General features: G+C 68.9%; 98 protein-coding genes and 1 tRNA gene (1 of these 99 only partly in view). 49 read left to right on the forward strand and 50 right to left on the reverse strand.

The genetic code is table 11. The features are described from left to right. Both ABTY62_RS36045 and ABTY62_RS36050 read right to left on the reverse strand, forming a co-directional pair. On the reverse strand, positions 1 to 51 hold the beginning of the coding sequence (locus ABTY62_RS36045; protein ID WP_352133625.1) for a hypothetical protein. 486 nt of this gene lie to the left of the window's left edge; only the first 51 of its 537 coding nucleotides appear in the window; it begins with the start codon at positions 49 to 51; the stop codon falls past the left edge of the window. Positions 52 to 72: 21 nt separating this feature from the next. Further along, positions 73 to 531: a DUF2000 family protein gene (locus ABTY62_RS36050; RefSeq protein WP_502997586.1), complete on the reverse strand. Its 459-nt coding sequence runs from the start codon at positions 529 to 531 to the stop codon at positions 73 to 75. Positions 532 to 580: 49 nt separating this feature from the next. On the opposite strand from ABTY62_RS36050, the gene ABTY62_RS36055 reads away from it, so the two are divergent. Further along, positions 581 to 1,438, forward strand: a complete 858-nt coding sequence (locus ABTY62_RS36055; protein ID WP_352133626.1) for an AraC family transcriptional regulator — start codon at positions 581 to 583, stop codon at positions 1,436 to 1,438. A 19-nt stretch (positions 1,439 to 1,457) separates the two neighbouring features. On the opposite strand, the gene xynA is transcribed toward ABTY62_RS36055, so the two are convergent. From xynA to ABTY62_RS36070, 3 genes are all read right to left on the reverse strand, one after another. Then, positions 1,458 to 2,147 (reverse strand): endo-1,4-beta-xylanase XynA, encoded by a 690-nt coding sequence (xynA, locus tag ABTY62_RS36060; protein ID WP_352133627.1) that lies wholly within the window; start codon positions 2,145 to 2,147, stop codon positions 1,458 to 1,460. 257 nt (positions 2,148 to 2,404) lie between these two features. Further along, a complete protein-coding gene (locus ABTY62_RS36065; protein ID WP_352133628.1) occupies positions 2,405 to 3,259 on the reverse strand; it encodes a class I SAM-dependent methyltransferase in 855 nt (284 codons plus the stop codon). After that, complete coding sequence (locus ABTY62_RS36070; protein ID WP_352133629.1) at positions 3,259 to 4,398, reverse strand: phosphotransferase family protein; 1,140 nt, start codon at positions 4,396 to 4,398, stop codon at positions 3,259 to 3,261. The genes ABTY62_RS36065 and ABTY62_RS36070 overlap by 1 nt, the downstream gene beginning before the upstream one ends. Before the next feature lie 147 nt (positions 4,399 to 4,545). Here ABTY62_RS36070 and ABTY62_RS36075 point away from each other — a divergent pair, with 147 nt between their 5' ends. Then, entirely contained in the window at positions 4,546 to 4,707 is a 162-nt protein-coding gene (locus ABTY62_RS36075; protein ID WP_352133630.1) for a hypothetical protein, read from the forward strand. A 96-nt stretch (positions 4,708 to 4,803) separates the two neighbouring features. Then, positions 4,804 to 5,436: a DJ-1/PfpI family protein gene (locus tag ABTY62_RS36080; RefSeq protein WP_352133631.1), complete on the forward strand. Its 633-nt coding sequence runs from the start codon at positions 4,804 to 4,806 to the stop codon at positions 5,434 to 5,436. 7 nt (positions 5,437 to 5,443) lie between these two features. Here the strand turns inward: ABTY62_RS36080 and ABTY62_RS36085 are convergent, their stop codons facing one another. Together ABTY62_RS36085 and ABTY62_RS36090 are read right to left on the reverse strand one after the other, a co-directional pair. After that, complete coding sequence (locus ABTY62_RS36085) at positions 5,444 to 6,145, reverse strand: DUF4232 domain-containing protein (protein WP_352133632.1); 702 nt, start codon at positions 6,143 to 6,145, stop codon at positions 5,444 to 5,446. A gap of 190 nt (positions 6,146 to 6,335) precedes the next feature. Next, positions 6,336 to 7,496 carry an alpha-hydroxy-acid oxidizing protein gene (locus tag ABTY62_RS36090; protein ID WP_352133717.1) on the reverse strand — a complete coding sequence of 387 codons (1,161 nt, stop codon included), beginning with the start codon at positions 7,494 to 7,496 and terminating at the stop codon, positions 6,336 to 6,338. 166 nt (positions 7,497 to 7,662) lie between these two features. Between ABTY62_RS36090 and ABTY62_RS36095 the strand changes: the two genes are divergently transcribed. Next, positions 7,663 to 8,988 carry a hypothetical protein gene (locus ABTY62_RS36095; RefSeq protein WP_352133633.1) on the forward strand — a complete coding sequence of 442 codons (1,326 nt, stop codon included), beginning with the start codon at positions 7,663 to 7,665 and terminating at the stop codon, positions 8,986 to 8,988. Positions 8,989 to 9,044: 56 nt separating this feature from the next. Here the strand turns inward: ABTY62_RS36095 and ABTY62_RS36100 are convergent, their stop codons facing one another. Continuing rightward, positions 9,045 to 9,794 (reverse strand): FG-GAP repeat domain-containing protein, encoded by a 750-nt coding sequence (locus tag ABTY62_RS36100; RefSeq protein WP_352133634.1) that lies wholly within the window; start codon positions 9,792 to 9,794, stop codon positions 9,045 to 9,047. Positions 9,795 to 9,894: 100 nt separating this feature from the next. Continuing rightward, positions 9,895 to 10,572, reverse strand: coding sequence for a DUF4232 domain-containing protein (locus tag ABTY62_RS36105; protein ID WP_352133635.1), 678 nt, complete (start codon positions 10,570 to 10,572; stop codon positions 9,895 to 9,897). Between the two features lie 440 nt (positions 10,573 to 11,012). On the opposite strand from ABTY62_RS36105, the gene ABTY62_RS36110 reads away from it, so the two are divergent. The 3 genes from ABTY62_RS36110 (at position 11,013) to ABTY62_RS36120 (ending at position 13,923) form a co-directional block, all read left to right on the forward strand. Next, on the forward strand, positions 11,013 to 11,945 hold the full coding sequence (locus ABTY62_RS36110) for a helix-turn-helix transcriptional regulator (protein WP_352133636.1): 933 nt from the start codon (positions 11,013 to 11,015) through the stop codon (positions 11,943 to 11,945). Positions 11,946 to 12,205: 260 nt separating this feature from the next. Beyond that, positions 12,206 to 12,772, forward strand: coding sequence for a TIGR03086 family metal-binding protein (locus tag ABTY62_RS36115; protein WP_352133637.1), 567 nt, complete (start codon positions 12,206 to 12,208; stop codon positions 12,770 to 12,772). 71 nt (positions 12,773 to 12,843) lie between these two features. Continuing rightward, positions 12,844 to 13,923 carry a hypothetical protein gene (locus ABTY62_RS36120; protein ID WP_352133638.1) on the forward strand — a complete coding sequence of 360 codons (1,080 nt, stop codon included), beginning with the start codon at positions 12,844 to 12,846 and terminating at the stop codon, positions 13,921 to 13,923. Between the two features lie 337 nt (positions 13,924 to 14,260). Here ABTY62_RS36120 and ABTY62_RS36125 read toward each other — a convergent pair whose 3' ends face one another. The 3 genes from ABTY62_RS36125 to ABTY62_RS36135 all read right to left on the reverse strand — a co-directional run bounded on the left by ABTY62_RS36125 (position 14,261) and on the right by ABTY62_RS36135 (position 16,309). Next, a complete protein-coding gene (locus ABTY62_RS36125; protein WP_352133639.1) occupies positions 14,261 to 14,584 on the reverse strand; it encodes a hypothetical protein in 324 nt (107 codons plus the stop codon). 764 nt (positions 14,585 to 15,348) lie between these two features. Next, positions 15,349 to 15,750, reverse strand: coding sequence for a DUF6247 family protein (locus ABTY62_RS36130; protein ID WP_352133640.1), 402 nt, complete (start codon positions 15,748 to 15,750; stop codon positions 15,349 to 15,351). A gap of 199 nt (positions 15,751 to 15,949) precedes the next feature. After that, positions 15,950 to 16,309, reverse strand: a complete 360-nt coding sequence (locus tag ABTY62_RS36135; RefSeq protein ID WP_352133641.1) for a hypothetical protein — start codon at positions 16,307 to 16,309, stop codon at positions 15,950 to 15,952. A 414-nt stretch (positions 16,310 to 16,723) separates the two neighbouring features. Here ABTY62_RS36135 and ABTY62_RS36140 point away from each other — a divergent pair, with 414 nt between their 5' ends. Together ABTY62_RS36140 and ABTY62_RS36145 are read left to right on the forward strand one after the other, a co-directional pair. Further along, positions 16,724 to 17,110 (forward strand): type II toxin-antitoxin system RelE/ParE family toxin, encoded by a 387-nt coding sequence (locus tag ABTY62_RS36140; protein ID WP_352133718.1) that lies wholly within the window; start codon positions 16,724 to 16,726, stop codon positions 17,108 to 17,110. Next, complete coding sequence (locus ABTY62_RS36145; protein WP_352133642.1) at positions 17,107 to 17,445, forward strand: XRE family transcriptional regulator; 339 nt, start codon at positions 17,107 to 17,109, stop codon at positions 17,443 to 17,445. The genes ABTY62_RS36140 and ABTY62_RS36145 overlap by 4 nt, the downstream gene beginning before the upstream one ends. 401 nt (positions 17,446 to 17,846) lie before the next feature. On the opposite strand, the gene ABTY62_RS36150 is transcribed toward ABTY62_RS36145, so the two are convergent. The 3 genes from ABTY62_RS36150 to ABTY62_RS36160 all read right to left on the reverse strand — a co-directional run bounded on the left by ABTY62_RS36150 (position 17,847) and on the right by ABTY62_RS36160 (position 19,975). After that, complete coding sequence (locus ABTY62_RS36150) at positions 17,847 to 18,110, reverse strand: hypothetical protein (protein WP_352133643.1); 264 nt, start codon at positions 18,108 to 18,110, stop codon at positions 17,847 to 17,849. Further along, entirely contained in the window at positions 18,107 to 18,460 is a 354-nt protein-coding gene (locus ABTY62_RS36155) for a DUF6247 family protein (RefSeq protein WP_352133644.1), read from the reverse strand. The genes ABTY62_RS36150 and ABTY62_RS36155 overlap by 4 nt, the downstream gene beginning before the upstream one ends. A 1,254-nt stretch (positions 18,461 to 19,714) precedes the next feature. Further along, positions 19,715 to 19,975 (reverse strand): DUF7660 family protein, encoded by a 261-nt coding sequence (locus tag ABTY62_RS36160; protein WP_352133645.1) that lies wholly within the window; start codon positions 19,973 to 19,975, stop codon positions 19,715 to 19,717. 670 nt (positions 19,976 to 20,645) lie between these two features. Between ABTY62_RS36160 and ABTY62_RS36165 the strand changes: the two genes are divergently transcribed. Further along, positions 20,646 to 21,251, forward strand: coding sequence for a hypothetical protein (locus tag ABTY62_RS36165; protein ID WP_352133646.1), 606 nt, complete (start codon positions 20,646 to 20,648; stop codon positions 21,249 to 21,251). 218 nt (positions 21,252 to 21,469) lie between these two features. Here ABTY62_RS36165 and ABTY62_RS36170 read toward each other — a convergent pair whose 3' ends face one another. Together ABTY62_RS36170 and ABTY62_RS36175 are read right to left on the reverse strand one after the other, a co-directional pair. Continuing rightward, complete coding sequence (locus tag ABTY62_RS36170) at positions 21,470 to 21,778, reverse strand: hypothetical protein (RefSeq protein WP_352133647.1); 309 nt, start codon at positions 21,776 to 21,778, stop codon at positions 21,470 to 21,472. A gap of 30 nt (positions 21,779 to 21,808) precedes the next feature. Beyond that, positions 21,809 to 22,627 (reverse strand): hypothetical protein, encoded by an 819-nt coding sequence (locus tag ABTY62_RS36175; RefSeq protein WP_352133648.1) that lies wholly within the window; start codon positions 22,625 to 22,627, stop codon positions 21,809 to 21,811. 699 nt (positions 22,628 to 23,326) lie between these two features. Here ABTY62_RS36175 and ABTY62_RS36180 point away from each other — a divergent pair. Genes ABTY62_RS36180 through ABTY62_RS36190 form a run of 3 tightly spaced genes read left to right on the forward strand, consistent with a single transcriptional unit; the run spans position 23,327 to position 24,306 of the window. After that, positions 23,327 to 23,704, forward strand: coding sequence for a type II toxin-antitoxin system RelE/ParE family toxin (locus ABTY62_RS36180; protein ID WP_352133649.1), 378 nt, complete (start codon positions 23,327 to 23,329; stop codon positions 23,702 to 23,704). Then, positions 23,701 to 24,039, forward strand: a complete 339-nt coding sequence (locus ABTY62_RS36185; RefSeq protein ID WP_352133650.1) for a helix-turn-helix domain-containing protein — start codon at positions 23,701 to 23,703, stop codon at positions 24,037 to 24,039. The genes ABTY62_RS36180 and ABTY62_RS36185 overlap by 4 nt, the downstream gene beginning before the upstream one ends. A gap of 9 nt (positions 24,040 to 24,048) precedes the next feature. Beyond that, positions 24,049 to 24,306 (forward strand): helix-turn-helix domain-containing protein, encoded by a 258-nt coding sequence (locus ABTY62_RS36190; protein WP_352133651.1) that lies wholly within the window; start codon positions 24,049 to 24,051, stop codon positions 24,304 to 24,306. 611 nt (positions 24,307 to 24,917) lie between these two features. Here the strand turns inward: ABTY62_RS36190 and ABTY62_RS36195 are convergent. Then, positions 24,918 to 25,625 carry a hypothetical protein gene (locus ABTY62_RS36195; protein WP_352133652.1) on the reverse strand — a complete coding sequence of 236 codons (708 nt, stop codon included), beginning with the start codon at positions 25,623 to 25,625 and terminating at the stop codon, positions 24,918 to 24,920. On the opposite strand from ABTY62_RS36195, the gene ABTY62_RS36200 reads away from it, so the two are divergent. Beyond that, a complete protein-coding gene (locus tag ABTY62_RS36200) occupies positions 25,614 to 26,003 on the forward strand; it encodes a hypothetical protein (protein ID WP_352133653.1) in 390 nt (129 codons plus the stop codon). The two genes, ABTY62_RS36195 and ABTY62_RS36200, sit on opposite strands and share 12 nt — an antisense overlap. A gap of 199 nt (positions 26,004 to 26,202) precedes the next feature. On the opposite strand, the gene ABTY62_RS36205 is transcribed toward ABTY62_RS36200, so the two are convergent. Beyond that, positions 26,203 to 27,051 carry a hypothetical protein gene (locus ABTY62_RS36205; protein WP_352133654.1) on the reverse strand — a complete coding sequence of 283 codons (849 nt, stop codon included), beginning with the start codon at positions 27,049 to 27,051 and terminating at the stop codon, positions 26,203 to 26,205. A 122-nt stretch (positions 27,052 to 27,173) separates the two neighbouring features. Further along, the gene (locus ABTY62_RS36210) at positions 27,174 to 28,043 is read right to left on the reverse strand and encodes a GntR family transcriptional regulator (protein WP_352133655.1); all 870 of its coding nucleotides are present in this window, start codon (positions 28,041 to 28,043) and stop codon (positions 27,174 to 27,176) included. Positions 28,044 to 28,160: 117 nt separating this feature from the next. Between ABTY62_RS36210 and ABTY62_RS36215 the strand changes: the two genes are divergently transcribed. Both ABTY62_RS36215 and dapF read left to right on the forward strand, forming a co-directional pair. Further along, entirely contained in the window at positions 28,161 to 28,415 is a 255-nt protein-coding gene (locus ABTY62_RS36215) for a hypothetical protein (RefSeq protein WP_352133656.1), read from the forward strand. After that, entirely contained in the window at positions 28,412 to 29,284 is an 873-nt protein-coding gene (gene dapF, locus ABTY62_RS36220) for a diaminopimelate epimerase (RefSeq protein ID WP_352133657.1), read from the forward strand. The genes ABTY62_RS36215 and dapF overlap by 4 nt, the downstream gene beginning before the upstream one ends. 602 nt (positions 29,285 to 29,886) lie before the next feature. On the opposite strand, the gene ABTY62_RS36225 is transcribed toward dapF, so the two are convergent. The 10 genes from ABTY62_RS36225 to ABTY62_RS36270 form a co-directional block, all read right to left on the reverse strand. Further along, positions 29,887 to 30,012, reverse strand: coding sequence for a hypothetical protein (locus ABTY62_RS36225; protein WP_352133658.1), 126 nt, complete (start codon positions 30,010 to 30,012; stop codon positions 29,887 to 29,889). A 209-nt stretch (positions 30,013 to 30,221) separates the two neighbouring features. Beyond that, a complete protein-coding gene (locus ABTY62_RS36230) occupies positions 30,222 to 30,608 on the reverse strand; it encodes a DUF6192 family protein (protein WP_352133659.1) in 387 nt (128 codons plus the stop codon). 113 nt (positions 30,609 to 30,721) lie between these two features. Beyond that, positions 30,722 to 31,213, reverse strand: coding sequence for a BTB/POZ domain-containing protein (locus tag ABTY62_RS36235; protein WP_352133660.1), 492 nt, complete (start codon positions 31,211 to 31,213; stop codon positions 30,722 to 30,724). A gap of 2 nt (positions 31,214 to 31,215) precedes the next feature. Further along, the gene (locus ABTY62_RS36240) at positions 31,216 to 32,130 is read right to left on the reverse strand and encodes a DUF6192 family protein (RefSeq protein WP_352133719.1); all 915 of its coding nucleotides are present in this window, start codon (positions 32,128 to 32,130) and stop codon (positions 31,216 to 31,218) included. 372 nt (positions 32,131 to 32,502) lie between these two features. Then, complete coding sequence (locus tag ABTY62_RS36245) at positions 32,503 to 33,480, reverse strand: thiopeptide-type bacteriocin biosynthesis protein (RefSeq protein ID WP_352133661.1); 978 nt, start codon at positions 33,478 to 33,480, stop codon at positions 32,503 to 32,505. Positions 33,481 to 33,526: 46 nt separating this feature from the next. Beyond that, the gene (locus ABTY62_RS36250) at positions 33,527 to 34,669 is read right to left on the reverse strand and encodes a lanthionine synthetase C family protein (protein WP_352133662.1); all 1,143 of its coding nucleotides are present in this window, start codon (positions 34,667 to 34,669) and stop codon (positions 33,527 to 33,529) included. Then, a complete protein-coding gene (locus ABTY62_RS36255; protein WP_352133663.1) occupies positions 34,666 to 37,713 on the reverse strand; it encodes a lantibiotic dehydratase in 3,048 nt (1,015 codons plus the stop codon). The genes ABTY62_RS36250 and ABTY62_RS36255 overlap by 4 nt, the downstream gene beginning before the upstream one ends. A gap of 79 nt (positions 37,714 to 37,792) precedes the next feature. Then, positions 37,793 to 37,987 carry an FxLD family lanthipeptide gene (locus tag ABTY62_RS36260; RefSeq protein ID WP_352133664.1) on the reverse strand — a complete coding sequence of 65 codons (195 nt, stop codon included), beginning with the start codon at positions 37,985 to 37,987 and terminating at the stop codon, positions 37,793 to 37,795. Positions 37,988 to 38,053: 66 nt separating this feature from the next. Beyond that, the gene (fxlM, locus tag ABTY62_RS36265; RefSeq protein WP_352133665.1) at positions 38,054 to 39,301 is read right to left on the reverse strand and encodes a methyltransferase, FxLD system; all 1,248 of its coding nucleotides are present in this window, start codon (positions 39,299 to 39,301) and stop codon (positions 38,054 to 38,056) included. 240 nt (positions 39,302 to 39,541) lie between these two features. Further along, complete coding sequence (locus ABTY62_RS36270) at positions 39,542 to 40,060, reverse strand: hypothetical protein (protein WP_352133666.1); 519 nt, start codon at positions 40,058 to 40,060, stop codon at positions 39,542 to 39,544. 41 nt (positions 40,061 to 40,101) lie between these two features. On the opposite strand from ABTY62_RS36270, the gene ABTY62_RS36275 reads away from it, so the two are divergent. From ABTY62_RS36275 to ABTY62_RS36300, 6 genes are all read left to right on the forward strand, one after another. Beyond that, on the forward strand, positions 40,102 to 40,509 hold the full coding sequence (locus ABTY62_RS36275) for a hypothetical protein (RefSeq protein WP_352133667.1): 408 nt from the start codon (positions 40,102 to 40,104) through the stop codon (positions 40,507 to 40,509). Next, complete coding sequence (locus ABTY62_RS36280; protein ID WP_352133668.1) at positions 40,481 to 41,005, forward strand: DUF6879 family protein; 525 nt, start codon at positions 40,481 to 40,483, stop codon at positions 41,003 to 41,005. The genes ABTY62_RS36275 and ABTY62_RS36280 overlap by 29 nt, the downstream gene beginning before the upstream one ends. A 7-nt stretch (positions 41,006 to 41,012) precedes the next feature. Then, entirely contained in the window at positions 41,013 to 41,867 is an 855-nt protein-coding gene (locus ABTY62_RS36285) for a helix-turn-helix domain-containing protein (protein WP_352133669.1), read from the forward strand. Positions 41,868 to 41,939: 72 nt separating this feature from the next. Continuing rightward, positions 41,940 to 42,083: a hypothetical protein gene (locus ABTY62_RS36290; protein WP_502997589.1), complete on the forward strand. Its 144-nt coding sequence runs from the start codon at positions 41,940 to 41,942 to the stop codon at positions 42,081 to 42,083. Positions 42,084 to 42,290: 207 nt separating this feature from the next. Further along, positions 42,291 to 42,758, forward strand: a complete 468-nt coding sequence (locus tag ABTY62_RS36295) for an NUDIX hydrolase (protein WP_352133671.1) — start codon at positions 42,291 to 42,293, stop codon at positions 42,756 to 42,758. Positions 42,759 to 42,795: 37 nt separating this feature from the next. Next, a complete protein-coding gene (locus tag ABTY62_RS36300) occupies positions 42,796 to 43,185 on the forward strand; it encodes a hypothetical protein (protein ID WP_352133672.1) in 390 nt (129 codons plus the stop codon). A gap of 50 nt (positions 43,186 to 43,235) precedes the next feature. Here ABTY62_RS36300 and ABTY62_RS36305 read toward each other — a convergent pair whose 3' ends face one another. From ABTY62_RS36305 to ABTY62_RS36320, 4 genes are all read right to left on the reverse strand, one after another. After that, the gene (locus ABTY62_RS36305) at positions 43,236 to 44,939 is read right to left on the reverse strand and encodes a relaxase/mobilization nuclease domain-containing protein (protein ID WP_352133673.1); all 1,704 of its coding nucleotides are present in this window, start codon (positions 44,937 to 44,939) and stop codon (positions 43,236 to 43,238) included. After that, positions 44,936 to 45,457 carry a plasmid mobilization relaxosome protein MobC gene (gene mobC / locus ABTY62_RS36310; RefSeq protein WP_352133674.1) on the reverse strand — a complete coding sequence of 174 codons (522 nt, stop codon included), beginning with the start codon at positions 45,455 to 45,457 and terminating at the stop codon, positions 44,936 to 44,938. Before mobC ends, ABTY62_RS36305 begins: the two co-directional genes overlap by 4 nt. A 327-nt stretch (positions 45,458 to 45,784) precedes the next feature. Further along, positions 45,785 to 46,639, reverse strand: coding sequence for a DUF2637 domain-containing protein (locus ABTY62_RS36315; protein ID WP_352133675.1), 855 nt, complete (start codon positions 46,637 to 46,639; stop codon positions 45,785 to 45,787). A 212-nt stretch (positions 46,640 to 46,851) separates the two neighbouring features. Beyond that, positions 46,852 to 48,219 carry a DUF3631 domain-containing protein gene (locus ABTY62_RS36320; protein WP_502997587.1) on the reverse strand — a complete coding sequence of 456 codons (1,368 nt, stop codon included), beginning with the start codon at positions 48,217 to 48,219 and terminating at the stop codon, positions 46,852 to 46,854. 277 nt (positions 48,220 to 48,496) lie between these two features. Here ABTY62_RS36320 and ABTY62_RS36325 point away from each other — a divergent pair, with 277 nt between their 5' ends. The 5 genes from ABTY62_RS36325 (at position 48,497) to ABTY62_RS36345 (ending at position 53,381) form a co-directional block, all read left to right on the forward strand. After that, positions 48,497 to 49,018: a helix-turn-helix domain-containing protein gene (locus ABTY62_RS36325; RefSeq protein ID WP_352133677.1), complete on the forward strand. Its 522-nt coding sequence runs from the start codon at positions 48,497 to 48,499 to the stop codon at positions 49,016 to 49,018. Between the two features lie 193 nt (positions 49,019 to 49,211). Next, positions 49,212 to 49,424 (forward strand): helix-turn-helix domain-containing protein, encoded by a 213-nt coding sequence (locus ABTY62_RS36330; RefSeq protein WP_352133678.1) that lies wholly within the window; start codon positions 49,212 to 49,214, stop codon positions 49,422 to 49,424. Then, entirely contained in the window at positions 49,424 to 50,575 is a 1,152-nt protein-coding gene (locus ABTY62_RS36335; RefSeq protein ID WP_352133679.1) for a tyrosine-type recombinase/integrase, read from the forward strand. Before ABTY62_RS36330 ends, ABTY62_RS36335 begins: the two co-directional genes overlap by 1 nt. Before the next feature lie 275 nt (positions 50,576 to 50,850). Continuing rightward, on the forward strand, positions 50,851 to 52,905 hold the full coding sequence (locus tag ABTY62_RS36340; RefSeq protein WP_352133680.1) for a GNAT family N-acetyltransferase: 2,055 nt from the start codon (positions 50,851 to 50,853) through the stop codon (positions 52,903 to 52,905). Next, a complete protein-coding gene (locus tag ABTY62_RS36345; RefSeq protein ID WP_352133681.1) occupies positions 52,902 to 53,381 on the forward strand; it encodes an ASCH domain-containing protein in 480 nt (159 codons plus the stop codon). The genes ABTY62_RS36340 and ABTY62_RS36345 overlap by 4 nt, the downstream gene beginning before the upstream one ends. 94 nt (positions 53,382 to 53,475) lie before the next feature. Here ABTY62_RS36345 and ABTY62_RS36350 read toward each other — a convergent pair whose 3' ends face one another. Both ABTY62_RS36350 and ABTY62_RS36355 read right to left on the reverse strand, forming a co-directional pair. Continuing rightward, positions 53,476 to 54,231 carry a hypothetical protein gene (locus ABTY62_RS36350; RefSeq protein ID WP_352133682.1) on the reverse strand — a complete coding sequence of 252 codons (756 nt, stop codon included), beginning with the start codon at positions 54,229 to 54,231 and terminating at the stop codon, positions 53,476 to 53,478. Positions 54,232 to 54,556: 325 nt separating this feature from the next. Further along, positions 54,557 to 54,630 (reverse strand) — tRNA-Gly (locus ABTY62_RS36355). Between the two features lie 512 nt (positions 54,631 to 55,142). Between ABTY62_RS36355 and dcd the strand changes: the two genes are divergently transcribed. Beyond that, positions 55,143 to 55,718: a dCTP deaminase gene (dcd, locus tag ABTY62_RS36360; RefSeq protein ID WP_311729185.1), complete on the forward strand. Its 576-nt coding sequence runs from the start codon at positions 55,143 to 55,145 to the stop codon at positions 55,716 to 55,718. Between the two features lie 6 nt (positions 55,719 to 55,724). Next, positions 55,725 to 56,222 (forward strand): phosphoribosyltransferase, encoded by a 498-nt coding sequence (locus ABTY62_RS36365; protein ID WP_352133683.1) that lies wholly within the window; start codon positions 55,725 to 55,727, stop codon positions 56,220 to 56,222. Positions 56,223 to 56,288: 66 nt separating this feature from the next. Here the strand turns inward: ABTY62_RS36365 and ABTY62_RS36370 are convergent, their stop codons facing one another. The 3 genes from ABTY62_RS36370 to ABTY62_RS36380 form a co-directional block, all read right to left on the reverse strand. Continuing rightward, positions 56,289 to 57,230 (reverse strand): Yip1 family protein, encoded by a 942-nt coding sequence (locus ABTY62_RS36370; protein ID WP_352133684.1) that lies wholly within the window; start codon positions 57,228 to 57,230, stop codon positions 56,289 to 56,291. A gap of 134 nt (positions 57,231 to 57,364) precedes the next feature. After that, positions 57,365 to 58,888: an FG-GAP repeat domain-containing protein gene (locus tag ABTY62_RS36375; protein ID WP_352133685.1), complete on the reverse strand. Its 1,524-nt coding sequence runs from the start codon at positions 58,886 to 58,888 to the stop codon at positions 57,365 to 57,367. Between the two features lie 83 nt (positions 58,889 to 58,971). Next, a complete protein-coding gene (locus ABTY62_RS36380) occupies positions 58,972 to 60,468 on the reverse strand; it encodes an FG-GAP and VCBS repeat-containing protein (RefSeq protein WP_352133686.1) in 1,497 nt (498 codons plus the stop codon). Positions 60,469 to 60,957: 489 nt separating this feature from the next. Here ABTY62_RS36380 and ABTY62_RS36385 point away from each other — a divergent pair, with 489 nt between their 5' ends. Beyond that, positions 60,958 to 64,062 (forward strand): SpoIIE family protein phosphatase, encoded by a 3,105-nt coding sequence (locus tag ABTY62_RS36385; RefSeq protein ID WP_352133687.1) that lies wholly within the window; start codon positions 60,958 to 60,960, stop codon positions 64,060 to 64,062. 146 nt (positions 64,063 to 64,208) lie between these two features. On the opposite strand, the gene ABTY62_RS36390 is transcribed toward ABTY62_RS36385, so the two are convergent. Then, positions 64,209 to 66,473 carry a (Fe-S)-binding protein gene (locus ABTY62_RS36390; protein ID WP_352133688.1) on the reverse strand — a complete coding sequence of 755 codons (2,265 nt, stop codon included), beginning with the start codon at positions 66,471 to 66,473 and terminating at the stop codon, positions 64,209 to 64,211. Positions 66,474 to 66,804: 331 nt separating this feature from the next. Between ABTY62_RS36390 and dnaK the strand changes: the two genes are divergently transcribed. The 7 genes from dnaK to ABTY62_RS36425 all read left to right on the forward strand — a co-directional run bounded on the left by dnaK (position 66,805) and on the right by ABTY62_RS36425 (position 72,879). Beyond that, positions 66,805 to 68,673 carry a molecular chaperone DnaK gene (dnaK, locus tag ABTY62_RS36395; protein ID WP_352133689.1) on the forward strand — a complete coding sequence of 623 codons (1,869 nt, stop codon included), beginning with the start codon at positions 66,805 to 66,807 and terminating at the stop codon, positions 68,671 to 68,673. Further along, positions 68,670 to 69,317, forward strand: a complete 648-nt coding sequence (grpE, locus tag ABTY62_RS36400; protein WP_352133690.1) for a nucleotide exchange factor GrpE — start codon at positions 68,670 to 68,672, stop codon at positions 69,315 to 69,317. The genes dnaK and grpE overlap by 4 nt, the downstream gene beginning before the upstream one ends. 54 nt (positions 69,318 to 69,371) lie before the next feature. After that, the gene (gene dnaJ / locus ABTY62_RS36405; protein WP_311729176.1) at positions 69,372 to 70,553 is read left to right on the forward strand and encodes a molecular chaperone DnaJ; all 1,182 of its coding nucleotides are present in this window, start codon (positions 69,372 to 69,374) and stop codon (positions 70,551 to 70,553) included. Positions 70,554 to 70,557: 4 nt separating this feature from the next. After that, complete coding sequence (locus tag ABTY62_RS36410) at positions 70,558 to 71,022, forward strand: heat shock protein transcriptional repressor HspR (protein WP_311729175.1); 465 nt, start codon at positions 70,558 to 70,560, stop codon at positions 71,020 to 71,022. A gap of 156 nt (positions 71,023 to 71,178) precedes the next feature. Further along, positions 71,179 to 71,820, forward strand: coding sequence for a Uma2 family endonuclease (locus tag ABTY62_RS36415; protein WP_352133691.1), 642 nt, complete (start codon positions 71,179 to 71,181; stop codon positions 71,818 to 71,820). Between the two features lie 107 nt (positions 71,821 to 71,927). Continuing rightward, the gene (locus tag ABTY62_RS36420; protein WP_352133692.1) at positions 71,928 to 72,671 is read left to right on the forward strand and encodes a DUF5753 domain-containing protein; all 744 of its coding nucleotides are present in this window, start codon (positions 71,928 to 71,930) and stop codon (positions 72,669 to 72,671) included. A gap of 10 nt (positions 72,672 to 72,681) precedes the next feature. Continuing rightward, on the forward strand, positions 72,682 to 72,879 hold the full coding sequence (locus ABTY62_RS36425) for a DUF397 domain-containing protein (RefSeq protein WP_352133693.1): 198 nt from the start codon (positions 72,682 to 72,684) through the stop codon (positions 72,877 to 72,879). Between the two features lie 90 nt (positions 72,880 to 72,969). Here ABTY62_RS36425 and ABTY62_RS36430 read toward each other — a convergent pair whose 3' ends face one another. From ABTY62_RS36430 to ABTY62_RS36445, 4 genes are all read right to left on the reverse strand, one after another. Beyond that, positions 72,970 to 73,758, reverse strand: coding sequence for an ABC transporter permease (locus ABTY62_RS36430; protein WP_352133694.1), 789 nt, complete (start codon positions 73,756 to 73,758; stop codon positions 72,970 to 72,972). Further along, positions 73,755 to 74,756 carry an ATP-binding cassette domain-containing protein gene (locus ABTY62_RS36435; RefSeq protein ID WP_352133695.1) on the reverse strand — a complete coding sequence of 334 codons (1,002 nt, stop codon included), beginning with the start codon at positions 74,754 to 74,756 and terminating at the stop codon, positions 73,755 to 73,757. Before ABTY62_RS36435 ends, ABTY62_RS36430 begins: the two co-directional genes overlap by 4 nt. A 62-nt stretch (positions 74,757 to 74,818) precedes the next feature. Next, entirely contained in the window at positions 74,819 to 75,664 is an 846-nt protein-coding gene (locus ABTY62_RS36440; RefSeq protein WP_352133696.1) for a DUF4097 family beta strand repeat-containing protein, read from the reverse strand. Positions 75,665 to 75,753: 89 nt separating this feature from the next. Then, a complete protein-coding gene (locus tag ABTY62_RS36445; RefSeq protein WP_352133697.1) occupies positions 75,754 to 76,272 on the reverse strand; it encodes a hypothetical protein in 519 nt (172 codons plus the stop codon). Positions 76,273 to 76,541: 269 nt separating this feature from the next. Between ABTY62_RS36445 and ABTY62_RS36450 the strand changes: the two genes are divergently transcribed. After that, on the forward strand, positions 76,542 to 76,664 hold the full coding sequence (locus tag ABTY62_RS36450; protein ID WP_352133698.1) for a hypothetical protein: 123 nt from the start codon (positions 76,542 to 76,544) through the stop codon (positions 76,662 to 76,664). A gap of 49 nt (positions 76,665 to 76,713) precedes the next feature. On the opposite strand, the gene ABTY62_RS36455 is transcribed toward ABTY62_RS36450, so the two are convergent. Continuing rightward, positions 76,714 to 77,520: an SDR family oxidoreductase gene (locus tag ABTY62_RS36455; protein WP_352133699.1), complete on the reverse strand. Its 807-nt coding sequence runs from the start codon at positions 77,518 to 77,520 to the stop codon at positions 76,714 to 76,716. A gap of 104 nt (positions 77,521 to 77,624) precedes the next feature. On the opposite strand from ABTY62_RS36455, the gene ABTY62_RS36460 reads away from it, so the two are divergent. Then, the gene (locus ABTY62_RS36460) at positions 77,625 to 78,245 is read left to right on the forward strand and encodes a TetR/AcrR family transcriptional regulator (protein WP_352133700.1); all 621 of its coding nucleotides are present in this window, start codon (positions 77,625 to 77,627) and stop codon (positions 78,243 to 78,245) included. Positions 78,246 to 78,290: 45 nt separating this feature from the next. Here the strand turns inward: ABTY62_RS36460 and ABTY62_RS36465 are convergent, their stop codons facing one another. Together ABTY62_RS36465 and ABTY62_RS36470 are read right to left on the reverse strand one after the other, a co-directional pair. Then, entirely contained in the window at positions 78,291 to 79,556 is a 1,266-nt protein-coding gene (locus ABTY62_RS36465) for an RNA polymerase sigma factor (RefSeq protein WP_352133701.1), read from the reverse strand. A gap of 47 nt (positions 79,557 to 79,603) precedes the next feature. Next, positions 79,604 to 79,960, reverse strand: coding sequence for a YciI family protein (locus ABTY62_RS36470; RefSeq protein ID WP_311729162.1), 357 nt, complete (start codon positions 79,958 to 79,960; stop codon positions 79,604 to 79,606). A 244-nt stretch (positions 79,961 to 80,204) separates the two neighbouring features. Here ABTY62_RS36470 and proP point away from each other — a divergent pair, with 244 nt between their 5' ends. Both proP and ABTY62_RS36480 read left to right on the forward strand, forming a co-directional pair. Beyond that, a complete protein-coding gene (gene proP / locus ABTY62_RS36475) occupies positions 80,205 to 81,740 on the forward strand; it encodes a glycine betaine/L-proline transporter ProP (RefSeq protein WP_352133720.1) in 1,536 nt (511 codons plus the stop codon). Between the two features lie 74 nt (positions 81,741 to 81,814). Continuing rightward, the gene (locus tag ABTY62_RS36480; RefSeq protein WP_352133702.1) at positions 81,815 to 82,183 is read left to right on the forward strand and encodes a cupin domain-containing protein; all 369 of its coding nucleotides are present in this window, start codon (positions 81,815 to 81,817) and stop codon (positions 82,181 to 82,183) included. 55 nt (positions 82,184 to 82,238) lie between these two features. On the opposite strand, the gene ABTY62_RS36485 is transcribed toward ABTY62_RS36480, so the two are convergent. Further along, entirely contained in the window at positions 82,239 to 82,643 is a 405-nt protein-coding gene (locus tag ABTY62_RS36485; RefSeq protein WP_352133703.1) for a pyridoxamine 5'-phosphate oxidase family protein, read from the reverse strand. A 132-nt stretch (positions 82,644 to 82,775) separates the two neighbouring features. Here ABTY62_RS36485 and clpB point away from each other — a divergent pair, with 132 nt between their 5' ends. Then, positions 82,776 to 85,367, forward strand: a complete 2,592-nt coding sequence (clpB, locus tag ABTY62_RS36490; protein ID WP_352133704.1) for an ATP-dependent chaperone ClpB — start codon at positions 82,776 to 82,778, stop codon at positions 85,365 to 85,367. A gap of 168 nt (positions 85,368 to 85,535) precedes the next feature. Further along, on the forward strand, positions 85,536 to 86,072 hold the full coding sequence (locus tag ABTY62_RS36495) for a YbjN domain-containing protein (RefSeq protein ID WP_311729158.1): 537 nt from the start codon (positions 85,536 to 85,538) through the stop codon (positions 86,070 to 86,072). A gap of 45 nt (positions 86,073 to 86,117) precedes the next feature. Here ABTY62_RS36495 and ABTY62_RS36500 read toward each other — a convergent pair whose 3' ends face one another. Then, the gene (locus ABTY62_RS36500) at positions 86,118 to 87,353 is read right to left on the reverse strand and encodes a putative hexosyltransferase (protein WP_352133705.1); all 1,236 of its coding nucleotides are present in this window, start codon (positions 87,351 to 87,353) and stop codon (positions 86,118 to 86,120) included. 133 nt (positions 87,354 to 87,486) lie between these two features. Beyond that, entirely contained in the window at positions 87,487 to 88,677 is a 1,191-nt protein-coding gene (locus ABTY62_RS36505; RefSeq protein ID WP_352133706.1) for a pyridoxal phosphate-dependent aminotransferase, read from the reverse strand. Between the two features lie 177 nt (positions 88,678 to 88,854). On the opposite strand from ABTY62_RS36505, the gene ABTY62_RS36510 reads away from it, so the two are divergent. From ABTY62_RS36510 to pyrE, 6 genes are all read left to right on the forward strand, one after another. Continuing rightward, positions 88,855 to 89,154 (forward strand): hypothetical protein, encoded by a 300-nt coding sequence (locus ABTY62_RS36510; RefSeq protein ID WP_352133707.1) that lies wholly within the window; start codon positions 88,855 to 88,857, stop codon positions 89,152 to 89,154. Between the two features lie 295 nt (positions 89,155 to 89,449). Further along, complete coding sequence (locus ABTY62_RS36515; protein ID WP_352133708.1) at positions 89,450 to 89,968, forward strand: DUF2617 family protein; 519 nt, start codon at positions 89,450 to 89,452, stop codon at positions 89,966 to 89,968. Between the two features lie 132 nt (positions 89,969 to 90,100). Then, positions 90,101 to 91,741: a polyamine aminopropyltransferase gene (locus tag ABTY62_RS36520; RefSeq protein ID WP_352133709.1), complete on the forward strand. Its 1,641-nt coding sequence runs from the start codon at positions 90,101 to 90,103 to the stop codon at positions 91,739 to 91,741. A gap of 88 nt (positions 91,742 to 91,829) precedes the next feature. After that, the gene (locus ABTY62_RS36525; protein ID WP_352133710.1) at positions 91,830 to 92,645 is read left to right on the forward strand and encodes an SRPBCC domain-containing protein; all 816 of its coding nucleotides are present in this window, start codon (positions 91,830 to 91,832) and stop codon (positions 92,643 to 92,645) included. Between the two features lie 93 nt (positions 92,646 to 92,738). Further along, entirely contained in the window at positions 92,739 to 93,551 is an 813-nt protein-coding gene (locus ABTY62_RS36530) for an aldose epimerase family protein (RefSeq protein WP_352133711.1), read from the forward strand. A gap of 34 nt (positions 93,552 to 93,585) precedes the next feature. Further along, positions 93,586 to 94,125, forward strand: a complete 540-nt coding sequence (gene pyrE / locus ABTY62_RS36535; RefSeq protein ID WP_311729150.1) for an orotate phosphoribosyltransferase — start codon at positions 93,586 to 93,588, stop codon at positions 94,123 to 94,125. The last annotated feature ends 95 nt before the right edge of the window (positions 94,126 to 94,220 follow it).

Here is a 94,220-nt window from a genome sequence, read left to right on the forward strand (position 1 = left end):
CAGCGAGAGACCGCCACTGCCGCCCCCGAACCCCCCGAACACATTTCCCACCCGCGCCACGGTACGCGGCGCTCAGGGGTGCATACGGGCACCCTTGAGCACCTTGTCGACCGCGTTGCGCGGCCCGTAGAGGGCGAGCCCCACCAGATCCAGCTGGTCCTTCGGCACGGCCCGCACCGCCGCGCGGTTGTCCCGGTCGTTGCCGGTGGCGAAGAGGTCGGAGGTGAACACGGCCCGGGGGAGCGCGCGGGACAGGGCGCGGGTGTGCGCCGCGGTCAGCGTCTCCTTCGTCCCCTCGAAGACCAGCACGGGCTGGCGGAACATCGGCAGGTAGGCGGTGCCGTCGGCGTCGGCGTACGGCTCGCCGATCACTTCGGGCAGCTCCGAGCCGAGGCCGCTGACCAGGAACGCGGTCACGTTCAGCCGCCGCCAGGTCGGCAGGTCCTCCCGCAGCACCACGGCGATCTTGGTGTCGAAACGTACGGGCGCGGTCTCAGTCGTCGTGCTCGTCATGCTTGTCGTGCTCGTCATGCTCCGAGGCTGCAGGGCACCCCGCCGTACCGTCTTGTACGTTTCTTGCATGGTGTCCCGGCACGAGGTGTCCGCGTGGCGCCCGCGGGTGCCGGGCGTCGTGGAGGTCTTCCACGCCCACTTCACCGAGCACGCGTACCCGATGCACGTCCACGACGTGTGGACGCTGCTGATCGTCGACAACGGCGCGGTCCGCTACGACCTGAACCGCCGCGAGTGCGGCACCCCGCACGACACGGTGTCCCTGCTGCCCCCGCAGGTCCCGCACAACGGCTCGCCCGCCACCCCGCAGGGTTTCCGCAAACGCGTCCTCTACCTGGACCTGTCCCAGCTGGACGAGGGCCTCATCGGCCCGGCGGTGGACCACCCCGACATCGTCGACCCGCTCCTGCGCCGCCGCGTCGGGCAGCTGCACGCGGTGTTGACGCGGCCCGGCGACGAACTGGAGGCGGCCAGCCGCCTCGCCCTGATCGGCGAGCGGCTGCGCGGACACCTGCTGCCCCGGCTCGCCGCCGCCCCGCCCGACTCCGACCCGGGCGTGGCCCACAGCCTGCGGGAACTCCTCGACGAGCGGCTGTTCCACGGCATGACCCTGGACGAGGCGGCCAAGCTGGTGCCCGCCCACCCCACCCATCTGATCCGGGCGTTCAGCACGGCCTTCGGGATCGCCCCGCACCAGTACCTGATGTCCCGGCGCGTCGACCACGCCCGCCGGCTGCTCCTCGACGGCCGACCGCCCGCGGAGGTGGCCACCGCGGTTGGCTTCTACGACCAGTCGCATCTGACCAGGCACTTCAAGCGTTTTGTGGGCGTCACCCCGGGCCGCTACGCCCGGAAAGCCCTCCACCCGGCTGGTGTTTCCGAACACGCGCCACCGCCACGGTTAGGCCGCCGCCGCCCCGGCTAGGACGCCGCCGCCACGACGGTTATCCGCTGACCGTCAGGCTCGAGTTCCCACTGCTCTGATAGCCCTCCGTCGCGAGGATCATGTAGTACTTGAACGTGCCGAGGCCCATTCCGGAACGGGCCCATGCGTCGAAATGGTTGCCCGTGGTGATGGTGCCGCCCGTGCGCTTCGACTGCCGGACGCTCCAGTACTGGTTGAAGGTCCGAGTGCCCTCGACGGACGGCGCGTTGTAGCGCGTCGTCTGATAGATGTCGTACGTACCGCCGTCACTGGTGACCGCGCCCTTGTACGTGCCCGTGGGCCGATAAGTGCCCCAGCTGTCGACGACGTAATACTCCACGAGCGGATTCGACGTCCACCCGTAGAGCGCTAAATATCCATTGCCGGACGGATTGAAGCTGCCCGAGTAGCTCACGTTCCTGCGTCCGCCGGTGCTCCAGCCCTTACCGCAGACGAAATTGCCGCAGTTGGTCCACGAGGTCCGGTAACTTCCGCCGGAGGCCAGGGTCATGGAGACCGAGCCACCGCCGTCGGTCCAGAACGAATAGTAGAAGCCGTTGTTGGTGCCGGTCTGGTTGGTGGTGATCGTCGTGTCGGCGCGCGCGGTGCCCGGGACCATCAACCCGGAGGTGACCAGTGCCAGGGCGCCGGCACGGCCGATGAAGCCTCTGCGGCTGGTCGGGCGGGCGGGGGCGTCGTCCTCGTGCATGATGCTCCTCCTCATGAAGCTGACGGGCCGTTGATGCCGACAGTGTTGGACCGGCTCCATGGGGTGTCAACAGTTTCCGCAAGGATTCCGGAAGGCCCGCCTTGATCATGGATCTCATGAAAATACATCTCACCTGGTAGCGGGTGCCGAGACGTTGATCGATTCAAGACGAACAACAAAGGCTCCGGTTCCGTGAGCCAAGATTCGAGCCGATATACCGAAAACTTTTCGGAGATATTCCGGATCACGCTGTCCGATCACAACGGGGCGGAGTCCCTGCGCCAGACGAAGACCTCGGTGCTCGGCTGACGTTCGGAGAACCGGTCCGCCGGGGAGGCCGCCCCCAGCAGTCCGCGCAGCTCCGCCTCGAACGCGTCACGGCGCGTGCCGAACAGGTGCGGAGCCGAGAAGGACATCGAGAACACGCCCGCGACGACATCGTCCGGCGTGCGCTCCAGCGCCTGCCCACCGGGAACGACCACGCGCCGGGGACCGCGGAACCCCGCCCGTGCGAGCACCGCCGCCTCGCCACCCGGAGTCCCTTGCGGCAGCACCCCCCGGCCGGCCCGTCGGACCGGCCCCAGATAGCGCCTGACCAGTTCGTCGATCGCCGCATAGGGCACCGCGGGATACGGGAGACCGTCCACGCTGGGGGTCTCCGTCTTCACGTCCGAGACATGCACCAGCGCCCCGCCCGGCCGGAGCATGCCCCTGACGGTCGCCGCCACCAGGTCGCGATCCATCCAGTGGAAGGACTGGGCGAAGGTGGCCACGGTGAAGGAGCCGAGATCCGCGGGCAGATCCTCGGCCCGGATCCGCACCCACCGCGCCTTCCCGGCCACCCCCGCCTCGGCGGCCCCGCGCCCGGCTTCGTCGATCATCCCGCGGTCCGGGTCCACCCCGACGACCTCATGGAACACCTGCGCCAGACTCAGGGCGAGCGTGCCCGGCCCGCATCCCACGTCGAGGAGGCGCCCCCGCCCGTCGAGCCGCAACACCTCGGCGAGCACGTCCGCCAGCCCGGGGGCGTACGGGAGCCTCCCGCGCCGGTAGTAGGCCGCCGTGCCCGAGAACAAGGTGTCGTCCCACTCCCAGCCGTCCATCACGTCCATCACATCGAAGGGGCGTGCCGAGCCTGGTAGGCCGGAAATCGCACGGGGTCGGTGAAGTCCTGGTCGGCGTCGGGCCAACGGCCGCGCAGCAGGACGGCGATGCGCTGGAGCCAGGCGGTGAGGCGGGGCAGGCCGCGGTGGCTCCGGGCGGTGTGCGCGGCGGCTTCGAGGGTGGCGACGAGCTGGGGGCGGCTGCGGTCGCCCGGTGGGCGGGTGTCCAGCAGCGCGAACCGCTCCAGGCGGATCAGCGCCCAGGAGACGCAGGCGGCGGCGAGGCCGAATCCGTACCGCCGGTCGTCCTCGGCCTCCGGAACGCCGCGGGCCAGGGCGCGGCGGTAGTGACCGGCCAGGTCCGGGCCCTCGGCCGGGTCGCCCACCGTCATCCAGGCGGGGCCGGGAACATGCAGGCACACGGCGTCGGTGAGCGCGTGCGCGTAGCCGGCGAACTCGAAGTCGATAAGGCGGGCGTCGGCCGGGCCTGCGGCATGCAGAAGGACGTTGTTGGCCTCCGCGTCCCCATTGCTGAGGGCGAGGAACGGCCCCGGGGCGGCCAGCTCATCCACCACCGCGCCGATCTCGGTGGCGGCCCCGGCCTCCAGCGGCACCCCGAGCCCCACGGCGTGCTCGATCCCCCTGTCGCGGTACGGGGCGAGCCGCCCCGCTCGGTCGGCCGCGGGGTCGACCGGCCCCAGCCCGGCCCGGCGCGCGTAGTAGCCCTCGGCCCGCCCGGCGGTGGCCGCGCCCAGCTCACCGAGGGCACGGGCGAAGGCGGCCAGCCGGTCGCCGTGGGCCGCCGCTCCGTCGCGCCGCAGCAGCCGGTCCAGGGCGGTGCGCGGCGCGAGGTCTTCCAGGACCACGAACCCGGCCGCTGTGTCGGCGGCGATGACGCGAGGGGCGAGGCCGATCCCGACGTCGTCCCGGAGAAACCGGAGCGCGGCCACCTCGGTACGCAGCCGCCACCCGGCGCCACGCCCTTGGACGGGTCCGCCCTCGGCCCACTTGACGACAACGGACGGCGCCACATCCGCACCTCGAACCCGCACCCGGGCCACGGCCCAGGGCTCCAGCCGCTCCCAGCGCTCGACGTCCAGCAGCTCCCTCAGGGCTGCGGCGCGGGCGCTGTCGCTGGGCTCGGGCATCCGCTCAACCTATGCACCGGCATCACCGAACGCGACCGAATTAGCGGCGCGTTAGCCGGGCGGCAGTAGATCGCCAGCGCTGCCGAACAGGCTTGTTGTCACGGCCCCTGAAGGACGGGGATGAAGCCCGCGACAACAGGGGGACACATGTCATACCACGCCGAACTCCGCCACCTCCGTAAGGTCGCCGCCGCCGCGGTGGTCGCCACCGTGGCGGCGTTCGCGCTGGCGGCCTGCCAGGACGACGCGACCGCCAACGACGCGGCGCCGTCCGCCATCACGGTCGACGCCGTCGGCGGGGGCAAGTAGCGGGCGCGGTGGCCACCGATGAGAATCTGGCCCGCGACCTGGACACGGCGCCCCCGGCAGACTGCTTCCAGTGCTGCCGTTCTTTGAGGAGTTGCCATGCAGGTCGCCGTGGTCACCTTTGACGGGTTCAACGAGCTCGACAGCTTCATCGCCTCCGCGTTGATCAACCGCTGCCGGAAGGACGGCCTGGAGGCCTTCATCACGACGCCGACGCCCGTGGTCGCGTCCATGAACGGCGTCGAGGTCACCGGGCAGCGTCCCCTGGAGTTCGTGACCGAAGCGGACGTCGTGCTCATCGGCAGCGGGGTGAAGGCGCGAGAGGTGGTCGCGGACGACCGGTTGCTCTCCAGGCTGCCGCTCGACCCTTCGCGACAGCTGATCGGCGCGCAGTGCTCGGGCGCGCTGGTGCTCGCCCGGCTCGGGTTGCTGGACACCATGCCCGCCTGCACGGACATCAAGAGCCGGCCCTATGTCGAGGCCTGCGACGTCACCGTGCTGGACGCGCCGTTTCACGCCGAGGGGAACATCGCCACGGCGGGCGGCTGCCTGTCGTCCCAGTATCTCGCCGCGTGGGTGATCACCCGCACGCTCGGGGAGGCCGCAGCGCGCGAGGTCATCGACTACGTCGCTCCGGTCGGCGAAAACCGGGAGACCGTCGAGCGCGCCATGCGGGCCCTGTCCGGCGGGCTCGTCACCGCCGGACAGGGCCGCATCCGCTCAACGCTCTGATCGCGGGTTACTGGTCGGTTCCGCCGTCGAAGGGGACGGCGTCTGCCGCGTCGGTGTGCCAGTTGGTGACGATGGGCTTGTCGACGGTGATGGTGTCGACGGGCAGGGAGACGGGGTTGGGGTCCTTGGCGCCGATGGCGACGATGATGCTGTTGAGTTCCTTGCCGCCGTTTTCGTTGGTGGTCTTGGGGTTGACCCCGGCGTAGGCGGTGGTTCCCTTGCCCAGGGTGACCGCCGGGCCTACGGCCTGTTCGGCGGGGCCGGCTTCGGTGCCGTCCGATCCGAAGGCGACGGTGGGGAGCGCGGCGGGCAGGACACAGGTGATCCCGGGCTTGGCCTTCGCGATGATCAGGATGTATCCGCCGGCCTGCGTCTCGGACCTGGTGCTCCAGGAGATGTCATTGGCCCCGCACTCCTGCCCGACTGCGGCCTTCTCGCCGTTGCCGACGTCGGCGCCGGAGCCGTCGCCCTTCGTACCGGAGGACTTGCCGTTGCTGCCGCTGTCGCTGTTGCCCGCGGTCGATGAGCCGGAGGCGGTGTCCTTGCCGGCCCCGGCCCCGGCCCCGGCCTCGGCCTTGGCGGAGGAAGACGAGTCACCCGACTGACCACTCGCGTCGTCCGAGTTCTGACAAGCGGTGGCGAGCATCGCGGCAGCCACCAGCAGACTGGCACCGGCGAACGTACGGACTCGGGTGCGCGTGGTACGCATGGGAAGACTTCCTTGTCATGAGTGGAACGGTGCGCCCGGCGACGTTTCGCTCGGTCTGGTAGTCAGCTTGCCAACGGCCGCTATCGTTTCGTTGGCGTGCCGCTAACGCAGCGCTGCCGCGGCGGCAACGGGCGTACCTTCATGATCATAAGGCGGAGCGATGGTGCTCTGAGCGGGGCTGCCGCGCTGGTCAGGTGAGGCGGCGGAGCGCGTCGGGGGTGAGGTCGGCGAGGCTGGGGTAGCCGTCGACGGCCATGAGCAGGTCGGCCTCGGCGAGCAGGGAACGCAGGACGTGGACGACGCCGTCGGTGCCGGCGAGAGCCAGGCCGTAGAGATAGGGGCGGCCGACGCCGACCGCGGTGGCACCCAGGGCGAGGGCCTTGATGACGTCCGCCCCGGTGCGGACGCCGGAGTCGAACAGGACCGGCAGACCGTCGGCGGCCTCGACCACCTCCGGCAGCGCGTTGAGCGCGGGCAGGCCGCCGTTGGCCTGGCGTCCGCCGTGGTTGGAGCAGTAGACGCCGTCCACGCCGCCGTCCTTGGCGCGACGGACGTCGTCGGGGTGGCAGATGCCCTTGAGGATCAGCGGCAGGTTGGTGATCGACCGCAGCCAGGGCAGGTCGTCCCAGGTGAGGGGGTTGCCGAAGATCGTCGCCCAGTGCATCACGGTCGCGGTCGGGTCGTCCTCGGGAGCCTTGGCGAGCCGGGAGCGGAAGACCGGGTCGCTGGTGTAGTTGGCCAGGCAGTGGCCGCGGAGCTGGGGGAAGTTGCTGGCCGCCAGGTCACGGGGGCGCCAGCCGGGGATCCAGGTGTCGAGGGTGACCACGATGGCCTTGAAGCCCGCGGCCTCGGCCCGGTGGACCAGGCTCTCGGCCACCTCCCGGTCGGAGGGGGTGTAGAGCTGGAAGAAGCCGGGCGTGTCGCCGAACTCGGCGGCGACCTGCTCCATCGGATCGACGGTCAGGGTGGAGGCGATCATCGGCACGCCGGTACGGGCGGCGGCGCGGGCGGTGGCGAGGTCACCGTGGCCGTCCTGTGCGCACAGACCGACCACGCCGACCGGGGCCATGAGCAGCGGTGTGGGCAGGTGCATCCCGAACAGGTCGACGGACAGGTCGCGCTGGGTGGGGCTGACCATCATGCGGGGGATGAGGCCCCACTGCTCGAACGCGGTGACGTTGGCCCGCTGGGTGTATTCGTTGCCCGCGCCGCCGGCCACGTAGGAGCGCACCGCGGGCGGCATGGCCGCCTCGGCCAGCGGCTCGAGGTCGTCGGAGGTCATGGGCAGGTCCGGCAGCACCCCGCGCAGCCCGTCGAGGTAGATCTCGTTCTGGTAGTCGGCGAAAGCCATGATCCCGTCCTCCTGCACGCCCGCCGGGTGCGGGCTCTCGAAGTCCACAAGGGGAGAGTGACGCACGAGAGCGGCGAAACGCGGGTTTCTGGCTCAGATCCGAGAGGAAGACCCTGGTGGACCACTCGAGATGTCGCCCTGTTTGTTCGCATTTAGGGTGAGTCTCGTGATGCGAATACACAAGATCATCCCGTTACTGACGGTTGTCGTCTTTGTGTTGTTGCATGTCTTCGCCTATCCGGGCACACGCTTCTCCAATGACTCATACCGCTACGCCCGCTCAGCGTACGAGTTCCTGGGCGACCCCTACCGGAAAGCCCAGGACAAAGCGCTGCGGGCCTACTGCGCGGACACGGCGGCCATGCTTCAGCGAAACCGCATGCTGCATCAGATCGAGTTCCGGGCCCCGGTGCGCAGCTATGAGTTCCAGGATTGCCTCACCGAGCACGCGGATGGCCTCAACCCCAGCAACCCGCGGTACGAGGCGCTCTTCCACGCTCGCCTCGCCTATCCACTGGTGGCAGCGCCGTTCGTCTGGCTCCTGGGAGCCAAGGCGGGGCTGACGGCCGTTGCCCTGGGTTTCACGGCGCTCGGAGGACTGCTGGTCCTGGTGCTCCTGCGCGCGCTGCGTGCACCGCCTCCGGTGGCATGGCTCGGTCAGTGCCTGTACTACGTCACGCCGATAGGGCTGTGGGGCAGCCGGCCCATGACGGAGGGACCGATGATCGCCCTCATGGTGGCCATGCTGCTCGGCGCGGTGTGGCTGTGCCAGGGGCGGCGGCGGGTGGCGGGGGCTCTGCTGTCCGTGGGGGCCTTCGCGCTGGGTTTCGCGGTCAAGTACTCAAGCTTCGCCCTGGTGGGGCCATGCCTGGTGGCGGCGAGCGCATTGGCGCTGATGTTCGTTCCACAGGCCCGGCACAAGGGCACGCGCTGCCTGCTCATCGTCTCGCTCTTCGAGTCCCTGGTCGCCTTTGCGATGAGCCGGGCGCTCCGGCTGCCCGGACTGGAGGATTCGCTCCAGGACACCTTCTCCCTCCACTGGACGTATGCCGAAGTCGCCGACCCGTGGCGCCGACTGGCCCGGCTCGATGTCAACTACTGGTGGCAGTGGCTACAGGGCGAGGCGTTGGCTCCCTCCCTGCTCTTCCTCCTGGCGTTGGGCATCTGGGGCGCGATGAGCCGCTCGGTGCCCATCGCGCTCTGCCTGATCGCCGTGGGCGGTACGGGCCTGCTGACGTCCGTAGCCCACCCGGTGGCGATGGAGGGCGACAGGCTCTACGTGCAGGTGTGGCTGATCGTCGTCGTCGGGCTGCCCCTCCTGGTCGAGCGGCTGCGCAGGAGCGGCGGGACCCCCGGCGCGCCGCCTGTGCGAAGTGATCGTCTGCTGATGAAGACCAACGGGCGTCGGCGAAGAACGGCTCGTCTCGAGCCACTGCCCCCGACCTCCCGGCTGGAGGGGGTCGACATGCGCCCCGATACGCATCCCGGCTGAGGTGCGCACGCCTCGGCGCCGCCCACCCGATGAGGGCCGGGCGGCGCCGGTTGTGGTCAGGAGCAGGGCTTGTAGAACTTGGCCCAGCCGTTGCTGGGCATGGACGGCGGCTCGCCGGTGGACCCGAACGCGCCGTACTTCATCTTCAACTCGTAGTCGAAGTCCCCTGGGCCGTTGTCCCGCTGCGACAGGCGCACGTCCCGATCCAGTTGCCCGTCACCGTTGTTGTTGAGGATCGCGAGGTCCGGGTAGGCGTCGCCGCCGTAGTTGGCGATCCGAAGCTGCTGGACCTCGCCGTGGTCGCCGATGTCGGAGTGCCGGGAGTGGGCGGAGCTCAGGTTCGCCCGCTTGAGCGGGCCGGGGCGGTATTCCGCGACGCGCGCCGTCGAGGGGTCGTCGATGCCGGACGGCTTGACGATGTTGACGACCATGTCCAGGGTGCCGTCCTTCTGGAAGTCGGCGACCGCGGCGGACGCGACCTCCCCCGTCTTCGCGCCCAGGAGTTTCCTGACGGTGTGCTTCGTTCCGAACGAACCGTCCGCCGTCCCCCACTGGATCGTCATCTTGGTTCCGGTGTGCCCCGGATTCGTGATCTTGTCCGGGCGACCGTCACCATCGAGATCGCCGACCAGCGTCGTGGCGCCGGCCAGGCACGGGCCCGTCGCCTTGGCGGCCATGCTGGCGGCCCGGTCTGCGCCGCCCGAAGGCGACGACCCGGCCGCAGCGGCCTGGTAACCGGCGACGGTCAGGGACAAGGCGACAGCCGCGATCGGGGCGGCGATCAGAAGTGAGCGTTTGCGAGGCATGTACGAACTCCTAACGTCGTTGCTGCGAGGGAGATGTTGGTAACGCCCGGCTGAACGAAGCCTGAAGCGCTCATGGGCGGCTACGGCAGCTGTCGTTGGGCTACTGGTCGGTTCCGCCCTCGAAGGGGACGGCGTCTGCCGCGTCGGTGTGCCAGTTGGTGACGATGGGCTTGTCGACGGTGATGGTGTCGACGGGCAGGGAGACGGGGTTGGGGTCCTCGGCGCCGATGGCGACGATGATGCTGTTCAGTTCCTTGCCGCCGTTTTCGTTGGTGGTCTTGGGGTTGACTCCGGCGTAGGCGGTGGTTCCCTTGCCGAGCGTGACCGCCTCGCCAACGGCCTGTTCGGCGGGGCCGGCTTCGGTGCCGTCCGATCCGAAGGCGACGGTGGGGAGCGCGGCGGGCAGGACGCAGGTGATCCCGGGCTTGGCCTTCGCCATGATCAGGATGTATCCGCCGGCCTGCGTCTCGGACCTGGTGCTCCAGGAGATGTCGTTGGCCCCGCACTCCTGCCCGACCTCGCCACGCTCGCCGTAGCCGACGTGGGCGGCGACACCAGCCTGGGTTCCTGTGTCCTGCGCGACGAAGGTCTTGATCGATGCGCCAGAGCCGGTGCCCTGGTCAGCCGCAACCGCGACCGCAGCCACCGCGGAGGTCGACGAGTCACCGAACTGACCGCTCGCGTCGCCCGAGGACTGGAAGGCGGTGGTGAGCATCGCGGCAGTTATGAGCAGCCCGGCACCGGCGAACATACGGACTCGGGGGCGGGCGATCAGCATGGCAAGACCTTCTTCGTCATCAGCGGAGTAGTACACACAGCGACGTATCGCCCGGTGTGGCACTCACCTTGCCGGTGGCGGCTACCGTCCGATTAACGAGCCACTAACGCAGCGCTGGCGCTCCCGCGTGGGCCGACTCGGTGGGGGTCTGGTTCGCATCCATCGGTCGTTTATCGGCGCCACTTACGGTGACGGCCTCACTCGCGTAACCATGGTCGGGGGACGGCATGGCGCTGCGTATTCATTTCACGGCAGAGGACTTGGCGACCTCGCCGACGGCGGGCACGGTCCCGCCATGGGCGAGGGCCGGCGCTGTCTCGCTCCGGCGGCACGCGCCGCGGCGATATCCGTGAGACCTCAGGCACCACGTGCCCGGCGGCTTCGCGCCTGCTAGTCGCAGGGGCAGGCTAGTTGGAGAGAGCCTGTCCATACTCGGTCGCATGGACGAGACAGCGCACGGCAAATCCCTCCTCGGTGAGTTCCTGTCCCGGCGCCGGGCTCAGTTGAAGCCGGCGGACGTGGGGTTGCCGGACTACGGCGACCGGCGGCGGGTGCCGGGGCTGCGGCGTGAGGAACTGGCCCAGTTGGCCGGCGTCAGCGTGGCCTACTACATCCGGCTGGAACAGGGGCTGTCGCTCAACGCCTCGCCGCAGGTCCTCGACGCGCTGGCCACGGCTCTGCGGCTGGATGACGCGGAGCGGCGCCACCTGCACACCCTGTCCGGTGACGTCCGGCAGAGCCGTCGCCGGCTCCCCGCCGAGCGTGTCACCGCGGCAATGCGCCAACTCGTGGATGCCTTCGGGGACTCACCCGTGGTGGTCCTCGGCCAGCGCTCGGACGTCCTGACGTGGAACCGCACCGGGCATGCGTTGTTCGCCGGGCATCTGGCCCCGGACAGCCCGGATCAAGCGGCCACGCGACCCAACACCGCCCGCATGGTATTCCTGGACGCCCACACGCGGGACCTGTACGTGGACTGGCCCAGGAAAGCACGGGATGTGGTGGGCAAGCTGCGACAGGCGGTCGGCAAGTATCCGGACGATCCGCGTCTGGCCTCCCTCGTCGGCGAGCTGACGATGCGCAGCCCGCATTTCGCCACGCTGTGGGCTCAGCACCGGGTGCGCGCCTGGGGCTTGAACGAGTACCGGATGCGCCATCCGATGGTCGGGGAGCTGGACGTGTGTCAGCACTCGCTCCCGGTTCCCCGGGGGCAAGGGATCCGGCTGGTGGTGGTGACGGCGGCGCCCGACTCCGCCTCCCAGGCGGCACTGCGATTGCTCAACCAGACCCTCCAGCCCGCCGCGGACATGCCGGCGACCGCCCGCCCCGCCGCCGGCACCCCGGCACACGCCGCTCCTTCCGTACACCCCTGATCCGGCCGTCGCAAAGCCACAGTCTGCTCACAGCGTCACACCTGAACATCACCCGCCAGCCTCCGGCCCGAGGCTGGCAGGGAGCGCCGCCGGGGCCTCGTCACGCACGCCTTCCGGCCGCCGATGACGCTGCCGCCCCTCTTTCACGCATTCGGCGCTCGCTCTTGGGGCGGGGCGGGTAGCCGGCTCCCCCTTCCACCGCGGAAGAACATCCGCAGAGGCCCGCACAGCCACCCTTCCACCCCTCCTGGAGGTTCCCCATGTCCACCACACCCGTCACGGCTTTCGCCGGGGTCATCGACACCATCGCCCACCTGGTCGAGGCCGTGGAGGAGGAGCAGTGGAGCGCGGCCACGCCCTGCACCGACTGGAACGTCCAGCAGCTGGTCGACCATCTGCTGTTGGGTCAGCACACGTTCGCCGTCGTGATGGGGACGCAGCCGCCCCTGTCGGCGCTCGACCCCGCTCCGGAAGCGCTCAAGAAGGCGTTCCGGACATCGGCCGCCGCCCTGGTGGCCGCCTTCGAGGGTCCGGGAGCGCTGGAGCGCACGGTGCGGGCCCCGATCGGTGAGGTGCCCGGCGCTGTGGCACTGCATCTCCAGACCATCGAGCACCTGGTACACGGCTGGGATCTGGCCCGGGCCATCGGCCAGAAGGCCCTGTTCGACGAGGCCACGGTCGAGCGGGAGACCGAGTTCGCCCGCGGCCTCGCGGCACAACTGCCGTCCGGACCGGGCGCTCCGTTCGCGTCGTCCCGGACCGCTCCGGAAGACGCCCCCGCGCTCGACCGGCTGGCCGCGCTGCTCGGACGCGACATCACCGAGTGACCCTCACGCAGGTCACCGCAGGTCACCGCAGTACACACCGGCCCCAACCCTTCCGAGGAACAAGGACAACAATGAAGAAGACGAACCTGAAGATCGCCATCGCGAGCGCGGCACTTGTCGTCGCCGTGGCCACTGGAACGGCGTTGGCCGCGAACGGCTCCTCTACCAAATCCAACTCCACATCCGGAGCCGAGCAGACCCGGACCGAGCAGGCCGAGCAGAAGAAGCCCAGCGTCATCAAGGCCGACGGCTCGAACGTGTTCCCGCACTCGCTGGACTTCGACGCGCGGTCGAACACGTTCCTCGCCGGGTCGCTGAAGCGCGGCACGGTCTCCGCCGTCAGTCCTGACGGGAAGGTGCGCACCCTCATCGACGACCCGGAAATGGTGTCGGCGCAGGCCGTCCTCGTCGACCGCGAACGGGACCGCATCCTGGTCAGCAATGTGGACTACGGCACTGCCGACCGTTCCAGGAAGAACGCCCCCTTCCGCGTCGCCGGTGTGGGCAGCTACGACCTGGAGAGCGGGAAGCAGGACTGGTGCGTCGATCTGACCGCGGTCACCCTGGACGGCAAGCAGCACCTGATCTCCGACGTGACGGTGGCGCCCGACGGCACCGCGTACGCCGTCGACGAGCTGACCCCGACGGTGTTCCGCATCGACCGCAAGGGCCGCGCCTCGGTATTTCTGCAGAACGACCTGCTCAAGGGCACGCTTGACATTCCCGACTTCCTGAACGATGTGGGCATGACAGCGGTGGAGTGGGTGGAGGGAAACCAGCTGATCATCGCCATGGCCGACGGCTCCCTGGTACGGGTGCCCGTCAAACATCCCGAAAAGGCGCAGGAGGTGAAGCTCTCAGCGCCGCTGGGGTCCCCCGCGGCCGGCATGCGGCTCCTGAAGGACGGCTCGATCGCGGCGGTCAGCAGCGGTCTGCTGACCGGCAAGCCCGCCCAGATCCAGCGTGTGAAGCCCCGTGACGGCTGGAAGAAGGCCACGGTGAAGGTCACCGACACCGTCGAGGATCCCGTCACCAGCGACGTGACCGCGGGACCGGACGGGACGACGTACGCGCTCAGCGGCGGGCTGGCCGACCTCCTTGCGGGCAAGCCCAACGACGGGTTCAGCCTGACCCCCGTCAAGACCGATTGAGCCGACAGCCGTTCCCCCACGACCTGCGATTTCAGGACTTTCGCGTCGGATGCGAGACGGTGCCATGCGGCGTCGTTGCGGGGCGAGAAGATCGCCCATCACACGGTCGTTACCGCGTGATGGGCGCGCGGCGTACTCCGCATCAGGAAGACGCAGTCGGGGAAGCGCTCGGCTGGAGTCGCAACTCGGCAACGACGCGCAACCGCGCGTCCGTGACGGCACGGGCTGTGCCGGGGATGTGTTCAGCCAAGCGCTCCAACCTCGGCCACGACTTCGTGCGGCAGGCCGCCCACGACATGCTCGGCATCGGGGTCGTAGTCCCAGGTCCAGTCATCGCTCAGGTGGAGATCTCGTGGTGCGCCAGGTCTGTGATCTGTCGTATTCCAGCGAGTGCCGAACGCAGGGCCTCGCGGTCCGTCGCTTCTTTTGCTGCGGCTTGGAGTCGCTGGATGGCAACGAATTCTCCCCACCACAGCAGAAAGGTACGCAACGGAGCGATAGTGCTCTGAGCGGCGGCTTGTTCAACAACGCGGTTGAGGCGCTCGACGAAGGAAGGCAACTGGGCGGGGGCGATGTGAGCAACCGCTGCCCGGAGCGCTGCCGGAGTGAGCGCCGGCATGGGGCTCAGGGCCCCGTCGGGGGCAGAGGGCTGCTCGGCCATCGGAACGTCTCCTGGGTGGTGGTCTACGTGGTCATCGTGAGCCTGGCCGTTGGTACGGACGCTGGGCCGAACCTACGCCCGCGCCTCGTTCGCCACACAACGCCCGACGCGTCTCGATCGCTCTGGCCCAAGCGTGATCGCGTTGTGGTGGGTTTTGGTGCGTTGTCGCGAGTCGCCAGAGGGGCCAGCGGCCCCGAACAACAGCAGAGCCCCGGGCCGATGGCCTGGGGCTCTGCTGTGCGTGGAGCGGGTGACGGGAATCGAACCTGAGCTCTGAGGAATCACCGGGCAGCCGACACGGATCACGTCGCTGAACAGCGCAAACGAGCACTGACGGCAAGCTGTCGTGCTTGCCGCAGCACCCGTCATTGACCGCTGTTCACCGCTCTATCTGGTGTGCTTCTGGTGCGGAACCTGGCGCACTGCCGACCAATCCGCCCCGGGGTCCAGTTCCTCGAAGCGAGATCTGCTCACCCGCTAAAGATTGGAGAATGGGGGGATCACTCGCGTGATCGCGATGAGGCGCAGCCGGGGGAGGGGCAGCGCGTAGAACCAGCCGTCGACGAGCAGGGGGATGCGCCGCACTCTGCCCGGCACGCCCCGTCGCGGTCCTTGACCGAGATCCGTGACGTCAACGCCGACCTCGGCCAGTGCAACCATCTCTCCCGCAAGGCGTTCAACCTCGGCGACCACCTGCGGGGGCAGACCCGACACGACGTGCTCGGCGTCCGGGTCGTAACCCCAACGTCATGGGTCCCGATCGCTCACGCTGCTCCCTGCTCCTGGTCGATGCCGGCTTCAGCGCATGCTTTGTCAAGGATGCGGCCGATCTCCGCAGCAAGTTCGCGAGCCTCGTGGAGATCGTCAGTCTCGGCTGCACGGGCTTCCAGCGCCCGCAGGCGAGCGGCTCGGTCCGGGTGGCGCTCGACGGCGACGTAGACGGCCCACTGCCCGACGAAACGGCGCATCGGTGCCGCGCTCACCTGCTCTCGGGACTGCCGGAGTGCCGCGGCGCGCTCGGCATCAAATGTCGGCACTGCGTCCGGGGCGATCAGCGCAAGAGCAGCGCGCAGTTCCTCAGGAGTACTCGCCGGCTGGGCGATGCGGTGGGCTTCCGGATCACTGTCGGCGATGTCGTGCATCGGATGTTCGGGCTGCGTGGTCATCGCGGTCTCCAGTGAGGATCGGCAGGTCCGCTGTGTGCTCCACGGTACGTGTTCGTCCTGTTCGTGCGTATGGAGATGCGCTCGTCCGCTTCAGTTCACTCGGCGGGCTGCTGTCCGCCGAGACGTTGCCAGCGGATGTCCTCCGCCGACGTCTGGATCTTGCCAGGGACTGTTTTCAGCGCGTCCAGATCGTGGACGATCAGCCGACGCCGACGGGTGCAGTTCGGCCACCAGCCGCGGCTGCCGTCGTGCCGTGTTCACGAAGCTCAGGGAATCGGGATTCCCAAGCGGTCTTGACTACGACAGGGAGGAACAGGTCACACCACACCTGTCGCAGCGATCTCGCGTTCAGATACGTGTTGAGGTCGTCACGAGTCTGGGCCTCGCGGATGACACGCTCGTACATCAGTCGGAAGCCTGCCTCGTCGGCCAGGTCGTAGATGTAGTGCGGTCCCCAGTCGATGTGGCGCGGCAGCGTGACGCCACCAGTCGTCGGCCCGTCCAACTCGGCGCGTGACTCCGGAAGTACGTACGGCTTCGCCGCTGCGTACCTGTTCATGATTTCAGCATGGCTGATGTGGTCGCTCGGCGGCGCTGATCACACAGTCGAGCGCACCAGGGAGTGAACGCCGACGCGAGGCGACCGGTCGGCATGCCCGACGCCTGATCTGGCACGCAACGGGCACGGGATGCCTAGAGAGGTCTAGACAACAAACAAGGTCCGGGTCTCTGACCTGCGCCTTCGTCGTGGAGCGGGTGACGGGAATCGAACCCGGGCTCTGAGTTTGGGAATCACCGGGCTGTCAGTGCCCAGGAGTGTGCTGACCCGGCCATACGCCTCCGGCCTTGTCAGCGCGGTGGGCTTGAGATGACCGCTGGTGGCCGTGGTATCCCGCCTGTTCTGGCACGCATCTGGCACGGCTCCATCGTGTGCGAAGCGGGTCCGGCATGGTGGGTTAACACTTGCATTAACATCGACGCCGTGGCTCAATGGGAAGTGATCCTCGTCGCGGAGGTTGCGGCGTGGTTCGAGACGCTGGCCGAGGGAGACTGGGACAGTGCCGAGCAGGTGGAAGACGCCATCGACATGCTGGCGGCGACGGGGCCAACGCTCGGTCGCCCACTGGTCGACCGAATCAAGGGTGCTGAGAACCATCACCTGAAGGAGCTGAGACCGGGGTCGTCTGGGAACAGCGAGATCCGGATTCTCTTCGCGTTCGATCCCGTGCGGCGAGCGGTACTGCTGGTGGCTGGCGACAAGGCTGGAAACTGGCAGGGCTGGTACAACACCAACATCCCGATCGCCGAGAAGCGCTACCAGGCGCATCTGGCCGATCTTGAAACCAGGGAGTACGAATGAGCGCGGTCAGCTGGGAGGAGACCAAGCGCAAGGCGCGCGAGCGGCGCGAGGCCGCTGGGCTGCCGGTGCGATCTGCGCAGGAAAAGCAGGCGGCGATGGACCGGCTGACCGCGGAGGTACGCGCTCACAAGCTCGCAGAGGTCCGGCACGAGCAGGCGCTGACCCAGCGCCAAGTTGCCGCTTCCATGGGGGTCTCCACGCCTCGGGTTTCGGCGATCGAGCACGGCGAACTGGACCGCGCCGAGCTGGCCACGATCCGCTCCTACGTCGAAGCGCTGGGTGGTCGGCTGCGTGTGGTCGCGGACTTCGGGGACGCCGAGTACACCGTCGCTTGAGAACACCTCCGCGCTGGGCGTCCGTGCGTGCAGACGAGCGTCGGGTTCGACGCCACGGGCGCGGGAGGCGAACGGAGGTCTACAACAAACAAGGCCCGGGTCGCTGACCTGGGCCTTCGTCGTGGAGCGGGTGACGGGAATCGAACCCGCGCTCTGAGCTTGGGAATCACGGGGTGATCAGCCCCAAGCACGTCGCTTGACCTGCGTAATCGGATTCCGTCGACAGTTTGGTGGGCTCACCCAGGCACCCGTCATTGACCGCTGCTGACCGCCGTATCTGGTGCGCATCTGGTGCGGCGGACGCTACCCCTGCCGCGCTGCGTCCAGGTGTGCCTGGCCGCCAGGCTCGCCTCGCGGCAGCCAAGGGCCGATCGCATGCGGGCTTGCGCCGTAGTGACTGATCAGCCGAGCCATGTCACGCGGGTGATCACAACCAGCTCAAGGCGTTCCAGCGCCATGAACATGAAGAAGCCCCGTCCCCCGAAGATGTCCTGTGTCCGCAGACCTCCGCCGTGCGGATTTCCGCGGCCGACGTCGACCGCGTCCCGACCCAGGACCGTCAGCTGCTCAGCCAAGCGCTCTACCTCGGCCACGACTTCGGGCGGCAGGCCGCATACGACATGCTCGGCGTCGGAGTCGTAGTCCCAGGTCCAGGTATCGCTCACGCGGAGATCTCGTGGTGGGCCAGGTCCGTGATCTGCCGGATCTCGAAGAGTGCGGAGCGAAGGGTCTCGCGGTCGGTGGCCTCCTGCGCTACGGCCTCCAGTTCGTGCAGGCGTGCGGCGCGGGATGGGTAGCGCTGGATGGCGACGAACTCGCCCCACCACTGCAAGAAGGTACGCAGTGGAGCGATGGTGCTCTGGGCAGCGGCTTGTTCGACGGCGCGGTCGAGGTGCTCGACGAAAGACGGCAGCTGGGCGGGGGCAATCTGGGCGACCGCCGCGCGGAGTGCTGCCGGGGTGAGTGCCGGCATGGGGATCAGGGGCCCGTCGGGGGCAGAAGGCTGTTCGGTCATCGAAGCGTCTCCTGGGCGGCGGTCTACGCGATCATCATGAGCCTGGCCGTGTTGCGGTCGCTGGGCTGAGCCTACGCCCGCGCCTCGTCCGCCACATAACACCCGACGCGTCTCGATCGCTTTGGCCCAAGTGTGACCGTTGCGCCTAGATCTTGGTGCGGCGTCGCGGGTTGACGGAGGCCAGCGGCCCCGGGCAGCAGAGAAGCCCCGGGCCGCTGGCCTGGGGCTTTGTGTTGGAGTGGGTGACGGGAATCGTACCCGCGCTCTGGGCTTGGGAATCACGGGTGGTTTGGTCGTCACAACGGTGTTGAGCTGCGGAAACGGACGCTGCGAGAGCGCCGGCCTCGACTCCTGAGCGGACCCCTATTGACAGTGGTGCGCCACTCGGTCTGGTGCGCATCTGTTGCAGTACTCGCGACGGCGGGCGTGCGGCTGGCTGCACCGCAAACGGTCGGCCCCAACTCAATCGCGAGCCCAGTCGAAAGGCATCGGCGAACCCTGCGGGATAACCCAGGGGTGGGGATAGCGCGCCTGACAACCGATGCAGCGCGCGACGAACGGTCCGGACTCCGGGTTCGTGAGAACGCTGTAGTGGGTGGAGGGCTGAGCTGGGAGCATGTGGCCGTTCGCCGTCGTCTCCAAGCCGGGCCACTCCGGCGAACATTGGCATGGGCGTTCTCCCGCGAACAAGTCGCCATCAGGGGTCTTGGCCGTGCTCTTGAAGAGCTTGGCGAAGTTTTCTCGGATCGACACGGCTGTGGCCCCCTTCGTTGCGTCCGACTCCCGGACCTCCAGACAGTAACCGAGGTCGGCGGACGGCTCTGGGCTGGCGCTGCCACGGCCTCGTAGGCTGGCCCGCGGATCGGGCGGGCTTCGGACCTGCCCGCAATAGCCCGATCCAGGGCCGTGATCTTCGAAGCTCGCGCCCAAGCGTGAGCGGCCTCGACGCTCGCGTACGGGCACACCGTGAGGCGGCCCAGAGCCCATCGGGCACGCAACGGGCGCGGGAGGCATAAAGAGGTCTGGACAACAAACAAGGCCCGGGTCGCTGACCTGGGCCTTCGTCGTGGAGCGGGTGACGGGAATCGAACCCGCGCTCTGAGCTTGGGAATCACCGGGTTGATTGCGGCCGATCATTGCGCTGACCTGGGTAAACGAGTCATGGTGTGATCTTGGGCGGGGGCTCTTGGTAGCCCCTGTTGACCGTGGTTTACCGCTCGTTCTGGCACGCATCTGGCACGGTGGTAGCTCCGGTCACTCGTATACGACTGCGGCGCTCAGGGCGCGGGCGAAGAACGTCCAGGTGTCGTCCGTCGGCATCTCCTGGCCGAAGTATCGATACCAGCCGGGTGATCCCTCGATCCATGCCGCCAGTGCCTCTAGGTAGCGCTCAAGCGTGGGGTTCTCCCATTCATCTCCTCGTTCGAGGAGATCGTCCCGCAGGCTGAGTATGTGGCTCACCAGGGCTTCGCGGCTGTCGACTCCATGGGCGGGGTGGTCCGGAAGCTGCTCCATGTCGGCACCTTAGTGCGGTCTGCCGCCTCTCTTCGATCCGCAGTTCAGCCAAGGTCGCCCGCCCGGTTGGGCTGGGTTCGGTGGCGATCATGTGGCCTCTGGGGCAAGGAGAAGCCTGACCTCTTCGTCTCGAACTACGGGCGGGGCAGTCGCTGAGGTCTCCTGGTCAGCTGGTCGATGGGGGCCGGTGTCGGTCGACTGTGGTTGAGGTGGCTGCTGTACTTCCCTGCTGTACAGCAGCCACTGGCCACCGACTTGGGAGTTCGATCTCCGTCCTGCCTGGCTGGCCTGCCGCGGGTGTCGATGCCACGTAGCTGATGGCTGTCGCTGCCGTCCGTGGTCGTTGATGTCAGCTTTGGCTGTCAGCGGAACCGCTCCGGTACTGGGCAAGCCTCCAATCGCTCATCTGGCCGATCGGCTCAGCCCCACCAGACATGCCGACCCGTACAGCTCCATAGCGTCCGGCAGGTCCGTCGGCCATCGTCCTCGCCCTGGAAATGGAGGGGGCGAAGCGGCACTTGGCGCGATTCTGAGCTGCGGAGCGGATGCGGGCGGTGGACAGGTACCCTCTGCCCACACTACGAAGACCCGTACCATAGCCGACTGGCTGTTGCCCTCACCTCTGGCGATTCCGTTTCGTCGGCACCGAACTTCGTGCCACAGTGCACCCATGCGTGCATTCATGAAGGGCATCGGTAGTCTCGCAATCCTTGCCGCTTTACTGTTCGGTGCGGTGGAGGTCGTAGCATTTCTGGCGAGGTACGTAGGTCATCAAGTTTTTCACGGCGTAAACCCTACAGTTGCCGCCGCAGCGGTAACCGCAATGGCGACGGTTCTCGTAACCGTTTTTACGCTGGTTGTCGGGCGCTACGTAGAACGCAAGAAGGCTATCGAAGCAGAGATTCGGGCCAGTAAAATACCTGTTTACACTAGGCTGGTAAGCGGCCTCATGAGGACGGTACTGAACCCCGAGTCATCGAATGAAGACGAGGTAGCGCAGTTCCTGCGTGAAATTACGCCAGATCTAATTACGTGGGCTTCTGACGATGTGCTGATTGCCTGGTCTAAATTCAAACGAGAAGCGCAAGTTCTCGTATCTGAGGATACGGTATTTAGCTTTGAGGAGCTCTTGTCCGCAATTCGCCGAGACTTTGGGCACAGTGGCAGAAAAGTGCAAGAGGGAGATCTCCTGGCTCTCTTCATCAACGACATCGAAGAACAGTTGGCCAGGCGGCGCGCTCAAAGGGGGCGCCGTGTAAGAACCCCCGAATCATAAGTGGCTAGATTCGGGGACTATACCGACTGCGGGCATGGTGTTAAGAAACGATTTCCCCCAAACGCTTGCCAAGTCTGTTGGTGCCTTGCCGGGCCCTGTACGGGGCCGGTCACCTGCGTTCATGGGCGATCCGCCCGTGGTGCCCACCCGGGATGCAGCCTCCTCTGAACGGCTGCGTACGGCGATGAATGAGACGGAAACTGATACGGCCACGCGGGTCATTGCGGCGTATCAGCACGTCGGCCAGTGGGGGCAACCACACGGCTGCGGTTTTCGGCGAGAGGGTAGTAGACGGTGCTCTCAGCTGTGTCGGGGTGTTCGGCGAAGAGAGCTTTGTCGAGGGCCATCCGTGCTGCGTTTACGGCGTCTCGCGCGGCCGTGAGCTTGCGTGTGGGCTCAGATGCCGGTCCGCTCTTGGGGTAGGCGCTGCCGAGCTCGCCGATTCGACGTGTGAGTTCGTCGGCGATGCCAGCGAGTGTGCGTCCGATGTCGTTGTGCTGTTCGTGGGTCAGGCGGGGCTTGGCCATGTACGGCCTCTCCTGCTCGGCGTTTGTCGGTCAGGCTCTGTCTCGCGCGGCCGCCGCGTCTTCCGAAGCGGTCCATGCGGCTGATGGTGGGCGTACGTGTACACCGTGTCGGCTGTAGGGGTCACGGCCGACGATGCGTCGATGCATGGGGTCGATCTCCACGCTGCCTGCTCCTGGCTGCCACACAGGGGCTGGCGCAGATGACCAGTCGGGTGCCCCAGGAAGCGGGGCCTTCAGTGCTTTCTCGCCCATCCCATGATGGAAGCCTCCGCACACGCAGTCACACGGCGTATCCGGTGCCGCCAGTGCGCAACTGGCTGAGCCGCAGAACGGTGTTCTGGTGTCGTCTGGGTGGTGCATGCACAGTCGGGGCGTGCAGGGGGTCTGTAGATACCAGTCCAGGCATGCCACGGCCCCGGTGAGTTCCCGGTCCAGGACAGCGAGCGTGATCGGTATGACATCCTCACGTACGGCCGTGGTGCACCAGAGGCTCACGGGCGGCCCATTACCGAAGACTGGGTCTCGGTAGCCGGACGCAAAGATCCGCGCAGCCGCGTGGTTGCTGATCGCGCACAGATCAGTGCTGAGACCCATGGGGCGGAAGTCGCCCATGGCCATGGAGTCATCAGACAGATGAACCCACTTGCTTCCGGCGGCTCGAATCTCGAAAGCACCGCCGTTGATCTCGCCCCACTCGCGAACCATGCCGACCAGCGTGGTCTTCGTGTCGCGTCCGTCAGCGAGGCGCCGCTGTTCGGCCGGCGCCTTGGCAAGGATGCGCGCAATCGCCTCCTCGACCTGCTTGGCCGACTGAGAGCTTAAAACCGACTTGCCATGTGATGAGCTCAACCAGTCTCCCTCATGCGTGCCTGTGGCACTTGCTGTTCTCCCAGCCTCGTCCTTTGCTCGACGCGCGACTTGTGTACTTACCCCTGCCTGACCGTGCCTACGCGCAGCGGGCCTGCGGTGTGCACGAGCACTCTGTAGGGGACTTGGCGGCCCTCCACCAGGGCGATCGCTACAGGCCATGAGCTTGGGAATCACGGGCACTTGAGCGATCATTCGACCGCTGACCTGCGAGGACGATGCTTGGTGGTTGCTGCAGCCGGGCACCGTGTCACCGCCGATGACCGTGGTTTACCGCCACTTCTGGTGCGTGCGCCTGTCGGAAATATGGCTCAGGCTGCGTTCCACCGACATCGGTAGAAGTCGGATCCGTTCTGGGTCAGGAATGACGCCGTAGTCGTCGAGGAGGGCATCCGCCTAGCCTGGCCCGTTCCGCTCCGTGCTCCGGGTGGCAACGGCCAGGTCTGCCTGCCGGTCGGCGAGGCCGAGGCCGCCCACGTCCACGTGACCGGACCAGGACGATGAGGCGGTTGATCGGGGGCGCGGATGGGCCAGCGGGCGCCTCGATGCCCGCGCGCCGAGCGATGTCCAGGCGGTGGTCCACCGACCAGCTGAGGGGGCAGTCGGCCACGGGCAGCCGCTCGTGCACAGGTAAGGCGGGATAGCACACCGATATCATTCATGTGATATACGATCTCTGGTATGGGCGAGTTGTATGTGGTGGAGATCGAGCCGGAGGTGCGGCAGTGGCTCGCCAATCTTTCGCCGCAGCACTACCGGCAGGTCGAGGAGAAAGCCGAGCTTCTGGCTGAGCGGCCTACGACGCTTGGTGAGCCGCACTCCCGGTATCTGGGCGACGGCGTGCGAGAACTCCGCCTGAGTTTGAGCGGCGGTGCCGTGCGGATCTCTTACTGGCTCGCTCCTGGACAGCGGATCGTGTTGCTGACGGTCTTCCGTAAGACGAAGATGCGCGAGGATGCCGAGGTGAAGCGGGCGAGGCAGGCCAAGCAACTGTGCGAGACGGAGCATCCGGTTGCCCACGAGACGTACAGTCGTGACGCATACGAGGAGGAGCGGTGAACCACGCACGTTGGAAGCTGGCCCGTGAGCGGCGGTTGGCCGAGGGCTACACCGAGCCGCCTGAGGTGACAGTGGAGCGCGAGCAGATCCGGCTGGCCATGGAGCTCGGTCAACTCGTCTACGACCGTCGCAACGAACTGGAGCTTACTCAGGATGACTTGGCGCGTCGGCTTGGTATCTCAGCCGACGAGGTCGAGAGTATCGAGGTCGGTGGGGCACTGCCGGTCACCTCTGATCTGTTGGCCCGGCTGGCTGCGGCTTTGGGGGTGGGCGTGGATGTGCACCTCGCTCCCTCGGGGAGCACCGCTGTGTCCTTCGATACACATGCCGCGTAGGGGTACACGGTGGACTACGGGCAGCGGCTGGCCGATGGGGTGCGCGCGAGACGTCGGGCACTGGGTATCTCGCAAAGTGAGCTCGCCCGTCGGGCAGGCATGACCCAACCCGGGATATCGCGCATAGAACTGGGCGGCACCACGCCGACACTGCCGCTGCTCTCCCGGCTGGCTCAGGCGATGGAATCCGATCTGGACATCCACCTCGCCCCCGAATACGGCGAGGTCACTGTCCGCTTCACACCGCGCACCAGGGAAGTCGCCTGATGGGGACTCCTGCCTTCTGGCACGAGGACCTTCGTGAGGTCTGGAGAATAACAAAGCTCCAGATCGCTGACCTGGAGCTTTGTGCTGGAGCGGGTGACGGGAATCGAACCCGCGCTCTGAGCTTGGGAATCAACGGCGCCTAGAAGGGGCATGTGCCTCTGACCTGCGCAGATGTGTGCCCAGAGGTGCCGTCGGCTTGGCTTCATGACACCGCTGTTGACCCCCATTAGCTGTCCTCAAGGGCACGGATGGGGCACGCGTCCCCCGGCTGCCCCGCGTGGGGCGCTTGTGAGGCAAAGCGAAATGTGACATGACTGCGTCCAGATACCGCATTGCAGGCGCGACCGGTCTGCATGGGGCCGGGCGCAGCCGCTGAGGGTCTCCAGTGCGCGGGGCCAGCGCGACGGGGGCTTGGATGGGCTCGTCAAGGCCCGAGGGGGAATGGCAGTCCGGCGATTCCGCCCTGCCCGCACCGGGGCTCTCGACCGAGCGCGCGGCACGGGGCGGCCCGGTTAAACAGGGGCCAGTAGGCTGATGCGCGGTGGTGGCCGTATCCGGCCGCCGCACGGCGGTGGGCCCGGCCAGGACTCGTGCAGGTCAGGGGGTTGGCTTCAGCGGGTTTCGGGTGGTGTCGGGAGGGCTCTGAGGGCGGAGCGGTCCCCAATGGCTCTCGAGGGATCCCCGGTCGGCCTCTCTGCCGGTGTCCCGAGGGCGGCGGCGAGGGCATTCAGGTGCCGGTGGGCCACGGAGTGGCTGCTGAGGAGAAGTCCGTTCGGGGTGAAGTGAGGTGCTCCCAGGCATCGTTCGAGAGCGGGGAGGTAGTTCCAGCGGACGGCGGGGTGTGCGGAGTGGGCGTAGTGGTGCAGGTCGCCGTACGGCAGCCAGGTGGCGGCGGCGATGGCGGCCAGGGTGCGGTTGCGGGGGTACAGGCGCAGGCAACGGCCGGCCTCGACCCAGGCCGGGGAGCCGGTGCGGGGGTCGGGGTCGAACCATGTATGTTCGACCAGCAGGCTGAGCCAGGCGAGCTGTGGGTAGAGCAGGATTCGCGGGACGAGGACACCGCAGACCACCGCGGTCCATCCGCCGGCCAGGTACGCGATGCCGAGGATGGCACCGCCCGCAGCCACTCGCCCCCATGAGGTACGCAGATTGGCGGCGAGGCCGGCTGCGGTTGCCCGGATGCCGCGTGGGGTGAGCGGATAGAGGAGTGCGATGGCCGACTGCGCGCGGGTGGCCCCTGGGCGCAGCCCGGCCTGGTAGAGCTCGGTGAGGTTGGGGTCGGCTCCGGGAAGTGTGGCGTTGGGGTGATGATCGCGCACGTGCCGTTTGCGTCGCGCCGTCGCCGACCCGAGTGCGAGGGGGTAATGCGCGCCGAGTTCGGCGAGTATCAGGTTGGCGCGACCGGTGCGGGCGAGGACGCCGTGGATGGCGAAGTGGCTGATTTCCTGAAGGTGACGGAATTGGGCCGCCACTCCGATCGCGGCTGCTGTCGCGCCCAGGGGGCCGAGGCCGGCCAGCATCCACCAGCCGAATATCTGCAGCCATTGGCCTGCCAGGAGAAGGCTGGGCGTCCAGTTGTTGGCGTGAATGCGTTGCAGGGCTATCAACTGGGGGGCGTCGGCCATGCGGGGGCGTCTTCGGTTGAACCAGATGCGGTCGATCTGGCGAAGTGCGAGTCCGGCGGCAATGACGGCTAAGGCGAGCAGCATGGGCGGTCCCCGAGCAGGCGGAAGGCAGACGACTGCTCCGCATGATCGTGACCTACAGTACATCTAGTCAACTAGTTCGGGTGGTTGCGGCTGTCGGCTCATGTGAAAGCGGCTGCCACCCGAAGGTGGCAGCCGCTGTGTGCCGCGGTGCTCACGGCGTGGATGCCGACAGCGCCCGCTCCGTCCCTTACAGCCCTTCGACGGTCTGCTTGACGCGATCGGCGTTCCAGGTGTCGGCGGCCGTCATCGGGCGGACGATGGCTTCGTAGGTCTGCAGAGCCATGGGCGCGGAGTCGGCGCCGTGACCCCATACGGATTCGAACCGGCCGATCCAGCGTCCGACGCCTTTGAAGTAGACGCTGCTGCGCCCCTTGGTGTAGTCGGCGTCTCCCTGTTCTTCCTCGACCAGTACGGCGGCGGACGCGATGATGATGACGTCAACGGCCTGGTCGGCGCGCAGGCGGTCGCGGACGGCGAGGCCGCAGGTGACGCCCAGCTGGCGATGGTGGTCGATGAGCTGGAGAAGAGGGCGTGCGTAATCTTCCCGGATCAAGTCGTCCTGGTAGGAGATGAACAGCCGGTCGATACTTCCGCCGGCCTCGATCAGACGGCGGTTGGCGGTCTGGTATTCGCGTCGGCGGGTGAGCAGCGACGGGTTGGTGGTCAGGTCGGCTGCCAGGATCTTCTTGGGCAGCGACTGGGCATCGATGAGCGTCTTGACCAGCAGCACTGACAGGCGGGGGACTTCGCTCGCGTAGACCCGCAGGTGCCCGTCGGCGATCTCGCCGTAGTCGGAGATCAGCTCGCTCTCCAGTTGGGTGCGGACCAGGTCGTAATAGTGCGCGTCATCCATGGTTTTGAGGTTGGTGACCCGGCGTAGAGTGATGAACGCCTTGCGCAGCCACACATGGTTGGCTGTCATCACGATGACGATCACGGTCTCCGCCGCCAAGAGGCCGTTTTTGACGCTGGCACGCGCGCTGGCCCAGGCGATGACCGGGATGGCGATCCCTGCTAAACCGATGAGGGCGTTCATCACGGGCGATGCCAGTATGTCGACAACCCGGGTTGCCGGGTCGCGGCGTGGTGCTGACATGGCGGGTCCCCTCCCAATCGAGTGTTCGTCGGTGCCGAGTGGTCCGGAGCTCCGGGACTCGGTCACACGGTGCCTGGTGGCCCCCCGGTGCCCGGGTGTGCCTTGTGGCCGGCGCTGGACTGCGGCCGACGTCGGCCATGCTCCGGCGTCGTGTGCACCTCCGGCGTGGGGGTCAGCGGGATGTCGTAAGTGATGTCCCATCGTTCGGCCGGAACCAAGATGTCCGCGGTCTCCACCGGTCGCCCGGCGATGTCGTAATGGGTGCGCTCGATCAGGGTCGCCTGTGATCCGGCGGCGATCCCCAACAGGTGTGCCTGGCCGCGGTTGACCTGAACCGGGCGGGGCACTTCCATGACACGTCCGACGGTGATCCCGATGTGCGCCATCCGGGCGACGACACCGTGCCCCGCGAGGGGGCCGCCCTCGGGCAGAACCACCACGGTGCCTCCGGTCAGGGCCATCGGCTCCCAACTGGTACACAGCATCACGGGCTGTCGGTCGGCCAGAAACTCGTAAGTGGTACGAACGCACAGGGCGTCGGCTTGGGTGGACAGTCGGGCGGCGACGGCGGGCGGCGCAGGAATCTTGGCGGTGCTTTCCGCTTCCCAGGTGCCGTGAAACCCGGCCGGTGCGAGTCCGGGGCGACAAGGGATGTCGCTGTGCCGGGGCGAGGGGGTGCGCAGCATAGTGCGGCGTGGGTATGGCGCACGGACGAAGGTACCCGAACCTGGTCGGCCTTCGAGTAAGCCCTGGTTGATCAGCAACTCCTGCGCGCGGCGGATGACATTTTCCCCCACGCCGAACTCGCGCCCCAGCTCACCACGGGAGGGCAGCCGGTCGCCGGGTGCCCACGTGCCAGCGGTGATACGAGTGCGGAGGGCGGCGGCCACGCGGAGATAGGGGGCCGGGGACGCGGAGGTGTCGCCAGCCATTCCCTCTCCTCACCCGCAGTGCTGACCTGTACGGATTGACAATCTAGTGCACTAACTAGAAGCTAGTTAACTAGAAGTCACCATGGGTGACTGAAGGTCGATCGAACGGTGAATGCAGTGGGCTATGACGGCCAGATCGCCGCGATTCACTTCGCGGTCGTACAGCTCACCGCCTTGACGGGGACCCGGCCCCGCGTGACCGAGGAACCCGGCGCTGTCCTCGTCGAGACCGACGTGACTGAGCAGGTCACCCGCCACTGGTCGAGCTTTGTCGCCATCCTTGACCTGGGCACCACGTTCGGCCTGACCGACACCGACAGCGGACAGATCGCCTGGTTGCGTTTCGAGTTACGAGAAGGCGCCCGGCCATGACCACACAGCGTCCGTATGCCACCGCCTGCCACTTCGCCAAGGGCCACGGCGCCGAGAACGACTTCATTGTCCTGCCCGACCCCGACGGGCAACTCGCCCTGTCCGCCAGTTATGTGGCGCGCCTGTGCGACCGGCGCTCGGGCATCGGCGCCGACGGCATTCTGCGAGCAGTGCGCTGCACAGCCGCCCCGGAAGCCGCCACGATGGCCGCGGACGCCGAGTGGTTCATGGACTACCGCAACGCCGACGGCAGCAACGGCTCCATGTGCGGGAACGGTATCCGGGTGCTGGCCCGCTACCTCGTGGACGCCGGCCTGTGCTTGCCCGGCACGTTCGCCGTCGCGACCCGGGCCGGGGTCCGCCAGGTCGACGTCCCCGATCGCAGCCCCACCTTTCAGGGGCCGGTGACCGTCGCGATGGGACGCCCCGAGCTGCCGGGCACCACCGGCATCGAAGTCGTTGTCGCCGAGCGGCGCTGGGCCGCTCTCCACGTCGACATGGGCAACCCACACGCCGTTGCCTTCGTCGACGATCTGGACCACGCGGGAGATCTCCGTACGTCCCCCATCGTCGCGCCGGTCGGCATCTACCCACTCGGTGTCACCGTTGAGTTCGTGGTCGACCAAGGTCCGGGGCATCTCGCCCTGCGGGTCCACGAACGCGGAGTCGGAGAAACACGTGCCTGTGGGACCGGCGCGTGCGCCGCGGTCGCTGCCGCGATGAGACAGGCCGCGCAGCCAGGACCTGCTCGCTACATCGTCGATGCCCCCGGCGGCCGACTCCATGTAGAGGTGCGCTCCGACGGTGCCATGTTTCTCACCGGCCCCGCGACGATCATCGCCCAGGGCACAGCTCGGCTGACGTTCTGAGCCATCTCGGTCGTCGAGGAGTGCGATTCGGGGGCGACGGGCGGATAGCGGACGGTGCCGGCCGAGGTCGAACAGCAGAAGTGCCTGGCACCACGTGGGGCCTCCACCAGCAGCCCGTCGACTCGACGGCGAGCGGCGAGATCGTGCTGTGCCAGTAGTCCGACGACCGACGGCATCCGCGACCTCCCGGCAAGCGACGATACGACGGGCCACCACTCCCACGGAACTACCGCGCTACCCCCGACCAGCGGATACGCATCGATCACACCCGGAAAGACAACAGCTCCTGAGGCGTCTCGATCGCTTTGGCCCAAGTGTGATCGGGGTGTGGCTGGAGCGTCGATATGGAGTTTTGGGTTGGCAGAGAGAAGCTCCGAGCAATAAAGCAGCACCAGGCGGCTGGCCCGGGGCTTTGTGCTGGAGCGGGTGACGGGAATCGAACCGTGCTCTGAGCTTGGGAATCGATGGGATTTGGAGGGCGCATATATGGCCTTACCTGCGGCGATGCTCTCATTCGGGGCTGAGTGGGTGGGTGTTTGGATGTCCTTGTAGACCGTTGTTGACCGAAGACACGGATGGGGGCATGGGGTATGCCGGATGCCTTACTGCTGGACGGTGTGGTTGCTGTGCTTCTCGGCCAGCCGGCCGGCGCACACGGCGGACTTGGCCCGTCGCTCGGCATCCTGCTTGGCCCGAAGGGCGGCGACGCGTTCGCCGGGTGGGTGCATGCAGTAAGGGCAGCCGCCAACTGCCTCGAAGGTTTCCCGAAAGCCCAAGTGACCAAGATGACACCGAACAACCTCGGCTGTTCGTCCCTCCTCAGTCCAGAAGAGGGGTATGCGGTCAATGTCGTTTGTCATGTGATCAAGTTCTCTCGGAACTGGCCTGTCAGGATGTCTTGAGCAGCAGTATGTCCGAAGCATTGCCCTCCGGTGACTCAAGCCGACGGCTCGCCTACCTGCCTCTGTGAATCCATGACCGCTCGGGCCTCTGTGCAGGTCCACTGCTTTTCCCGAGGAGGCGGTGGGTGCTTGATTAGGTCGAAACGGCGGGGGTGGGAGGCAAGGATGGCGTGCACGGTCCAGGAAACGTCCTTGTTGCGCTTTGCTTGGGGCCATGCTGCCGACACCCGGCAATATCTATTCAAGGTGTCGCGCGATATATTTAGGGCATCGGCAAAATGCCCCAAAGCTGCTTGGTGGGCTGGCGGGGTGTCCAACCGTGCCGTTAGATCAAGGAGGAGATCCCCGAGCATGAACTGCGCGTCTGTCTGTCGCTTTGCTAGCTTTCTCCCCTCACGCCGCAGCTCTGGCCAAGAACGCATCAAACATTCCTTTCATGTCGATCCCGGGTTGAGTAAGTGCGCAAATCTTTTTTGGAACGTGGACTGGGCGGAGCGTTTCTGTGTGAAATGCTCCACCCCCTTGTCGGCGCATATCAATGCGACGGCGCCTTGCGTCCGCGCCGAGCAGTCCCGGTGGTCTTCGGGCTTGCTTCGATGGCCTTCGCGGCGGACTGTGCAGAGAAGCCCGCTGCTTCCAAAAGGGCCATTGAGGTGAAAATGTTCTCGCACACACCGCGCAGTAGCCGCACCGTTGGTAGCTCCTGTTCCTCTGGGGGGAGAATCACGATCGAGCAGTTATAGATCCGCTGTGCCTGCTGATGCAGGGACTGCAGTCGTTCGGTCGCGTAGAGAGTGCACTTGTGGTGGTCTACGGTGACTGTGTAGGTGCCGTGATGGTAGGTCCAACCCTTCTTCTCGCTCTTGCACTTATAGTCCTTGATCCAAGCCTTGCCGCGCTCGAACTGGCCACGAGTGTTGCGGCCCATGGCCTGTTCCGTCAGTAGACCGGCTTCGCCGGCCTTTTCGACTCGGTTCCATATGTCCTCTCCGCTGTCGTGCGCCGCTTGGCGGCGCCGCGTCGCCATGATTACTCGCCTTCTTCATCCTTCAGCAAGCGCGCCAGGGCCTTGTCCATGTCGGTCTTGCCTGTCTTGATCGCCGACTCACACCAGTCGAGGAACGAGCGGGCTTTGGTGATGTTGTCCAGCACCGCTTCCTTTGTGTCTGCGGTGTAGTCCTGCGCGTGGACCTGTGGGATAAGCCGTTGCAGAGAGACGAAGAACGACGTGAAGCTGCCCAGCAGTTGCAGGATCTCCAAGGGAGCGTCCTGGTATGAGACTTTGGACGGCACCTCCTCCTCTTGGATCTCTTCTTCCTCGGCAGTGAGTTCCGCCTCGGCTGCGGCTTCCTCGTCGACCTGCCGCCAGTGCTCGTACTGGGCTTGGCGCAGCATGTGGCGTGCATGCGGATCGGCAACGAGTCGTTGTCTCATCTCCGGACGGTGCTTGAGCATCTCACCCACTGCTACAGCAGCGTCCTCATCACTCCCCAGAAGGGTTTCAGCGCGTTCCCAGCGTTCCTCGCGATTCGTTGGCGTTTGGGGCTTCGTGTTATCTCCGGCTCGGAGTGCCTCGTTGTACGTCCAGTGTTGTTCCCCAGTGAACGGGTCCAGCGGATCTTTCCGGATCTTGACGTACCGACTTCGCGTCGACGCTAGGGCTGCGTGCACGGAGAATGAGACATCGGGGCGTCGCTTTTCCTCTGGCCATTGCGTTGCGACATAGTAATAGCTGCGCAGCGTGTTCGGATTGATGCCGATCTGGTTCGCATACAGTTCGATTACCTCGGCGACTTCCCCATGGCCACGCCTGTGGCTATGGAGCATGTCGATCACCGTATCGCCCAGCTCGAACTGAATCCCCGACTGCCGCTTGACTAGCGCGCGCCCCTTGCGGACATATTTGTTCCACTCCGACTTGCTGTAGCCGGCGGGGATCGTCATGACAGTCACTGACGGACACCTTCTCCCCAGCGTCTGGACATGCGTCTCGATCGTGGCGGGATGGCGCCCGGCGGCGAGATGCCTGCTCAGCGCGTATGTGGTGCACGGGTGACCCACGGGCGTCACCCTGCGTGTTCTTTGTGATTACTTTACGCCCTGACGTGGCACATTGCCTACATATGGGACTAAAGTTTCGCGCGGATATGGCGGCCTGGGATCTGCTAAGGCCGTTTGGACACACACTGTGTTTATGTGATTCTTCTGAGTGTCGGGAATCTCTTAGCGTGCTGTTCTGCTGCGGTGGGAGGTCCGGTCACGACGAGTGGTGGAGCCGGAGGCTTCCTGCCACCCGGATGGGGCTTGCAGACGTCATCAGTGGCCAAGCATCGTTTCCCGAGCTGCTCTGGCCCACATCGCCTGCTGTCGCGTCGTGAATCCCATGCGGTTCCAGTGGAAGAGGATGTGTCTGGCCAGGATGGTGCGTGTGCCGAGCGTGAGTTGCCCTTCCTGTCCAGCGTCTGTGAGGGCCCGCCCGGAGGTCCGCACTGCGTTGATCCACTTGGCGAGGGGCGCGAGCGAGCCGCCTGCCGCCAGCGCAGGGCTGGGATCGATGGCCAGGAGCTTCTGAAGCTTGTGCGTCATGGTGGTGAGCCGCTCCACGGGAACTCCGTCGGGCAGTGGCCTCTTCGCTTCGACGCGTGCCCATACGTCGCCTTGTTCGCTCCACTCCTGTCTGGCGGCGCGCAGGAATGCGCTGATGACGAGGAACGAGGTGGCCTTGGCGTCGAGGAGTCCGCCGGAGTCCGTCTTCACGTCATGTAGGTAGTCAAGAACTCCGACGCTGTCTGTGTGGAACAGGTCGTGGGCAATCGTCATGCCGTCCGGGCCACCGAATGCGGCCGTCTCCGGCTCGTACAGGCTCGGCCACCAGCGCTTGGTCAGGCCCATCGTGACTGTGCGGTCGAGTGGTTCGGCCAAGTAATGCCCCACGCCCTCGACGGTTGCATTCGGGCCGGGAGTGACTCGCAGGCGCCAGCAGGGCTGCTTGCGGAGGAACCACCATGCCGCGACTGTTCCGGTGTCTGTTGCTGTCCGCAGGGGCGGCAGGACGTGGGTGGCAAAGGCGTGCTCGGCGGTCGGGTAATCGGCGAACTCGATGTACACCTGGTGCCAGCCGGTGGGGTCGGGCTGAGCGTCGAGTGCGGCGCGGCCGGCGGCGCGGTATAGCTCGACGGCTTCGGCGAGACGCCCCGGTGACCAGCGGACCTGGGCGGCGGCGTCCGCGATGGGGGCTCCGGCAAGGACAGCCAGGATGGCTGTCTCGGCCGCGCTGGTGTTGTACGGATCCACCGTTATGCCTCTCCACGGGGCGGGGGAGTGGTCAGATGGGGAGTGGTCAGATGAGGAGGAGGCAGGCGTCCCAGTCGCTGACGGGCGCCGTGCCTGCTTCGGCGCTTTGGAAGGCGAGGACCGCTCCGGCCGTGCCTTCGAGGAACCCGGTTTCCGCCGGGGGGCCGAGGCTGAGGAAACGTTCGCTGAGCTGCGGCAGGCGGTCGGTGAACAGGTTTGGATTCTCCGCTTCCTGGGCGACGCGTTGGACGACGCGCATCAGGCCGCCGATGCCGTGGCATAGCCCGCGGTTGGTGAGCTGGTCAAGTTGGAGCCGGTCAGTCAGGCAGTAGAGAAGGGCACGCTCGGCCATGCGTTTGCGGTGGACATCGCCCAGAGCGGTGGCGGCGAGCTGCTGGGCGCGGACCAGGCCGGGGGTGCCGTAGCACCAGGATGGCGCCGTCGGTTTGGTGGGCACTGCGGTGGTTCTGGTGACCCATCGCGGCCAGCGGGTTCCTCGGTGGTCGCTCTGGCGTATCCGGTCGAGCCAGCGGCAGATGCGGGCCATCGCATCATCGTGGCCGTTGACGGTGATGCCGTGTCGTTTGGCGAGTGCGAGGAGCGCCAGTGGGCCGGTGATGCCGTGGGCGAGACCGGCGTTGGCGTGGCCGCCGGGGGTAGGTGCGCCGAGGTGAACGGGGGCGTGCCATACCCACCAGCCGGGCAGCGTGTCCCCGTCCGGGCCGGGGATCGGCTCGGTGAGGCGCACCAGGTACTCCAGGACTCCCTTCATCTCGTCGCTGGCGGGGGCGCGGCGCAGGAGGAGGGCACCCAGTCCGGTCAGGCCGCGTAGCAGGTCGTACTCGGCGAAGCTGGTCTGCCTGCCCTGGTCGATGCGGGCGTGAGCGACGTCCAGACGGCGGCGGGTGTGCGCGGCCACGAGCCCGTCGACGGTGTGCAGGGCCCTCGCGTATCTGTTGCTGTCAGCGGCGGCCAGGTGCAGGGCGTACGCCATCGCAGGAGCACCGAGGAACAGGCTCGCCTCGTCCCCGTCGATCAGAGGCCGGGCGGAAGCGAGTTGCTGGTGTACGGCCTGCCAGGGGGCGAGGTTGCGCCGGGCTCGTTCGATGTGGAGCAGGGCGATGCCGAGGGGGCCGTGGGCGAGGGACTGCTTGGTGGCGAGGTCGGTGTCGGGTGGGGTTGTGGTCACCGTGGAGCTCCTTGGGCTCGTGCGGTCCAGGAGAGGGCGGCGGCGCGTGCCAGGCGGCGGCAGGTGGCTTCGGCGTCGGGGGCGATGCCGGCAGTGCGGTTGTGGTGCATGTGCAGCAGGGACGGCAGTACGGCGGCTGGGTCGGTGCCGTTCGCTTTGAGAGCTTGGCGGTAGGCGGACAGGGCGTTGCGGCGCAGGGTCCACGTCGTGGCGACGTGGTCGCCGTCGGGCAGGGCTCGCAAGGCGGCGTAGTCGGGGTCTGGGGTGGTGAGACGGACGGCTGCGGAGAGTGCGTCGCGCGGTGCGGCGTCGCCGTCGTTCTTCAGAAGGTTCGACGTGAGCCACGCCCGGGCTTCTGCCGGGGAGCCGAGGAAGGCGTCGGCGATGTCCACGAAGCTGGCGGCGGTGACGGCAGGCCGGAGGCCATCGGGGATGGGAAGGGCCATCTGCGTGAGGGCGGCGGCGGAGTCGGCGGCGAAGACGTGCTCGGCGGCCTCCAGGGCGGGGCCGGTGCCGTAGCGTCCGGTCTCCGGCTCGTCGGTGTCCCACTGCACGCGTTGGAGCAGGCCCTCGGCTCGCAGCTCGACTGCCCACGCGGCGACGCGCTGTGCGGCGTCGTCGAAGGCGTGCGGGCTTCGGAGACGGAGCCGCAGCCGCAGGTGGCTGTCGGGGTCGTTGTAGCGCGTGAACCACCACGTCGGTGCGTCGGCGCCCCAGTCGCGGAGAAGACGTGGGAGGTGCGTGGTGATCAGTTCGGGTGCTCGTTCGGCGTTTCCGTAGAGCTTCACGTACGCCCACGGTGTGGCGCCGGGCAGTCGGCCGGAGTCCCGGCAGACGACGGCCGCTGTGCGGCAGACGGTGGCGGGGCAGGGTTGTTGGTCGGAGGCGAAGGACGCAGTGACTTGGTGGGCGCGACCCAGCCAGCCGAGCGCCGCCTCGTCAGGCGCTTCGTGCAGCACCACGGTTTCGTGGCGATCCAGTTCGGCGCGCAAGAGCTGCTGGTGGGCGAGGATGTCGAGGTCCAGGCGGAGACGTTGGTCGTTGCTGCCGACGTACACGGTGCGGGGCACGCCGTAGCGGATGCGCCAGTCCGTGAAGTGGAACATCCAGTCTTTTCCCTCGTCACTGAGGTCGCGTGCGCTCAGCCGCCAGCAGGCGGCGGACAGGATGGTGCGGCCGACGCGGATTTCGGGCAGGAACGGCAGTCTGGCTGCCGCGCCCCAGGCGAAGGGGGTGAGGATGGCGGTGTGGGAGCGGTGCAGTTCGCTGACGAAGCGGACGAGGGGGTGGGTGGCGCTGCTGAGTTCCACGGCGTTCATGACCGAGGGCTCGATGAGCCGGCCGGTGGAGAGGGACACCAGGTACAGGCTCCGGGAGTCGGCGACGACGCCGAGGTCCTCCAGGTCGAGCGTGGTGTCGGGATTGTGCTCGCCGACGGACAGCACATGCGGCACGACGGCCGGGGCGCGGCCTACGTTGCGGGTCGGCAGCCTCAGCGGTGGGCTGGACACCTGCCCGTGCACGGCACCGGCGGCCAGCGTGGGCAGGGCGGCGTACGCGGCGGCCATCCGGTCGCGGTCGGGCTGGTCCAGCATCGTCAGGAAGCGGCCCGTGGTGGTGCCGGCCGCGAGGGACAGGCCGGCGGTGACCAGTGCGAACCGGCCGTGCTCCACGTCGTCCAGTGAAGGGGACAGCACGGTGAAGCACAGTTCGACATGGGCGGGAACCTGTGTGGGCTCCCCGAGCGACATGGCTTCGATGTCCTCCTCGGTGAGGACGACTTCGCGCTGATCGTTGAGCGCTGCGGTCTGGGCGAGTTGGAGAAGATGTTCGTCGCGGCGGGTCGTGGCCAGGACCGGCCTCTTCAGGACCGTGCCTCGGTAGCCGACGGGGAAGCCGAGGCCGGTGTCCGGGTCGGTGAGGTCGCGCAGGGGAACGATCGCGCCCATGCTGTAGCGCTCCAGGAACCGCGCGCGGTAATCCTGCCACGCCGGAGAGCCGGTCGGGTACGGCGAGATCCGGGAGATGACCTCCAGGGCGCGCTCCGCCTCGCGCGTGACGGCTGGCGGCAGGACGATGTCGCAGTCGGGGCGCACGTTCACCACCAGGGTGCGGGAGGTGACACCGGTGAGGGAGGTCATCCGAGTGGTCGCCTGCGAGCGCAGAGCCCGCTGCTCGTCGTGAGAAGCCGTGTCGTGCGCAGTGAGCAACCGGTGGATCTCGCGCAGCTCCTCAGCCATCGCTGCACTGCTCGGTTTGGCCGCGGCGCCTGTGGTGTCGAGCTCGGCTACGAGGTGCCGCAGCGCGTCGTCGCACGTCATAGGGGCGTGCAAGCTGGTCAGCAAGACCCGGTGGGTGACAAGGCCGCACACCATGTCCTCGATCAACGCGGTCGGCGTATCCGGGTAGTCGCCGCGGAGCTTGGCCACGATGTCGCCGACCGTGATCGGGGAACGAGCGAGGGCAAGCACCGCTTCCACGGCCCGGGTGCGCCGTAGCGTGGTGTCGGTGGGGCTGTCCGTGCCCGGTTGGTTCGACACGGCCACCCGGGTGCCGCGCACGGTGCAGGTGGGGTCGACCACGACGGGCAGGCACCGCAGCACCTCCCGGTTGTCCTCCAGAGCGGTGATGACATCGTTCAGCCACTCCGCATCGGCCCGCGCGAAGGCACGGTGCTCACTGCCCCACTCCACCTGGGCCGTGTGGCCGAAGCGCACGGGGGTGGGCCCGGCGAACAGCCCGAACGGTGTGGCTCGGTGCTGGGTGCGCAGCAGATAGCGGGCGAGTGAGGCCGCGGTGCGCCGGACGGCGCGCGGTCGTTGCCGGTCCCCGGCGAGCACTTCGTGGACGGCGGTGGCGAGGAGCGGTGCGGCGAACTCGATGGCGGTCGCCCGGGTGTGGTCCGCCCAGACCTGCGCGATCCACTCGCGCTGGCGCTCGACGGAGGCGGGGGTGTCGACGTCCAGGTCGGGCCAGGGAGGCAGCGTGGCCGCCAGCGGGAAGACCGATGCTCGGATCACGCTCGCATCGATTGCGTGGTACATGGCTGTGCCTCCTTCTTCGTCGCGGCGATGTGCGGGGGCCGGACACGTCAGATCCCGCCCGGCCCCCGGCTCTGGTGGGTCAGCCGCCGATGCAGGTGCTGTTGGTGCAGGCGGACGCGCAGGTGGAGGTGCAGTTGTCGCTGGTGTCGTTCAGCAGCGAGCCGATGACCGGGGCGGAGGCGACAGTCTCGATGTTGAGGTCGAAGTCCGACCCGGCGGCGCTTCCGAAGTCGGTGGCGGCCTTCAGCGTCGTGGTCGTGTTCTGTGGTGCCATCACGGTCTCCTTATTGAGAGGCGGGTGGGATGGTGCTGTGCCGGCCTGGTCATGAGGCCGAAGGCGTCACGGCCAGGTGATCGTGATCCGCGTATGGGGCCGGTCGATGAGCCGGCCTGGGGGAAGCTGGTCGGTCGGCGTGCCCGCAGGGTGGATCTCGATGTGGGCGCGGTGCTGGCGGCGGTCACGGCCCCAGACCTGGATCTGCTTGATCAGGCGGTCCGCGACCTTACGCGCGTGCGGTCCGTGGCTGATCGCCCCCAACTCGAACCGGTCGGGGTCGTCAGTGGGGCGCGCGGTGCGGTAGGCGAAGCTGTCACCGTCTACGAGGGTCGGCACGCCCATCGGCGACGCACTGGCGACCAGGCCACGCTTCCGTGCGGCGATCTTGGCGGCCATCAGGGGGAGGTTGTCGAGCGCGGTCGTCAGCCACAGGTCCAGATGCTCGGTCGACTCGTCGCCAGCCACTGTGACGTCCGACCACGCCTCGACGCGGGGCATGCCCAGGGCGATGCGCAGGGCCTCGGCGTCGGGTTCGGGATGACCGTCCAGACGAAGGGCGATCTCCTCCCCCTCCACGTCGTGGAGGAGCACCAGGCGCACGCGGTTCTCGCCCACACCCTGCATCGGTACGAACCCGCACAGCTCGAACCCGTCGCTGACGAGGCGATCGCCATCGCGGACGAACGCCACCGTGCGGGTCATACCGCGCATCCGCAGCGGCACCACGAGCCGGCCGCCTTCGGCGAGTTGGTGAATCCAGGCGGACGGAACGTCGGCGGCCTGCACAGTGACGACGATGCGGTCGAACGGCGCGTGGTCGGCCATGCCGTGCTCGCCGTCGGCGGTGACCACGATCACGTTCCGGTAGCCGGTCGCCTTGAGGAAGTGTTTCGCCTGTTGGGTAACCTCGCGATCAATGTCCACAGTGACGACACGGCCCCGGTCGCTTACCACCTCGGCGAGGTAGGCCGCGTTCACCCCGCCCGAACCAATCTCCAGGACGCTCATCCCCGGCTGGATGTCGGCTTGCTCGATCTGCATCGCCTGGACGCGCGGGGCGGACACCGAGCTGACGTCCACACCCGTCGAGTCCGCCTTCGTCACCGCGGCGAACTCCGCCTCGTACATCTTGGCCATGTCCACTTCGGGGGTGGCCAGATGCCGGGGAACCGAGCGGAACGCGGCCACAACACGGGGGTTGCGCGCGGCGCCCAACTCGATCAGCCGCTGCACCATTGCGTCGCGCAACTCCTGCTCGGACGCCTGGGCGCTATCGCTGATCTTGGTTGTCATGCCGTGGACGTTGTTCACGAACGTTCTCCTTCTCGGCGGCCTGCGCCGAGGGCGTTGAGGGCGGGCGTTGCAGAGGGCCGGCGGCGAGGGAGGCGCCCCGCGCCACCCGCCCCGGCGGCGAGATGCGTGGTTGGTGTGTCGAGTGGCTTGCCGGTGGTCCGCTTGCTGATGGGTGAGGCTGTGCGGGTACGTAAGCGGGTGCAGGGCCGGCGGACGGTACGTGTGAGCGCGGACGATTCCTGGAGCAGCGTGGGGTGATCAGGGCGCATGGTCGTTTTCCTCCGCGTACGCCCACAGCAGACGGCGCGTAAGGCTGGCCATGTCGCGCAGGAAGAAGAAGGCGCTGAAGGCCGGTGTCTCCTTTGTGGGCCGCTCCGACAACTCGAGCAGTCTGTATGCCTGTCTGCACAGGTGCCTGACGGCAGGGTCCTTGACGGCGCCCAGCTCTTCGCCGAGAAGCAGAGTCAGCTGCTCGATGACGGCCGTGGTCCTGGCGTTGATGTCCTCGCGGGTTGAGGTGTTCAGCTGCATCTTCAGGGCGGCGTCGGTGCTGTCCGCGATCAGCTTCGTGTCGAGGGGAAGGCTGTCGACGGCTGGAGCTTCGTGTCTGTCGGTCACGGTGGCCACCACGCATCTCCCCTTGGCGTCGTGTGCGGCGCCCTTGGTTGCTCGGGTTTGGAACGACCGTAGGGCTGCTGTCTTCCAACTCACAAAGACATTGCGCGAGTTTGCGGCAAGCCGATTGACGGGGGTGAACGCCTCATCGACCATCGTCATGTCGTGCAAATCGGCGCAAGGAAGCGGACGGGAGAGCAGCCATGAAGCTACGGTTCCTTGGTAAGAACTCCACCCCCGGAGACAGCCCCACCCTGTACGCCAGTGACCAGGACAGCTACGTCATCCAAGGCTGGAGGGTGTACGCCAACGACTTGCTCATGCAGCTCGACGTGCCAGAAGGTCAGACAGTGATCGAGGTGCCGTCGGAGCTGTTCGAACACCTGACGAAGGACGGACACGCGACCGGCGAGATCAAGAGCTTCACCGCCCCGATCATGCTCATCACCGAGCAGGGCACATGCATCTTGCAGGGGCCGGAGATGAACGATCCCGAGGCTCTGAGCCAGATGCGGATGCCTGACTATGAGACCTGCATCGAGGTTCCCAAGTCCTCGATCACGGCCCTACTGGAGGAGAACGGTGGACCTGATCACCCCAGCCCAGCGTGACGAGCTCTTCGACAGCTTCGAGCGCGACGCATTCCACCTGGAGCTGAGGGACGACTACGGGTCTCCCATCGAGGACACGCCCTATGCGCGGTGGCAGAGGGGCGAGCCCGACAACTACGCATGGCTCGATCCCTGGATGACGCTGATGAAGCGCGTCACGGGTGAGGGAAAGACCGTCAGGCGCGTGCGTGTCGTCACGGAGCCTCACTCCCAGTACGTCGGCTGGGAGCACTCACTGACCCATCTCAACCTGGAAGCCGGTGAGGACATTCGATGGCTTCCTCGGCACCAGCTGCCGGAGGAGGTGACCTTCCCGGTCGACGGAAACGACTGGTGGCTGTACGACGATCGTCTTCTCGCCGTCGGCCACTTCGACCCGGAGGGCCGAGTGCTGGGCTCGGAAATCATCGAGGATTTTGACACCGTGGCCGACTGCATCCGCGTGCGTGACCTTCTCTGGTCCGCCGCCATCCCACACGTCGAGTACAAGCCCTGACCCATCAGTGAGCAACCAAGCACAAGAAGCACGACAAGCGCTGGGCGCCCGGCTCCGCGGTTTCCGCAAGGATGCGGGATTCGCGAGCGGCCGGGCGCTCGCCGGCGCGCTCGGCTGGCAGGAATCGAAGGTCTCACGACTCGAAAACGGAAAGCAGAACGCCAGCGAGGACGACATCAGGCTCTGGTGCACGGCGACAGGGCGGCAAGACCACATTGATGACCTAATCGCGACCGTGCGCCACATCGATGAACTCTGGCAGGAATGGCGCCGACTACTCCAGACAGGCGCGGAGAAGCGACAGAGCCAGGGCCTTCAGGTCTACGCCAAGACCAAGGTCTTCCGTATCTGGCATCCCACAGTCGTGTGGGGGACTCTCCAAACAGCCGACTACGCCGCAGAGACCTTCAGACAGGTTGTCGACTACTACGAGATCCCCGACGACGCGGAAGCCGCCACGGCCAAGCGGCTTGAACGACAGCAGTACCTGTATCAGGGGAATCGGATCTTCAACGTGTTGCTCGGCGAACAGGCTCTCTACAGCAACCTTGGCGACCCGGAGGTGATGAAGGGGCAGCTCGACCGCCTGCTGGCTGTGATGCGGCTACCTCGGCTGAGCCTTGGCATCGTTCCACGGTCCGCACCGTTGAGCATTTGGCTCGGCAACTCCTTTTCGATGTTTGATAACAAGCTCGTCCTCGTTGAGACCTACTCGGCGGAGTTCTCGGTCACACAGCCACGAGAAATCGAGCTATACACCAAAGCGTTCGAACTCTTGAAGCAGTCGGCGGTCTACGGAGCCGCTGTTCGAAACCTCATCCTCGCTGCGATCCACCACTTCGACCAGATGCCAACTGATTAGGAGGCACCCACCGTGCGCGAGAGTGCGAACTGGCGTACCAGCTCCTACACAAGGTCCGACAGCTGTGTGGAAGTGGCTGACAACGACCCGGAGAAGGTAATGGTTCGAGACACGAAGGCGCGTAATCGGGGAATCATAGCCGTCCAGCGAGTCACCTGGGTGGAATTCTTGGAGTACGTCAAGAGAGATAGCGCTGGGGATTTTCTGTGGGCGTAGTGGCCCGAGAACAGGGCCACGGGGGCGGCGGCGTGGCGCATCGCCGTACTCTTTGATCGGGGTCGGTGTGGACAGGGTGGGCAGTCGCGTCGTGCTGGGTAAAGCGACTGATTGTCGACCCGGACAAATCGCCCAGTGCGGATGCGGGTCGAGCGGGGCGTGCTACGTTCCGAGAGCCCGGTCGCACACCGCAGGACGAGGATCGTCATGACGTACACGCCGCCGCTCTGGCCCGTCTCGGTGAAAGGCGTCGCACTGGACGCCCAGGGCCGCGTGGTCCTGCTGAAGAACGAGCGCGACGAGTGGGAGTTGCCCGGCGGTCGTCTGGAGATCGGCAGCCCGGACGGAGCCGTGCTGCCGGATGCCAGTCCCGAAGCCGCGCTGGAACGGGAGATCCAGGAGGAGACCGGCTGGGAGGTCAAGGCCGGCTCCCTCATCAACGGCGGTGTATGGATCTACCAGCCCATCCCCGGGCGGAGGGTGCTGATCGTCACCTACGGCTGCACCGTACTGACCCCCGACCGGCCTCCGGTCGTCAGCCATGAGCACAAGCAGCTCGGCGTGTTCACCGCCGACGAGGTGCCCGGGCTGAACATGCCCGACGGCTACAAGCAGGCCATCGCTGCTTGGTACGGCCGCAGGGACGTGGAGCTGGACGACTACGAGCGGATGTAGCCGACCGTGAGCGGGGGCGAGATCGCGCGACTGGGCGATGTGGGCGACCGACGATCTGCTCTCCCGTGTCGACCACACCAGTTTCTTCAGCCCCTTCTCGCTCCACGAGATCCGGCTCCGCGGTCTTGTCTCGACCGGACGAGCCGCTGTGGCCATGCGGCTGGTGGAGCACAACCCGCTGCCCACGACAGTCGTGGCCCCACAGTGGCGCGTCATCGAGCTGATCACCGTCGCGCACATCCAGCTGCTCGCCGATGACCGCAGCGGCGCTGCCCAGTCACTGGACATCGCGATCCAAGAGGCGGCCATGCAACGCCTGCCCCACCAACTCCAGCGCATCGTGCGCACGGCGGGGACCCGGCTGCCCGCCCAGTGTGCCGCCGCCTCCCATTCTCTTGATCAGATACGCAACGAGATGGCTGCTTAGCCGACTTCCGCCATACCGTCGCCAATTCTGCGGGGCATCTTCCTGCCGTCTTACCGCCGTGGCCTACGGGGAGCAGGTGCCACAGGCACGGCACCGGCAGGAGATGCATGCGTTGGTTGGACAGAACGGTCCACGGCAGACCGGGCCTGAGCGGCCACGGACCGGGCGCTGGGGGCACGGAGTTCGCCGAGACGACGGATGCGCCAGGTCAACACTTCGGCGGGGTGGCGTGCGTCGTCCAGCGGCCGCTGATGGATGGCTTGCTGGAGCACGATGGCCGAGTTGTGTCCGACGTTCTCGGCTTCTGTGAGGGCGGTGGTCAGAGCATCCCAGGCAGGGTCGTCCAGGATCTGCTGGGCATGGGAGGGCACGGTCTCCCATATCTGGCGGGCGAGCCGGTCGACGGTCTCTGCTGGCGGTTTGCGCCGGGCGAGAGCGGCAAGGGGTGCTGCTGCGGCCTTCTCGTACGCGGTGCGCAGGTCGAGCAGGGTCCGGGTTGCGGCGGCTGCTTGCTGGTCGTGGTGGTGGAGCTGGTGCCAGCGGGCGGCGGCGATGATGACGAGGAGGGCCGCGTCGAGGAGCATCGCGAGGGCCGCTGCGTCCTTGGGTGCGGGTTCGCGGAGCATGCTCCGGATGGCGCCGCGCAGGGTACGGGCGTGGTGGTGTTCGGCGCGGATGCGGGAGCGGGTGGCGCGCTCGAATGCCGTGGCGGCCTGGCGCAGCTGGGGGCGGATGTTCTGGGGTGAGATGAGGGGGAGGGCGTCGAGGGCTTCGCCGAAGGCGGCGAGGTGGGCCTGGGCGGCTTCGTCGTCCGCCTGGTCGAGGTGGTGGGGGATGCGTTCCATGGCGGTGGTGGCTCGGTGCCACGGGTTGGGCTTGTGGTGTCGTGGCAGCTGGCTGGCGGGCTTCGGTTCGGTGCCGGCCAGGCGCTGTTGGATCTTGGGGAAGGACAGGTCGGGGGCGAGCTTGGAGCCGGAGAACCAGATGGGTTCACCGGCGGCGTTGGTGTCGCCTTCGAGGGCGACTTTGTAGCCGCGTATGTCGCCGGAGGGAAACCGCTGGATCTCGACGCGTACGTTGCCGGTGTCGGCGAGGATGCGGAGGAACTCCTCGGGAGTGGTGGCGGCGGTGACCGCGGTGCGGAGGGTGGAGCGCAGGCGCTCGCGGGCGGTCCGCTGGTGGCCGGTGCGGTGGGCTTTCTCCTGCTCGGCGCGGGTGGGGCGCTGTGCGGCGGTGCGGTCGCCCCGGATGACTTCGTGGAGCCCGTATTCCTTTTCGATGGTGGCGAGTTCTTTGTCGGCGGTGAGGTAGTCGTTCCAGTGGCGGGCGGGGCGGAGGTCGCCTCGGACCTTGGTGGCGGCGATGTGGATGTGGTCGTCGGCGTGCCGTACGGCGACCCAGCGGCATCCGTCCGGGTCACCGTTGGGGGCGATGCCGGTGGCGGCGACGACGCGTCGGGCGATGTCCGCCCACTGGTCGTCGCTGAGGGTGCGGTCCTCGGGTGCGGCGCGGATGGAGCAGTGCCACACGTGCTGTTCGGGCGCACGGTCGCCAGCCTGTTTCACCCGCAGGTCGAGGGCGTTGACAAGCTGGTTCTTGGTTTCGTTGAAGTCGTCGGTGCGGCCGGGGTCGGGGGCGAAGCCGTCCCAGGAGGCGACCAGGTGCGGGTCGGTGTGCTCGTTCGCCCGGCCAGGACCGTAGAGGTAGCTGATCAGCTTGCCGGTGTTCCTGCCGCTGGTGATCTTGGCGATCATCGAGCAGCCGCCTTCGCGGTCGCAGCCTGGTATGAGGCGGTGTCGATGTCGGCGATGGTGGCGCGGACGGTGTCCAGGGTCCGCTGGGCCTGGGTGAGGGTGGCGGTGTCCACAGGGTGTGGATGGCCGCCGGAGTTCAGGATGCGGGCGATCTGGTTGACGTTGTTGCCGATCTTTGCGAGCTGGGCGCGGAGAGCGTTCAGTTCGTCGATGTGGTCATCGACCGGGGTGCGCTGGCCGGGAAGGATGAGATCGCCTTCGAGGTAGGCCGTGATCACGGCACCGATGAGGTGGGCGCCGGCGATGTTCATCGAGCGGGCCCTGGCGGTGATCGCTTTCTTCTCGGCGAGGCTGTAGCGGACATCGACGCGCTCTTTGCGCTGGACGTCTTCGCGTCGTCGGCGGCGTGCGACGCGGTAAAGGGCGGCTTCGTCGGCGGCGCGCGGGAGCGATGGCTCGGTGGAGACGACGGGCTTCCTCTCCTCGGGCACCCCCTGGTGCCCGATGCCCTCGGCCACCCCCGGGGCGGAGGGCACCGCGTTGGGCCGGCCCTTGGACGGTCCAACGCCATACCTTGCTCCGCCGGTGGCTGGGGTGGTGGTCATCTCCGGTTGGTCAGTGGGTGCTTCGCGGTAAGGGTCGTGCATGGGGTGGTTCTCCGTGGGGGTGTCGTTTGCGGGCGAGCTGACTCGTCCCACTCGTCGCATGCCTGGTCAGGGCAGGTACGAGTGGGGCGGTGATGTCGGGTTGACTCGTTGCGGACCTCCCACCCGTCCCGATGCTGACCTGCGCGTGGGACGAGTGGGACGGGTCGGCCGCAGGTGGGACGGATGCGGCTGTGGGGTTCAGGCGTCCTCGGCGTCGGCTTTGGCAGCGTCGAGTTCGGCCTGCAGCATGCGGACGGCGTCGGCCAGGCGGTCCTTGGCGACGGAGTGGCCCTCGGCGCGCACCTCGGCTTCGACGTTGCGGCGCGAAATGCGGCCGTTGCGTCCGCGAGGTGCCGTGCGGCCGATGGCGAGGAGTTCGTCCATGGTGGCGCTGGGCTTCCGGCCCTTGGGCCTAGCGGGCAGCTCCAGGGAGTCCGCCACCTCGGCGGCGCCTTCCGCCACCTCATCGGCTGAGGGCATTGGTGGGGACTCCTGATGGCCGGATTTGAGCTCTTCACGGTTGGGCTGCTGCCGATGGGCGGTGCCGCTGTTGTGGCGGGTGGCGTCGATGTGGCGGTGTGTGGTGGCACTCTCCCGGGAGTGTTGGTCGGTTGTGGGGTGGCGGCGGATGACGAGGTAGAGGTGGACCGCTCCGGCAAGGGCGAGTGGGGCGATGGCGGAAAGCGCGCCGACGGTGAGGTCGTCAAGGTGCAGTCCGTCGTGACGGGTCTGCTGGTTGAGGCGGACGGCGTGGAGAGCGTTGGCCCAGATGCTGGTGGCGGTGGCCAGCCCGACGAGTGCCCACACGTACAGGCGGGAGCGAAGTGGCGCGGTGCGCAGGATGAGCAGGGCGCCGACACCGATGGCGATGAACCCGTCGATCACCAGTGGGAAGGCGTAGGTCAGCAGCCCGCGGATGTGGATGGCGACGGCCATCTGACGGAGCGCGTCATAGGAGAGGGCGAAGCCGATGGCGCCGAGCATGGAGATGCCGACACGGATCGCGGCGGTCCCGGATGTGGCGGTCGGGGCGATGGCGGTGCGGGAGGACAAACGGTGGCACTCCAGGCAAGAGATGGGCGGCGGCCACAGACGTAGGGATGATGGAGTGGCCGCTGGTAGGTGCAGTGACTCGTCCCACCCGTCGCATTTGTCAGGCCAAGGCGGGTACGGCTGGGGCGGCGATGTCGAGTCGACTCGTTGCGGGGTTTCCACTCGTCCCCGCGCTGACCTGCGCGGGGACGAGTGGGACGGGTCGAGGTGGGTCAGGCTCCGGTGCCGTCGGCGGATTCGGCGGCTGGTGTGGGGCAGTAGCGGGCCCAGGCATCGAGGAACTGGGCGCGGGCGAAGCCCTTGGCCTGGGTGCCGCCGGGGAAGCGGTGGTTGGCCGAGCTGATGCCGTAGTCCTTCAGCAGCAGTTGGAGGCCGCGTGGGGTCAGCCCCTGCGGGCTGTGCTCGGCCCAGGGCGCCTCCGTGTTCGCGTTGAGCTGATCGATGAGGCGGCTCGTACGCAGCGCCCCGGGATCGCCTTCGGCGGCGAAGGCCCGGCGGATGTCGGCCAGGATGCGGGTCCGCAGTCCTGCGTCCTCGTCCTGCCCGGCCTCGTGGGCGGTCATCGTCCGGCAGGCGGCGCGTGCGGTGGTCGGCCACTGGCCTCCGGCGAGGTCGGCGACGATGACCAGAGGTTCCCAGGTGTCGGCCGCGCGGTCCTCGACCGGCATGACCGGCTCCATTTCCATAGCCTGCGCGTAAAGCGGGTGCAGCCAAGCGGTGAGGCGGTCGCGGAGCGTGTGCAGGGCGGGGGTGTCCCGGCTGGTGCGGAAGGCCGCCACGCTCTCGCCCGGTGCCCTGCGGCGCATCCGGATGACCACGGAGCGATCCATGATCGTGTCGGGCAGGTCGCCGATGCCGGCGAGCGCGGCCATGGCGAAGGTGGGGAAGGCGACCGGCGTGTGATCGGGCCCGGTGACGCGCAGGGTGGGGCGGTTGCGCTGGTGCCCGGCGTTGAGCAGGCCGCGCAGGTCCTCGTTGCGCTCGGCAGCCTTGAGGGTGCCGAAGAGGGTGTCGGCCTCGTCCACCAGGAGGGTGGGCGGGTTCTTCTCGGTGATGGACCGGAAGATCGCGGCCGGGCTGGCGTTGACCGTGATCAGCGGGGCGTGCACGGTCTCGGTCACCACGTCAAGAAGCCGCGATTTGCCGCATCGCTTGGCCGGTCCGACCACGGCCAGGCGTGGGGCGTGCTGCCACGCGGTCTGCAAGTGCGTGGCAGCGATCCACAGCGTCACCGCCGTGAGCGCCTCCTCGCTGGGCAGCACGACGAATCGCTTGATCTGCCGCCGAAGGTCGGACAGCGCTTCTTCGCCCTTGGACGAGGGCGTCGGCGCAAGGTCCGGCAGGTCGCTCGGCTCCGCCAAGAGGTTCTCGGCTCCCTCGCCAACCCGGGGGCGATGGTCCGGTTGGAGGTGCGGGCGATCGTCGTTGCCTCCGGCGGGCCGGTTCCCGGCAGCGCTGCTTGCACCATCGCTGCCGGATACGTCGAGCTCGTGGGGGGAGTGGCTGCCTACGGGCGGCTGGTGGCCGCTCGTCTTCGCAAGAGATGGCGTGCTGGGGCGGGCGTCGTCCATACTGGACATCGAGCTCCTCTGCTTGCGGGCCATATGGGACGGCAATCCCGGCCTCGCAGGTTGATCGCTAGGGATGGCGGTTGAGAGGTTTGCGCTTGAGCCCCCCGGTCTCGCCGGGGGGTTTCTGCTTGCTGGGGCGTGATTCGTGGCGGTCTCTTCCGGTGCGGTGCCCACACTATGCCACCTGATTGCGGTTCGCAGAAGCATCTTGCCTATCGCAGAAACATGCTAGGGTTTACGTGCTCCTGCAAATGGCAGGGACCCGCTTCACATGGAAGGAGTCGCCATGGAGGATGAAGACTCCTCGCAGGGCGTTCTGCTCAGCGGCGAGGAGAACGTCGCGGTACGGATCAAGCTGGAACGCGAGGCGCGTGGCTGGAGCACCAACGCTGTGTCCGACCGCCTCAATGAGGCCGGCTTCGAGATGAACCCATCGGCGGTGTGGCGCATCGAGAACCGCAAGCGGCGGATCAACTTGGATGAGGCGATCGGATTCGCCGAGGTCTTCGGCCTCTCCCTGCGTAACCTCATCGGCCCGCCGCAGCTCGCGGCGAAGGCACGTGCCATGGAGCTGATTGACGGCGTTGTCGACGCGTTCCGCGAGAGCCAGCGGGCCAACGCCGCCTATGCGCAGGCAACGGACGCCCTAAGCGCTTATCTCGATGAGCACCCCGACATCCGCGAAGAAGCCGACGTGATGGTCTCCAACGCCATCGCCGAGGCCAGCACCAGCCACCTGGCGGAAGCCGACGGACCTCCGCCCGGCGAACACTCCGACGCCGGACACGACTCCGCTGACGAGGCATAACCCACTAATCCGCACTCCTCCTGGACCCGCAAACCCTCAGGGCGGGAAGCACGCACCGTCATCCCTCACGATCGACCGGCAGGCCGGTGTTGCCGCACCCATGCCTGCCAGAAGAGGACCCACCCCTTGCGCCAGCCCGTAATACCCCACGCCTCCACACGGATCACGTCCGCCGCGAAGGAGGTGATCACGCATGGCTGACCGTCTGCTCACTGTGGAAGAGGCCGCCGAGCGGCTCGGCACCGGCGTGCGCTTCGTCCGACGGCTCATTGCCGAGCGCCGTATCCGCTACGTCAAGCTCGGCAAGCCGGTCCGTATCCCCGAGAGCGCCGTGGCCGCGTACATCGAGGAGCGGACGGTGCTGACCCTCCGCGAGGCACGTGTTCGCTACGGGAAGACGGCCTGATGGCGGGCCGCAAGCCGCAGCGGCGGCGCGAATTCGGCACGGTGCGCCAGCTGCCCTCGGGCCGATGGCAGGCTCGCTACTGGGCACCGGACGGCAGCCGGCAGAAGGCCCCGGAGACCTTCGACACCAAGACGGACGCGCAGACCTGGCTCACGCTGACCCAAGCCGACATCGAGCGCAAGCACTGGGTCGATCCGGATGCGGGCGCCGTGAACTTCGAGGTGTACGCCCTGAAGTGGGTCGAGGAACGCGGCCTTTCGGCCACCACGGATGAGCTGTACCGCAGGCTGCTGCGGCTGCACATCCTGCCCGCCTTCGGCGCCATGGACCTGGACGAGATCACCCCGCCCGGGGTGCGGACCTGGCGTGCCGAGCGGCTCAAGGCCACGGGGGCGACGACGGTCGCCAAGTCCTACCGGCTGCTCAAGGCCATCATGGAGACCGCGACTGACGACGAGCTGATCCGCCGCAATCCCTGCCGGATCAAGGGCGCTGGCAGTGAAAAGGCCAAGGAACGGCCGACGGCCACCATTGAGCAGGTCGACGCGCTCGCCGAAGCCATGGGATTGCGGTGGCGGCTGATGGTGTACTTCTGCGCCTACGGACCCATGCGCCCGGAGGAGATGGCCGCCCTCCGCCGACCCGATGTCATCCTCGACCCGCTCGCTGTGAGGGTGCGGGAAGCGGCCCCCGAGCTGACTACTGGCCGCCGGGTCGAGGGCGACACGAAATCGGATGCCGGCGTGCGCACCGTCTACCTACCAGGCTTCCTCCACATCGAGGTGAAGCGGCACCTCGACTGGTTCGCCGAGAAGGAGCACAACGGCCTCCTGTTCGTCGGCGAGAAGGGCGCCCCGTTCCGGCGCTCCACCTTCGGCCGCAAGTGGCGCAACGCCCGAGCCAAGGTCGGCCTGCCGGAAGACTTCCGCTTCTACGACCTCCGCCACACCGGCCACAGCCTGGCAACCCGCTCGGGCGCGACACTCAAGGACACGATGGTCCGGGCAGGGCAGTCCTCGGAGAAGGCAGCGCTGATCTACCAGCACTCCGACGACGAGCGGCAGCGGGAGGTCGCGGGGGGCATCGACACGATGGTGCGGGCAGTGCGTGACAAGGCCCTCTCCCGGCCACCGCAGGCGCGGGAAGCCTGATGGTGAAGGGGCTGGGGCGCGCGGATGTGCCCCAGCCCCCTCAGCGAGAGGTGGCAGAGATACGCGAAGACGTCGTGCGACTGGGCCAGGTGCCCCGCAGGGGAACAGTAGCCGCAAACGCGGCAGCCCAGGGGGCCCATCGGTGCGTGATCAGTAGTGGACTGGCGCCCACGGGTGACCTTCCGCGCCGTGGCGCTCTTGGCCCGATTCGTCTTTCCCTGTGTACTTGCCCGAGTTGAGGCTGGTTGTCGGCGGCCTTTCCGGGAGGGGGATGTATGGCGATCAAGGTGCTGTCCGTGTCGGACTCGCAGGGTGAGTTGATCGACGCGGCTGTGGCGTTGGGGGACCGGTACACCAACAGGCTGGGGCTGATGACGCCGTCGGCGTACCGGAAGATGGCGGCGGAGCGTGGGCTGCTTGTTGCCGTCCAGGGCGACATCGTGATCGGGTATGCGCTGTTCGGCCTGCCGAAGCGAAGTCCACACGTGCGGCTGGCCCACTTGTGTGTGGCGGAGGAACATCGAGGCAAAGACGTCGCACGGCTGTTGGTGCAAGCGATCAAGGATCGGAATCCGCAGCGGGTCGGGATCAAGGCGAAGTGCCGTCGTGACTACGAGCTGAGCGGAATGTGGCGGAGCCTCGGCTTCGTCCCCCGCGGAGAGGCCCTTGGCCGGGGCCGTGATGGTGAGACTTTGGACGGGTGGTGGCTGGGTCTGGGCCACCCAGATCTGTTCACCGATGCCGAGAGCGACGCGCTGCTGGTAGTGGCCGTGGACCATGGAGTGTTCGCGGATCTCCGCGGGCATACTCCTCCTGACGGGGCGAAGGAATCGCTGGCGTTGGACGCCTCCTGGCTGTCGGATCTCGTCGAACTGGCTTACACGCCACAGCTGTTTCACGACCTGCGGGACGTCGGTGACACCGCCGAACGTAAGCACCAGCGAGCGGCTCTGAACCGGCTGCGCGAGCTCACTCCTGACATCGAGGCCGTGAGCGAGCGATGCGGTGAACTTCTGCAGGCAGCGCAGCAGAGCCAGCTAGGCATGTTGGCCGATGATTCGTTGCAGCGACGCCTGCGGTACGTAGCCGAGACGTCCTGTGCCGGCCTTCAGGTCCTTGCCACTCGCGATCAGTTGTTGCTCCAGTTGGCCGATGTGGCCTGGGAGATCGCACGCGTTCATGTGGTCTCACCAGCGGTCGTGACGCTGCACGTCGACGAGCTAAGGCAGGCCCAGGTGTACCGGCCCGCCGACCTGATGGGCACGGATTTCCGCTCCGGTGAGGTGACTGTCGGTGCGGAGGATGAGCTCGTCGCGTTCTTCGCCCAGTCCGGCAGCGACAGCGGTTCGGCGTTCGCCGAGCGGCTGCGATCCTTCGCCCACGGCTCGGTCGTCTGGCGCCGGGAACTGCTCCGTGATGGGGAAGGGCACCCGGTCGCGCTATATGTGTGGGGTTTGGACGGCCGCGTGCTGAAGGTTCCGGTGCTGCGAACGGCAGCCCATCGGCTGGAAGAGACGCTCGCCCGCCAGTTGCTGTTCCGACTGAAGGGGCTCGGGCGCGACTGTGGTGCGGAGACGGTGCACATCACGGATGCCCTTCTCTCACCGGTTGCGAAGGCGGCCGCGAGTGACGACGGGTTCTTCCCGCACGAGGCGGGGCTGGCCGCGTTGTTGGTGGAGGTATGCGGAAGCGCCAGGGAAGTGCAAGCGGCTGCTAGCAGTTCCTCCCGGGAACTCGGTCGCCAGCAAGTGGAGCTGCGTCCGGGGCTACCGGCGGAGGTGGCCAGTAGCGTCGAGCGTGCCTGGTGGCCGGCCAAGGTGATCGACTCGGAGATGCCGTCTTTCCTCGTACCGATCGAACCTCGCTGGTCGACCGAACTATTCAACGTTCCCGCCATGCTTTTGCCGCGCAGCGAGGTGCTCGGCATCAGCAGGGAGCATGTCTACTACCGGTCCTCTGGCCGCCGCGGCGAGCGTGCTCCTGGGCGCCTGCTCTGGTACGTCAGCAAGGGTGCCGCTGGCCAAGAAGGCCAGATGGTGATCGGCAGCTCGCGGCTCGATGAGGTGGTGATCGACACACCTGAAGCCCTCTTCTCGGGATTCGAACACTTGGGTGTATATGGTCTGGAGCAAGTCCAGGCCGTCGCTACGTCCGGCCACGCGATGGCGTTGAGGTTCTCGGACACCGAGATATTTCCGAGGTCGGTGAGCTTGAAGCGTCTGGACTCGCTGGCCAAGCGCCTGGGACTAACGTATTCGCTGATGTCGCTGTCGAAGATCAGCAACGAGCTGTTCCAGGCGGTCTACCAAGAGGGGCACCGAAGGACGTGAATGATCTGGAACGCGCGATGCTGCTGTCGGTCCACCCCCGCTTCGCCACGGCGATCCTGGCAGGCAGCAAGACCGTGGAGGTCCGGCGGCAGCGCGTCGCCGCGCCGCCGGGCACCCCGGTCCTGCTCTACGCCACGGCGCCGACCATGGCACTGGTGGGCATGGCGCGCATCGCCGCGGTCCAGGTCGGGACCCCACAGCAGGTATGGTCCGCCGCGCGAGCGCAGACCGGCATTAGCCGCCGTGAGTACGACCAGTACATGAGCGGAGCCACACAGGCGTCGGGTATCACGTTGAAGGAACCGGTGACCTTCGACGAGCCAGTCCCGCTCGCCGCCCTGCGGGCTGCTGGCGCATTCCATCCACCCCAGAGCTACCGGTACCTGAAAGCCGACGACTTGCGCCAGGTCACGGCAGCAGCGCCTGTTGCCGACGCAGCGCTCAGCAAGGTGCTGAGCGACCTGGTGCCTGCCTAGGACTGCGTGCTTCGATCCCAGGCAAGCCCTATGGCGCGCTATTCAGCCCCGGAGCGGTCAGGCCCTTTCGGCTGCGGTCCGCCACCGGTTGCCCTCAGGGTCCGAAGGGGCTGAGGTGCGGTGCGAGTGCGGCCTCCAACCGTTGCACTGCATCTTCATGGTCTCGTAGGTGTGGCTTCATGACCCACAGGTCCTCGCGAAACGGTTCGAAGCCCAATGATTCCCACATGCGCTGAACTACGGCCTTCTCCCGAAGCACCCGAGCCTCGTCGTCGCGTTCGTCAACGGGGATATCGATGGGGAAGGGGTGGGTTGCCACGAGGGCGGCGTGTACTGATGTCCAGCGGAGCATACGAGCGATCAGTAGGCGTCCGACTCCACCGAAACCGCGCCACGCCGGCGCGATCCGGGCTCGGTCGATGATGACGACCTGTGTGCCTGTGACCAAGCAGTCGTCCAGATCTGGGTGGAGACCCAAATCCCCTGACGAGTCGAAGAGCCGGGCGAAATGCTCGTAGTCGGAGTCGCGTGAGTCCAGCGAGTCGTAGATGCGGCCGATGCGCCAGAGGTCCAACGTGAGGCCAGACATGGAGAAGATGGTCAACTCTGTACTGTCGTCGTGAGCGGTGCGAGACAAAGACACGTCCCGAGCCAGAAGGCGTTGGTTGGCGGCCGCTTCCTCTTCGTCGTCGGCGTCCCACAGGGGCAGCACGGCGCGGCAGCCCCACTCCAGCGTCGCCGGGTCGTCGTCAGCATCCATCGCGACCAGCGAGGCGCTGGATTCGAAGCGCAGTTGCAGACGGTGGAGGGATGGCAGGAGGGCGGCTCCGGCCGGTGCAGCAGTGGTCATGGACCGCCACGCTAGCCCTGTCCGGGAGATCGTTGATGGCGTTTCTGTGGGTAAGGGGCTGCGACGTTTGGTCACCTGACGGCAGAACGCGTAGCGACTGGCGCTTTGTGTTCGAAACAGCACGCCCATGCGGGAGGTGGTGACGCAGGTCACAGAAAATGCATCTCACTCTGCGAGATTGGTGTGTACGCGTCTCCCCGGGTGGGGCTGTGGGGTGGCCTTCGGTGGCGGTGTGCGCCTCGGTTAGGGCACGCGGAGGGCATGGCGACCCCCGAGAGGTCTAGACAAGAAACAAGGCCCGGGTCGCTGACCTGGGCCTTCGTTATGGAGCGGGTGACGGGAATCGAACCCGCGCTCTGAGCTTGGGAAGCTCATGTTCTACCATTAAACTACACCCGCGAGAGACACTGTCCGTCCGTGTCGCATCGTCGCACACTGTACCCCATGCCTGACCCCCGGCGCATTCGCCGTGGGGTTTTCGCGTTGTTCGGGAGGGGTTTGCCCGGTGGGCGTGGGTGTGGGGTGGGGGTGGGGAAGCGGCTAGGGGGGTGGGGGAGTTGGGGCGTACGGTGGGGCGGAGTGCCGCGTGGAGTGGTGGGTGGTTGATCCCCTAATGTGGCTTTTGTCGTCCACGTTCATGGGGAAGGGACTCAATGGAGCGCACCGTCGTCCGTTGTGCCGAAGGGCACGTGTTCAGCACCGCTTCGTTCCCGATGCAGCACCTCACCGTCGACCGGATCGGTCCCGGTCGGTTGCTGCGCTGTCCGCGTTGTGCGCGGTTGCGGCAGGCGGTGCCGGTGGGTGCCGGTGGGAAGCGGTAGGGCTGTGACCGCGTCCTGAGTGTCGCGGCGGGGGCCCGGTCCGATTGGGCCGGGCCCGGAGCACGGGGTTCGTTTGCGTATCCTCGTTGCGTGCTTCTCTCAGACAAGGACATCCGGACCGAGATCGACGCCGGACGGGTACGGATTGATCCGTTCGATCCGGTGATGGTGCAGCCGTCGAGCATCGATGTGCGGCTGGACCGCTTCTTTCGGGTGTTCGAGAACCACCGTTATCCGCATATCGACCCGGCGGTGGAGCAGCCGGATCTGACGCGGCTGGTGGAGCCGGAGGAGGACGACGCGTTCATCCTGCACCCCGGGGAGTTCGTGCTCGCCTCGACGTACGAGGTGATCTCGCTGCCGGACGACATCGCCTCGCGGCTGGAGGGGAAGTCGAGCCTGGGGCGGCTGGGGCTGCTGACGCACTCGACGGCCGGTTTCATCGACCCCGGGTTCTCGGGGCATGTGACCCTGGAACTGTCGAACGTGGCGACGTTGCCGATCAAGCTGTGGCCGGGAATGAAGATCGGGCAGCTGTGTATGTTCCGGCTGACCTCGCCGGCCGAGCATCCGTACGGATCGGCGCGTTACGGCTCCCGCTACCAGGGGCAGCGCGGGCCGACGCCGTCGCGGTCGTACCAGAACTTCCACCGGACGAAGGTGTGAGCCGGGGTGAGTGACACGCGGGAGAACCTGACGTACGAGCGCTTCGGCACCGCGGTGCGGGAGCTGGCGCAGACGATCGCGGACGACGGGTACGAGCCGGACATCGTGCTGTCCATAGCGCGGGGCGGGGTGTTCGTCGCGGGTGGGCTGGCGTATGCGCTGGACTGTAAGAACATCCACCTGGTGAATGTGGAGTTCTATACCGGCGTGGGGACCACCCTCGACATGCCGGTGATGCTGGCGCCCGTGCCCAACGCGATCGACTTCTCCGACAAGAAGGTGCTGATCGCGGACGATGTCGCGGACACCGGCAAGACGCTGAAGCTCGTCCGCGATTTCTGCGCCGACACGGTCGCCGAGGTGCGCAGCGCGGTGATCTACGAGAAGTCGCAGAGCCTCGTCAAGTGTGAGTACGTGTGGAAGCGCACCGAGGACTGGATCAACTTTCCTTGGAGCGTTCAGCCGCCCGTCGTGCGGCGCGGTGGGCAGGTGCTTGACGCCTGACCTGCCGGGAGGCGGACCCGCCGCGAGGCGGAAGGTGAGGGGCCCTGGTGGGCCCCTCTCGGCGTTTTACAGCGTGCCCAGCTTCAGCAGCGACAGCAGCGCGATCAGTTGGATCGCCGACGCGCCCAGCGCCTTCGGCCAGGGCAGGTCGTGCGACTTGCTCACCATCGAGGTGAACAGCGCGCCCGCCGCGAGCCAGGTCGCCCACCCGAGCACCTGCACCGTCGGGCTGTCCCCGCCCAGGAACAGGGCGAACAGCAGGCGCGGCGCGTCCGTGATGGACATGATCAGCATCGACAGGCCGATGGTCGGGGCGTACGAGCCGTCGCCGCCGAGCTGGCGGGCCAGGGTGTGGGTGACCGCGCCCAGGATCAGGCCGCTGATCACGACCGCGACGCCGGTGACGAGGATCCACGGGATGCTGTTGCCCATCGAGGCGTTCAGCACGTCCTCGCGGGCCTGGTCGAAGCCGAAGACCACGAGCAGGCCGTAGACGAACGTCACGATCAGGGCGGGGCCCCACATCGCGTAGTCGCGCATCTGCCAGAAAGTGGCCGAGGGGCGCAGCACGATGCCGCTCAGCAGCTGCTTCCAGGGCAGGCGCGGGCCGGCGGGCGGGGCGGTGGAGGCGCCGGCGCGGTAGGTGTTGCCGTAGCCGTCGTCGTACGAGCCGGGGCCGGGTCCGGGGCCCGGTCCGGGGCCGTAGCCGGGGTCCTGGCCGTACGGGTCGTAGGCGTCGGGCGCCTCGCCGACGCTGAACTGCTGGGTATGGCCCGGATTGTTGTTGCTGTACGAGCCGCCGCCGCCCTGGCCCTGATGCGGGTCGTAGTACGGGTCCTGGCCGCCGAAGTACTCCGGCTCGCCGTGTGAGGCGGGCTGCTGCCACTGCGGCGGCTGCCCGCCGTGCGGCGGCGGCTGCCGGCCGTACGGCTGCTGCTGCGGTGGTTGCTGCTGCCCTTGTTGCGCGGACCGGGAGTCCCGTCCGCGTCCGATCCTGAATCCAGCCACGAATCGAACGTACCCGGTCGTCGGGACTGGGGTGCTGGACCTCTCATATCGGGTCCGGCATTGCGGCCGAGCTGTGACATCCCTTAGGGGGACCCCGGGGGGTTATCCCCCCGCGGGGGGTGGGGGATAGCCCCTCAGTGGGTGTCCGTCGCGAAGGGCTTGGCGCTGAACGCGGTCTTGTCGGCGGTGCCGTCGGTGATCCACCACCACTCCGGCCGGTCACCGTACAGGGCGAACACGGCGTCGCGGCCCCAGGCCAGGACGACCTCGTCCTTGCCGTCGTGGTCGTAGTCCCCGGCGCCATGGAGCCGGGCGGCGCGCCGGTCCTTGCGGATCTTCTCGCCGTCCACGCGGGCGGGGGCGGTACGGGTCAGGGTGTGGCGGCGCGCGATGTCGCCCGGGGAGTCCGGCCGGACGGTGACGATCTCGGCGCCGCCCGCTTCGAGCGCGACGGCCAGCTCGTCGGTGCCGTCGCCGTCGGTGTCCGCGGCGGCCAGGCCGCCCGCCATGTTCGCGATCTTGATGGGGATGTTCTTGACGGGCATGTCCTTGAGGGTCTTCTTCGTGTAGACGGTCAGCGTGTGGTCCACGTCCGGCGCCTCCGTCTCGTAGCCCGGCTCGTTGTTGCGGGTGCCGCTGTCGCCGACCGCCACATCCCGCAGACCGTCCCCGTCGAAGTCGCCGAAGGCGATCGCGTTGCCCTCGCGCAGCTTGTGGCCGGTGCGGGCGAGGCCGCCCGGGCCCGCGGCCAGCAGGACGGAGGCGGACTGGTCGTCGTCGTTCATGGCGTGCACGACCAGGTCGGTGGGCCGGCCGCCGTCGACGGTGTCCGCGATCAGCCCGCTGATGTCGCCGCCGCTGTCGCCGCTGCCGAGCGGGGTCTGGTACGGCACCGTCCTGGCGGCCTTGCCGTCCCGGCCGAACGGCCCGTACAGCAGGACGAAGGACCCGCGGTCCGCGCGCACCAGCGCCAGGTCGTGGTGGCCGTCCCCGTCGAAGTCGCCCACCGCCGGCCGCCGCGCGTCCACGCTGTCGTCGGGGCCGGTCAGCGTGGCGCGGGTGGCCTTGGCGCCGCGCCGCGGGCCGTCGGCGCCGCCCCAGGCGATGTACGGGACGGTCCGTACGGTGGTGTGGAGGCGGTCGGAATCGGCCTCGCCGAGCCGCTCGTTCACCGGGGTGACCAGATCGGCGTAGCCGTCGCCGTCGAGGTCGGCCGTGGCGACGTCGGTCGCGGGCACGGGGGGCGTGTCCGCGTCGCGGGCGGGCAGGCCGAGGTCCGCGGGGGTGAGCACGGTGCGGGTGGCGGGGTTGAGGCCGCCCGACGAGCCGTGGACGAAGGCGAGGAGGGTGGGACCGGTGTCCTCCTCGTTCGCGAAGAGCGGGAGCGCGAGCTCCGGATAGCCGTCGCCGTTGAGGTCGTCGGGCAGTTCGCTGCCCTTGCCCCGGGGGACGGGCGCGGTCGCGGTGGGGGTGATGACCGGGGCGCCGGTGCGGGCGCCGGTGCGGGCGGCGTCGGGTGCCGAGGGCTGCCCGTCTTTCGGGTCGCCCCCGCCGTCGCCGCCCGCACCGCACGCGGTGAGCAGCGCCAGCGCCGCGGCACAGGCCAGCGTCGCGGAGCGGCGGCGGGGGAGGGGCGAGGGCATGTGACGGCTGTGCATGTGGGGGCTCCCGGGGCGGGTTTCGGGGGGCTATGGGGGGGTGTGGGCGCCGGGCCCGTCCCACGGGCCCGGCGCGCCCCCGGTCAGCCGCCCAGCACCGACCCGAACTCGTTGTTCGTGTACGTGAAGCCGAACTTCGGCGCGCTGAAGGACGTCGCCCCCGTCGTCGTGATCCCGCCCCGCGCCCCGCGCAGCGACCACACCGCGCCGTCCGCCGTCGCCCCGGGGGTGACGTCCTCGCCCCTCGCGCTGATGGCGAGGTCCGCCCTGCCGTCGCCGTTGATGTCGGCGGCGCCGAGGGCCGAGCCGAAGTGGTCGTCCTTCTCGCCGACGCCCGGGACGCCCGCGGTGTCCTGGTGCACGGCCTGGGCGCCGGTGCCCGTCAACCCGCTCGCGCCGCCCTTGAGCAGCACCACGGACCCGACCCCGGCCACCCCGTCGACCTCCTCGCCGGGCAGGCCGACCGCGAGGTCCGCGTAGCCGTCGCCGGTCACATCGCCGGCCGCGAGGGAGGCGCCGAAGTGGTCCACGTACTCGTTCACCCCGGGCACGCCCGCCGTGCCCTGGTGGATGAGCACGGGGCGGCGGCCGCTGCCGAGGCCGTTCTGGGCGCCGTAGTAGACGGTGATCTGGCCGGCGGACTCGGACGGGTCGTTCACCGAGTCGGGGCAGCAGTTGGTGCCCGAGCCGGTGACCAGGTCCGCGCGGCCGTCCTTGTCGAAGTCGCCGACCGCGGCCGACTCGGGCACGGCCGAGGCGCCGTCGGTCAGTTCGCGCTGGAACTCGACCCCGGCGGGGCCGCCGCTGTAGACGGCGGTCCAGGCGCCGCTGGTCTCGTCCGTGTCCTGCGAGCCGTAGACGACGATGTCGCTGCTGCCCGATCCGGTGAAGTCGCCCGTGGCCAGGGCGTGGGGGTTCTCCCGGATGGAGTCGGTGACGGGCATGGCGGCGGAGGGCGCGGTACGGGTGAAGCCGTCCGCGTACGGGACGAGGCTGCTGCCGGTGAGCACGATGAGGTTCTGGCCCTGGTCGCCGTCGATGTCGGCCACGGCGACGTCGATGCCGAACGGGTCGCCGACCGGAACGCCTGCCCGGTCCGCGGGGACCGCGGTGCCGCCGTTCTTCAGGCCGTTCGGGCCGCCCCAGATGACGGTGACCGAGCCGGTCCGGGTGGTGGTGCCGGCGGTGGTCTTCTCGCCGCTGGAGGCGACCACGAGGTCGTCGTAGCCGTCGCCGTCCAGGTCGCCGCTCGCCACGTCGGAGCCGAAGGCGTCGCCCGCCTCGGGGGTGCCGGGGACGCCGGCCGTGGCCTGGGTGAGGGTGGTGGAGCGGGACGGGGCGACGCCGTTCGCCGAGCCGTAGAGCACCACGACGCTGCCGGCGCCGGCCCGGCCGTTGACGGGGGCCTTGGGGGTGGCGGTGACGAGGTCGTCGTAGCCGTCGCCGTTGAAGTCGTGCTGCGCGGAGGCCGCGGCGGCGCGTGCGCCGGGCGCGCTCGCGCTCGCGGTGGGCGAGACGGCGGCGACGGCCGCGACGGTCGCGACGGCGATGGCGAGGTTCCGTAGACGCGAGGTCGGCACAAGAGCTCCAAGGGTGGGGCGGGACGGTGGGGTGGAGCAGGGAGCTCCCGGCCGGTGTGACTCGCGGGGCGTGCGGAGGGTTGCGCGTTCATGGTGCGGGGGTGTTGTGAAGGTGAACGGACGGGGGGTGAGGGTCAGTTGTCGTTGTGTCGGGTCGGGGAGAGTGGGGTCCGGGCGCCCTTTGGCTCAAAGGCGCGGTATTCATGTATCAGCACCTTCCAGGGCATTTCAGTTTCGGAACATCTGCTTGGCTGTAGAGATGACTTATGGTGCGGAAGGGCTGTTCAGGACATTCCTGTGCAGAGGTTTGGGGCATGATCCTGTAGAGATCCGCAACCTTGTTGTGAGAAGCGCCATTTCGCGGTCAGGATCAAGTCATGTTCGGAGCGGTTGAGGCGGGGGCGGCCATGGTCGTACTGCACGGCATGCGGGTGGTTGTTGATTCGAAGAAACGTTCATGGGGGGAGGGGGTGGGTGGAGCGTAGTCAGATGTCCGATGCAAGTGGTCGGCCGGCCGCGGCGGATGCCGCTCGCCCGCCGGAGGACGAGAGCGGCGGAAGCAACGACGGCGGCGGAAGCGGCGGAAGCGGCGACGGCGGCGGAAGCGGCGACGGCGGCAGACGCGGAAGCACGGCCAGATCGTTCGGCCTGTCCCGGGTTCCGTCGGCCCGCTCGCTGAGCGACCGGCAACGGTCGGCGGAGCCGCAGCCGTTACCGCCGCCCGGCGGCCCTGAGTCACCCTCAGCGCCCACGGGCCGCACCCGCGAAAGCCACGAGACCGGCTGTGAGTCCCAAGGCCGCGCCGCCCGGACCGCGCCCACCGCCCGGCCCACCGGGCCGGTCCGGCCCAACCGGCCCGCCCGGCCCAACCGGCCCGCCCGGCCCAGCCAGCCCGCCCGGTCCGCCCGATCCGTACGGCGCGCCGTGCTGCGCCTCACCCGTACGGTCGCCAGCCAGGTGTTCTTCCTCCAGGTGGCGGTCGTGCTGCTGCTCGCCGTCGCCGCCGGGGCGGCCCTCGTACTCCAGTCCCGGCACGACACCGACCAGGAGGCCCGCCGCCGCTCGCTCGCCGTCGCCGAGTCCTTCGCGAACGCCCCGGGCATGGTCGAGGCGCTGCGCTCCCCCGACCCGACCGCGATCCTCCAGCCGCTCACCGAGCGCGCCCGCCACCGGGCCGGCGTCGACTTCATCGTCGTCCTGACCACGGACGGCATCCGCTACACGCACCCCGAGAGGGAGCAGATCGGCCTGCACTTCCTCGGGAGCTACCGCGCCGCCGCCGAGGGCGGCACGGTCACCGAGACGTCCACGGGCGTCCTCGGCCCCTCCGTACGGGCCGTGGTGCCCGTCACCGACAGCCGGGGCAAGATCGTCGGCCTGGTCGCCGCCGGGATCACCGTGGAGAAGGTGAGCGGCGCGGTCGACAAGCAGCTGCCGATCCTCCTCGGCGGCGTCGCCGCCGCGCTCATCCTGGCCACGGGCGGCACGGCGCTGGTCAGCAGGCGGCTGCGGCGGCAGACGCGCGGCCTGGACCCGGGCGAGATGACGCGCATGTACGAGCACCACGACGCGGTGCTGCACTCCGTACGGGAGGGTGTGCTGATCGTCGACGGGGACGGCCGGCTGCTGCTGGCCAACGACGAGGCGCGCCGGCTGTTCGACCTGCCCCCGGACGCCGAGGGCCACCCGGTCACCGAGCTCGGCTTCGACCCGAGCACCGCCGAGCTGCTGGTGTCGGGCCGCCCCGCCACCGACGAGGTGCACAAGGCGGGGGAGCGGCTGCTGACGGTCAGCCACCGGCCGACCGACCGCAACGGCGGGCCGCCCGGCAGCGTCGCCACGCTCCGCGACACCACCGAGCTGCGCACCCTGTCCGGCAAGGTCGACGTGGCGCGCAAGCGGCTGCGACTGCTGTACGACGCGGGGGTGCGGGTCGGCACCACGCTGGACGTGGTGCGTACGGCCCAGGAGCTGACCGAATACGCGGTGGAACGGTTCGCCGACTACGTCGCGGTGGATCTGGTGGACCCGGTGCTGCGCGGCGAGGAGCCGACCGGCGCGGCCACGGGCAGCGGCGCCACCGCGCGCACCTCGCTGCGCCGCACCGCCCTCAGCGGCATCCGCGAGGACGTAGGGCTCTACCCGCTGGGCGGGCTGATCCGCTACGGCCCGTTCACGCCGCAGGCCAGGGGGTTCGCCAGCGGTGAGACGACCGTGGAGGCCGTACTCGGCGACTTCTCCGGATGGCAGGAGCACGACCCGGACCGGGCGCAGCGGATCGTCGCGGGCGGCATCCACTCCATGATCGCGGTCCCGCTGCGGGCCCGGGGCGTCATCCTGGGCATCGCCACGTTCATGCGCTCGGAGAAGCCCGAGCCCTTCGAGATGGACGATGTGTCCCTCGCGGAGGAGCTGGTCACCCGGGCCGCGGTGTCCATCGACAACGCCCGGCGGTACACCCGCGAGCACACCATGGCGGTGACGCTCCAGCGCAGCCTGCTGCCGCAGGTGCTGCCCGAGCAGAGCGCGCTGGATGTGGCGTATCGCTATCTGCCGGCGGAGTCGGGGGTGGGCGGTGACTGGTTCGATGTGATTCCGCTGCCGGGGGCGCGGGTGGCGCTGGTGGTGGGCGATGTGGTGGGGCACGGGCTGCACGCGGCGGCCACGATGGGGCGGCTGCGTACCGCGGTGCACAACTTCTCCACCCTCGACCTGCCGCCCGACGAGATCCTCTCCCACCTCGACGATCTGATCGACCGGATCGACCAGGACGAGCGCTCGGAGAGCCTGGCGGGCGGCGGTGTGATCACCGGTGCCACCTGTCTGTACGCGATCTACGATCCGGTGTCCCGGCGCTGCACCATGGCCCGGGCCGGACATCCGCCGCCCGCGGTGGTGTCCCCGGACGGCTCGGTGGAGTTCCCCGAGGTGCCGGCCGGGCCGCCGCTCGGCCTGGGCGGGCTGCCCTTCGAGACGGTGGAGCTTCAGTTGCCCGAGGGCAGCCACCTCGTCCTGTACACCGACGGCCTGGTCGAGAAGCGCGACCGGGACATCGAGGAGGGCCTGGAGCTGCTGCGCGCGTCCCTCTCCCACGCCGGGCGGACGCCGGAGGAGACCTGTACGGCGGTGCTCGGCGAGATGCTGCCGGACACCCCCAGCGACGACATCGCGCTGCTCGTCGCCTGCACGCGGGTGCTGGAGCCGGAGCGGATCGCGGACTGGGAGGTGCCGTCCGACCCGGCCCTGGTCTCCGCGGTACGCGCCACGGTGGCGGCGCGGCTGGCCGAGTGGGACCTGGGCGACGTGGCGTTCACCACCGAGCTGATCCTCAGCGAGCTGATCACCAACGCGATCCGCTACGCGACGGGGCCGATCCGGGTGCGGCTGCTCTGCGACCGCAGCCTGATCTGCGAGGTGTCCGACACCAGCAGCACCTCGCCGCATCTGCGGTACGCGGCGACGGAGGACGAGGGCGGGCGCGGGCTGTTCCTCGTCTCGCGGTTCGCCGACCGGTGGGGGACGAGATACACGGCGGAGGGCAAGGTCATCTGGACCGAGCAGACGCTGCCGCAGCGCGGTAAGCGGCGCTACTAGGCGCTGTCCGGGCGCTGTCCGGCGGATCTTGACGCCTGCGGCGGGCTCGTTCCTCTACCCGCCGGCCCGCGCCGAACGCGAAGACGGGCCTGATCCGGTCGGTCGGCCGGATCAGGCCCGTCGGGATGACAAAGGGGACGTAGGCGCTACTTCACCGGTTCCGGCTCGGGCTCGGGTGCCGTCTCGCCGTCGCCCTCCGGCTCGGCGGGCGTCTTGACGGAGTCGAGCAGCAGCTGCGCCACGTCCACGACCTGGAGCGACTCCTTCGCCTTCCCCTCGTTCTTCTTGCCGTTGACGGAGTCGGTCAGCATGACGAGGCAGAACGGGCAGGCGGTGGAGACGATGTCCGGGTTGAGGGACAGCGCCTCGTCCACGCGCTCGTCGTTGATGCGCTTGCCGATGCGCTCTTCCATCCACATGCGGGCGCCGCCGGCGCCACAGCAGAAGCCGCGCTCCTTGTGGCGGTGCATCTCCTCGTTCCTGAGCCCCGGCACCTTGGCGATGATCTCGCGCGGCGGGGTGTAGACCTTGTTGTGGCGGCCCAGGTAGCAGGGGTCGTGGTAGGTGATGAGCCCCTCGACCGGGGTGACCGGGACCAGCTTGCCCTCGTCGACGAGGTGCTGGAGCAGCTGGGTGTGGTGGATGACCTCGTAGTGGCCGCCGAGCTGCGGGTACTCGTTCGCGATGGTGTTGAAGCAGTGCGGGCAGGTCGCGACGATCTTCTTCTTGGACTTCTCGACGACGACGCCTTCCTCCGCGTCCTCGCCGAAGGCCATGTTCAGCATCTCGACGTTCTGCTGGCCGAGCTGCTGGAAGAGGAACTCGTTGCCCAGACGGCGGGGGGAGTCGCCGGTGCAGGACTCGTCGCCGCCCATGATCGCGAACTTGACGCCCGCGATGTGCAGCAGTTCCGCGAAGGCCTTGGTGGTCTTCTTGGCGCGGTCCTCCAGGGCGCCCGCGCAGCCGACCCAGTAGAGGTAGTCGACCTCGGTGAGGTCCTCGATGTCCTTGCCGACGACCGGAACCTCGAACTCGACTTCCTTCGTCCAGGCGAGCCGCTGCTTCTTGGCCAGTCCCCAGGGGTTGCCCTTCTTCTCCAGGTTCTTGAGCATCGTGCCCGCCTCCGACGGGAACGAGGACTCGATCATGACCTGGTAGCGGCGCATGTCCACGATGTGGTCGACGTGTTCGATGTCGACGGGGCACTGCTCGACGCAGGCGCCGCAGGTGGTGCAGGACCACAGCACGTCCGGGTCGATGACGCCGTTCGCCTCCAGCGTGCCGATCAGCGGCCGCTCGGCCTCGGCCAGGGCCGTCGCCGGGACGTCCTTCAACGCCTCGGCGGATGCCTTCTCCTCGCCCTCCATCGTCGTGCCGCCGCCTGCGAGCAGATACGGCGCCTTGGCGTGCGAGTGGTCGCGCAGCGACATGATCAGCAGCTTCGGCGAGAGCGGCTTGCCGGTGTTCCAGGCGGGGCACTGCGACTGGCAGCGGCCGCACTCGGTGCAGGTGGAGAAGTCGAGCAGGCCCTTCCAGGAGAAGTGTTCGATCTGCGAGACGCCGAAGACGTCGTCGTCGCCCGGGTCCTCGAAGTCGATCGGCTTGCCGCCCGACGTCATCGGCTGAAGCGCGCCGAGCGCCACGTCTCCGCTCGACTCGCGCTTGAACCAGATGTTGGGGAAGGCGAGGAAGCGGTGCCAGGCGATGCTCATGTCGATGTTCACGGAGACCGTGATCATCCAGACCATCGTCGTGCCGAGCTTGATCATCGCGAACAGGTAGGTCAGGTTCTGCACCGTGCCGATGCTGAGGCTTTTGAAGAGCAGCACCAGCGGATACGAGGCGAAGTACTCCGGCTCGTAGGAGTCGACGTGGTGCAGCGCGCCCTCCGTGCCGCGCAGCACCATGATCGCGATGCCGATGATGAGGATGACGTACTCGACGAAGTACGCCTGCCAGGCCGTGGAGCCGGCGAACCGCGACTTGCGGCCGGCCCGGCTGGGCAGGTTCAGCAGCCGGATCACGATCAGGGTCGCGATGCCGAGCGTGGTCATGGTGCCGATGAACTCGATGTACAGCTCGTAGGGGAGGAAGCCGCCGAGGACCGGCAGCGTCCAGTCCGCCTGGAAGAGCTGGCCGTAGGCGTTGATGATGGTCGGCGGCAGGGTCAGGAAGCCGATCGCGACGAACCAGTGGGCGACGCCGACGATGCCCCACTTGTTCATCCGGGTGTGCGCGAGGAACTCCCGGGCCAGCGTCACGCTGCGCTGGTAGGGGTTGTCGGTCCGGGCGCCCGCCGGCACCGGCGTGCCGAGCTTGAAGAAGCGCACGAACTGCGCGATGGCGCGGCCGAGCAGGGCAACGCCGACCGCGGTGAGGACCAGCGACACGATGATCGCGGCGAGTTGCATGGGGGCTCCTCGAACCTGCGAGAGCGGAAGTACGCGGGAGTACGTGGAAGTACGTGGAAGTACGTGGAAGTAAGCGGATTACTAAGCAGTAACTTATCTGGTCTTGACCGAGATTACCCGGGGAGACGGTGGCTCATGTAGCCGACCGGCCGGTGATCTGTGTCGCTCGGTGGTACCACCTCGCCCGCCCTCCCGTCGCCTTGACCGTGTCCTGTAAATAAGAGCTATATAAAAGTTGAGTCGGCCTGACTCAGGTCTGTTGACACGGGGGATCCGGTCGGGCACTCTTGAGCCTGTTCCACTCAATGCTGTGTAGCTGGAGGATTGCGAAATGGCTCGTGCGGTCGGCATCGACCTGGGTACGACGAACTCCGTCGTCAGTGTGCTCGAAGGCGGTGAGCCCACCGTCATCACCAACGCCGAGGGCGCCAGGACCACGCCGTCCGTCGTCGCCTTCGCCAAGAACGGCGAGGTCCTGGTCGGTGAGGTCGCCAAGCGCCAGGCGGTGACCAACGTGGACCGGACCATCCGGTCGGTCAAGCGCCACATGGGCACCGGCTGGAAGATCAACATCGACAACAAGGACTTCAACCCGCAGCAGATGAGCGCCTTCATCCTGCAGAAGCTCAAGCGGGACGCCGAGGCCTACCTGGGCGAGAAGGTCGCGGACGCGGTCATCACCGTCCCGGCGTACTTCAACGACGCCGAGCGCCAGGCCACCAAGGAGGCCGGTGAGATCGCGGGCCTCAACGTTCTGCGTATCGTCAACGAGCCTACTGCTGCCGCCCTCGCCTACGGGCTGGAGAAGGACGACCAGACCATCCTGGTCTTCGACCTCGGCGGCGGCACCTTCGACGTCTCGCTGCTGGAGATCGGCGACGGCGTGGTGGAGGTCAAGGCCACCAACGGTGACAACCACCTCGGTGGTGACGACTGGGACCAGCGCGTCGTCGACTACCTGGTCAAGCAGTTCAACAACGGCCACGGCGTCGACCTGTCCAAGGACAAGATGGCCCTCCAGCGCCTCCGTGAGGCCGCTGAGAAGGCGAAGATCGAGCTCTCCAGCTCCACCGAGACCACGATCAACCTGCCCTACATCACGGCCTCCGCCGAGGGCCCGCTGCACCTGGACGAGAAGCTCACCCGCGCCCAGTTCCAGCAGCTGACCAGCGACCTGCTCGAGCGCTGCAAGGTCCCCTTCCGCAACGTGATCAAGGACGCGGGCATCGCGCTCTCCGAGATCGACCACGTGGTCCTGGTCGGCGGCTCGACCCGGATGCCGGCCGTCGCCGAGCTCGTCAAGGAGCTGACCGGCGGCAAGGAGGCCAACAAGGGCGTCAACCCGGACGAGGTCGTCGCCATCGGCGCCTCGCTCCAGGCCGGTGTCCTCAAGGGTGAGGTCAAGGACGTCCTGCTGCTGGACGTCACCCCGCTGTCCCTCGGTATCGAGACCAAGGGCGGCATCATGACCAAGCTGATCGAGCGCAACACGACCATTCCGACCAAGCGCTCGGAGATCTTCACCACGGCCGAGGACAACCAGCCGTCCGTGCAGATCCAGGTCTACCAGGGCGAGCGCGAGATCGCGGCGTACAACAAGAAGCTCGGCATGTTCGAGCTGACCGGCCTGCCGCCGGCCCCGCGCGGCGTGCCGCAGATCGAGGTCACCTTCGACATCGACGCCAACGGGATCATGCACGTCGGCGCCAAGGACCTCGGCACCGGCAAGGAGCAGAAGATGACCGTCACCGGCGGCTCCGCGCTGCCGAAGGACGACATCGACCGCATGATGCGCGAGGCCGACCAGTACGCGGAGGAGGACCACAAGCGCCGCGAGTCCGCCGAGACCCGCAACCAGGCCGAGCAGCTGGTCTACCAGACCGAGAAGTTCCTCAAGGACAACGAGGACAAGGTCCCCGGCGACGTCAAGACCGAGGTCGAGACCGCGCTCGGCGAGCTGAAGGAGAAGCTCAAGGGCGACGACACCGCCGAGATCCGCACCGCCACCGAGAAGGTCGCGACCGTCAGCCAGAAGCTGGGCCAGGCGCTGTACGCCAACGCCCAGGCGGACGGCGCGGGCGCGCCCGGTGCCGCGGGCGCGGCCGCCGGTGACGGCCAGGCCAAGGCCGACGACGACGTCGTGGACGCCGAGATCGTGGACGACGAGAAGAGCGACAAGGGTCGGGGTGGTGCCGCGTGACGGAGGAGACCCCGGGCTTCGAGGAGCAGCCCGACGTCCCCTCCGAGGCCGCACAGACCCCTGACGATGCGGCCAAGGGTGCCGCCGGGTCCGCCGACAAGGCGGGCCCGGAGGCCCAGGCAGGGGACCTCGAGCAGGTGGCCATCCAGGCCCAGCTGGACCAGGTCCGTACGGCGCTGGGCGAGCGGACGGCAGACCTCCAGCGGCTCCAGGCGGAGTACCAGAACTATCGACGCCGGGTCGAGCGGGACCGGGTGACGGTCAAGGAGATCGCCGTGGCGAACCTCCTGACCGAGCTGCTGCCCGTGCTCGACGACATCGGCCGCGCTCGTGACCACGGTGAGCTCGTCGGCGGCTTCAAGTCCGTCGCCGAGTCGCTGGAGACGACCGCGTCCAAGATGGGCCTTCAGCAGTTCGGCGCGGAGGGCGAGCCCTTCGACCCGCTGGTGCACGAGGCGCTGATGCACTCGTATGCGCCGGACGTCACCGAAACCACGTGCGTGCAGATTCTGCAGCCGGGGTATCGAATCGGCGAGCGTACGATCCGCCCGGCGCGGGTCGCGGTCGCCGAGCCCCAGCCGGGCGCCCAGCCCAAGGGGGACGAGACGCCGGACGAGGAGAGCGGTGGCCCGGAAGAGGGCTGACGTTGATGACGTGGCTGACGTGACAGCGGTGGCAGGAGAGGAGGGACGTCGAGGATGAGCACCAAGGACTTCGTCGAGAAGGACTACTACAAAGTCCTCGGCGTCCCCAAGGACGCCACCGAGGCGGAGATCAAGAAGGCGTACCGGAAGCTCGCCCGCGAGTTCCACCCGGACGCCAACAAGGGCGACGCCAAGGCCGAGGAGCGCTTCAAGGAGATCTCCGAGGCGAACGACGTCCTGGGCGACCCCAAGCGCCGCAAGGAGTACGACGAGGCGCGCGCCCTGTTCGGCAACGGCGGCTTCCGCCCGGGGCCGGGCGCGGGCGGCACCGGCAACTTCAACTTCGATCTGGGCGACCTCTTCGGCGGCGCCCAGCCCGGGGGCGGAGCCGGTGGCGCGGGCGGCTTCGGTGGCGGCCTCGGGGACGTCTTCGGCGGCCTCTTCAACCGTGGCACCTCCACCCGTGCCCAGCCGCGCCGCGGCCAGGACATCGAGTCCGAGGTGACGCTGAGCTTCACCGAGGCGGTGGAGGGGGCCACGGTCCCGCTGCGGATGTCCAGCCAGGCTCCGTGCAAGGCGTGCTCGGGCACCGGCGACAAGAACGGCACCCCGCGGGTGTGCCCGACCTGCGTCGGCACCGGGCAGGTCAGCCGCGGCGGCGGGGGCGGCTTCTCGCTCACCGATCCGTGCGTGGACTGCCGGGGCCGCGGCCTGATAGCGCAGAACCCCTGCGAGACCTGCAAGGGCAGCGGCCGTGCCCGCAGCGCCCGCACCATGCAGGTCCGGATCCCCGCGGGCGTCAGCGACGGCCAGCGGATCCGGCTGCGCGGCAAGGGCGCCCCGGGCGAGACCGGCGGGCCGGCCGGCGATCTGTATGTGGTGGTCCATGTGGACCCCCACCCGGTCTTCGGCCGCAAGGGCGACAACCTCACCGTCACCGTGCCCGTCACCCTCCCGGAGGCGGCACTCGGCGGCGAGATCAAGGTCCCGACGCTCGGCGGCCCTCCGGTCACCCTGAAGCTGCCGGCCGGCACGCCCAACGGCCGCACGATGCGCGCCCGCGGCAAGGGCGCGGTGCGCAAGGACGGCACCCGCGGCGACCTGCTGGTCACCGTCGAGGTCACCGTCCCCAAGGACCTCAGCGACAAGGCGCGCGAGGCGCTGGAGTCGTACCGGGAGGCGACCGCGGGGGAGGACCCGCGGGCGGAGCTGTTCCAGTCCGCGAAGGGAGCGTGACCCGATGGAGACGTCTGGGCTCGGAGGCAGGAGCCGCAACCCGTACGAGCTGACCGACGAGTCGCCGGTGTACGTCATCTCGGTCGCCGCTCAGCTCTCCGGGCTGCACCCCCAGACCCTGCGCCAGTACGACCGGCTGGGCCTGGTCTCCCCCGACCGCACGGCCGGCCGCGGGCGCCGCTACTCGGCCCGCGACATCCAGCTGCTCCGCCAGGTGCAGCAGCTCTCCCAGGACGAGGGCATCAACCTCGCCGGCATCAAGCGCATCATCGAACTGGAGAACCAGGTCGCCGCCCTCCAGGAGCGCGTCGCCGAACTCCAGTCCGCGGTCGAGGGCGCGGCCGCGGCGATGCAGCAGCGCGAGGCCGCGGTCCACGCCTCCTACCGCCGCGACCTGGTCCCCTACGACCAGGTCCGGCAGACCAGCGCGCTGGTGGTGTGGCGTCCCAAGCCCAAGCGCTCGGAGTAGCGGCCGCGCGTTGCGCCCCGGCCTCGCCACGCTCACCCCATCGAGTGGCCCGGTGACCGATCCGTCGGTCACCGGGCCTCTTTTCTGCCAGCGTGACGGCGTTGTCCGTGCCGCACGGACGTTGCTGGCCCACACTTGAGGAGGAGGTGCTGCGCCATGACCGCTCTCGCCCACGAGGCGCCTACGACGATGGAGGTGCCTGAAGACATGCCCTGTCTTGAACTGGACGAGGCCCTGTGGCAGGCGTGGAAGTCCCTGGAACTCCCCGAGGGCTTTCACGCGGAGATTGTCGAGGGGTTCATCGAGGTGTCGCCCACCGGACGTTCCAGCCACGCCCGTGTCATCAACCGCCTGCGGCGGGCCTTGGAAAGGCACCTGGAGGGCAGCGAATTCGCGGTGCACCACGACTGGAACGTCATCCACGGGCGCAAGGCGTGGGTCCCCGACCTGTTCGTGGCGCCCGAGGACGACGAGGAGTTCCTCACCGAGGACGGCCTGGGCTTCGCCGCCTCCGCCGTGAAGCTCGTCGTCGAAGTCGTCTCCCCCGGCCACGAGAACCAGCAGCGCGACCGGGTCCGCAAGCGCCGCGCCTATGCGCGTGCGGGGATCCCCGTCTACGTCCTGATCGACGACCACGACAACCACGGCACGGTGACCGTGCTGACCTCCCCCTCCCCCGGCGAGGAAACGTACGCCGCCGCCATCCGCGTGCCGTACGGCACCGAGGTGCAGATCCCGGAGGGTCCGGTGAAGGGCTTCGCGATCACGGAGGACATCACCGGCCCGCGTGTGACGTGACGGCGCAGTCGACGGCGAGGCCACGTTCGGCGAGGGCCATGCGGCGTCGGTGCTCGGCGTGAACATCATGCGGGTACGTGACGGCGGGATCACCGAGGCGCTGGGTTATGGGCACCGGCCCCATCCAGATCAGCCATATCGAGGCCGGGCGTATCGGCGTCAGTGAGGAACGGCTGCGACGGCTGGCTGACAACTACCGCTGCACGGACGGCGAGCTGGTCGACGCGCTGACCGCCATGGCAGCCGAGCGCGTACGGGGGTGGTGGGAGGGCTACCGGGGCTTGCTCGAGTCGGCCTTGCTGGACATCGCTGCCCTGGAGTGGCATGCCCATGCGATGCGGACGCTGCGAGTCGTCCACATCCCTGGGCTGCTCCAGGCGGAATCCCATATGCGGGCGCTGTTCACCTACGCGCGATCGCCGGTCTCGGACCACGTCGAGGAGCTGATCGACTTCCGGCTGCGGCGCCGAGAAGTGCTCGACCGTGACGATCCGCCGGAGTACACGGCAACCATCCACGAGGCGGCTCTGCGCATGAAGGTCGGCGACCGAAGGGTTGCGCGGGAGCAGTTGGAGTACATCCTGGAAACGTCCGAACTACCCGGTGTCACCGTGCGAGTGATTCCCTTCGCTGCCGAGGGTTTCGCGGGCATGGGGGACTCCGTGCTCTACGCGACGGGGCCACTGCCCAGACTGGACACGGTGCAGATCGATCAGGTCCACGGCAGTGCCTTCCTGGACGGGGAAGCGCAACTGGAGCATTACCGGCACCGCCTGAGCGTTGCAGAGCAGGTGGCGCTCAACTCTGAGGAATCGCGAGACTTCATTCACCGCATCGGACGAGAACTCTGAAGGGTTGAACATGCACGACATCCCCTGGCGCAAGTCAAGCTTCTCCGGCAACGGGGTGAACAACGAATGCCTGGAAGTCGCCGCCGCCGACGGCGCGATACATCTGCGCGAGAGCGAAGCCCCCGGCACAGCCATACGCACGGCCCCGCGTCCGCTCGCGGCCTTCATCCGGGCAACCAAGGCGGGGGAGTTCGACCACTTGCGGTGATGCGGCAGCGCGGGCCAAGCCCAAGCGGCCCGGTGACCGATCCGTCGGTCACCGGGCCGCTTTCTGTCGGCGTGAGGGCGTTGTCCTCGGCTACTTCGGGTCGCGGTTGAACGCGGCCTTCGACCAGCGGTAGCCGAGGGCTGTCAGGGCCAGGCACCAGGTGATGCTGATCCACCAGTTGTTGCCGATGTCGGTGCCGAGGAGGAGTCCGCGGATGGTCTCGATGGTGGGGGTGAAGGGCTGGTACTCGGCGATGGGCTGGAACCACCCCGGCATGGCGTCGATGGGGACGAAGGTGCTGGAGATGAGGGGGAGGAAGATCAGTGGCATGGCGTTGTTGCTGGCGGCTTCGGCGCTGGGGCTGACCATGCCCATGCCGACGGCGATCCAGGTGAGTGCCAGGGCGAACAGTGCGAGGAGACCGATTGCCGCGAGCCAGTTCAGGAGGGTGGCGTTGGTGGAGCGGAAGCCGATGGCCACGCCGACGGCGCCGACGAGGATCACGCTGGCGATGGCTTGGAGGACGCTGCCGATGACGTGGCCGATGAGTATGGAGCCGCGGTGGATGGCCATGGTGCGGAAGCGGGCGATGATGCCCTCGGTCATGTCCATGGAGACGGAGACGGCGGTGCCGATGGTGGTGCTGCCGATCGTCATCAGCAGGAGCCCGGGGACGAGATAGGCGATGTATGCGGAGCGGTCGGCGCCGCCGCCGATGCCCGCGCTCATGGTGTCGCCGAAGATGTAGACGAACAGCAGCAGCATCATGATCGGCGTCAGCAGCAGATTCAGGGTCATCGACGGGTAGCGCCGCGCGTGCAGGAGGTTGCGCCGCAGCATCGTCGACGAGTCGCGCACGGCGACGGAGAGGGCGCTCATCGGACTGTCTCCTTGGGCTGGTTGGGGATGGTGGTGGTGCCGGTGAGGGCGAAGAAGACGTCGTCGAGGTCGGGGGTGTGGACGGTGAGTTCGTCGGCTTCGATGCCGGCGGTGTCGAGCCAGTCGAGGATGGAGCGCAGTTCGCGTTGGCTGCCGTCGCTGGGGATCTGGAGCGACAGCGCCTCGTCGTCCCGGGTGGCCTCGCGGAGCGTGGTGGCGGCGGACTGATACGCGCCGGGGTCGGTGAAGCGGAGCCGGATGTGTCCGCCGGGGATCAGTCGCTTCAGCTCCTCCGCAGTGCCTTCGGCGGCGATCTTGCCGTCGTTCAGGACGGCGATGCGGTTGGCGAGTTCATCGGCCTCATCCAGGTATTGGGTGGTGAGGAAGACGGTGACGCCGTCGGTGACGAGTTCGCGGATGATCTGCCACATGTTGTGGCGGGAGCGTGGGTCGAGGCCGGTGGTGGGTTCGTCGAGGAAGATGATGCGTGGGTTGCCGACCAGGGTCATGGCAATATCCAGGCGGCGTTTCATGCCGCCGGAGTAGGTGGAGGCGGGCTTCTTCGCGGCCTCGACCAGGTCGAAGCGCTCCAGCAGTTCGGCGGCAACCCGCCGCCCCTCGCGCTTGGACAGGTGGTGCAGGTCGGCCATGAGGAGCATGTTCTCCTCGCCGGTGATCAGGCCGTCGACGGCCGAGAACTGCCCGGTGACACCGATCGCGGCACGCACCCCGTCCGGTGACGTGGCGAGGTCGTGGCCCGCGACCTGAGCCTGCCCGCCGTCGGCTGAGATGAGCGTGGAGAGGATCTTCACGGCGGTGGTCTTGCCGGCGCCGTTGGGCCCGAGCAGCGCGAACACGGACCCGGCCGGGATGTGCAGATCGATGCCGTCGAGGACGGTCTTGTCGCCGTACGACTTGCGCAGACCGACGGTGGAGATGGCGGCCGGCGACTGCGGACCATCGCCCCGACTGGATGTGGACATGACAGAAGAAGGCATGAGGCCCTCCCATTCGAAGGCAGAAGTGATGGGGGGAGTGCGCGAGTTGGCGGGGCCGGTGCTCAGGCCTTGGCGCGGAGGACATCGATGTTGCCGTACCGGGTGCGGGCGCGGACCTCGACGGTGTCCTCGGCCTTCTCCGGGCTCTCGGAGGCGGTGAGCGTGTTGCGCACCTGCCCGGAGCCGGAGCTGGCGTCGATCCAGGCGGCCGTGCCCTCGCGGATGCCGACCTCGATGGAGCCGAAGGAGGTCTCCAACTGGACGGTGCCACGGGCCACGTCGGCGACGCGCAGGGTGCCGTGGGCGGTGGTGGCGACGACCGAGCCCTCGGCGCGCGCGATGTCGATGGCGCCGTGGGCGCCGCTCACCCGCAGGTCGCCGCTCGCGGCCCCGACGGTCGTGGAACCGTGCGAGTTCTTCAGGACGGCGGAGCCGTCGACGAAGCCGACGCGCACGCTGCCGGTGCTGGTGGTGATCTCGGCCATGCCCTCGATCCGGTCGACGGTGATCGAGCCGTGGGAGGCGGTCAGCTTCAGTGGCCCGGTGGTGTCGAGGCGGACGTCACCGGCCGAGGTCTTCACCCGGGCCTCGCCGAGCCGGCCCTCGCCGAGCACCTGGGCCCAGGCACCGGTCATGTCGATGCGTGAGCCCGTGGGCAGTTCGACCGTCACATCGACGACGCCGGGGCGGCGAAGCGAACTGCGGTGCTTGGGGGTCCTGACGGTCAGGGTGCCGCTCGCGTACGTGACCTCGGCCTGCTCGGCGGCGCGCACGTCCCGGTCCTTCTTCGGGTCGCGGGGCTGCACCTCGACGACGGTGTCGATGCGGTCGCTCGCGGTGAAGCGGATCGAGCCGGCCTCCACGTGGGCGGTGACGGAGATCGCTTCGGGAGTGTCGAAAGAAGGCATGGCTGTCCCGTCCTCTTGGGTCTTGGTGGCGTCCCTGCTGGTGGGACGTGGTGTGTGAGTGAAGTGGTGCGGGCGGGCGGGCGGCGCGGCTAGCGCACCCAGCCCGTGAAGCTCTGTCCGACGCTGTGGGTCTTCGTCGTCGTACGGGGCCGGGTGCCGCCGTCGACCGCGGCCGACACGGCCCGCACCAGCCACGCGTTGACCGACAGGCCCTCGCGGCTCGCGGCCTCCTCGGCGCGGGCCTTGAGGTGGGCCGGCAGCCGCAGATTGACGCGGGCGGTGCCACCCTCGTCACCGTCGGCCGGGGCCGGGGGGCTGAGCGGTTCGGCGGGCGCGGTCGGCTCCGCGGGGACGCTGCTTTCGGCGGGCGGCAGTGTCACCACGAAGTCGGGGTCCAGCCCGCGCAGCCGTACGTCGACCGAGCCGGGGGCGAGCTCGCGGGTGATCTCGTCCACCGCGGCGGAGAGCACGTTGAGCATGGTCAGCCGGGTCGCCGACTCCAGGGGGGCGGTGAGCCGCTCGGCCAGCTCGCGGGCGTCCTCCCCGCCGGCTTCGGCGGCCACCGCGAGTTCGCGGCGGAGGGTGTCGACATACGGGGTGAGGTCCATGACGTCATCATGGCATCACTGTGGCGCCACATGCAAGGCCCGGTGATGCCTGGCGTGGGGTGGATTCGAGGAAGGCTGCCTTGAACTGCGGAAACGTGGCAGGTGGAGGCCTGGGCCATGGTGGCGCCATGCGCGCTCATGTGCTTTGAGGGGCCTGGAATGGCGCCGCTTGGCGCCGCTTGGCGCTGCTTGGCACCGCTTGGCTCCGGATGGCGTCAAGCGGTGCCACCTGGTGTCATGTGGCGCCATGTGATGTCCCGACCCGGTCGATGACCGTGTTCGAGGACGAGCGGCAGGCCCGCGCGGTCACCCCGCCCGCCGTCGGCTGGACGACACCCGGCGTCGCCATCGAGTCCGTCGAGTTCCGCCGCGTGGCCGTCGCCGTCCCCTGACGGCGACGGGCCCGTCACCTGAGTCGGCGTGTCGCCGTCCCGTTCGGGGTCAGGTGAGCGTCTCGCCGCCGTCGACGGTGATGACCTGGCCGGTGACGTAGTTGTTGGCCATGAGGAAGAGGGCCGAGGCCGCGGCTTCTTCGGCGGTGCCGAAGCGGCCGAGGGGTGCGGTCGATCCGGCGGCGGCGATCGCGTCGTCGGAGTCCAGCCCCGGCAGCGAGCGCAGGAGCGGGGTGTCGATCCGGCCGAAGCGGACGGTGTTCACACGCAGCCGTGCGGGGGCGAGCTCCACGGCGAGGGCCTTGGTGAGGGTCTCCACGGCACCGCCGACCGACAGCGGGGCGGTCATTCCGGGCATGGGGCGGACCACGAGGATCCCCGAGCTGAATGTGAGCGAGCCTCCCGCGGGAAGCCGGGTCGCTGCCGCGCGGGCGGCTGCGAAGGCCGGCCAGAGGCGGGAGTTGAAGGTGGTGCGGATGTCGTCCGCCGACAGCCCGGTCAGGGGGCCGGCGCCGCTGAGGCCGCCCGCGGTGAGGAGTGCGTGGTCGACGTGGCCCGCCCTGTCGAAGGCCTCGGCAAGGGTCCGCTCGTCGCCGCCGTCGCCGGTCACGCCCAGTACGGCGTCGTCGGGGTCCTCGGCGGGGTCCTCGGCCGGGCTCGCGCTGCGCACCCGGGCGACGGCGGCCCCGAGTCGGTCGGGGTCGCGGCCGATCAGTACGACGCGGGCGCCGACCGAACGCAGCAGGACGCCCGCGGCCAGCCCGATGCCCGAGCTTCCGCCGATGAGGACGGCGGTGGTGCCGGAGAGGGCGCTCGGCAGGGGCGAGCGAACGGGGATGGGAGTCGGAGTGTTCAAGGAAGGGCCTTCCGTCGGTCGAATAAACCATCTGGTTGTTTTATTGCTGGGGTCGATACTGCTGCCTGGGCGGAGGGCAGTCAACCGGATGGTTTAATTCGCTCATGGCCTATGACGCGGAGGACACCAGACGGCGGATCTTCGACGCCGCTGCCGCCGAGTTCGCTGAGCACGGCCTGGCGGGGGCCAGGGTCGACCGGATCGCGACGGTCGCCAGGGCCAACAAGCAGGCCATCTACCTGTACTACGGGGGCAAGGAGAAGCTGTTCGCCGCCATCCTGCGGGCGAAGCTCGAGGAGGTCCACGTCTGCGTCGCCGTCGATCCCGACGCGGTGGGCGAGTCGGTCGGGCAGCTCTTCGACTGGTACCAGGAACACCCGGAGCTGATCAGGCTGCTGCTGTGGGAGGCGCTGGAGGCGTCCGGCGAACCCGATGAGAGCGAGCGGGAGCGCCGTGACGGTTTCCGCGAGAAGGCTTGCCGGCTCGTGGACGGAGGCATGGCCCGCCACCTTCCGGAGGCCACACGCGTTCGCGCCGCGCAGGACCTGCTGTTCACCTTCATGGGACTGATCGCCTGGAACTTCGCGGTGCCCAGGATGTGCCGCATGATCCTGGACGAGGAGACCGACCAGGCCGCCCTTGCCCGCCGCCGCGAGACGGTGATCGAGGCCGCTCGCGCACTCGCCACCGCCGCTGGACGCCGCCACGGCGAGGTTTCGGAGTAACGGAACTCAGCCGAACCCACCCCCTGCGATGAGCCGACGGCGATGTCACCGAGGCGCGCAGCGGGCGGCCCGTTCCAGGAGGAGTTGGCGTTCGCGAGCGTTGTGGGTCTGGGTGGCCGCTCGCTCGAACTCGGCGCGGGCTTCCGCCGGGCGGCCCAGGCGTTCCAGGAGGTCGCCGCGGACGCTGGGGAGCAGGTGGTAGTCCTTCAGGGCCGGGTCCTCGGTGAGGGCGTCGACGATGTCGAGGGCGGCCGCGGGGCCCTGGGACATGGCGACGGCGACGGCGCGGTTGAGCTCGATGACGGGGGAGGGGGTCAGGGTCATCAGCCGGCCGTACAGGGTGGCGATCGTGGTCCAGTCGGTGTCCTCGTAGCGGACCGCCTGCGCGTGGCAGGCGGCGATGGCGGCCTGGAGGGAGTACGGGCCGTGGCCGGCGCGGTGGAGGGACTCGACGCCGCGGCGGATGAGGAGCCGGTTCCACTTGGCGCGGTTCTGGTCGGCGAGGAGGACGGGCTCGCCGTCGGGGCCGGTGCGGGCCGGGATGCGGGAGGCCTGGAACTCCAGGAGCGCGGCCAGGCCGTGCACCTCGGGTTCCTTGGGCATCAGGCCGGCCAGGACGCGGGCGAGGCGGAGGGCGTCCTCGCACAGGGCGGGGCGGACCAGGTCGTCGCCGGCGGTGGCGGCGTAGCCCTCGTTGAAGACGAGGTAGATGACTTCGAGGACGGAGGCGAGGCGGGCGGCCCGGTCGTCGCCGTACGGGACCTCGAAGGGGACGTCGGCCTTGGCGAGCGTGCGTTTGGCGCGGACGATGCGCTGGGCGACCGTCGGCTCGGGGGCGAGGAAGGCGCGGGCGATCTCCTGGGTGGTCAGCCCGCCCAGCAGCCGCAGGGTGAGCGCGACCCGGGCCCCGGTCGGCAGCACGGGGTGGCAGGCGGTGAAGATCAGCCGCAGCAGGTCGTCGTCGATGTCCTCGGCGGGGTCCTCGGAGTACTCGGGTGGGGAGGCGTCCGTGAGGGTCCGGCCGACCTCGGCCAGCTTGCGCGCGTAGGTCTCCTTGCGGCGTACGAGGTCGATCGCGCGGTGCTTGGCGGTGGCCATGAGCCAGGCGCCCGGCTTGTCCGGGACGCCCGACTCCGGCCACTGCTCCAGCGCGGCGACCAGAGCGTCCTGCGCGAGCTCCTCGGCCAGCCCCACGTCCCGCACGATGCGGGTGACGCCGGCGATGATCCGCGCGGACTCGATTCTGAAGACCGCCTCGATCGCCTGGACCGCTTGGTCCGCCTGGTCCGCTTCAGAGCTTGCTCCCGTCACGTCCACCCATCAGAGCAGCCGCGCCAGATCGGGGCAAGCTCGGCCGGTCAGCCCTCGGCGATCTCGCGGACCTCGGCGGTGATGGTCCAGTAGTCCTCGTGGGTCTGGAGGAACCGCTTGGTCCACTCCAGCGCCTCGGCCTTGTCCTTGGCCTGGACGATCGAGTAGCCGCCGATGACCTCCTTGCTCTCGGTGAAAGGCCCGTCGGTGTAGCTGAGCTTGCCGCCGGACCAGGTCACCCGGGTGCCCTCGGAGGTCGGGGTGAGCCCGGCCGTGTCCAGCATCACCCCGGCCTTGGTGATCTCCTCCAGCAGCGCGCCCATGCGCTCCATGAGCTCGGGGCTGGGGCCCTCGGCGGGGGCGTTCTTCTCGTCGACGCGGATCAGGGTCATGAAGCGCGGCATGGTGACTCCTTGGTTCTTTGTTTCCTGCTTTCACCCTTGCGTCGAACGGGAGACGGCCGGATCGACAGCTCCGGCAAAAAATCTTCGGAGAGTTTTCCGCCCCGTGCGGCCACGTGCGCTCAGGCGCACGATGGGAGGGAGGTCGGCAGGGAAGTGGATGAGTACTGGTCGCACACCACCCCGTCATCCCGTGCGCCGCACCCGCAGGGCGGGGCGGGGCGCCGGGAGCGAGCGCACCGATCGGATGCTGCGGACGCTGCTGCGCCGCCGCAAGGAGCCGCTGTCCCTCTCGGATGTCACGGTCGTGGACCGGCCGCGGCTGCGCCGGGCGGTCGCCGCCACGGCGGTCGGCAACACCATGGAGTGGTTCGACTTCGGCGTCTACGCGTATGTCGCGGTCACCCTCGGCAAGGTCTTCTTCCCGTCCAGCTCACCGGCGACGCAGGTGGTGTCGACCTTCGCCACCTTCGCGGTCGCGTTCCTCGTGCGCCCGCTGGGCGGGCTGGTCTTCGGGCCGCTGGGGGACCGGATCGGGCGGCGGCGGGTGCTCTCGACCACCATGATCATGATGGCGATCGGCACCTTCGCGGTGGGGCTGCTGCCCAGTTACGCGTCCGTCGGCATCGCGGCCCCGCTGCTGTTGCTGGCGTGCCGGGTGGTGCAGGGGTTTTCGACCGGGGGCGAGTACGCGGGGGCGACCACGTATATCGCCGAGTTCGCCCCGGACCGGCGCCGGGGCTTCCTGGGGAGCTGGCTGGACTTCGGGACGTTCGTCGGCTATTCGCTGGGGTCCGGTGTGGTGACGGTGCTGACCGCGGTCCTCGGCGACCGGGGGATGGTGGACTGGGGCTGGCGGCTGCCGTTCCTGATCGCGGGGCCGCTGGGGCTGATCGGGCTGTATATGCGGCTGCGGCTGGAGGAGACCCCGGCGTTCCAGCGGGAGGCGAGGCGGGCGGCCGAGGCGGTCGGCGCCGGGCGCGCGGGCGTGGATCCGGTGGAGGAGGCGCGCCAGTCCGGCAGGGGCAGGCTGAAGGAGATCTTCACCCGGCACTGGCAGGCCGTGCTGATCTGCATGGGGCTGGTGCTGCTCTACAACGTCACCAACTACATGGTGACGTCCTACCTGCCGACGTATATGACCTCCACCCTCGGCCAGGACGCCACCACGGCCCAGGTGCTGGTGCTGGGCACCATGATCCTCGTCGCGCTGACGATCACCATCGTGGGCCGCTCCTCCGACCGCTGGGGGCGCCGGCCGATGTTCATGGCCGGCAGCGTGGCGATGATCGCGCTCGCGCTCCCGGCGGTGCTGCTGATCCAGGCGGGCGGAATCCTGATGCCCGCCGTGGGCTGTGTGATTCTGGGGCTGCTGCTGGTGGTCTTCGCGGGGACCAGCGCGGCCACGCTGCCCGCGCTGTTTCCGACCCGCCTGCGCTACGGCGCCCTGTCGATCGCGTTCAACATCTCGGTGTCGCTGTTCGGCGGCACCACCCCGCTGGTCGCCTCCTGGCTGGTCGCCACGACCGGCGACACCCTGGTGCCGGCGTACTACCTGATGGCCGCGGGCGCCGTCGGCCTGATCTCCACGGTCTTCCTGCACGAGACGGCGGGCAGGCCGCTGCGCGGCTCCGGGCCCATGGTGGAGACCGTCGACGAGGCCCGGAGGCTGGTGGCCCTGAGCCGGGCCCGGGCGGGGCGGCGGGCGCGGGATGTGTGGATCAGACTGCGGCACCCGTGGGCGGCGGTGCAGCACCACCGGGACGGGGACGAGGGGCGGTGAGTTCGGTCCGTCCGACGCGTGCGGGTGCGGGGTTCCGAGGCGCACGATGGAAGTACGGCACAGGAGGTAACGCCATGTTGGAAGTCAAGACGATCGATAAGCCCGACGAGCGGCGCGACTTTCCCCGGGGTCACATCGAGGCCCTGCATCTGACCGGCCTGGATTTCGCCGTCGCCACCTTTGAGCCCGGCTGGCGCTGGAGGGAGTCGGTCCGGCCCATCGTCGGGACGGACACCTGCGAGGTGCCGCACCGAGGGATCATGACCCAGGGGCGGATACGCGTCCGGATGGACGACGGGGCGGAGTCCGAGATCGGACCCGGCGATGTCTATGTCGTCCCGGCGGGGCATGAAGCGTGGGTGGTCGGTGACGAACCGGCCGTGTTGTACGACGTCGCCGGCGAGATGGCCACCGACTACGCGAAGGCCAAGGGTTCGAGCTGAGTGGCGATGGGGGACAGGGGCGTCGCCGGGCGAGACCCGGCGGCGTCTCGCGTGCTCAGGCCCGGCCCAGCGCCCTGGTGAGCGTGATCTCGATCAGCACCCGGTCCGGGTTGGGCGAGGGGGTGCGCTCGTAGCGCTCGGCGTAGCGGCGCACCGCGTCCTCGATGAGCTCGGCCTCGGTACGGATCACCGCCCGGCCCTCGAGCGTCGCCCACCGCTTCCCGGCGAACTGGCAGACGGCGACGGGCGCGCCGGAGGGGCCGGCCGCCTGGACGTGGGCGACCTTGCGGCTGTGCTTGTTGGCGATGACCCGAGCGATTCCGGCCGCCGGGTCGTATGTGACACCGACGGGGACCACATGCGGCGTGCCGTCGGGGCGCGGTGTGGTCAGGGTGCACACATGGCGCTCACTCCAGAAAGCGAGGTAGGCGGGGTCGGGGTCGCGGGGGTCGAGAGCCATGGTGGCCAATCTATCGGCCAGGGCGTTCCCTCTCTCGACCGCCCACACTTGAGTGGAATAGACTCAACTTTACGGATGTTGGGCACGGCAGGGATTGAGTGCCATCAGCACGATGAGGAGGAGCACGGGGACGTGGACGCCGAGCTGACCAACAAGAGCCGGGCGGCGGTGAGCGCCGCCAATGACCGCGCCGTCTCCGCGGGGCACGCGGACCTGACGCCCGCGCATCTGCTCCTGGCCCTGGTGCAGGGCCAGGACAACGAGAACCTGATGGATCTGCTGGCCGCCGTGGACACCGACGCGGCCGCGGTGCGCGACGGCACCGAGCGGCTGCTGGCCGGGCTGGCCAGCGTGCGCGGGTCGACGGTCGCCCCGCCGCAGCCCAACCGGGAGCTGCTGGCGGTGCTGGCGGACGCCGGGCAGCGCGCCAAGGACCTGGGCGACGACTACGTCTCCACCGAACACCTGCTGATCGGCATCGCCGCCAAGGGCGGCCGGGCCGGCGAGCTGCTGGCCGAGCAGGGCGCGACCGCCAAGAAGCTGCTCGCCGCGTTCGAGAAGGCCAGGGGCGGGCAGCGGGTGACCAACCCGGACCCGGAGGGCACGTACAAGGCCCTGGAGAAGTTCGGCACCGACTTCACGGCCGCCGCCCGCGACGGCAAGCTCGACCCGGTCATCGGCCGGGACCAGGAGATCCGCCGTGTCGTCCAGGTTCTGTCGCGGCGCACCAAGAACAACCCGGTGCTGATCGGCGAGCCCGGCGTCGGCAAGACGGCCGTCGTCGAGGGCCTGGCCCAGCGGATCGTGAAGGGCGATGTGCCCGAGAGCCTGCGGAACAAGCGGCTGGTGGCGCTGGACCTGGGCGCGATGGTCGCGGGCGCCAAGTACCGCGGCGAGTTCGAGGAGCGGCTGAAGACCGTCCTAGCCGAGATCAAGTCCAGCGACGGGCAGATCATCACCTTCATCGACGAGCTGCACACCGTCGTCGGCGCGGGCGCCGGCGGCGACTCGGCGATGGACGCGGGCAACATGCTCAAGCCGATGCTCGCCCGCGGCGAGCTGCGCATGGTCGGCGCCACCACCCTCGACGAGTACCGCGAGCGGATCGAGAAGGACGCCGCGCTGGAGCGCCGCTTCCAGCAGGTGCTGGTCGCCGAGCCGACCGTCGAGGACACCGTCGCCATCCTGCGCGGGCTCAAGGGCCGCTACGAGGCGCACCACAAGGTGCAGATCGCCGACGGCGCGCTGGTCGCCGCCGCCACCCTGTCCGACCGCTACATCACCTCCCGCTTCCTCCCCGACAAGGCCATCGACCTGGTCGACGAGGCCGCCTCCCGGCTGCGCATGGAGATCGACTCCTCGCCCGTCGAGATCGACGAGCTCCAGCGCTCGGTCGACCGGATGAAGATGGAGGAGATGGCGCTCGCCCGGGAGACCGACGAGGCCAGCAGGCAGCGGCTGGAGAAGCTGCGCCGCGACCTCGCCGACAAGGAGGAGGAGCTGCGCGGGCTGACCGCGCGCTGGGAGAAGGAGAAGCAGGGCCTCAACCGGGTCGGCGAGCTGAAGGAGACCCTCGACGAGCTGCGCGGACAGGCCGAGCGTGCCCAGCGGGACGGGGACTTCGACTCCGCGTCCAAGCTGCTGTACGGGGAGATCCCCGCGGTCGAGCGCGAGCTGGAGGAGGCCTCCGCGGCCGAGGCCGAGGTCCAGGGGGGCCGCGGCACGATGGTCAAGGAGGAGGTCGGCCCGGACGACGTGGCCGATGTGGTCGGCTCCTGGACCGGGATCCCCGCCGGGCGGCTGCTGGAGGGCGAGACCCAGAAACTGCTGCGCATGGAGGACGAGCTCGGCCGGCGGCTGATCGGCCAGACCGAGGCCGTACGGGCCGTGTCCGACGCGGTGCGCCGCACCCGGGCCGGGATCGCCGACCCCGACCGGCCGACCGGGTCGTTCCTCTTCCTCGGCCCGACCGGCGTCGGCAAGACCGAGCTGGCCAAGGCGCTCGCCGACTTCCTCTTCGACGACGAGCGGGCCATGGTCCGCATCGACATGAGCGAGTACGGCGAGAAGCACAGCGTCGCCCGGCTGGTCGGCGCGCCCCCCGGCTACGTCGGCTACGAGGAGGGCGGCCAGCTGACCGAGGCGGTGCGCCGCCGCCCGTACAGCGTGGTGCTGCTGGACGAGGTCGAGAAGGCCCACCCCGAGGTCTTCGACGTGCTGCTCCAGGTCCTGGACGACGGGCGGCTCACCGACGGCCAGGGGCGGACGGTGGACTTCCGGAACGCCATCCTGATCCTCACCTCCAACCTCGGCAGCCAGTACCTGGTGGACCCGCTGCTCAGCGAGGAGGAGAAGAAGCAGAGCGTGCTGGAGACCGTGCGGGTCTCCTTCAAGCCGGAGTTCCTGAACCGGCTGGACGACCTGGTGGTGTTCACCGCGCTCGGCCAGAGCGAGCTGGCCCGCATCGCCGAGCTCCAGATCGACCGGCTCGCCGAGCGCCTGGCCGAGCGGCAGCTGAAGCTGGACGTCACCCCGGCCGCGCTGGCCTGGCTCGCGGAGGAGGGCAACGACCCGGCGTACGGGGCGCGGCCGCTGCGCCGCCTGGTCCAGACGGCGATCGGCGACCGGCTGGCCAAGGAGATCCTGGCGGGCGAGGTCCGGGACGGCGACACGGTCCGGGTGGACCGGGTCGGCGACGACCTGCTGGTCGGCCCGGCCCAGTAGGCGCGTCGGACAGCCTGAAAGCGGCCCGGCGGGGGCCCGTGGCACCGGCGCCACGGGCCCCCGCCGGGGCTTTTCGATGAACGGATGCCGTAACCAGTACGTCCGGGCTTGCACGGTGGGGGCGGGTGTGAGGGAGGATGGCGGTATCCAGACGAAGGGAAATCCACGGTGAGCATCGACCCGTCCTCGATTCCGAATTTCGGGGGCCAGCCCGAGCCGCAACCGACGGGTCCGACGGGCCCCGTGCTGCCCGACCAGGACCTGGTCAAGCAGCTGCTGGAGCAGATGGAGCTGAAGTACGTCGTCGACGAGGAGGGGGACCTCGCCGCGCCGTGGGAGCAGTTCCGCACCTACTTCATGTTCCGTGGTGAGGAGGAGCAGCAGGTCTTCTCGGTCCGGACGTTCTACGACCGGCCGCACGAGATCGACGAGAAGCCGCGGCTGCTCGAGGCGATCGACGACTGGAACCGCCGCACGCTGTGGCCGAAGGTCTACAGCCACACCAACGACGACGGCACGGTCCGGTTGATCGGCGAGGCGCAGATGCTGATCGGCACCGGCGTCAGCCTGGAGCACTTCGTGTCCAGCACGGTCAGCTGGGTGCGGGCCTCGATCGAGTTCGACAAGTGGCTGGTCGAGCAGCTGGGCCTGGAGGCCGACATCGAGTCCGACGGCGACGAGAAGCCGGGCGACGACGAGGCCTGACGGCCGCCGCCCCACGGCCCCGCCCGGGGGTGGGCACTCGTGTGCTCACAGGGGGGCGTGGGCCACGGTCAGCAGATACGTCCCATAGACGAGGGAGAGCCCGGCCAGCGCGCCACCGGTCAGCACGGCGGCGCGCGGCCGGGCTCTCGCCATGGCCAGCGCCACCGGCAGCAGCAGCGGGAAGGCGGGCAGCAGAAAGCGCGGCTTGGAGGCGAAGTAGTTGCTGCCCCCGAGGGTGATGGCGACCAGCACCAGCGTGTAGACCAGCAGCGAGAGCGGCGGCCGGTCCACCGCGAGCAGCGCGAGCAGCAGCAGTGACACGCTCAGGATCACCAGCGCCACGAAGTACGCGAACGACGCCTTGCCGATGAGCAGGTACCGGATGAACCGGAGGGCGTTCGCGCCGAAGTCGAACCGGGACCCCCACTCGTCCTGGACGGCGAAGTAGCCGCGCCAGCTGCCGCGCCGGTAGCCCACCCAGGCCAGATAACCGAGCCAGCCCAGCGGCGAGAGCGCCGCGCCCGCCCACGCCCGCCAGGACCCCTGTGCGCCCCGGCCTCGGTCCCGGCCTCGGTCCCGGCCCCGGCTTTGCCACAGCTCGGCGGCGGCGCAGCAGCAGACCGCCGCCGCGACGGCGATGCCGTTCGGCCGGGAGGCCCCGGCCAGCAGGGCCAGCGACCCCGCCCACACCCAGCGCCGGGTCAGCACCGCGTACAGCGACCAGGCGGCCAGCGCGGTCAGCAGCGGCTCGGTGTACGCCATGGACTGCACGATCGCGTGCGGCAGCAGCCCCCACAGCACCACCAGCACCGTGGCCACGCGCCGCCCGTGCAGCCGCTCCCCGATGGCATAGATCCCCCAGGCCGCCGCGCCCGACGCCACCCAGGCGACCAGCAGCCCGGCGGTCACCGCCGTGATGGGCAGCACGGTGGTGAGGGTCCGCATGAGCATCGGGAACAGCGGGAAGAAGGCCATGTCGCTGAAGGTGACGCCGTGCTTGGCGGGGTCCGGCGGCAGGGCGCTGTTGTAGCCGTGCCGGACGATGTCCACGTACCAGACGCTGTCCCACGAGTAGCCGAGCAGCGTCCGCGGGTGCTTGCCGACCCACCCGGCCCAGACCACCGTGCACACCAGCCCGGCCAGCCGGCTCGCGGCGTACAGCCCGAGCGCGGGCCCGGCCCGGCGCAGCGACGCGCGCAGCCGGTGCGCGGTGCGTCGCTGCTCAGGGGGTTGTGCGGGCGGCTCCGGGGCCCGTATGGGCGCGCTGGTGTCGGCTGACACGGGGCACCTCCGGAGGGGTACACACGGCGGTCGCGTGCCGAGCCCCGGGAATGCGGCGGGGCTCGGCACACACTGACCATGCGCCCTCCCGCGCCCCGCCGCGACCGGGGTGACCCGTACGGGGGGCGTGGCTTCAGGCCGCGAGGGTTTTGAGGCGGGTCGCGGCCTCTTCCAGGACGCTGTCGCGCTTGCAGAAGGCGAAGCGGACGAAGGGGGCGCCCTGGTCCTGGTGGTCGTAGAAGACGGCGTTCGGGATGGCGACGACGCCGCAGCGCTCGGGGAGGGCGCGGCAGAAGGCGAAGCCGTCGGTCTCGCCGAGGGGGCGGATGTCGGTGGTGATGAAGTACGTGCCCGAGGGGCGGAAGACCCTGAAGCCCGCGTCGGCGAGGCCGCCGGCCAGCAGATCGCGCTTGGCCAGCAGGTCCTCGCGGATGCCGTGGAAGTAGCTGTCCGGCAGCCGCAGGGCCTCGGCGACCGCGTACTGGAAGGGGCCGGAGGAGACGTAGGTGAGGAACTGCTTGGCGGAGCGGACCGCCGCGACCAGCTCCGGCGAGCCGGTGATCCAGCCGACCTTCCACCCCGTGAAGGAGAAGGTCTTGCCCGCCGAGCTGATGGTGACGGTGCGCTCGCGCATGCCGGGGAAGGAGGCGAGCGGGGTGTGCTCGGTGCCGAAGACCAGGTGCTCGTAGACCTCGTCCGTCACCACCAGCAGATCGCGCTCGACCGCGAGCTCGGCGACCGCGGCGAGCTCGGCGCGGCTGAGCACGGTGCCGGTGGGGTTGTGCGGGGTGTTGAGGAGGATGAGCCGGGTGCGGTCGGTGACCGCGGCGCGCAGCTCGTCCAGGTCGAGCCGGAAGGCGGGGAGGGGCCCGGTGACGTCCGGGCGGAGCGTGACCGGGACGCGGGTGCCACCGGCCATCGCGATGCAGGCGGCGTACGAGTCGTAGTACGGCTCGAGGGCGATCACCTCGTCGCCCGGCTCCACCAGCGCGAGCAGCGTGGCGGCGATCGCCTCGGTGGCGCCCGCGGTGACCAGCACCTCGCTGTCCGGGTCGTAGGACAGCCCGTACCACCGCTGTTGGTGCTCGGTGATGGCGGTGCGCAGCTCGGGGACGCCCGGCCCGGGCGGGTACTGGTTGCCGTGGCCGTCGCGCAGCGCGCGGACCGCGGCCTCCCGTACCTCTTCGGGGCCGTCGCTGTCGGGGAAGCCCTGGCCGAGGTTGATCGAGCCGGTGCGCACGGCCAGCGCCGACATCTCGGCGAAGATCGTGGTGCGGAATTCGGCCAGGCGGCGATTGAGCAGCGGTCGTCCCATGGGGGCCATCCTGCGCCTAACCTCTGGAGTTCCTCAACTCCGCTTTGACACTCCGGCTGGCCGGGCATCGTTCATGACAGGTAGGGACCGGTGACCTGATACGGGGAGTACGGGGGAGAGTACGGGGGATACCGGACACCGGACCGGACACGGGGGACACGGGGGAATGGAAGGGAGTGAGGTCCGATGACCTTCATGGTCGTCCTGATCGTGGTGGCGTTCGCCGTCGCGGTGCTGGCCGCGCTCGGCACCGCGCGGACCCGGCGGGCCCGGGCCTGGGGCAGCTCGGCGTACGGCGGCGGGGCCGACGACAGCAGCTGGTGGGCCGGGAGTGACGGGGGCGGGGGACACGGACACGGACACGGGGGACACGGGGGACACGGGGGACACAGCGGAGGACATCACCACTCGTGCGCAGGCAGCGGGTCGTCGTGTGGGGGCGGCTCGTCGAGCGGCGGCGGTGGTGGCTGCGGAGGGAGCAGCTGACTCACGGGGGGTCAGCTTCTCCATCCGCCTGTGCGCCCGGCGTGCCAACGCACGCCGGGCGCACATATGTTGGGCGCCAGTGCCTATTGAACACATGAACTGATAGGCGCCCGCAGGGGTGGAAACCTGGCGAAGATGGGTAAAAACGATGTGCTGCCCGCTCATTCCATGATTCCGTGTACCACCGACCCCACGGACCCCGCGTGGGCACGCTTCGGCGCATCCGAACGCGCCCGGCTCACGGCGGGGCGGGCCGGCCGATCTCTTCCCCCTGCGCTGTCTGCGGAGCCGACCCATGCTCACGACCCTCAAAACTGCCTATACCGACACCCGCGCCGACGACCTCGCCTGGAGCCTGGGGCGGGAACCGCTGCCGGCCCTGGCCGTGCTCGATCTGCGGCTGCGTGAGTTCTCCGTGCAGTTGAGGCTGCTCGGCGCCTCCCACCAAGTTCTCCTGGAGGGCGAGGGGGGCTCCTGCTCGGAGACCGTGGCCTGTATGTCGGGCAACAGCACCCCGCTCCCGATGGGCGTCTCCACGCTGGTCGACGGCCGTGAGTACGAATTCGCGGCGCGCGTCGAGGAGTTGTCGCGCGACGCGTTCGCGGGGCGCGCGCAGGAGCTGCTCGCGCTGGTCGCGGACCATCCCCACGGGCTGGCCGGCACCTTTCCCGGCAGCCCGCACGCGTTCACGGCGATGGTCGCGCAGTGGCGGGACGGGAAGGTGGGCTGGCGGACCTGGCACGCCTATCCGCAGGAGGGGCGGCTGGTGGCGACGCGTACGTGCATGGGGGTGCGGGTGGCGGCGGCGCTCTGACGCCCGACCCTCGAACCGGGCCTCGCCCTGAGCCTCGCCCTGAAAAGAGGGGCTTTAGGCACGGATGAGCGGCGGCCATTGCCTCCGTGTGGGTGACAAAGCGTGAGTGGTGTGTGACGTAGCGTGCCCTTCGTGATCGATTCGTCGGTGCCCGCCACCCCGAGCGCGCCACCCCTCCCCGAGCCCGAGCGCCCGGCGCGGCTGCCCGTGCCGCCCGGGCTCGGCCGCTTCCTCGTGCTCGGCACCGTCTTCGTCTGCGCCGCCTGCGGGCTGGTCTACGAGCTCGAACTGGTCGCCCTCGCCTCCTATCTGATGGGCGATTCGGTCACCCAGGCGTCCGTCGTGCTGTCCGTCATGGTCTTCGCCATGGGCCTCGGCTCGCTGCTGGCCAAGCGGCTGCGCTGCCGCGCCGCCGTCGGCTTCGGCGCGATCGAGTCGGTGCTCGCGCTGGTGGGCGGCTGCTCGGCGATGGCGCTGTACGCGTGCTTCGTCTGGTCCGGGCAGTCGCGCGCCGCGCTCGTCGGCTTCTCGCTGGCGATCGGGGTGCTGATCGGCGCCGAGGTGCCGCTGCTGATGACCCTCATCCAGCGGGTGCGGCGGCAGGACGCGGGCGGCGCGGTGGCCGACCTGTTCGCGGCGGACTACGTGGGCGCGCTGGTCGGCGGGCTGGCGTTCCCCTTTCTGCTGCTGCCCGCGCTCGGCCAGCTCACCGGCGCGCTGCTGACCGGCGCGGTCAACGCGGTCGCGGGCGGGGCGCTGGTGCTGTGGCTGTTCCGCCGCGATCTGAGCGCGCGGGCGCGGTGGACGCTGATCGTGGCCAATGTGGTGGTGCTCGCCCTGCTGGCCGCCGCCGCGGCGCTCACCCCCGCCTTCGAGCGGGCCACCCGGCGGGCCGTGTACGGGCCGGACATACGGGTCGCGGTGCGGACCGGCGTCCAGGAGATCGTGCTGACCGGCGGCGGGGCGGACGGGCGGCCGCTGTCCCTCTTCCTCGACGGCCGGCTGCGGGTCAGCGGGCGCGACGAGCTCCGCTACCACGAGGGGCTGGTCCACCCGGCGATGGCCGGGCCGCACCGGCGTGTGTTGGTGCTCGGCGGCGGCGACGGGCTCGCGGCGCGCGAGGTGCTGCGGTACGGCGGGGTCCGCTCGGTCACCGTGGTCGAACTCGATCCGGAGGTGGTGCGCCTGGCCCGCACCGACCCGGGGCTGACCTCCCTGAACGCGCACGCCTACCGCGATCCGCGGGTGCGGGTGGTGACCGCCGACGCGTTCGGCTGGCTGCGCGGGGCGGGAGGTCCCTACGGCTCGGCCGACGGCCCCGGCTCGCCTGGCTCGTCCGGCTCGCCTGGTGTGTCAGGAGCGTACGACGTGGTGATCTGCGATCTGCCCGACCCCGGCGTCACCCCCAGCACCAAGCTCTACTCCCAGGAGTTCTACGGGCTGGCCGAGCGCGTGCTGACGCCCGGCGGGCGGCTCGCGGTGCACGCGGGAACGCTCAGCGCCGACCCGAGGGCCTACTGGACGGTCGAGGCGACGGTGCGCTCCGTCGGCCTGCGGACCGCGCCGTACACGGTCGGCGGGCGGCCGCCGGGCGGCGACTGGGGCTTTGTGCTGGCCGGGCGCGCCCCGGTCCGGCCGGCCCTGCCCGATCGCGGTCCGCGCCCGCGGACCCTGACGCCGGACGCGCTGCGCGCGGGTGTACGGGAGGCGGCCCGGCAGCGGCAGCCGGGGCTGCCCGCCTCGACGCTGACGCACCCGCGGTACGCGCCGTGACCCCGCCGCCCGGAATTCACGCGGGTGCGCGGTGAAAGTCGCGCGGGAACGGGTCTCACGGGAGGCGCGATGGGTAGTGTCTTGAGCTATGGAGCATGAGGTGTTCGTTCCGTTTCCCGTCGACACCGTCCGGCTGGCGCTCACGGAGTCCGACCGAGTCGCCCGCTGCGTTCCCGGGCTCCAGCAGGACGCCGACGAAACGGCCGGCCCGCTCGCCGGGCGGCTCCGACTGCGGATCGGCGGCTCGACCATCACCTACCGCGGCTCGCTGCGGATCGCGGCGCGCGGCGGTGACTTCGAGGCGCAGGGCGAGGGGACGGAGGCGCGCGGCGGCGGCTCGGTGAAGCTCGCACTGACCGTGGGCCTGAAGGCCGTGGCCGGAGGGACCGTGCTGATCTGCTCCGGGGCCGTGCGCAGCGAGGGGCGGCTCGCGGAGTTCGACGAGGAGGCGGCCGCCACGGTGGGCCGCCGGATGCTGGACCGCTTCGGCGCGGCGCTGGCCGCGGGCCTGGAGAGCGACCCGGTCGTCACGCTCGACGACGTCGAGGAGGTGGCCGTCGATGATGTCGGGGATCTCGACGACATCGATGACGTCGACGACATCGCCGATGTCGAGGACATCGAAGACATCGAGGACGTGGCCGAGGTCGGCGACCTCAGCGACCTCGACGAGCTGGGCGACCTCGGCGACGAGCCCCCTGCCGAGGCCGCACACGCCCGCCGCACGATGATCGGCCGCTCCACGGAGGAGGTCGACCACGCCCCGCCGCGCGGCCGCTACGCCCCGGTGCCCGCGCCCGATACCGTGTCCTCCGGTATCGCACTGCGCTGGGCCGCGCCCGCCGCCGCGGTGGTGATCGCCTCCGCCGTCGTGGTCAGCCGGGTGCTGCGCCGCAGAAAGTGAGCGCCGCGGAAAGTGAGCGCCGAGGCAAGCGCCGCGGAAGGTGATCGCCGCGGAAGGTGAGCGAGGCGTGCGCGGGCGCATAAAGTCGGGGGCGTGACCACCGAAGAGAGAACGGATACCCGCGGCGTACGGCTGAGCGCCGGGGACGTCGAGCTGATCGTCGCGCCCGACAGCGGCTGCCGCGTCGGCTCATTGCGCATCGGCGGTACGGAGCTGCTGCGGCAGGGCCCGAAGTTCGGGTCGTTCCCGATGGTGCCCTGGTGCGGCCGGGTCGAACACGGACAGTTCCGTAACGGCGGCCGGAGCCATCAACTGCCCGTGAACGCGCCGCCGCACGCGATCCACGGCACGGGGCGGGACACCGCCTGGCGCACGGTGAGCGCCGACTCCGCCACCGCGGCCTTCACCTACGACCTCGCCGACCCGTGGCCGTACCGCGGGCGGGTCACCCAGACCTTCCAGCTGACCCCGGACTCCCTGACGACCACGATGAGCGTGGAGACCGAGGACGAGTCCTTCCCTGCGCAGGCGGGCTGGCACCCGTGGTTCCTGCGCGACCTCGGGGATGGTGCTGCCGCGGAGATCTCCTTCCAGCCCGACTGGCAGGAGGAGCGCGGCGAGAACCACCTGCCCACCGGCCGCCGGATCGACCCCCGCCCCGGCCCCTGGGACGACTGCTTCGGCATGTCGCAGGGCGTGGACGTCACGCTCACCTGGCCCGGCCGGCTGGAGCTCAAGGTCGCCAGCCGCACCGAGTGGGTCGTCGTCTACGACGAGCAGGCGGAGGCCGTCTGCGTGGAGCCGCAGTCCGGCCCGCCCAACGGGCTGAACACCCTCCCGCGCCTGGTCACCCCCATCGACCCGCTGGAGATCGCCATGACCTGGAGCTGGCGACGGCTCGGGTGAGGCGCCGGCGGGACAGCGGTCTAGGCTCGTGGCCATGAGCGATGCGCGTGACGCCCTGCTACAGCAGATCAAGGACAAGGCCGTGGTCCACGGCAAGGTGACCCTCTCCTCCGGGCTGGAGGCCGACTACTACATCGACCTGCGCCGGATCACCCTGGACTCCGAGGCGGCGCCGCTGGTCGGCCAGGTCATGCTCGACGCCACGGCCGACCTGGACTTCGACGCGGTGGGCGGGCTCACGCTCGGCGCCGACCCGGTGGCCGCGTCCATGCTCCATGTCGCCGCCGCGCGGGGCCGCAGGCTCGACGCCTTCGTCGTGCGCAAGGCCCAGAAGACCCATGGCATGCAGCGCCGGATCGAGGGCCCGGACATCAAGGGCCGCCGGGTGCTGGTGGTCGAGGACACCTCCACCACGGGCGGCTCGCCGCTCACCGCCGTCGAGGCGGCGCGTGAGGCGGGCGCGGAGGTCGTGGCGGTCGCGACGATCGTCGAGCGCGGGGCCGCGCCGGCGATCGCGGAGGCGGGGCTGCGCTATCTGCACGCCTACTCGCTGGCCGACCTCGACCTCGGCTGAGGCGCGCTTGCGGGCGGCCGCGTTGGACACTTGATGACGGGGGGTGGTGGTTTCACGTGAAACCACCACCCCCCCACCGAGACAAACAAAAAAAG

Source organism: Streptomyces sp. NPDC097640 (assembly GCF_040302705.1).
Taxonomy (GTDB): Bacteria; Actinomycetota; Actinomycetes; order Streptomycetales; family Streptomycetaceae; genus Streptomyces.

Coding starts and splice junctions, on each gene's coding strand:
- ABTY62_RS36135 (WP_352133641.1), bottom strand. CDS start 16,309: ATGAACAGGTACGCAGCGGCGAAGCCGTACGTACTTCCGGAGTCACGC.
- ABTY62_RS36420 (WP_352133692.1), top strand. CDS start 71,928: ATGGGCACCGGCCCCATCCAGATCAGCCATATCGAGGCCGGGCGTATC.
- ABTY62_RS36510 (WP_352133707.1), top strand. CDS start 88,855: ATGACCTTCATGGTCGTCCTGATCGTGGTGGCGTTCGCCGTCGCGGTG.
- ABTY62_RS36480 (WP_352133702.1), top strand. CDS start 81,815: ATGTTGGAAGTCAAGACGATCGATAAGCCCGACGAGCGGCGCGACTTT.
- ABTY62_RS36330 (WP_352133678.1), top strand. CDS start 49,212: ATGGCTGACCGTCTGCTCACTGTGGAAGAGGCCGCCGAGCGGCTCGGC.
- ABTY62_RS36180 (WP_352133649.1), top strand. CDS start 23,327: ATGGGCGAGTTGTATGTGGTGGAGATCGAGCCGGAGGTGCGGCAGTGG.
- ABTY62_RS36240 (WP_352133719.1), bottom strand. CDS start 32,130: ATGACGATCCCCGCCGGCTACAGCAAGTCGGAGTGGAACAAATATGTC.
- ABTY62_RS36110 (WP_352133636.1), top strand. CDS start 11,013: ATGGACGAGACAGCGCACGGCAAATCCCTCCTCGGTGAGTTCCTGTCC.
- ABTY62_RS36440 (WP_352133696.1), bottom strand. CDS start 75,664: ATGCCTTCTTTCGACACTCCCGAAGCGATCTCCGTCACCGCCCACGTG.
- ABTY62_RS36525 (WP_352133710.1), top strand. CDS start 91,830: ATGGAGCATGAGGTGTTCGTTCCGTTTCCCGTCGACACCGTCCGGCTG.
- ABTY62_RS36450 (WP_352133698.1), top strand. CDS start 76,542: ATGACCGTGTTCGAGGACGAGCGGCAGGCCCGCGCGGTCACCCCGCCC.
- ABTY62_RS36205 (WP_352133654.1), bottom strand. CDS start 27,051: ATGAACGCCCTCATCGGTTTAGCAGGGATCGCCATCCCGGTCATCGCC.
- pyrE (WP_311729150.1), top strand. CDS start 93,586: ATGAGCGATGCGCGTGACGCCCTGCTACAGCAGATCAAGGACAAGGCC.
- dnaK (WP_352133689.1), top strand. CDS start 66,805: ATGGCTCGTGCGGTCGGCATCGACCTGGGTACGACGAACTCCGTCGTC.
- ABTY62_RS36115 (WP_352133637.1), top strand. CDS start 12,206: ATGTCCACCACACCCGTCACGGCTTTCGCCGGGGTCATCGACACCATC.
- ABTY62_RS36430 (WP_352133694.1), bottom strand. CDS start 73,758: ATGAGCGCCCTCTCCGTCGCCGTGCGCGACTCGTCGACGATGCTGCGG.
- dapF (WP_352133657.1), top strand. CDS start 28,412: ATGACCACACAGCGTCCGTATGCCACCGCCTGCCACTTCGCCAAGGGC.
- ABTY62_RS36070 (WP_352133629.1), bottom strand. CDS start 4,398: ATGCCCGAGCCCAGCGACAGCGCCCGCGCCGCAGCCCTGAGGGAGCTG.
- ABTY62_RS36445 (WP_352133697.1), bottom strand. CDS start 76,272: ATGGACCTCACCCCGTATGTCGACACCCTCCGCCGCGAACTCGCGGTG.
- ABTY62_RS36130 (WP_352133640.1), bottom strand. CDS start 15,750: ATGACCACGCAGCCCGAACATCCGATGCACGACATCGCCGACAGTGAT.
- ABTY62_RS36260 (WP_352133664.1), bottom strand. CDS start 37,987: ATGGCACCACAGAACACGACCACGACGCTGAAGGCCGCCACCGACTTC.
- ABTY62_RS36300 (WP_352133672.1), top strand. CDS start 42,796: ATGTGGGCGACCGACGATCTGCTCTCCCGTGTCGACCACACCAGTTTC.
- ABTY62_RS36320 (WP_502997587.1), bottom strand. CDS start 48,219: ATGTCCAGTATGGACGACGCCCGCCCCAGCACGCCATCTCTTGCGAAG.
- ABTY62_RS36065 (WP_352133628.1), bottom strand. CDS start 3,259: ATGGACGTGATGGACGGCTGGGAGTGGGACGACACCTTGTTCTCGGGC.
- ABTY62_RS36515 (WP_352133708.1), top strand. CDS start 89,450: ATGCTCACGACCCTCAAAACTGCCTATACCGACACCCGCGCCGACGAC.
- ABTY62_RS36230 (WP_352133659.1), bottom strand. CDS start 30,608: ATGCGTTCTTGGCCAGAGCTGCGGCGTGAGGGGAGAAAGCTAGCAAAG.
- ABTY62_RS36235 (WP_352133660.1), bottom strand. CDS start 31,213: ATGGCGACGCGGCGCCGCCAAGCGGCGCACGACAGCGGAGAGGACATA.
- ABTY62_RS36170 (WP_352133647.1), bottom strand. CDS start 21,778: ATGGCCAAGCCCCGCCTGACCCACGAACAGCACAACGACATCGGACGC.
- ABTY62_RS36255 (WP_352133663.1), bottom strand. CDS start 37,713: ATGTACCACGCAATCGATGCGAGCGTGATCCGAGCATCGGTCTTCCCG.
- ABTY62_RS36055 (WP_352133626.1), top strand. CDS start 581: ATGGTGTCCCGGCACGAGGTGTCCGCGTGGCGCCCGCGGGTGCCGGGC.
- ABTY62_RS36435 (WP_352133695.1), bottom strand. CDS start 74,756: ATGCCTTCTTCTGTCATGTCCACATCCAGTCGGGGCGATGGTCCGCAG.
- ABTY62_RS36410 (WP_311729175.1), top strand. CDS start 70,558: ATGGAGACGTCTGGGCTCGGAGGCAGGAGCCGCAACCCGTACGAGCTG.
- ABTY62_RS36075 (WP_352133630.1), top strand. CDS start 4,546: ATGTCATACCACGCCGAACTCCGCCACCTCCGTAAGGTCGCCGCCGCC.
- ABTY62_RS36470 (WP_311729162.1), bottom strand. CDS start 79,960: ATGCCGCGCTTCATGACCCTGATCCGCGTCGACGAGAAGAACGCCCCC.
- ABTY62_RS36145 (WP_352133642.1), top strand. CDS start 17,107: ATGAGCGCGGTCAGCTGGGAGGAGACCAAGCGCAAGGCGCGCGAGCGG.
- ABTY62_RS36375 (WP_352133685.1), bottom strand. CDS start 58,888: ATGCACAGCCGTCACATGCCCTCGCCCCTCCCCCGCCGCCGCTCCGCG.
- ABTY62_RS36160 (WP_352133645.1), bottom strand. CDS start 19,975: ATGGAGCAGCTTCCGGACCACCCCGCCCATGGAGTCGACAGCCGCGAA.
- ABTY62_RS36305 (WP_352133673.1), bottom strand. CDS start 44,939: ATGATCGCCAAGATCACCAGCGGCAGGAACACCGGCAAGCTGATCAGC.
- ABTY62_RS36485 (WP_352133703.1), bottom strand. CDS start 82,643: ATGGCTCTCGACCCCCGCGACCCCGACCCCGCCTACCTCGCTTTCTGG.
- ABTY62_RS36155 (WP_352133644.1), bottom strand. CDS start 18,460: ATGACCGAACAGCCTTCTGCCCCCGACGGGCCCCTGATCCCCATGCCG.
- ABTY62_RS36105 (WP_352133635.1), bottom strand. CDS start 10,572: ATGCTGATCGCCCGCCCCCGAGTCCGTATGTTCGCCGGTGCCGGGCTG.
- ABTY62_RS36415 (WP_352133691.1), top strand. CDS start 71,179: ATGACCGCTCTCGCCCACGAGGCGCCTACGACGATGGAGGTGCCTGAA.
- ABTY62_RS36125 (WP_352133639.1), bottom strand. CDS start 14,584: ATGGCCGAGCAGCCCTCTGCCCCCGACGGGGCCCTGAGCCCCATGCCG.
- ABTY62_RS36385 (WP_352133687.1), top strand. CDS start 60,958: ATGTCCGATGCAAGTGGTCGGCCGGCCGCGGCGGATGCCGCTCGCCCG.
- ABTY62_RS36100 (WP_352133634.1), bottom strand. CDS start 9,794: ATGCCTCGCAAACGCTCACTTCTGATCGCCGCCCCGATCGCGGCTGTC.
- ABTY62_RS36325 (WP_352133677.1), top strand. CDS start 48,497: ATGGAGGATGAAGACTCCTCGCAGGGCGTTCTGCTCAGCGGCGAGGAG.
- ABTY62_RS36200 (WP_352133653.1), top strand. CDS start 25,614: ATGATCGCGCACGTGCCGTTTGCGTCGCGCCGTCGCCGACCCGAGTGC.
- ABTY62_RS36085 (WP_352133632.1), bottom strand. CDS start 6,145: ATGCGTACCACGCGCACCCGAGTCCGTACGTTCGCCGGTGCCAGTCTG.
- ABTY62_RS36225 (WP_352133658.1), bottom strand. CDS start 30,012: ATGCACCCACCCGGCGAACGCGTCGCCGCCCTTCGGGCCAAGCAGGAT.
- ABTY62_RS36390 (WP_352133688.1), bottom strand. CDS start 66,473: ATGCAACTCGCCGCGATCATCGTGTCGCTGGTCCTCACCGCGGTCGGC.
- ABTY62_RS36270 (WP_352133666.1), bottom strand. CDS start 40,060: ATGACGATGGTCGATGAGGCGTTCACCCCCGTCAATCGGCTTGCCGCA.
- ABTY62_RS36425 (WP_352133693.1), top strand. CDS start 72,682: ATGCACGACATCCCCTGGCGCAAGTCAAGCTTCTCCGGCAACGGGGTG.
- ABTY62_RS36120 (WP_352133638.1), top strand. CDS start 12,844: ATGAAGAAGACGAACCTGAAGATCGCCATCGCGAGCGCGGCACTTGTC.
- ABTY62_RS36080 (WP_352133631.1), top strand. CDS start 4,804: ATGCAGGTCGCCGTGGTCACCTTTGACGGGTTCAACGAGCTCGACAGC.
- ABTY62_RS36505 (WP_352133706.1), bottom strand. CDS start 88,677: ATGGCCCCCATGGGACGACCGCTGCTCAATCGCCGCCTGGCCGAATTC.
- xynA (WP_352133627.1), bottom strand. CDS start 2,147: ATGCACGAGGACGACGCCCCCGCCCGCCCGACCAGCCGCAGAGGCTTC.
- ABTY62_RS36275 (WP_352133667.1), top strand. CDS start 40,102: ATGAAGCTACGGTTCCTTGGTAAGAACTCCACCCCCGGAGACAGCCCC.
- ABTY62_RS36340 (WP_352133680.1), top strand. CDS start 50,851: ATGGCGATCAAGGTGCTGTCCGTGTCGGACTCGCAGGGTGAGTTGATC.
- ABTY62_RS36350 (WP_352133682.1), bottom strand. CDS start 54,231: ATGACCACTGCTGCACCGGCCGGAGCCGCCCTCCTGCCATCCCTCCAC.
- dnaJ (WP_311729176.1), top strand. CDS start 69,372: ATGAGCACCAAGGACTTCGTCGAGAAGGACTACTACAAAGTCCTCGGC.
- ABTY62_RS36210 (WP_352133655.1), bottom strand. CDS start 28,043: ATGGCTGGCGACACCTCCGCGTCCCCGGCCCCCTATCTCCGCGTGGCC.
- ABTY62_RS36335 (WP_352133679.1), top strand. CDS start 49,424: ATGGCGGGCCGCAAGCCGCAGCGGCGGCGCGAATTCGGCACGGTGCGC.
- ABTY62_RS36050 (WP_502997586.1), bottom strand. CDS start 531: ATGACGAGCACGACAAGCATGACGAGCACGACGACTGAGACCGCGCCC.
- ABTY62_RS36295 (WP_352133671.1), top strand. CDS start 42,291: ATGACGTACACGCCGCCGCTCTGGCCCGTCTCGGTGAAAGGCGTCGCA.
- ABTY62_RS36090 (WP_352133717.1), bottom strand. CDS start 7,496: ATGGCTTTCGCCGACTACCAGAACGAGATCTACCTCGACGGGCTGCGC.
- ABTY62_RS36460 (WP_352133700.1), top strand. CDS start 77,625: ATGGCCTATGACGCGGAGGACACCAGACGGCGGATCTTCGACGCCGCT.
- ABTY62_RS36165 (WP_352133646.1), top strand. CDS start 20,646: ATGCGTGCATTCATGAAGGGCATCGGTAGTCTCGCAATCCTTGCCGCT.
- proP (WP_352133720.1), top strand. CDS start 80,205: ATGCTGCGGACGCTGCTGCGCCGCCGCAAGGAGCCGCTGTCCCTCTCG.